The sequence below is a fragment of the Nocardioides sp. NPDC101246 genome (assembly GCF_044767415.1).
GTDB lineage: Bacteria > Actinomycetota > Actinomycetes > Propionibacteriales > Nocardioidaceae > Nocardioides.
On sequence record NZ_JBIWNX010000001.1, the window covers coordinates 395,282 to 487,683 of the forward strand.

90 protein-coding genes and 1 tRNA gene (1 of these 91 cut by a window edge) are annotated in these 92,402 nt (G+C 70.1%); 51 read left to right on the top strand and 40 right to left on the bottom strand.

Annotation, left to right across the window (positions count from 1 at the left end; translation table 11 throughout):
* The 9 genes from ACIRON_RS01870 to ACIRON_RS01910 all read left to right on the top strand — a co-directional run.
* Window positions 1-454: the 3' portion of a nucleoside deaminase gene (locus tag ACIRON_RS01870; RefSeq protein ID WP_402988195.1), read on the top strand. 35 nt of this gene lie to the left of the window's left edge; only the last 454 of its 489 coding nucleotides appear in the window; its start codon lies off the left edge, out of view; the stop codon is at window positions 452-454.
* 58 nt (window positions 455-512) lie between these two features.
* Window positions 513-1,118 (top strand): TetR/AcrR family transcriptional regulator, encoded by a 606-nt coding sequence (locus tag ACIRON_RS01875; RefSeq protein ID WP_402988198.1) that lies wholly within the window; start codon window positions 513-515, stop codon window positions 1,116-1,118.
* An 80-nt stretch (window positions 1,119-1,198) separates the two neighbouring features.
* A complete protein-coding gene (locus ACIRON_RS01880; RefSeq protein WP_402988201.1) occupies window positions 1,199-2,791 on the top strand; it encodes an MDR family MFS transporter in 1,593 nt (530 codons plus the stop codon).
* Between the two features lie 92 nt (window positions 2,792-2,883).
* Window positions 2,884-5,277: a DUF6351 family protein gene (locus ACIRON_RS01885; protein ID WP_402988204.1), complete on the top strand. Its 2,394-nt coding sequence runs from the start codon at window positions 2,884-2,886 to the stop codon at window positions 5,275-5,277.
* 42 nt (window positions 5,278-5,319) lie between these two features.
* Window positions 5,320-6,171, top strand: coding sequence for an alpha/beta hydrolase (locus tag ACIRON_RS01890; RefSeq protein WP_402988207.1), 852 nt, complete (start codon window positions 5,320-5,322; stop codon window positions 6,169-6,171).
* 119 nt (window positions 6,172-6,290) lie between these two features.
* Entirely contained in the window at window positions 6,291-8,366 is a 2,076-nt protein-coding gene (locus tag ACIRON_RS01895) for a neutral/alkaline ceramidase (RefSeq protein ID WP_402988210.1), read from the top strand.
* On the top strand, window positions 8,363-9,295 hold the full coding sequence (sph, locus tag ACIRON_RS01900) for a sphingomyelin phosphodiesterase (protein ID WP_402988213.1): 933 nt from the start codon (window positions 8,363-8,365) through the stop codon (window positions 9,293-9,295). Before ACIRON_RS01895 ends, sph begins: the two co-directional genes overlap by 4 nt.
* Window positions 9,292-10,608, top strand: coding sequence for a D-arabinono-1,4-lactone oxidase (locus ACIRON_RS01905; protein WP_402988216.1), 1,317 nt, complete (start codon window positions 9,292-9,294; stop codon window positions 10,606-10,608). Before sph ends, ACIRON_RS01905 begins: the two co-directional genes overlap by 4 nt.
* A complete protein-coding gene (locus tag ACIRON_RS01910; RefSeq protein ID WP_402988219.1) occupies window positions 10,605-11,813 on the top strand; it encodes an amino acid deaminase/aldolase in 1,209 nt (402 codons plus the stop codon). The genes ACIRON_RS01905 and ACIRON_RS01910 overlap by 4 nt, the downstream gene beginning before the upstream one ends.
* Before the next feature lie 17 nt (window positions 11,814-11,830).
* On the opposite strand, the gene ACIRON_RS01915 is transcribed toward ACIRON_RS01910, so the two are convergent.
* Window positions 11,831-12,430 (bottom strand): TetR/AcrR family transcriptional regulator, encoded by a 600-nt coding sequence (locus tag ACIRON_RS01915; RefSeq protein WP_402988222.1) that lies wholly within the window; start codon window positions 12,428-12,430, stop codon window positions 11,831-11,833.
* An 89-nt stretch (window positions 12,431-12,519) separates the two neighbouring features.
* On the opposite strand from ACIRON_RS01915, the gene ACIRON_RS01920 reads away from it, so the two are divergent.
* Complete coding sequence (locus tag ACIRON_RS01920) at window positions 12,520-13,821, top strand: MFS transporter (protein ID WP_402988225.1); 1,302 nt, start codon at window positions 12,520-12,522, stop codon at window positions 13,819-13,821.
* A 243-nt stretch (window positions 13,822-14,064) separates the two neighbouring features.
* Complete coding sequence (locus ACIRON_RS01925) at window positions 14,065-14,235, top strand: hypothetical protein (RefSeq protein ID WP_402988228.1); 171 nt, start codon at window positions 14,065-14,067, stop codon at window positions 14,233-14,235.
* 756 nt (window positions 14,236-14,991) lie between these two features.
* Here the strand turns inward: ACIRON_RS01925 and ACIRON_RS01930 are convergent.
* The 3 genes from ACIRON_RS01930 to ACIRON_RS01940 form a co-directional block, all read right to left on the bottom strand.
* Window positions 14,992-15,699 (bottom strand): hypothetical protein, encoded by a 708-nt coding sequence (locus ACIRON_RS01930; protein WP_402988231.1) that lies wholly within the window; start codon window positions 15,697-15,699, stop codon window positions 14,992-14,994.
* Between the two features lie 231 nt (window positions 15,700-15,930).
* A tRNA-Thr gene (locus tag ACIRON_RS01935) sits at window positions 15,931-16,003 on the bottom strand.
* A 13-nt stretch (window positions 16,004-16,016) separates the two neighbouring features.
* Window positions 16,017-16,175 carry a hypothetical protein gene (locus ACIRON_RS01940; protein ID WP_176883750.1) on the bottom strand — a complete coding sequence of 53 codons (159 nt, stop codon included), beginning with the start codon at window positions 16,173-16,175 and terminating at the stop codon, window positions 16,017-16,019.
* 128 nt (window positions 16,176-16,303) lie between these two features.
* Here ACIRON_RS01940 and ACIRON_RS01945 point away from each other — a divergent pair, with 128 nt between their 5' ends.
* Window positions 16,304-17,230, top strand: coding sequence for a LysR family transcriptional regulator (locus ACIRON_RS01945; protein WP_402988234.1), 927 nt, complete (start codon window positions 16,304-16,306; stop codon window positions 17,228-17,230).
* A 126-nt stretch (window positions 17,231-17,356) separates the two neighbouring features.
* On the opposite strand, the gene ACIRON_RS01950 is transcribed toward ACIRON_RS01945, so the two are convergent.
* From ACIRON_RS01950 to tmk, 4 genes are all read right to left on the bottom strand, one after another.
* Window positions 17,357-17,962, bottom strand: a complete 606-nt coding sequence (locus tag ACIRON_RS01950; RefSeq protein WP_143033691.1) for a hypothetical protein — start codon at window positions 17,960-17,962, stop codon at window positions 17,357-17,359.
* A 111-nt stretch (window positions 17,963-18,073) separates the two neighbouring features.
* Window positions 18,074-19,594, bottom strand: a complete 1,521-nt coding sequence (locus ACIRON_RS01955) for an alpha/beta hydrolase (RefSeq protein ID WP_402988237.1) — start codon at window positions 19,592-19,594, stop codon at window positions 18,074-18,076.
* A complete protein-coding gene (locus tag ACIRON_RS01960; RefSeq protein WP_402988240.1) occupies window positions 19,591-20,751 on the bottom strand; it encodes a DNA polymerase III subunit delta' in 1,161 nt (386 codons plus the stop codon). The genes ACIRON_RS01955 and ACIRON_RS01960 overlap by 4 nt, the downstream gene beginning before the upstream one ends.
* On the bottom strand, window positions 20,748-21,398 hold the full coding sequence (gene tmk / locus ACIRON_RS01965; protein WP_402988242.1) for a dTMP kinase: 651 nt from the start codon (window positions 21,396-21,398) through the stop codon (window positions 20,748-20,750). Before tmk ends, ACIRON_RS01960 begins: the two co-directional genes overlap by 4 nt.
* 212 nt (window positions 21,399-21,610) lie before the next feature.
* Between tmk and ACIRON_RS01970 the strand changes: the two genes are divergently transcribed.
* Genes ACIRON_RS01970 through ACIRON_RS01995 form a run of 6 tightly spaced genes read left to right on the top strand, consistent with a single transcriptional unit; the run spans window position 21,611 to window position 26,262 of the window.
* On the top strand, window positions 21,611-22,228 hold the full coding sequence (locus ACIRON_RS01970; protein WP_402988245.1) for a DUF4178 domain-containing protein: 618 nt from the start codon (window positions 21,611-21,613) through the stop codon (window positions 22,226-22,228).
* Complete coding sequence (locus ACIRON_RS01975) at window positions 22,225-22,737, top strand: DUF2617 family protein (protein ID WP_402988247.1); 513 nt, start codon at window positions 22,225-22,227, stop codon at window positions 22,735-22,737. The genes ACIRON_RS01970 and ACIRON_RS01975 overlap by 4 nt, the downstream gene beginning before the upstream one ends.
* Window positions 22,730-23,221: a DUF4247 domain-containing protein gene (locus ACIRON_RS01980; RefSeq protein WP_402988250.1), complete on the top strand. Its 492-nt coding sequence runs from the start codon at window positions 22,730-22,732 to the stop codon at window positions 23,219-23,221. Before ACIRON_RS01975 ends, ACIRON_RS01980 begins: the two co-directional genes overlap by 8 nt.
* A gap of 25 nt (window positions 23,222-23,246) precedes the next feature.
* Window positions 23,247-23,669 carry a DUF350 domain-containing protein gene (locus tag ACIRON_RS01985; RefSeq protein WP_091044761.1) on the top strand — a complete coding sequence of 141 codons (423 nt, stop codon included), beginning with the start codon at window positions 23,247-23,249 and terminating at the stop codon, window positions 23,667-23,669.
* The gene (locus ACIRON_RS01990; RefSeq protein ID WP_402988252.1) at window positions 23,666-25,237 is read left to right on the top strand and encodes a polyamine aminopropyltransferase; all 1,572 of its coding nucleotides are present in this window, start codon (window positions 23,666-23,668) and stop codon (window positions 25,235-25,237) included. Before ACIRON_RS01985 ends, ACIRON_RS01990 begins: the two co-directional genes overlap by 4 nt.
* Window positions 25,237-26,262: an ion channel gene (locus tag ACIRON_RS01995; RefSeq protein ID WP_402988255.1), complete on the top strand. Its 1,026-nt coding sequence runs from the start codon at window positions 25,237-25,239 to the stop codon at window positions 26,260-26,262. The genes ACIRON_RS01990 and ACIRON_RS01995 overlap by 1 nt, the downstream gene beginning before the upstream one ends.
* Window positions 26,263-26,328: 66 nt before the next feature.
* Here the strand turns inward: ACIRON_RS01995 and topA are convergent, their stop codons facing one another.
* Window positions 26,329-29,022 (bottom strand): type I DNA topoisomerase, encoded by a 2,694-nt coding sequence (gene topA, locus ACIRON_RS02000; RefSeq protein WP_402988256.1) that lies wholly within the window; start codon window positions 29,020-29,022, stop codon window positions 26,329-26,331.
* A 293-nt stretch (window positions 29,023-29,315) separates the two neighbouring features.
* Here topA and ACIRON_RS02005 point away from each other — a divergent pair, with 293 nt between their 5' ends.
* Entirely contained in the window at window positions 29,316-30,071 is a 756-nt protein-coding gene (locus ACIRON_RS02005; protein WP_402988259.1) for a hypothetical protein, read from the top strand.
* Here ACIRON_RS02005 and ACIRON_RS02010 read toward each other — a convergent pair.
* Window positions 30,019-31,497 carry a methyltransferase gene (locus tag ACIRON_RS02010; RefSeq protein WP_402988261.1) on the bottom strand — a complete coding sequence of 493 codons (1,479 nt, stop codon included), beginning with the start codon at window positions 31,495-31,497 and terminating at the stop codon, window positions 30,019-30,021. The two genes, ACIRON_RS02005 and ACIRON_RS02010, sit on opposite strands and share 53 nt — an antisense overlap.
* A gap of 50 nt (window positions 31,498-31,547) precedes the next feature.
* Window positions 31,548-31,883 (bottom strand): anti-sigma factor antagonist, encoded by a 336-nt coding sequence (locus ACIRON_RS02015; protein WP_091044749.1) that lies wholly within the window; start codon window positions 31,881-31,883, stop codon window positions 31,548-31,550.
* A gap of 186 nt (window positions 31,884-32,069) precedes the next feature.
* Between ACIRON_RS02015 and ACIRON_RS02020 the strand changes: the two genes are divergently transcribed.
* Window positions 32,070-34,376: a DEAD/DEAH box helicase gene (locus ACIRON_RS02020; protein ID WP_402988264.1), complete on the top strand. Its 2,307-nt coding sequence runs from the start codon at window positions 32,070-32,072 to the stop codon at window positions 34,374-34,376.
* Between the two features lie 15 nt (window positions 34,377-34,391).
* Window positions 34,392-34,757, top strand: a complete 366-nt coding sequence (locus ACIRON_RS02025; RefSeq protein ID WP_402988267.1) for a hypothetical protein — start codon at window positions 34,392-34,394, stop codon at window positions 34,755-34,757.
* On the opposite strand, the gene ACIRON_RS02030 is transcribed toward ACIRON_RS02025, so the two are convergent.
* From ACIRON_RS02030 to ssd, 7 genes are all read right to left on the bottom strand, one after another.
* Complete coding sequence (locus tag ACIRON_RS02030) at window positions 34,754-35,125, bottom strand: Rv3654c family TadE-like protein (protein WP_402988270.1); 372 nt, start codon at window positions 35,123-35,125, stop codon at window positions 34,754-34,756. The two genes, ACIRON_RS02025 and ACIRON_RS02030, sit on opposite strands and share 4 nt — an antisense overlap.
* A complete protein-coding gene (locus ACIRON_RS02035) occupies window positions 35,122-35,505 on the bottom strand; it encodes a TadE family type IV pilus minor pilin (RefSeq protein WP_402988273.1) in 384 nt (127 codons plus the stop codon). Before ACIRON_RS02035 ends, ACIRON_RS02030 begins: the two co-directional genes overlap by 4 nt.
* Before the next feature lie 3 nt (window positions 35,506-35,508).
* Entirely contained in the window at window positions 35,509-35,685 is a 177-nt protein-coding gene (locus ACIRON_RS02040) for a DUF4244 domain-containing protein (protein ID WP_091044736.1), read from the bottom strand.
* 282 nt (window positions 35,686-35,967) lie between these two features.
* On the bottom strand, window positions 35,968-36,684 hold the full coding sequence (locus ACIRON_RS02045; protein ID WP_402988276.1) for a type II secretion system F family protein: 717 nt from the start codon (window positions 36,682-36,684) through the stop codon (window positions 35,968-35,970).
* Complete coding sequence (locus ACIRON_RS02050; protein ID WP_402988279.1) at window positions 36,681-37,457, bottom strand: type II secretion system F family protein; 777 nt, start codon at window positions 37,455-37,457, stop codon at window positions 36,681-36,683. The genes ACIRON_RS02045 and ACIRON_RS02050 overlap by 4 nt, the downstream gene beginning before the upstream one ends.
* A complete protein-coding gene (locus ACIRON_RS02055; protein WP_402988281.1) occupies window positions 37,454-38,620 on the bottom strand; it encodes a TadA family conjugal transfer-associated ATPase in 1,167 nt (388 codons plus the stop codon). Before ACIRON_RS02055 ends, ACIRON_RS02050 begins: the two co-directional genes overlap by 4 nt.
* On the bottom strand, window positions 38,617-39,666 hold the full coding sequence (gene ssd, locus ACIRON_RS02060; protein WP_402988284.1) for a septum site-determining protein Ssd: 1,050 nt from the start codon (window positions 39,664-39,666) through the stop codon (window positions 38,617-38,619). The genes ACIRON_RS02055 and ssd overlap by 4 nt, the downstream gene beginning before the upstream one ends.
* A gap of 124 nt (window positions 39,667-39,790) precedes the next feature.
* Here ssd and ACIRON_RS02065 point away from each other — a divergent pair, with 124 nt between their 5' ends.
* The gene (locus ACIRON_RS02065) at window positions 39,791-40,585 is read left to right on the top strand and encodes an HAD family hydrolase (RefSeq protein ID WP_402988286.1); all 795 of its coding nucleotides are present in this window, start codon (window positions 39,791-39,793) and stop codon (window positions 40,583-40,585) included.
* Window positions 40,586-40,857: 272 nt separating this feature from the next.
* Here the strand turns inward: ACIRON_RS02065 and ACIRON_RS02070 are convergent, their stop codons facing one another.
* Window positions 40,858-41,589, bottom strand: a complete 732-nt coding sequence (locus ACIRON_RS02070; protein ID WP_402988289.1) for an oxidoreductase — start codon at window positions 41,587-41,589, stop codon at window positions 40,858-40,860.
* Window positions 41,590-41,623: 34 nt separating this feature from the next.
* On the opposite strand from ACIRON_RS02070, the gene ACIRON_RS02075 reads away from it, so the two are divergent.
* On the top strand, window positions 41,624-42,517 hold the full coding sequence (locus ACIRON_RS02075; RefSeq protein ID WP_402988292.1) for a class I SAM-dependent methyltransferase: 894 nt from the start codon (window positions 41,624-41,626) through the stop codon (window positions 42,515-42,517).
* On the opposite strand, the gene ACIRON_RS02080 is transcribed toward ACIRON_RS02075, so the two are convergent.
* Window positions 42,501-43,343, bottom strand: a complete 843-nt coding sequence (locus ACIRON_RS02080; RefSeq protein ID WP_402988295.1) for a hypothetical protein — start codon at window positions 43,341-43,343, stop codon at window positions 42,501-42,503. The two genes, ACIRON_RS02075 and ACIRON_RS02080, sit on opposite strands and share 17 nt — an antisense overlap.
* Window positions 43,344-43,693: 350 nt before the next feature.
* Between ACIRON_RS02080 and ACIRON_RS02085 the strand changes: the two genes are divergently transcribed.
* Window positions 43,694-44,893 carry a glycosyltransferase gene (locus ACIRON_RS02085; RefSeq protein ID WP_402988297.1) on the top strand — a complete coding sequence of 400 codons (1,200 nt, stop codon included), beginning with the start codon at window positions 43,694-43,696 and terminating at the stop codon, window positions 44,891-44,893.
* Between the two features lie 139 nt (window positions 44,894-45,032).
* On the opposite strand, the gene ACIRON_RS02090 is transcribed toward ACIRON_RS02085, so the two are convergent.
* Window positions 45,033-45,905: a S1 family peptidase gene (locus ACIRON_RS02090; protein ID WP_402988300.1), complete on the bottom strand. Its 873-nt coding sequence runs from the start codon at window positions 45,903-45,905 to the stop codon at window positions 45,033-45,035.
* Between the two features lie 215 nt (window positions 45,906-46,120).
* Entirely contained in the window at window positions 46,121-46,993 is an 873-nt protein-coding gene (locus tag ACIRON_RS02095) for a S1 family peptidase (RefSeq protein WP_402988303.1), read from the bottom strand.
* A gap of 384 nt (window positions 46,994-47,377) precedes the next feature.
* On the opposite strand from ACIRON_RS02095, the gene ACIRON_RS02100 reads away from it, so the two are divergent.
* Window positions 47,378-48,286 carry a hypothetical protein gene (locus tag ACIRON_RS02100; protein WP_402988306.1) on the top strand — a complete coding sequence of 303 codons (909 nt, stop codon included), beginning with the start codon at window positions 47,378-47,380 and terminating at the stop codon, window positions 48,284-48,286.
* A gap of 31 nt (window positions 48,287-48,317) precedes the next feature.
* On the opposite strand, the gene ACIRON_RS02105 is transcribed toward ACIRON_RS02100, so the two are convergent.
* Together ACIRON_RS02105 and ACIRON_RS02110 are read right to left on the bottom strand one after the other, a co-directional pair.
* The gene (locus ACIRON_RS02105) at window positions 48,318-49,130 is read right to left on the bottom strand and encodes a hypothetical protein (protein ID WP_402988309.1); all 813 of its coding nucleotides are present in this window, start codon (window positions 49,128-49,130) and stop codon (window positions 48,318-48,320) included.
* Window positions 49,131-49,182: 52 nt separating this feature from the next.
* Entirely contained in the window at window positions 49,183-49,956 is a 774-nt protein-coding gene (locus ACIRON_RS02110; protein ID WP_091044706.1) for an IclR family transcriptional regulator, read from the bottom strand.
* Window positions 49,957-50,083: 127 nt separating this feature from the next.
* Here ACIRON_RS02110 and ACIRON_RS02115 point away from each other — a divergent pair, with 127 nt between their 5' ends.
* The 4 genes from ACIRON_RS02115 to ACIRON_RS02130 are packed head-to-tail and all read left to right on the top strand — an operon-like array spanning window position 50,084 to window position 53,986.
* The gene (locus ACIRON_RS02115; RefSeq protein WP_402988313.1) at window positions 50,084-51,238 is read left to right on the top strand and encodes a cupin domain-containing protein; all 1,155 of its coding nucleotides are present in this window, start codon (window positions 50,084-50,086) and stop codon (window positions 51,236-51,238) included.
* Window positions 51,238-52,062: a fumarylacetoacetate hydrolase family protein gene (locus tag ACIRON_RS02120; RefSeq protein ID WP_402988315.1), complete on the top strand. Its 825-nt coding sequence runs from the start codon at window positions 51,238-51,240 to the stop codon at window positions 52,060-52,062. Before ACIRON_RS02115 ends, ACIRON_RS02120 begins: the two co-directional genes overlap by 1 nt.
* A gap of 5 nt (window positions 52,063-52,067) precedes the next feature.
* Complete coding sequence (locus ACIRON_RS02125; protein WP_402988318.1) at window positions 52,068-52,727, top strand: maleylpyruvate isomerase family mycothiol-dependent enzyme; 660 nt, start codon at window positions 52,068-52,070, stop codon at window positions 52,725-52,727.
* Complete coding sequence (locus tag ACIRON_RS02130; protein WP_402988320.1) at window positions 52,724-53,986, top strand: FAD-dependent oxidoreductase; 1,263 nt, start codon at window positions 52,724-52,726, stop codon at window positions 53,984-53,986. The genes ACIRON_RS02125 and ACIRON_RS02130 overlap by 4 nt, the downstream gene beginning before the upstream one ends.
* 24 nt (window positions 53,987-54,010) lie before the next feature.
* Here ACIRON_RS02130 and sigJ read toward each other — a convergent pair whose 3' ends face one another.
* On the bottom strand, window positions 54,011-54,892 hold the full coding sequence (sigJ, locus tag ACIRON_RS02135; protein ID WP_402988322.1) for an RNA polymerase sigma factor SigJ: 882 nt from the start codon (window positions 54,890-54,892) through the stop codon (window positions 54,011-54,013).
* A gap of 152 nt (window positions 54,893-55,044) precedes the next feature.
* On the opposite strand from sigJ, the gene ACIRON_RS02140 reads away from it, so the two are divergent.
* Window positions 55,045-55,497, top strand: a complete 453-nt coding sequence (locus tag ACIRON_RS02140; protein WP_402988324.1) for a carboxymuconolactone decarboxylase family protein — start codon at window positions 55,045-55,047, stop codon at window positions 55,495-55,497.
* Between the two features lie 75 nt (window positions 55,498-55,572).
* Here the strand turns inward: ACIRON_RS02140 and ACIRON_RS02145 are convergent, their stop codons facing one another.
* Entirely contained in the window at window positions 55,573-55,803 is a 231-nt protein-coding gene (locus ACIRON_RS02145; protein WP_402988327.1) for a hypothetical protein, read from the bottom strand.
* 160 nt (window positions 55,804-55,963) lie between these two features.
* On the opposite strand from ACIRON_RS02145, the gene ACIRON_RS02150 reads away from it, so the two are divergent.
* Window positions 55,964-56,725: a hypothetical protein gene (locus ACIRON_RS02150; protein ID WP_402988329.1), complete on the top strand. Its 762-nt coding sequence runs from the start codon at window positions 55,964-55,966 to the stop codon at window positions 56,723-56,725.
* 82 nt (window positions 56,726-56,807) lie between these two features.
* On the top strand, window positions 56,808-57,710 hold the full coding sequence (locus ACIRON_RS02155; RefSeq protein WP_402988332.1) for an endonuclease/exonuclease/phosphatase family protein: 903 nt from the start codon (window positions 56,808-56,810) through the stop codon (window positions 57,708-57,710).
* Between the two features lie 4 nt (window positions 57,711-57,714).
* Here the strand turns inward: ACIRON_RS02155 and ACIRON_RS02160 are convergent, their stop codons facing one another.
* A complete protein-coding gene (locus ACIRON_RS02160) occupies window positions 57,715-58,938 on the bottom strand; it encodes an alanine racemase (RefSeq protein WP_402988334.1) in 1,224 nt (407 codons plus the stop codon).
* Between the two features lie 98 nt (window positions 58,939-59,036).
* On the opposite strand from ACIRON_RS02160, the gene ACIRON_RS02165 reads away from it, so the two are divergent.
* The gene (locus ACIRON_RS02165) at window positions 59,037-59,648 is read left to right on the top strand and encodes a TetR/AcrR family transcriptional regulator (RefSeq protein WP_402988336.1); all 612 of its coding nucleotides are present in this window, start codon (window positions 59,037-59,039) and stop codon (window positions 59,646-59,648) included.
* 18 nt (window positions 59,649-59,666) lie between these two features.
* On the opposite strand, the gene ACIRON_RS02170 is transcribed toward ACIRON_RS02165, so the two are convergent.
* The 4 genes from ACIRON_RS02170 to ACIRON_RS02185 form a co-directional block, all read right to left on the bottom strand.
* Entirely contained in the window at window positions 59,667-60,887 is a 1,221-nt protein-coding gene (locus tag ACIRON_RS02170; protein ID WP_402988338.1) for an amino acid deaminase/aldolase, read from the bottom strand.
* A gap of 127 nt (window positions 60,888-61,014) precedes the next feature.
* Window positions 61,015-61,599 carry a TetR/AcrR family transcriptional regulator gene (locus ACIRON_RS02175; protein WP_402988340.1) on the bottom strand — a complete coding sequence of 195 codons (585 nt, stop codon included), beginning with the start codon at window positions 61,597-61,599 and terminating at the stop codon, window positions 61,015-61,017.
* Window positions 61,600-61,617: 18 nt separating this feature from the next.
* Window positions 61,618-62,298, bottom strand: a complete 681-nt coding sequence (locus ACIRON_RS02180) for an ABC transporter ATP-binding protein (protein ID WP_402988341.1) — start codon at window positions 62,296-62,298, stop codon at window positions 61,618-61,620.
* Window positions 62,295-63,419 (bottom strand): ABC transporter permease, encoded by a 1,125-nt coding sequence (locus ACIRON_RS02185; protein ID WP_402988344.1) that lies wholly within the window; start codon window positions 63,417-63,419, stop codon window positions 62,295-62,297. Before ACIRON_RS02185 ends, ACIRON_RS02180 begins: the two co-directional genes overlap by 4 nt.
* Window positions 63,420-63,542: 123 nt before the next feature.
* On the opposite strand from ACIRON_RS02185, the gene ACIRON_RS02190 reads away from it, so the two are divergent.
* Entirely contained in the window at window positions 63,543-64,850 is a 1,308-nt protein-coding gene (locus tag ACIRON_RS02190) for a D-arabinono-1,4-lactone oxidase (protein WP_402988347.1), read from the top strand.
* A gap of 183 nt (window positions 64,851-65,033) precedes the next feature.
* A complete protein-coding gene (locus tag ACIRON_RS02195) occupies window positions 65,034-67,091 on the top strand; it encodes an acyltransferase family protein (RefSeq protein WP_402988349.1) in 2,058 nt (685 codons plus the stop codon).
* A gap of 10 nt (window positions 67,092-67,101) precedes the next feature.
* Here ACIRON_RS02195 and ACIRON_RS02200 read toward each other — a convergent pair whose 3' ends face one another.
* From ACIRON_RS02200 to ACIRON_RS02210, 3 genes are all read right to left on the bottom strand, one after another.
* On the bottom strand, window positions 67,102-68,403 hold the full coding sequence (locus ACIRON_RS02200; protein ID WP_402988352.1) for an MFS transporter: 1,302 nt from the start codon (window positions 68,401-68,403) through the stop codon (window positions 67,102-67,104).
* A 158-nt stretch (window positions 68,404-68,561) separates the two neighbouring features.
* Window positions 68,562-69,485, bottom strand: a complete 924-nt coding sequence (locus ACIRON_RS02205; protein ID WP_402988355.1) for a serine hydrolase — start codon at window positions 69,483-69,485, stop codon at window positions 68,562-68,564.
* A complete protein-coding gene (locus ACIRON_RS02210) occupies window positions 69,482-70,345 on the bottom strand; it encodes a LysR family transcriptional regulator (RefSeq protein ID WP_402988358.1) in 864 nt (287 codons plus the stop codon). The genes ACIRON_RS02205 and ACIRON_RS02210 overlap by 4 nt, the downstream gene beginning before the upstream one ends.
* 108 nt (window positions 70,346-70,453) lie before the next feature.
* On the opposite strand from ACIRON_RS02210, the gene bla reads away from it, so the two are divergent.
* Window positions 70,454-71,329, top strand: coding sequence for a class A beta-lactamase (gene bla / locus ACIRON_RS02215; protein ID WP_402988361.1), 876 nt, complete (start codon window positions 70,454-70,456; stop codon window positions 71,327-71,329).
* Between the two features lie 78 nt (window positions 71,330-71,407).
* On the opposite strand, the gene ACIRON_RS02220 is transcribed toward bla, so the two are convergent.
* Window positions 71,408-72,289, bottom strand: coding sequence for an SDR family oxidoreductase (locus ACIRON_RS02220; protein ID WP_402988364.1), 882 nt, complete (start codon window positions 72,287-72,289; stop codon window positions 71,408-71,410).
* An 80-nt stretch (window positions 72,290-72,369) separates the two neighbouring features.
* Between ACIRON_RS02220 and ACIRON_RS02225 the strand changes: the two genes are divergently transcribed.
* From ACIRON_RS02225 to yidC, 5 genes are all read left to right on the top strand, one after another.
* Window positions 72,370-73,113 (top strand): enoyl-CoA hydratase family protein, encoded by a 744-nt coding sequence (locus ACIRON_RS02225; RefSeq protein ID WP_402988367.1) that lies wholly within the window; start codon window positions 72,370-72,372, stop codon window positions 73,111-73,113.
* A gap of 144 nt (window positions 73,114-73,257) precedes the next feature.
* Window positions 73,258-74,328, top strand: a complete 1,071-nt coding sequence (locus tag ACIRON_RS02230) for an NAD(P)H-dependent flavin oxidoreductase (RefSeq protein WP_402988370.1) — start codon at window positions 73,258-73,260, stop codon at window positions 74,326-74,328.
* A 16-nt stretch (window positions 74,329-74,344) separates the two neighbouring features.
* The gene (locus ACIRON_RS02235) at window positions 74,345-74,914 is read left to right on the top strand and encodes a GNAT family N-acetyltransferase (protein WP_402988373.1); all 570 of its coding nucleotides are present in this window, start codon (window positions 74,345-74,347) and stop codon (window positions 74,912-74,914) included.
* A 35-nt stretch (window positions 74,915-74,949) separates the two neighbouring features.
* Window positions 74,950-75,237 carry a hypothetical protein gene (locus ACIRON_RS02240; RefSeq protein ID WP_402988376.1) on the top strand — a complete coding sequence of 96 codons (288 nt, stop codon included), beginning with the start codon at window positions 74,950-74,952 and terminating at the stop codon, window positions 75,235-75,237.
* 56 nt (window positions 75,238-75,293) lie between these two features.
* Complete coding sequence (yidC, locus tag ACIRON_RS02245; RefSeq protein WP_402988379.1) at window positions 75,294-76,106, top strand: membrane protein insertase YidC; 813 nt, start codon at window positions 75,294-75,296, stop codon at window positions 76,104-76,106.
* A 69-nt stretch (window positions 76,107-76,175) separates the two neighbouring features.
* Here yidC and ACIRON_RS02250 read toward each other — a convergent pair whose 3' ends face one another.
* The 3 genes from ACIRON_RS02250 to ACIRON_RS02260 are packed head-to-tail and all read right to left on the bottom strand — an operon-like array spanning window position 76,176 to window position 79,335.
* Window positions 76,176-77,324 (bottom strand): acetyl-CoA C-acetyltransferase, encoded by a 1,149-nt coding sequence (locus ACIRON_RS02250; RefSeq protein ID WP_402988382.1) that lies wholly within the window; start codon window positions 77,322-77,324, stop codon window positions 76,176-76,178.
* Between the two features lie 29 nt (window positions 77,325-77,353).
* Window positions 77,354-78,148: an SDR family oxidoreductase gene (locus tag ACIRON_RS02255; RefSeq protein WP_402988384.1), complete on the bottom strand. Its 795-nt coding sequence runs from the start codon at window positions 78,146-78,148 to the stop codon at window positions 77,354-77,356.
* Entirely contained in the window at window positions 78,145-79,335 is a 1,191-nt protein-coding gene (locus ACIRON_RS02260) for an acyl-CoA dehydrogenase family protein (protein WP_402988387.1), read from the bottom strand. Before ACIRON_RS02260 ends, ACIRON_RS02255 begins: the two co-directional genes overlap by 4 nt.
* A gap of 47 nt (window positions 79,336-79,382) precedes the next feature.
* Between ACIRON_RS02260 and ACIRON_RS02265 the strand changes: the two genes are divergently transcribed.
* Genes ACIRON_RS02265 through ACIRON_RS02290 form a run of 6 tightly spaced genes read left to right on the top strand, consistent with a single transcriptional unit; the run spans window position 79,383 to window position 84,834 of the window.
* The gene (locus ACIRON_RS02265) at window positions 79,383-80,213 is read left to right on the top strand and encodes an enoyl-CoA hydratase (RefSeq protein ID WP_402988390.1); all 831 of its coding nucleotides are present in this window, start codon (window positions 79,383-79,385) and stop codon (window positions 80,211-80,213) included.
* Complete coding sequence (locus ACIRON_RS02270) at window positions 80,210-81,340, top strand: acyl-CoA dehydrogenase family protein (RefSeq protein ID WP_402988393.1); 1,131 nt, start codon at window positions 80,210-80,212, stop codon at window positions 81,338-81,340. Before ACIRON_RS02265 ends, ACIRON_RS02270 begins: the two co-directional genes overlap by 4 nt.
* Entirely contained in the window at window positions 81,337-82,311 is a 975-nt protein-coding gene (locus tag ACIRON_RS02275) for an acyl-CoA dehydrogenase family protein (RefSeq protein ID WP_402988396.1), read from the top strand. The genes ACIRON_RS02270 and ACIRON_RS02275 overlap by 4 nt, the downstream gene beginning before the upstream one ends.
* Window positions 82,308-83,261 (top strand): acyl-CoA dehydrogenase family protein, encoded by a 954-nt coding sequence (locus ACIRON_RS02280; protein WP_402988399.1) that lies wholly within the window; start codon window positions 82,308-82,310, stop codon window positions 83,259-83,261. Before ACIRON_RS02275 ends, ACIRON_RS02280 begins: the two co-directional genes overlap by 4 nt.
* Window positions 83,258-84,088 (top strand): CoA transferase subunit A, encoded by an 831-nt coding sequence (locus tag ACIRON_RS02285; protein WP_402988402.1) that lies wholly within the window; start codon window positions 83,258-83,260, stop codon window positions 84,086-84,088. Before ACIRON_RS02280 ends, ACIRON_RS02285 begins: the two co-directional genes overlap by 4 nt.
* Entirely contained in the window at window positions 84,085-84,834 is a 750-nt protein-coding gene (locus ACIRON_RS02290) for a CoA-transferase subunit beta (RefSeq protein ID WP_402988405.1), read from the top strand. The genes ACIRON_RS02285 and ACIRON_RS02290 overlap by 4 nt, the downstream gene beginning before the upstream one ends.
* 169 nt (window positions 84,835-85,003) lie before the next feature.
* Here the strand turns inward: ACIRON_RS02290 and ACIRON_RS02295 are convergent, their stop codons facing one another.
* On the bottom strand, window positions 85,004-85,621 hold the full coding sequence (locus ACIRON_RS02295) for a TetR/AcrR family transcriptional regulator (RefSeq protein ID WP_402988408.1): 618 nt from the start codon (window positions 85,619-85,621) through the stop codon (window positions 85,004-85,006).
* Window positions 85,622-85,667: 46 nt separating this feature from the next.
* On the opposite strand from ACIRON_RS02295, the gene ACIRON_RS02300 reads away from it, so the two are divergent.
* Both ACIRON_RS02300 and ACIRON_RS02305 read left to right on the top strand, forming a co-directional pair.
* A complete protein-coding gene (locus ACIRON_RS02300) occupies window positions 85,668-87,203 on the top strand; it encodes an AMP-binding protein (protein ID WP_402988410.1) in 1,536 nt (511 codons plus the stop codon).
* A 68-nt stretch (window positions 87,204-87,271) separates the two neighbouring features.
* Window positions 87,272-90,061, top strand: a complete 2,790-nt coding sequence (locus ACIRON_RS02305) for an FG-GAP-like repeat-containing protein (protein WP_402988412.1) — start codon at window positions 87,272-87,274, stop codon at window positions 90,059-90,061.
* On the opposite strand, the gene ACIRON_RS02310 is transcribed toward ACIRON_RS02305, so the two are convergent.
* The gene (locus ACIRON_RS02310) at window positions 90,043-91,656 is read right to left on the bottom strand and encodes a cation:proton antiporter (protein ID WP_402988415.1); all 1,614 of its coding nucleotides are present in this window, start codon (window positions 91,654-91,656) and stop codon (window positions 90,043-90,045) included. The two genes, ACIRON_RS02305 and ACIRON_RS02310, sit on opposite strands and share 19 nt — an antisense overlap.
* 82 nt (window positions 91,657-91,738) lie before the next feature.
* On the opposite strand from ACIRON_RS02310, the gene ACIRON_RS02315 reads away from it, so the two are divergent.
* Entirely contained in the window at window positions 91,739-91,999 is a 261-nt protein-coding gene (locus ACIRON_RS02315) for a ribbon-helix-helix protein, CopG family (protein WP_402988418.1), read from the top strand.
* Window positions 91,996-92,247: a type II toxin-antitoxin system RelE/ParE family toxin gene (locus tag ACIRON_RS02320; RefSeq protein ID WP_091044607.1), complete on the top strand. Its 252-nt coding sequence runs from the start codon at window positions 91,996-91,998 to the stop codon at window positions 92,245-92,247. Before ACIRON_RS02315 ends, ACIRON_RS02320 begins: the two co-directional genes overlap by 4 nt.
* The last annotated feature ends 155 nt before the right edge of the window (window positions 92,248-92,402 follow it).

The window sequence follows — 92,402 nt, forward strand, 5'->3', positions numbered from 1 at the left end:
CCTGCGACGCTGCCTGGAGCTGGCGGCGGAGGCGCTGGCCGACGGCGACGGGCCGTTCGGCTCGGTGCTCGCCGACAGCGCCGGCAACGCACTCCAGGAGGACCGCAACCGCGAGCACTCGACCGGTGACCCGACGGCCCACCCGGAGATCGTCCTGGCCCGCTGGGCCGCGATCAACCTCGACGAGCAGACCCGCGCGGAAGCGACCGTCTACACCTCGGGCGAGCACTGCCCGATGTGCTCGGCGGCACACGGCTGGTCCGGGGTCGGCCGGATCGTCTACATCGCCTCCTCCGAGCAGCTGACCGAGTGGCGGGCCGGCTGGGGAGCGGGTGAGTCCCCGGTGCGGGCTCTGCCGATCCAGGAGGTCGCGCCACAGGTCGAGGTCGCCGGCCCCGTCTCCGAGCTGGTCGAGGAGATCCACGCCCTCCACCGGGCGGCCGCGGGGGCCTGACCCGCATGTGACGCTAATTGCATTGACTGCAACTTGCACTCACTGCAAGAATACGGCGGTGCCCACCTCTGCCCTGCCTTCGAACGCTCGCGAGCGCCAGAAGCGGGAGCGTCGGCTGGCGCTGATCGAGGCTGCTCAGCGACTGGTCGGCGAGCGTGGTCTCGATGACGTCACCGTGGAGGAGATCAGCTCCGCGGCGGGGTTGTCGACGCGTACGTTCTTCAACTACTTCGACTCCAAGGACGACGCCGTGCTCGGCATCCAGGAGATCGGCGTGGATGCCGAGGTGCGCGAGCGGTTCGTCTCCGGCGGTCCGACGGGTCGGCTGATGAGCGACCTGGAGGCGCTGGTGGCGGGCTTCCTCGACCATGCCGCGCCCAACATCGAGCAGGGCGAGCGGGCGATGCGGCTGATGATCGCCGAGCCCCGCCTCGTCCAGCGACACATCGCCTGGCACCAGCGCGTCGTGGCCGAGCTCGAGGCACTGCTCTCCGAGCGACGCAGGGCACGGCCCTCCCCTGTCGACGACGACACGATCGGGATGGTCGCCGGGCTGCTGCTGCGGGCGAGCGCGCTCGCCTGGGCGCGGTCCGGCTACGAGGGCGATGCGGCAGCGCATCTGCCCGAGGCCGTCGCCCAGCTCCGCCTGCTCCTCGACGACTAGCCGCAACTCTCGGGAACTCTCACGTCACACGGGACCCGTGTGTCACCACCTCTTCAACTCCTGCCTGGAAGGTCCAACCCATGAGTCATACGGTCGCGCCGGACGCGCCCGACAAGCCGTTGGTCGTGCTGACGCCGCGTACGGTCTGGCTGATCTTCGGTGCCCTGATGGCCTCGATGTTCCTCTCGTCCCTCGACCAGACGATCGTGAGCACGGCAATGCCGACGATCGTCGGAGAGCTCGACGGCGTCGAGCACCAGGGGTGGGTGATCACCTCCTACATCATGGCGATCGCGATCGTGATGCCGCTGTACGGCAAGTTCGGTGACCTGTGGGGTCGCCGCTGGCCGTTCCTGGTCGCCGTCACGCTGTTCACGCTCGGCTCGCTCTTCGGCGGGATGGCGCAGACCTTCCCCGAGCTGGTCGCCGCCCGCGGTCTCCAGGGGCTCGGCGGTGGCGGGCTGATGATCCTGTCCCAGGCGATCATCGCCGACATCGTGCCGGCCTCCGAGCGCGGCAAGTACATGGGCCCGATGGGCGCTCTCTTCGGCATCTCCGCGGTGATCGGGCCGCTCCTCGGTGGCTGGCTCACCGACGGCCCGGGCTGGCGCTGGACCTTCTGGATCAACGTTCCGGTCGGCATCATCGCGCTGATCGTCGCCTGGTACGCCCTGAAGCTGCCCTCGCACCGCTCCAACCGGCCGGTGGACTGGCTGGGGATCATGTTCATGGTGCTCTCCACCTGCGGCATCGTGCTGCTGACCTCGTGGGAGTCGCTCGGCCACGACGGCTACGACTGGTCCTCGCCGCAGCTGCTCGGGCTCTTGGGCGGCACCCTGGCTTCGATCGCCGCCTTCATCCTCACCGAGACCCTCGCGCCCGAGCCGCTGATCCCGCTGCGCCTCTTCAAGAACCCGACCTTCACCGTGACCACGCTGATCGGTCTGGTGCTCGGGATGGGCATGTTCTCGGCGATGGCAATGCTGCCGACGTTCCTGCAGATGTCGACCGGCGCCTCGATCACCAGCTCCGGGCTGCTGATGCTGCCGATGATGGTCGGGCTGATGCTCACCGCGATCGTCTCGGGAATCATGATCTCCAAGACGGGTCGCTACAAGGTCTTCCCGATCGCCGGACTGCTCGTCACCGCGGCTGGCATCGCCTGGCTCACGCAGATCACCTCCGACATGTCGATGGTCGTCTTCGGGCTGATGATCTTCGTGCTCGGCGCCGGCATGGGCCTGGTCATGCAGACCATCGTCCTGGCCGTCCAGAACGCCGTCGACCCGCACGAGCTCGGCACCGCGACCTCGGCGAACAACTTCTTCCGGGAGATCGGTGCGACCGTCGGTACGGCTCTGTTCACGACCGTGTTCACCACGCGGCTGACCGACAACTTCGAGGGTCTGGCCGAGAAGATGGCCGCCTCCGGGATGATGCCCGCCGACGGGGCCGAGTTCTCTGGTGGGAGCCTCACCCCGGCGGTCGTCGACAAGCTGCCCGAGCCCATGCACGGCTGGGTCGTCGACGCCTTCACCGAGGCGCTCGCGCCGGCGTTCTGGTATCTCGTGCCGCTCGTCCTCATCGGCCTCGCGCTCGCGCTGTTCCTCAAGGAGGTCAAGCTCTCCAACGAGGCCGGCATGGTCGCCCGCGGGGAGGCGGTCGCCGGCTGAGGCATCCTTGACGCGCGCCGTGGCTGGGGGCATTCTCCTGTCACGGCGCGCGTCTACTCGAGGGACGCGAGCAGCTCTCGGAAAGGCACGCCATGACCGCTCGCGCCCTGCCTGTCTCGATCGCGGCGGTGTCCGCCCTCGTCGCAAGCCTCCTGCTCGGTGTGACCCCGGCATCGGCCGCGCCGGCCGGGGACATCGTCCTGGAGACGCTCTCCAACCGGGCCGACCTGATCTCCGACGGCAACGCGCTGGTGCGGGTCACCCTGCCGAAGGACGCCGACCCGGACGACCTGAAGGTTTCGGTGAAGGGCCGCGACGTCACCAGAGCCTTCGGCGAGCGGCCCGACGGCGAGATCGAGGGCGTCGTACGCGGCCTGCGGGTCGGGACCAACGAGCTGACCGCGCGCCTCGTCGACGGTCGCGGTGCCCGGCTCACGATCACCAACCACCCGCGCGGCGGGCCGATCTTCTCGGGACCCCAGCTGCAGCCGTGGCGCTGTCAGCCGACCGCGACGGACGCGCAGTGCAACCAGGAGCCGACGATCAGCTGGCTCTACAAATCGACAAATCCACTGCTCGACGGGCTCCAGCCCTACGACCCCGCGAACCCTCCCCGTGACATCGCCCGCACGACCACCGACGAGGGCCTGAAGGTGCCGTTCGTCGTACGGGTGGAGACCGGCTACCAGAACCGCGACCAGTACCGGATCGCCGTGCTCTGGCAGCCGGGTGAACCCTGGCGGCGCTGGCGGCCGCAGCAGCAGTGGAACAACAAGCTGTTCATCCCGCACGGCGGCAGCTGCGGGGTCGACCACGAGACCGGGACCGCGCCGACCACCGACTACGCCGGCACCTTCGACCTCGGCATCCCGGTCGTCGCGGACGCGCTCGGCGACAGCCCGACCGTGGCGCTGGGCCGCGGTTTCGCGATGCTCTCGACCGCGCTGGCCAACACCGGCCACAACTGCACCGTGACGAGCGCGGCCGAGTCGCTGATGATGGCCAAGGAGCACCTCGTCGAGACGTACGGCGACCTGCGCTACACGATCGGCAGCGGCTGCTCGGGAGGCTCGATCGCCCAGCAGACGATCGCGAACGCCTACCCGGGGATCTACCAGGGCCTGGTCGTGACCTGCTCCTACCCCGACTCGCTCTCGCCGGGCCTGCAGTTCTCCGACTACCACCTGCTCCGCAAGTACTTCGAGAGCTCCGAGCGCTTGACCGACGGCAAGTTCTGGAACCCGCTGCAGTGGGCGGCGGTCGAGGGCCATCTGCTGCCGCTCAACGCGGTCACCGCCGACGAGGGCCTGTTCAAGCAGGCGGTCATGCCGACGCACCCGTGCTCCGGGGTCAGCGACCAGGAGCGGTACGACGCTGCGACGAACCCCGGCGGCGTACGGTGCTCCATCATCGACGGCGCGATCAACGTCTTCGGGCCGCGCCCGGAGAGCGTGTGGACGCCCCAGGAGAAGCAGATCGGGCGTGGCTTCGCGGGCTCGCCGCTGGACAACACCGGTGTGCAGTACGGCCTGGAGGCGCTGCGAGCCGGGGCGATCACCCCGGAGCAGTTCGTCGACGTGAACGAGAAGATCGGTGGGCTCGACATCGACGTCCAGCCGCGGGCACAGCGCTCGGTCGCGGACCCGACGGCGCTCGCCAACGCCTACCGCAGCGGGATGGTCAACACCGCCAGCAACCTGTCCGACGTGGCGATCATCGACCACCGCGGACCGGACCCGGGCGTCGCGCACGACGCGCGCTGGGCCTGGGCCATGCGCGACCGGCTGACCCGGGAGCAGGGCCACGCGGACAACCAGGTGATCTGGTACGGCGTGACGCCCCTCATCGGCGACCCGAGCTACTCCAAGGAGGCGCTGCTCGCGATGGACCGCTGGCTGGCGTCCGTCGAGGCGGACCGGCGCGACGTGGCGCTGGCGGACAAGATCGTCCAGGACCGCCCCGGCGACCTCCACGACCGCTGCACCCAGACCCAGGGCGTCTCCAGCGAGGACGGCCTGTTCCTGCCGGTCGCGGACCCGCTCGTGGACGACCTGACCGGCGGGGTGCTCGACGGGCTCAACGGTGCTGTCCAGCCGGTCCTGGATCCCGCGCTCAACCTCGTCGTCGACCCGGTCTCGGACCTGGTGTGCGGTCTCGGGCCGGTCAGCGACCTGGTCAAGACCGACTTCGCGACGCCGCGGATCGTGGCCGGCGACAACAACTACTCCGACAACGCCAAGTGCCACCTCAAGCCGCTGCGCCGCACCGACGACTACGGCGCGTTCGGGCTCACCGAGGCCCAGTGGGCACGGCTGGAGGCCGCCTTCCCCAGCGGCGTCTGCGACTACAGCAAGCCGGGTGTGGGCTTCAGCGAGACGGTGCCGTGGTTGACCTATCAGCGGGCCGACGGGTCGGTCGTCTACGGCGGTACGCCGATGGGCTCGACGCCGGAATCCGTGCCGTTCGGCGGTCGCTCCGAGCCATAAATGCCCGGCGGTCGGCTCCGGATCGGCACTAGGGTCTCGGCCATGTCTTCCCCGATCTTCGTCCTGGTCCACGGCGCCTTCGCCAACTCGTTCTCGTTCGCACCGCTCCAAGCCGAGCTGGCGCTGCGCGGGTTCCGCTCGCTGGCGGTCGACCTGCCCGGCCACGGTTTCGGGGCGACGTTCCCGGAGGCCTACCAGGCACCCCAGGACCTCGCCGCCCTCGCTTCGGCCCCGGGCGGGATCAAGGGCGTGACCCTCGCCGACAACGTGGCTCACCTGGTCTCGGTGCTCGAGCGGGCGAAGGAGCACGGTCCGGTGATCGTCGTCGCGCACAGCCGCGGCGGAATCACCCTGACCGCGGCCGCCAACGCCCGCCCGGACCTGATCGATTCGATGGTCTACGTCTCGGCCTGGGCGCCGGTGGAGCTGGACGCGGTGGCGTACAACGCCGAACCCGAGATGGCCTCCTTCGACGCCTCCGCGCTGATCGGCGCGGCCGCCGCGAACCCCGCCGACGTCGGCCTGCTGCGCTGCAACTTCCGCACCGCCTCCCCCGAGGTCCTCGCAGGCCTCAAGCACGCGTTCATGGCCGACGGCACCGACGACGAGTTCCGTACGTTCCTCAACACCTTCCAGCCCGACGAGAACCTCGATGCCGGTGGTCCCGAGGATCGCGCCCAGGCGGCCACCTGGGGCACGGTCCCCCGTGCGTTCGTACGCCTCAGCGAGGACGTCAGCATGCCGCCGGCCATGCAGGACCGGCTGATCCGCGAGGGCGACGCCCTCACCCCGGACAACTCCTACGCCGTCCACACGCTGAGGTCGAGCCACCTCAGCTGGCTCGTCCACCCGGCTCCCGCCGCCGACCTCCTCGCGGAGATCGCCGCCGGCTGAGCCGGCCGAGCGGCACCCCTCCGGCCTCGGAACCCGGGGCCGGAGGACACCTGTCCACGTACTAGGTCGCTTGTCCAAGACTCTTGACCGAACGAGTTCCGAGCAGGCATCCTCCTGTCATGACGAGCGTCACATTGAGGACCGCGACGGCTGTTGCGCTGGTGGCGGTCGCCGCCCTCGGACCCGCAACGTCGTCACCATCGGCGAGCGCCACGACCGCGCCGCACGCCACGGATCGGCAGGCCGGGAGCGCCGACTATCTCGTCGGCCGCGGCATCGCCGACGTCACCGGCGAGGTGGCCGAGGCCGGGATGATGGGGTACGCCGACCTCGGCCAGGTCAGCAGCGGTCTGCACATGCGCCAGCGCGCCCGCTCCTTCGTGATCGCCGACCCCGAGTCGGGCGAGCGCGTGGTCCACGTCCTCGCCGACGCCGGCATGATCTTCCAGAGCGTCCGCGACGCGGTGCTGGCGAAGCTCGAGCAGCGCTTCGGCGAGACCTACACCGAGCGCAACGTGATGCTGACCGCGACCCACACCCACGCGGCGCCGGGCGGCTTCTCGCACCACACGCTCTACAACGTCACCACGCTGGGCTACCACGGCAAGACGTTCCGGGCCCTCGTCGACGGGATCGTCGCCTCGATCGAGCGGGCGGACGCCGACCTCGCGCCCGCCGAACTGAGCCTGTCGACGAGCGAGCTGACCGACGCCAACGTCAACCGCTCGAAGACGGCGTTCGACCGCAACCCGGAGGCCGACAAGGCGTACTTCCCCGGCGGGGTCGACACCCGGAGCACCACCCTCCAGGTCCATCGCGACGGCGAGCTCGACGGGGTGATCAACTGGTTCCCGGTCCACGCGACGAGCATGTCGACCGACAACACGCTGGTGAGCCCCGACAACAAGGGCTACGCCGAGTACGCGTGGGAGCGGCTCGCCCGCGGCGTCGACTACGTCGAGGACAGCCACGACCCCGGCTTCGTCGCGTCGTTCGCGCAGACCAACTCCGGCGACATGTCTCCGAACCTCAACCTGCGGCCCTCCGACGGCCCGACCACCGACCAGTTCGAGAACACCAAGATCATCGGCACCAGGACGTACGACGCCGCCCGCCGCGGACTCGATGACGACCGCGAGCTGAGCGGCGGCGTCGACTCCCGGATCGTCTACGTCGACCTCGCCGACACCGCGGTACGCCCCGAGTTCACCCCCGACGGGAAGCCGCACAGCACCTGCCCCGCCGCGCTCGGCGCGGCGTTCGCGGCGGGCAGCACCGAGGACGGTGGCGGCGGGCTGCCGATCTTCAAGGAGGGCAAGGACGGTGGCAACCCGGCGGTCGCCGCGATCTCCGAGGCGCTCTACACCGCCAGCCCGGCGCTGCGCGCCTGCCAGGCACCGAAGGAGGTCCTGCTGCCGGTGGGACCGCTCGACATGGTGCAGCAGAAGCTGCCGGTGCAGCTGGTCCGGATCGGCGACTTCTACCTCGTCGGGATGCCCGCCGAGGTGACCGTGGTCTCCGGCCTGCGGCTGCGGCGCGCGGTCGCCGAGGCGGTCGGCACCGACATCGACCACGTGCTCGTGCAGGGCTACGCCAACGCCTATGCGCACTACCTGACCACGCCGGAGGAGTATGAGGCCAAGGAGTACGAGGGCGCCTCGACGCTCTTCGGGCGCTACGAGCTCCCGGCGTTCACGCAGACCGCGGCCGACCTGGGCGCCGCGATGCGAGACGGGGTCGAGGTACCGCTCGGTGTGAAGGAGGGCGACCGCAGCGCCGGGCAGTTCGCCTCGCTCCAGGGAGCGGTCGTGGCCGACGCACCGCCGCTCGGGAAGGGCTACGGCGACGTGCTGACCGCGCCGGCCGCGACGTACCGCCCGGGCGAGCAGGTGAGCGTGACGTTCGCGGGAGCGCATCCCAACAACGACCTACACCATGGCGGCAGCTACCTCACCGTGGAGCGCCGTACGGCGGACGGTTGGGAGCGGATCGCCGACGACGGCGACTGGTCGACGAAGTTCCACTGGAAGCGCTACGGCGTCGCCGCGTCGAAGGTGACGATCACCTGGGACGTACCTGACGACGTGGCGGCCGGGAGCTATCGGATCCGCTACTTCGGCGACGCCCGGAGTCTGCTCGGGAGCATCCGGTCCATCAGCGGCACCAGCCCGACCTTCTCGGTCGTGGGCCGATGAGGTCCGCAGCGGTGGGCATCGCGGCGGTGTGCGCTGTCGCCGCGACGATGCTGCCCGGCCCGACGGCATCGGCAGCGCCTCCGCCTCCCGACCTCAGCATCCTGACCCACAACGTCGCGATGCTGCCGACGATCCTGGGCGGGAAGGCCAACGGCACCCGGGCGGACCTGTTCGCGGAGGCCGACCATCTGCGCGGGCACGATGTACTGGTGCTGGAGGAGGCGTTCGACAACGGCCCTTCCGACACGCTCAAGTCGCGCCTGGCCAGCCAGTATCCCCACCAGACACCGGTCCTCGGCCGCTCCCGGTCGGGCTGGGACGAGACCCTCGGGTCGTACTCCTCGCTGACTCCCGAGGACGGCGGCGTGACCATCCTGAGCAGGTGGCCGATCACGCATCGCGTCCAGTACGTGTACGCCGACGGGTGCGGCGCCGACTGGTTCTCGAACAAGGGCTTCGTCTACGCCCGCCTGGACGTCGACGGCCGGCCGGTGCACGTGGTCGGCACACATGTGCAGGCCGAGGACCCGGCCTGCTTCGGCGGCGGCGCGAGCGTCCGAGCCGAGCAGTTCGCCGAACTCGACGGCTTCCTCGACGGGCTCGCGATCCCTGCCTCGGAGCCGATCGTGATCACGGGCGACCTCAACGTCGTCAAGGAGTCCCCGGAGTACGCCACGATGCTGACCGCGCTCGACGCCACCGCCCCGTCCTTCGCCGGGCATCCCTACAGCTGGGACCCGGAGACCAACCCGCTGGCGAGCTCGGGCGGGCGCGAGCAGCTGGACTACGTCCTGTTCCGGCGCGGCCACCAGCAGCCTCGCGGGTGGACCAACACCACGCTGACGCCGGCCTCGCCGCCGTGGAGCTCCGGCGGGACGACGTACACGGACTATTCCGACCACTACCCGGTCCTGGGAGGGACATCGTGACCTGGCAGAACTGGGCAGGCACGGAGCGGGTCACGCCTGTGCGCGTGGTCGACCCCGCGACGACCGACGAAGTGGCGGCCGCCGTCAAGGAGGCCTCCCGTGACCGGCTGAAGGTCCGGATGATCGGGTCGGGGCACTCGTTCACCGGTGCGGCGGTCGCCCCCGGCGTACAGCTGCGGCCCGATCGGCTCGACGGGGTCCACGCGGTCGACCGCGAGTCCGGGCTGGTGACGGTCGACGCGGGCATCCCGCTGCACCGGCTCAACCCGATCCTGGCCGATCACGGGCTGGCGATGGAGATCCTCGGCGACATCGACCGGCAGACGCTGGCCGGCGCGATCTCGACCGGCACCCACGGCAGCGGCGCCGCGTTCGGCAGCATCTCGACCCAGGTGCGCGGGCTCGAGCTGGTCCTCGCCGACGGGTCCGTCGTGCAGTGCTCGGCGACCGAGCGGCCGGAGCTGTTCGAGGCCGCGCGGGTCTCGTTCGGTGCGCTCGGCGTGATCACCAAGGTGACGCTGCAGTGCGTGCCGCTCTATGCGCTGCGGGCGGTCGACGAGGCCGCGCCGCTGGAGGAGGTGCTCGACGGCGTCGACGAGCTGGTGACCGCCAACGACCACTTCGAGTTCTTCTGGTTCCCGCACACGACGACGGCGCTGACCCGGAGGTTCCAGCGGCTGCCCGGCGACACCGAGCTGCGCCCGATGAGCCGGCTGACACGTACGGTCGATGACAAGATCGTCACCAACATCGGCTTCGAGGCGATGCTGCGCGTGGGCACCCGCTTCCCGCGCCTGGTTCCCGGGATCACCCGGTTCGTGACCAGGGCGATCTCCTCGCGCGACTTCACCGACCTGGCCCCGAACGTGTTCGCCTCTGACCGGGACGTACGTTTCCGCGAGGGTGAGTACTTCGTGCCACGTGAGGCACTCGTCCCGGCATTGCGCGAGCTGAAGCGATGGGTCGACACCCACGACGAGCCGGTGTCGTTCCCGTTCGAGGTCCGGTTCGTACGTCACGACGACATCTGGCTCTCGCCGGCCTACGAGCGGGACTCCGCCGTCGTCGCCTTCCACCAGTACCACCGGATGCCGCACGAGCGCTGGTTCGGCATCTGCGAGGACGTGCTCGGCGCCGCCGGTGGTCGACCGCACTGGGGCAAGATGCACCGACTCGACGCACCGGCGATGCGTGAGCGCTACCCCCGCTTCGACGACTTCGTCGCGCTCCGCGACCGGCTCGATCCGACGGGCGTCTTCACCAACCCCTACCTGGACCGCGTGCTCGGCCCTGCTCCGGAGGCATCACGATGACGATGACCCAGCTCGGCGGTCCCGCCCGCTCCTCGTGGCCGGACCTGCTCGCCGCGACCGACCACCTGGACCCGCCGTTCGCCGTCCTCGACGTGGCAGCGCTCCGCACCAACGCCCACCAGCTGGTCCGCCGCGCCGCCGGGAAGCCGATCCGGGTCGCCAGCAAGTCGATCCGGGTGCGCTCGGTGATCCGGGACGCGCTCGAGATCCCCGGGATGTCCGGCATCCTCGCCTACACCCTGCCCGAGGCACTCTGGCTCGCCGAGGAGCACGAGGACGTGGTCGTCGGCTACCCCACCACGCACCGCGCGGCGCTCCAGCGGCTGGCCGCGGACGAGAGGCTCGCCTCCCGGGTCACGCTGATGGTCGACAGCCCCGATCATCTCGACCTGACGGCCTCGATCATCGGTCCCGACGGCCCGCCGCTCCGGATCTGTCTGGAGCTCGACGTCTCGCTCCGGCTCGCCGGTGGGCGGCTCCACCTGGGTGCTCGCCGATCACCGGTGCACACGCCCGAGGAGGCCGGCGCGTTGGCACGCAAGGTCGCCGCTCACCCGCGCTTCGACCTGGTCGGCCTGATGGGCTACGAGGGCCAGATCGCGGGCATCGGCGACAACCAGCCCGGCCTGGGCCGCTTCGCGGTCCGGGCGATGCAGCGCCGGTCTGCCGCAGAGCTCGCCGAGCGGCGCGCGGCCGCGGTCGCCGCGGTCCGGAGCGTCGCACCCTTGGAGTTCGTCAACGGTGGCGGCACCGGCAGCCTCGAGCTCACCGCGGCCGAGCCGGCGGTCACCGAGGTGGCAGCCGGGTCAGGGCTGTTCGCCCCACGCCTGTTCGATTTCTACACCCGCTTCCAGCCCCAGCCCGCCGCGTACTTCGTGCTGTCGGTCGTACGTCGCCCCTCACCGCAGCACGCCACGGTGCTGGGCGGCGGCTGGATCGCGTCGGGCGCCGCCGGGAAGGACCGACTGCCGACGCCGGTGTGGCCACCGGGGCTGTCGCTGGTCGATCAGGAGGGTGCCGGTGAGGTGCAGACGCCGTTGGTGGGCGACCGGGTCGACGAGCTCGGCCTCGGTGACCACGTGTGGTTCCGGCACACCAAGGCCGGCGAGCTCTCCGAGCACGTCGACGAGATCGTCCTCGTCGAGGGCGACCGCATCCTCGACGTGGTCCCGACCTACCGCGGCGAGGGGAAGACCTTCCTCTGACCCGTCGGGCCTGCCGGTCAGGACGGCTGTTCGACCAGCCCCAGGAGCTGCGTGGCGGCCAGCTCGATCGCCGCGCCCGCGGTCTCCGCGTCGCCCTCGTTGAGATAGAGCAGGGTCAGACCGTCCACGATCGCGGTCAGGTAGCGCGCCAGCACCGCGACGTCGACCGTCCAGGTCACCCCGGCACTGGTCCCGAGCGTGTCGATCACCTTGGTGTGCGCGTCGAGGTAGGTGCGGTACTGCATCCGCGCCACCTCTGCCAGCGCCGGGTTGCGCGTCGCGTACTGCGTCAGCTCGTAGGTCACCCGGTGCTCGTCGGGGTTGTCCAGCACGTGCTGCCAGTAGGACGCCAGGCCGCCGCGCAGCTTCTCCTCGAGAGTGCCCGGACCTTCGATGATCTCCAGGGCGGGCGCCAGCGTGTGGCTGGTGATCGTGGTGATCACCTGCTCGAGCAGCTCCTCCTTGGAGCGGAAGCAGTAGTGGAAGGTGCCGAGCGACATGTCCGCCTCGGCCACGATCGACCGCGTCGTCGCCTGCGCGACGCCTTCGCGCGCCATCACCCGGATGGCCGCCTGCACCAGCAACCGTCGCCGCTCATCGGCAGAAACCCTTGTCACCCGACCAAGACTAACGTCCAGGTCGGTGGCCACCGAAGCCGTCGCGAAATCGTTTTCAGACGTCGGCTCACACCTGCTTCACTTCTCCGGTGGCATCCTCCCCCGGCTCCCTGTGGCACACCCTGATCCATCTCCGCGGCAACCCGCGCGCCTGCGTGTGGACCGAGCCGATGTGGGGTCTGTCGATGGCGCTGGTGCTGCCGTACCTCTCCGTCTTCATGCTCACCCTCGGGCTGCACGACGCGCAGATCGGCCTGCTCGCGACCGCCGGGATGATCTCCCAGGTGTTCTTCGGGCTCGCCGGCGGCATCATCACCGACCGGATGGGGCGCCGGCTGACGAACGCTGTGTTCGACGTGATCGCGTTCGTGATCCCGTGTCTGATCTGGGCGTTCGCGCAGGACTTCTGGGCCTTCCTGGCCGCGTCGCTGCTCAACGGCGCGCTGCAGGTCACCGCCAACGCCTGGGACTGCCTGATGGTCGAGGACGCGGAGCGCGATCAGCTCACCGGCATCTACTCCCTGGTGCGGGTCGCGGCCGACTGCTCGGCACTCTTCGCCCCGATCGCCGCCTTCATGGTCGCGCAGTTCGGCCTGGAGCCCGCGGTGCGGGTGCTCTTCATCAACGCGGCAGTGGTGATGCTGGCCAAGATCATCCTGCTGTACGCCGCCTCCACCGAGACCCGCCAGGGCCGGATCCGGATGGAGGAGACCCGGCACGAGAGCCTCTGGCGGCTCTTCGCCGGCTACCGCGGCGCCGCGCGGCTCTTGGGCCGGTCCCGCGGCTCGCTGCTCGCGCTGGCCATCGCCGCCGTCGTCGCGGCGGTCACCCTCGTCAACGGCACCTTCTGGCAGGTCCTGGTCAGCCATCGCCTGCACGTGCCCGACCCGTTGCTGCCGTTCTTCCCGATGGTGCGCTCGCTACTGTCGGTGCTCTTCCTCTTCACCCTGATCCGCCGACTGACCTCCGGCCACGACCTCAAGCACGCGACCCTGTGGGGCTTCGGCATCTATCTGGCCGGCCAGCTGGCGCTGGTCGCGATCCCGGCCGCCGAGGGCGACGCCGACCTGATGACGTACGCGCTTCTGGGGGTCTGTCTCCTCCTCGACAGCTTCGGCGCCGGGATGCTCTTCATGCTCTCGGAGTCGCTCGTCGCCTTCCACGTCGACGAGGCCGAGCGCTCACGCGTGATGGCGCTGCAGCGCACCGCGGTGATGCTCGCCGCCGCCCCGTTCGGCTGGATCTCCGGCTGGCTCTCCGGGATCGACCGCACCTACCCCTTCTGGCTGACCTCGGCGCTCCTCGTGATCGGCGTGATCACCACCCTCGTCTGGTGGGCAGGGCCTCACACCGAGCCGTCGCTCGAGCCCGTGGCCGCGGATCGAGCCTGATTGGCGTGCGGCCCAGGGCGCCCTCGCTACCGAGTGGGGGGGTACCCCGCAGCGTGGACGCCCGGACCGCACACGGAAGAGATAGCAGCCTTCCCGGATCGACGCCCGCCAAACGTCGATATCTGGTAACAAATGTTCTCACCCATGCCCTCCGAGGGCAGCTGAGACCACGGATCGCAACCGCGTTCGAGAAACTTGCCCGGGGTCGGTTTAGAACGAGCCGGGCGGGGTATGAGGGCAGTCATGAGAGAGCTCGTTGCCGACCATCCGGTGGGACTGCCCGACGATCCCACGCCGCCGTTGCCGGACCGAGCGGAACTGCCGATGGCTCCCGATGACCTGGACGACGAGGCGTACGACGCAGTGCTCGTGCTGCCGTTCGGCGCGGCGAGCGGATGGCGAGGAGCGAGCTGACGGGGGTTCTGGGTGGAGCCGCCTGTCGGAATCGGGGGGCCACGATTCCGAAGCACCCACATGATCTGTATCGCGGGGGCGGAGCGTCACCTGGTCCGGCACTTTGCCCCCTTGGCGGCCTACCGGCAGCCGCCCCTCCGCCCACACGTCACCGGCCAACAACCTGAATTCCTGATCAACGCGATGTCGCCGGCACCCGGTGGCCGAGCTCGGGGCTGTGCGTCGTGAGAAGTTTTCGGAACTCGGATGAGCCGCTAATCGCTACCGAAGACTTTCGTAACGAACCAAGCCGCCGCCAGCCCAGCTGCGCCACTGAAGGCCCAACTCACCGCCGCATTGGCCGGGGGGCCAAAGGCTGCGTTCAACGCAACTTGCACGCCCACTCCTACGGCGACGAAAGTGCCGAAGGCAACGGCCCACTCAATTACGCCCATGGCTGGTCTCCGCACTGTATTAGGTACGTGAACGATTAGGTACGTGAACGGTCTCACTGAGGCAGCCTCAAGCAGGAATAGCCGGTTTGGCCTGCCCAGATCCGGGTATGAGGCAGGTGCCAGGGGCCTGTTGCGGAGTAATCGCCAGAGAGGTTCGAGCGGAACTTCTCGCGACCGTGGCTCGGCGAGAGGGATTGGCAGGGCCTGGGTGGTTCGCGCTGGAGGGGTGGCGTTCCTCCCAGCGGCTCTCGCTCGCCGCGCCTGAGCCTTCTCGGACATCGTGGCCCCGCCGGATCGACGGGGCCACGAGCAGTAGTGAAGATCAGAACGTGCGTCGCACTGTGACCGTGGTGGTCTTGCCGCTTCGGATGTTCTTGGTGATCAGTACGGCCTTGGTGAACTTGTTGGTCCGCTGGAAGCCGGTGAAGCGGTGCCGGAACTCGCCGATGTTCGTGTCGACGCCCACGTTGACCACCTTCGACTTCTCCTGGAAGCCGGCCGGAGTCCACAGGCGTACGGTGAGGCGGTACTTGCCGATCCGGTTCGCCTCGCCCTCGACCCGGACCACGCCGGAGTCGCGGCGGACGGTGATCTGGGAGGACGGGCCCATGCCGATGACTCGGTAGCGGTTCTGGTCGACACTTCCGACGCAGAAGACCGAGTAGTCACCCGAGAAGTACACGCCCATGACCGGCTTCGGCCAGGCGCGGGTGGACTTCGTGGTGTCGCGTACGACGCCGCCGACCGGGTGGAGCATCGGCGACTCGGGCGACGGACCCGATGGCCCACCGTTGCCGATCATCGTCCATCCGGACCAGTTGGGCCTCTTCACGTCACGAATCACAGCCGTTCCGACGGTGCCGCCGGTGGGCGAGCGCCGGGCGCCGACGGTGATGACACCAGCGCCGCCCTGGCAGGCGCTTGTGACATTGACGGATGGGGTGGTCGCAGCCTGCGCGGAACCACCGAGTGACAGGGTCGCTGCGCCGAGCGCGAGGGCGGCGGCAGCGAGCGTGAACTTGCGGAGCATGGGGTCTTCTTTCGAAGTCAAGGCGCGCTGCGACATGCGGCGCGCTTGCATTGAAACACCCATACAGGTATCCGTCAGTGAATTCGGCACACAGAACCCCAACAGCGCTCGTAGAGCGGGGTCCGGGGGGAACAGGGGGGGGGGGGACGAACCGGCGAGGCGGGCGAACGACAACGAAGAACCCCCGCCGTACCTGCCGTGTTCGGGCTGGTCAGACGAGGGTTCGAGCCGAGCCGCCTGTCGGAATCGAACCGACGACCTTCTCATTACGAGTGAGACGCTCTACCGACTGAGCTAAGGCGGCGTACCGTCATCCGTTACCGCATGTAGCGGCTCTGGTTGAGCGGACCGGACGAGTGTACCGAGACTGCGCGCTCGACACTAAAACGGTGCGCCTCGACGTGCTCGTCGATGGTGATGCGGGTGGGCTTGCCCTTGCCGATGAGGCGGCCCAGGCGGCGTACGCCGTGCTTCATTACTGCTCTACTCCCCTATGAACATGGATCAACCACCAGCTGCGGACGCAGTGGTGGTGATTCAATGATGACCGCCGGCGATTCATAGAGGTAGACGATCTTTCCTTGGAAAGTCATAGGATGTCACTATGTTGTCGCTGCACCAGCTCCGGGTGTTCCTCGCGGTCTACGAGCATGGCTCGCTGACCGCGGCGGCCGAGGAGCTCGGGTATGCGCAGCCGTCGATCTCGGAGCAGGTCCGGAGCCTGGAGCGTAGCCTCGGGGTGCAGCTCTTCCGCCGCGTCGGGCGCGGTGTGGTGCCGACCGGGGTGGCCGACGAGCTGAGGCCGCACGCGGAGCGTACGGTCGCTGCCGCCGAGGACGCGCGCAAGGCCGTGCAGGCGGTGAAGCAGTTCGAGACCGGAACCATCCGGTTCGGGATGTTCGGGATCGCGCGGCTCTACGGCGGGGCCGGGCTGGTGGCCGACGTGCTCGACCGATACCCGGGCGTACGCGTCGAGCTGATCGGACAGAACTCCACCGAGGTCCAGGACGACCTGCGCCGCGGACGGCTCGAGGCGGCGATGCTGCTCGTCGGCAGCGTCTCCGGCCCGGGCCTGAAGGTCACGCCGGTGGCTCGCGACGAGCTCGTCTACATCTCGGCCGACCCGGCCCACCTGGCCACACCGGTCACCGCCCACCGGCTCTCGCTGGCCTCGCTGGTCATGTCCGACACGAGCTGGAGCTCCGAGGACCCCACCCGGGTCACCATCCGCAACCTGCTCCACGAGACCGGGCGCAACCCACCCAGCCGGATCGAGGTCGAGGACATCGAGACGGCCGTCGAGCTGGTCGGGATGGGGTACGCCGACAGCGTCATCGCCAAGGGAGCAGCCGAGCAGCTGCTCCCCCGGCTGGCGCCGAAGGCCGGCTGGGTGTCACTGCGGCCCCGGACGTACGACACGTTCGCCGTCGTCCACCGCACCGACGCCACCCTCTCCCCCGCCGCCACGCTGATGATCGAGCTGGCTACCAAGCGGATCCAGGCCATTGCGGACCCTGTCCACCGGCGGTAGCGGGCGTTCCATCGTCGAAGCGGTGTCCTGAGCTTGTCGAAGGGTATGCAGACGAAGGCTCACATCCCGTGCGGAGCTCCGCTGGGGATGTGAGCCCTGACCTGCATACCTCGACGAAGGTCTAGCTCACTCGCAGCCGTAGCCGTCGTTGTCGGCGTCGAGGCGCCACGGGTCGGAGCTGTTGTTGATCCGGACCGGCTTCTTGGACGCGGGGATCTCGCCGCAGTCGCGGTCGTTGGCCGAGGAGGCGTTGTAGACCTTCTCGCCGTTGGCGTAGGTGTAGTCCAGCCCTGAGGTCGTGCCGCCGGACGAGCCGCGCTTCTTCAGGTAGAACGAGGCGGACACGTCGGCACGACGGTTGGCGTCGCCGGCGTACTTCCAGCGGTAGTAGCGGCTGACCTTGGGCGTCACGACCACGGCGCACTTGCCGTACTTGTTCGTCACGCAGGAGGTCACGCTGCTCCAGCGGCCGCTGGCCTTCTTCTGCAGGTGGATGCGCTTGCCCTTGACGGCCTTGCCGCCTGCGGTCAGCTTGCCGACGGGGCGGTAGGACTTCGTGCCGTACTTGGGGGCGGAGACCTTGACGACCTTGGTGACGACCTTGGCCGACACGGTCGCCGGGGGCGTGGCGGCGTGGGCGGGCTGACTGATGACGGGGGCGACCGCGATCGCCAGGGCGGCGACCGCGGAGGCAGCGAATGCCTTCGTCGTCGAACGGACTCGCTGGTTCATGATCACTTGCTCGTGACCCTTCTTCTCGAAGTAAAATTACGAGAAGCGATCCTCTTGGTCAGCGAGATCCGGCGGGTGGAGACGGCGGCAACCCACCCCAGATGGGGTAAATCAGCACTCCAAGCCGTCGTCGGGGACCTTGCCGTCGACCAGGTAGTCGTCGATGGCGTCGTCGACGCAGCCGTTGCCCTGCATGTAGCCGGTGTGGCCGTCGCCGTCGCGGGAGACGAGTACGCCGTTGTCCAGCGCCTTGGCGAGGGCCTTGGCCCACTCGTAGGGAGTCGCCGGGTCGCGGGTGGTGCCGACGACGACGATCGGGTTGGAGCCCTCGGCGTCGATCTCGGGCTCGGGCTCGGTGGCCTTGAACTTCTCCGCGGCGCAGCCGTTGAGCATCCAGGCCAGGGCGGCACCGAAGGTGGGAGCGGCCTTCTCGAAGGCGGGCAGCTGCTCGCGCACCTCTGCCGGGCTGAGCCCGGAGGAGTCGTCGAGGCAGTTGATCGCCCAGTTGGCCTCCATCGTGTTGTTGATGTAGCCGCCCTCGGGGTCACGGCCCGCGTAGTTGTCCGAGAGGCTCATCAGCTGGGTGCCGTCGCCCTTCATCGCCGCCTGGAGGGCGTCGGTGAGGTAGGGCCAGTAGGACTCGACGTAGAGCGGGGTGATCAGGCCGTAGAGGGCGTTGCCGGCGGTCAGCTCACGGTCGCCGGCGGGCAGCGGCTCGGCATCGATGTCGGCCATCAGCTTCTGGACGCTCTCGACGCCCTCGTCGACGGTGTCACCGAGGAAGCAGCTGCCTTCGTCGACGCAGTTCTCGACGTAGGAGCGGAGGGCGACCTCGAAGCCCTTCGCCTGGGCCAGGTTGGCGTCGAGGACGCTCAGCCCGGGCTCGATCGCGCCGTCGAGCACGAACCGGCCGACCCGGTCGGGGTAGAGCTCGGCGTAGGTCGAGCCGAGCTGGGTGCCGTAGGAGGCACCGAAGTAGTCGAGCTGGTCCTCGCCGAGCGCAGCCCGGAGTACGTCCATGTCCCGGGCCGCCTCGACGGTGCTGACGTGAGCGGAGATGCCGTCCTTCTGGCCTGCGCAGCCGTTGGCCATCTCGACACCGGTCTCGACGTACGCCTTCTCTTCGGCGGGGGTGTCGGGGTCGGGGTCGACCGCGACGTAGGCGTCCAGGGCGTCGTCCTCGAGGCAGTCGACCGGGGTGCTCTGCCCGACGCCGCGCGGGTCGAACCCGACGATGTCGTAGGAGTCGCGGACGGTGGAGCTGAACGACTGGTTGTTGTAGAGCGCGTAGTCGATGCCCGACCCGCCCGGGCCACCCGGGTTGATGGCCAGCGAGCCGATCTTCTTCTTGGTGGCCGGGTCCTTGATGACCGAGACCTCGATGGTGCGACCGGTGGGGTCGGAGTAGTCGAGCGGGACCTCGAGGGTCGCGCACTCGAAGGCGCCGTTGCAGTCCTCCCAGTCGAGCTTCTGGCTGTAGAAGGTCTGCAGCGCCTCGCTCGGGGCCGCGGTCGCCTTCGCGCTCGGGCTCACCTGGTCGGCGTCGGGGGTGCCGCCGCCGGCACCACAGCCTGCGGTGATCACGGTCAGAGCGGTCAGCGCGACGGCGCCGGTCACTGCGTTGAGTTTCACTGGTCTCCTCCGGGCGGCAACAGCGCCACCATCATCGCCTCCAGCACCAACTGGGGCTGCACGTTGAACTCCAACAGCTGCTCACGGGCTTCGAAGATCGCCCCGATCCGCTGCAGGTTGAGCTCGGGGGTCGAGGCCGCGACGAGCTGCTCGATCTCGCGCCGGTGCTCCTCGTTGACCAGGGTCACCGGAGCGCCGGCGGCCATCGTGATCGCGTCGCGGTAGATCGAGACCAGGTCCATCAGCCCACGGTCGATCACGTCGCGGTGGCGGCGGGTGGCGCGGCGCTTCTGGTCCTTCTCGAGCGCGGACAGCGCCGGACCGTATTCACGCGGTCGGCGGCCCCGCTCGACCACGCCGTAGCCGGCGTCGAGGTCGGCCTTCTCCCGGGCGTCGAGGTCGGCAGTGACCGCGTCTGCCTCCTCCTTCGAGACCGCGGCGAGCTCGCCCGCGGCCCGGAGCGCGTCGGCGAGGGTGGTCAGCCGGGCCGGGTAGGCCACCACCTGCTCGCGCCGGCGCCGGGTGTCGTCGTCGCGGGCCAGCGCCTTGGCCCGGCCGATGTGGCTCTGGCTCGCGCGCGCCGCATAGGCGGCGCGCGCCTCGTCGACACCGAGCGTGCGCTGGAGAAAGGCGGTCACGTCGGGCACTGTCGGGGTCGTCAGCGTGACCAGCCGGCACCGGGACCGGATGGTCGGAAGTACGTCCTCGACCGTCGGCGCGCAGAGCATCCAGACCGTGCGGGCACCGGGCTCCTCGACCGCCTTGAGCAGCGCGTTGTTGGCCTGCTCGGTGAGCCGGTCGGCGTCCTCGATGATCAGGATCTGCCAGCGGCTTCCGGCCGGGGTGAGGGCGGCCTGGCGGACGAGGTCGCGGATCTCGTCGACCCCGAGGGTCAGCTTCTCGGTGCGGACGAGGTTGACGTCGGCATGGCTTCCGGCGAGCACCGTGTGGCACTCGTGGCACTGGCCGCAGCCACCGTTGGGGCACTGGAGGGCCGCGGCGAAGGCGATCGCGGCGTTGGACCGACCCGAGCCGGGCGGACCCGTGAAGAGCCAGCTCTGGGTCATGCCGTGCCCCGAGGCCGCGGTCCGCAGCGTGGAGATGATGTGGCGCTGGCCGACCAGGTTGTCCCAGACCGAGGCGGTGGCGAGGTTCATGCCGTCACCGCCTGGGCGAGCAGCGGCTCGAGGTGCGCGAGCACCGCCGCGTGGATCTCCTCGACCGGAGCCCGCGCGTCCAGCACCAGGTAGTGCTCGGGATTGCGCGACGCGAGCGCGACGAACGCCGACCGCACCCGCTGATGGAACTCGACCGACTCCTGCTCCATCCGGTCGCGCTCGGCGAACCGGGTGAAGCCGGCCGTCGGGTCCAGGTCGAGCAGCACGGTCAGGTGGGGCCGCAGGTCGGCGGTCGCCCAGCGCGCGACCTCCTCGAGCTGCGCGGCGTCCAGCACCCGGCCGGCGCCCTGGTAGGCCAGCATCGAGTCGACATAGCGGTCGGTGATGACCACCTCGCCCCGCTCCAGCGCCGGGCGGACCATCGACTCGATGTGCTCGGCCTTGTCGGCGGCGAACAAGAGCGCCTCGGTCCGGTCGTCGAGGTCGCCGGTCTCCGGGGACAGCACGATGCGGCGTACGTCCTTGCCCACGGCCGTGTCGCCCGGCTCGAAGGTCAGCAGGACCTGGTGGCCGCGGGCGGTCAGGGCATCGTGGAGCAGGCGCGACTGGGTCGACTTGCCCGAGCCCTCGCCGCCCTCGAAACAGACGAAGACGCCGTGCTCTGCGTAGACACCCGGAAACCTCACGCAGCCACCTCCGTAGCGCAAGCGCCAGAGTACGGACGCGGCTGCGTGATGACTTCATGGTTCACTCGCTGACGCTCGTTCACGAGCCAAACCTACGGGGTGCCACCGACATGAGACGTACGCCGCCCGGCGCCGCCGCGATTCAGGCTGCCGAACCGAACATCGCCAGGCTAAGGTTCGGGTCGCCCTCACGCCGACCCAAGGAGTCTTTGGTGATCTACGTCCTGATCGTCCTGCTGCTGGCCGCCCTCGCGGTCGCGGCCTACCTGCTCTGGAAGAGCCGGCAGCAGCCGACGGCGCAGAAGGAACCCGACGACTTCATCGGCGACCAGCACAAGCACGCCTCCGACCAGCTGCGCCAGGTGCGCAACGGCGACGTCATCGAGTACCTGGGCCACAACTGGTTCGTCCGCGGGCGGATCGACTTCGACGAGCACGGCTACCGCTGGACCGAGCACATGCTCGACGACGCCGAGGGCAAGAAGTGGCTCTCGATCGAGGACGACGAGAGCTTCGAGGTCTCGCTGTGGCACGCGATCCCGCTCGGCGACATCGAGCAGGGCACCGTCGGTGACCGCGACATCATCGTCGGCGGCGTCGCCTACCGGCTCCAGGAGAAGGGCGCCGCCGCCTTCACCGCCACCGGCGCGACCGGCACCGCGCCGTCGGGCACTGCCGAGTACGCCGACTACAAGGCGGTCGACGGCAAGCTGCTCGGCTTCGAGAAGTGGGGCAGCAACTGGGAGCCCTCCCTCGGCGAGGTGCTGCAGCCGTTCGAGCTGACCGTCTACCCCTCCTCCGACCGGCCCGCCACCCTGGACGACGAGTGACGCTCCTCGACGTCCCGTTCGCGGACGTACGGGGTGACACCCTGCGCTGGACCCTCGCACCGATCCCCTGCACCCCGCTGGCCTCCCGGACGGTGAGCCTCACGGCCGGTCTGACGGTCACGCTGAGCGTCCTGGGGGCCAGCCACCAGGTCGTCGTACGTCGCCACGGCCGCCCGCTCCTGCACGAGACGGTCGCGTGCGGGATCGCCGAGGCCGCACCCCTTCCCGCAGCGCACGCGGCGGGCGGCTACCGCCTCGCCTCGCACGTGGGTGAGATGCGACCCGAGGAGCTCGCCGCGCAGGCGTCGCGGCTCGTGGAGCGGCTGGAGGGGCGTACGGACGCGGTCGTCGCGCACTTCCCGGGCGACCCGCACGCGGTGACCGCGCTGGCTCTCGACAAGGTCGGCGAGCGGCAGATCACCTGGAACACCTGGCACACCTACCCACAGACCGGCGAGATCGTCGCCACCACCACCAGCTACCGGCCCGAGGAGGTCACAAGTGTCTGAACCCAACGGCTCCGGGGGCTCGAACCGCAAGCTGATCGGCTGGGCGATCGTCGCGGGATGCGTCGCGCTCGCCATCATCATCGTCATCGCCGTCTCCGGCGACGGAAACAGCCCCGAGAAGTACCTGCGCAAGAACTTCGACCACGTCAGCGGCACCGACCCCGACAGCGAGGGCGGGATCGTCTTCGAGGACGACGGCTCGGTGAGCTCGGTCGCCAACCAGATCGCCAGCGGCACCGACGCCGACGAGAACCGGGCCGAGGGATCCAGCCACTACCTGCGCTACGACGACGACTGGCTGGTCGTCGTGGAGCCGCGTACGCCCTCGGGCTCGACGATCACGCTCTACGAGTACGACCGCGGCTACCGCAGCCACGCCACGGTGATCGGACTGTGGGGCTGGAACAGCTTCTACGGCCGCAACAGCGGTGGCGGCAGCAGCGGTGATTCCTTCCGCGGCGGCGGCAGCGGATTCGGCAAGTGACCACCCCCAGACTGGAGATGAACCGATGACTGACCTTGTGAGCGGACTGCTGTCCACCGTTGCCTTCGCCGCCCTCGGGCTGGTTCTGCTGATGATCGGCTTCTACGTGATCGACCTGCTCACGCCCGGCCGGCTGGGGCAGCTGATCTTCGTCGAGCACCGCCGCGACCCGGCGCTGCTGCTCGGCTCCTCGGTCGTCGCGATCGCGACGATCGTGGCCACCTCGATCTACACCGCGGAGGCGGACACGCTTCAGGGGCTCGCCGAGACCGGTGCGTACGGTCTCATCGGGATCGCCCTGCTCGCGTTCGCGTTCGTGATCCTCGACCTGCTCACCCCGGGCCGGCTCGGTGAGCTGATGACCGACGAGAAGGACGACCCGGCGATCTGGGTCGCCGTCGCGGTGCAGCTGGCCGTCGGCGTGATCGTGGCGGCCTCGATCACGTGAGCCTGACCCTTCCCTCGTTGTCCGCGCTGCCCGCGGGACGAGCGGCTCGGCTGCTCGTCCTCGCGGCGGTGTTCGTCTGCGCGGCGTGCGGCCTGGTGTACGAGCTCGCGCTGGTGACGCTGGGGAGCTATCTGCTCGGCAACTCGATCGCGCAGACGTCGCTGGTGATCGCGGTGTCGATGTTCGCGATGGGCATCGGCGCCGTGCTCGCCAAGCCGCTGACCGCGCGTCCCTTGCGGGCCTTCGTCGGGGTCGAGATCGCGCTGGCCGCGGTCGGCGGCGCCTCGGTGCCGGCGCTCTACGCGGCGTTCGCGTGGCTGCACCTCTACACCCCGATGATGCTGCTGGTGACGTTCCTGATCGGCGCTCTGGTGGGCGCCGAGATCCCGCTGCTGATGGAGCTGTTGCAGCGGCTGCGGCGCCAGCAGGCCTCGCTCGCGGTCGCCGACATCAACGCGGTCGACTACGTCGGGGCGCTCATCGGCGGGCTGGCGTTCCCGTTCGTGCTGCTGCCGACCCTGGGGCTGCTGGTGGGGACGGTGGCGACGGCTGCCCTGAACGTCCTCGCCGCCTGGACGGTCGGCGTTGCGCTGGCAGGCTCACGCCGGCAGCGTGGGACGGTGACGGCGATCTGTGGCGCGCTCGCGGTCGCCCTCGGCCTGACCGCGGTGACGGCCGACTCCTTCGAGCTCAACGCCCGCCAGGCGCTCTACCGCGACCCGATCATCCACTCCGAGCGCTCGGCCTACCAGGAGATCGTGGTGACCCGCGGCGCTCCGGTGGGGCCGGAGTTCGACGACGTACGCCTCTTCCTCGACGGTGACCTGCAGTTCTCCTCGCTGGACGAGTACCGCTACCACGAGATGCTCGTCCATCCGGCGATGAACGGGCCGCACCAGCGGGTGCTGATCCTCGGCGGTGGCGACGGGCTCGCGGCGCGGGAGGTGCTGCGCTACCAGTCGGTCTCGTCGGTGACGCTGGTCGATCTCGACCCTGCGGTGGTCTCGCTGGCGCGCTCCTTCGATCCGGTGTCATCGCTGACGTCGGGGTCCCTCGAGGACCCTCGACTGACGTACGTCGCCGACGACGCGTTCTCCTGGGTGCGCGACTACTCGGGGGCACCGTTCGACGTAGTCATCGCCGACTTCCCCGACCCGGACTCGACCTCGCTGGCCAAGCTCTACTCCGTCGAGAACTACAGCATGATCGCGCGGCTGCTGGCCCCGTCCGCACGGATGGTCGTGCAGTCGGGCAGCCCGTTCTTCGCGCCGGACGCGTTCTGGTCGGTGCGGCACACCCTCACCGAGGCCGGCTACCGGACCACGCCCTACCAGGCGGACGTACCTTCCTTCGGGAACTGGGGCTACGTGCTCGCCTCCCGCGACGGCTCCGCCCCCGAGCTCGCGCTCGACGACGAGGCGCCGGGCGGGCTGCGGTACGCCAGCGACGCCGTGCTCGCGGCCGCCTCCTCGTTCCCGCCCGACCGCGCCGAGCGGCCGACATCGATCACCACCCTGCTGGACCCGGCGATCCTGGACTACGCCCGGAACGGCTGGGTGGGCTACTGATGTTCTTCTTCATCCGACTGGTCCGGCGCACCTCGCGGCACTACGCCTGGGTGCTCCCGCTCGCGATCATCGGCTTCGTCTTCGTCACCGGCTGGATCGCGATGGCACTGGCCCAGCCGGAGAGCGACATCGTGCACCCCGCCAACTACTGGTGGTGGTTCCTGGTCACCGCGACCACGGTCGGCTACGGCGACCTCTTCCCGGAGACCACCGGTGGCCGGTTCGTCGGGGCGTACGTCGTCTTCGGCTCCATCACCACCCTCGCCATCTTGTTCAGCCGGATCTCGGCAATCATCGAGAACGCCAAAGGACGCCGCATGCGTGGAGAGATCAGCTTCAGCGGGCAGAACCACATCGTGATGCTCGGCTACACCGCCGGGCGCACCGAGCGGATCTTGGTCGAGCTGCTCTCCGAGCCCGACCGCGAGGTCGTGCTCGCGACCTGGGAGGACCAGCTCGCCGAGCACCCGCTACCCGGGGAGGACCGCCTCCATTTCGTACGTGGCGACATCACCGATCTCGACGTGCTCGCTCGCGCCGGGCTGTCCTGCGCGCACAGCGTGCTGATCGACCCGCGTGACGACAACGAGGCGGTCACGCTCACCGTCGCCGCCAACACCGCCGCGCCGTCGGTGCACACCATCGTCGCGCTGCGGGACCTGCGGGTGCAGCGCACCATCTTCCGTGTCGACACCACCGTCCACTGCGTCCAGTGGCACAACACCCAGCTGATCGCCGAGGAGCTCAGCGACCCGGGGATCGCGGAGGTCTACCAGGAGCTCGCCACCGCCGGGGGCAAGGGCACCTACTCGCTCACCGTGCCTGCCTCGGCCGCGACCTCGACGGTCGAGGCCTGGCAAGGGGCTCTCGGCCGTAAGCACGGCGCGACGCTCCTGGCCGTAAGTGCCGAGGACGGCATCCAGGTCAGCCCGTCCTGGGACCTGCCCGTCTCCCCCGGCGCGCGGCTCTTCTACATCGCGGCCGACCGGTTGGACTACGACGAGGTGGCTGGGTCGCTCGGCTGACAGAGCGACAGAACCCCGCCATGGCGGGGTTCTGTCGTTGAAGGCGGCCGCACCGCGGCGTACGGCTCAGGCCTTCTTGGTCGCGGCCTTCTTGGTCGTCTTCTTGGCGGTCGACTTCTTCGCCGTGGACTTCTTCGTGGTCTTCTTCGTCGTCCGCTTGGTGGTCTTCTTCGCCGGGCCCTTGGCGCGCTTGTCGGCGAGCAGCTCGGCCGCGCGCTCGGCGGTCAGGGTCTCCAGGTCGTCGGCGGCGCGGAGAGTGGCGTTGTATTCACCGTCGGTGACGTAGGGACCGAAGCGGCCGTCCTTGACGACCATCGGCTGCCCGGAGACCGGGTCGGGGCCGAGCTCCTTGAGCGGGGGCTTGGCGGCGGCACGGCCGCGCTGCTTCGGCTGGGAGTAGATCTGCTCGGCCTCTTCGAGGGTGATCGTGAGCAGCTGATCCTCGGAGCTCAGCGTGCGGGAGTCGGTGCCCTTCTTCAGGTACGGCCCGTAGCGGCCGTTCTGGGCGGTGATCTCCTCGCCGTCGGCGCCGGTGCCGACGACCCGGGGCAGGGTCAGCAGCTTGACCGCGTCCTCGAGCGAGATCGTCTGCAGCGACATCGACTTGAAGAGGCTGGCGGTGCGGGGCTTGGCGCCCTTCTTCGCGTCCTCGGGGAGCTGCTCGGTGACGTAGGGACCGAAGCGTCCGCTCTTCGCTACCACGGTGAGCCCGGTGTCGGGGTGGACGCCGAGGTTGAGCTCCTCGCCGGCGGGGTTGGCGAAGAGCTCCTTCGCCTTCTCCAGGGTGAGCTCGTCGGGCGGCAGGTCGTCGGGGACGTTGGCACGCACCGCGAACGGGGTGCCGTCGTCGCCGGGGCCCTCGATGTAGGGGCCGTAGCGACCGACGCGGAGGTTGACCCCCGACTCCTTGTCACCGACCGGGAAGGTCGCCAGCTCACGGGCGTCGATGTCGCCCAGACCGTCGACCAGCGGCTTGATGCCCTTGACCCGCTCGGAGCCGAAGTAGAACTCCCCGAGCTCGGTGGTCATGTCCTTGCGGCCGTTGGCGATCTCGTCGAGGGTCTCCTCCATGCTCGCCGTGAACCGGTAGTCGATCTGGCGAGGGAAGTGCTCCTCCAGCAGCCTGACCACCGAGAACGCGACCCAGGCCGGGACCAGCGCGGTGCCCTTCTTGAAGACGTACCCGCGGTTGATGATCGTCTGGATGATGCTCGCGTAGGTCGACGGGCGGCCGATCTCGCGCTCTTCGAGCTCACGGACCAGGGTGGCCTCGGTGTAACGAGCAGGCGGCTTGGTCTCGTGGCCGTCGGCGGTGAGGCTGGCCGCGTTGACCGTGTCGCCCTCGGCGAGGTTCGGGAGCCTGGTCTGCTGGTCGTCGGAGGTCTGGTCGGCGGAGTCGGTGCCCTCGACGTACGCCTTCAGGAAGCCGTGGAAGGTGATCACGCGACCGGTCGCGGAGAAGACCACGTCCTCGCCCGTGGCCGCCGTGGCGCCGAGGCGGATCGCGACCGAGTTGCCGACGGCGTCCTTCATCTGGGAGGCGACGGTGCGCATCCAGATGAGCTCGTAGAGGCGGAACTGGTCGCCGGTCAGACCGGTCTGCGCCGGGGTGCGGAACGAGTCACCCGCGGGGCGGATCGCCTCGTGCGCCTCCTGGGCGTTCTTGACCTTCGAGGCGTACGTCCGGGGGGCATCGGGCAGGTATTCGGCACCGTAGAGCTCCCGGACCTGAGCGCGGGCCGCGCTGACGGCGTCTCCGCTCAGGGTCGTGGAGTCGGTACGCATGTAGGTGATGAAGCCGTTCTCGTAGAGACGCTGGGCGACCGACATCGTGGTCGACGCGCTCATCCCGAGCTTGCGGCTGGCCTCCTGCTGCATCGTGGTGGTGCGGAAGGGGGCGTACGGGCTGCGCTTGTAGGGCTTGGACTCGACACTGCGGACCTCGTAGGTCTGACCCTCGAGGGCGGCGACGAGGGCCTCGGCACGGGTGCGGTCGAGGTGGACGACCTTGTCGCCCTTCAACAGGCCGTCCGGACCGAAGTCGGAGCCGCGGGCGACCCGGCCGCCGTCGATCGAGGTGATCTTGGCAGGGAACATCCGCGGGTCGTGGTCGGAGCCGGCGTCGAAGGTGCCGGCCAGGTCCCAGTAGGAGGCGGTCCGGAAGGCGATCCGCTCGCGCTCGCGGTCGACGACGAGCCTGGTGGCGACGGACTGCACGCGCCCGGCGCTCAGCCGGGGCATGACCTTCTTCCACAGCACCGGGGAGATCTCGTAGCCGTAGAGACGGTCGAGGATGCGGCGGGACTCCTGGGCCTCGACGAGGTCCATATCGAGCTCGCGGGGGTTCTCGGCGGCGGCCAGGATCGCGGGCTTGGTGATCTCGTGGAAGACCATCCGCTTGACCGGGATGCCCTTCTTCGGCTTCAGCTCGTCGAGGAGGTGCCAGGCGATCGCCTCACCCTCGCGGTCCTCATCGGTGGCGAGGTAGAGCTCGTCGGCGTCCTTGAGGAGCGACTTGAGCTTGGCGATCTGCTTCTTCTTGTCGCTGGGCACGACGTAGTAAGGGGTGAAGCCGTTGTCGACATCGACGCCGAAGCGCCCCCACGGCTTGTCCTTGATCTTGGCGGGGGTGTCTGCCGCGCTCTGCGGAAGGTCGCGGATGTGCCCGACGGAAGCCTCGACGACATACCCCTGTCCGAGGTATCCGCCGATCTTCTGAGCCTTCGCCGGGGACTCGACGATCACCAACTTGTGTGCCACTGACGTCCTTATCTCACTGCAGCAGAGCCTGGCACCACTGACAAGCTCTGGCGAGACACGTTAGCGCGTGTCTCCAGCCGGCATGGGTCCAGTCACCGCGGTTCAAGCGGCACCGAACTGTCGGACAACATGGCGTGTTGCCTCGGGCGCCGCGGAGACAATACCTAGCACGCTCGGCGGCGGGAGCGTGAAATCGGTGTCTCATCCGGACCTGTCCAGAAACTGTCGGTGGTCGTCCCTAAGGTGGCTTTCGAGGACGGCGAGACCCATCACAACCCGAGAGGTCTCTGCTGATGATCGACGCCGAATACATCAACTACATGGAAGGTCTGGCCACGCCCCCGGAGCATCTGGTCTGTTCCGAGTGCGCCCAGCTGCTCACCAGGACCAACCTGATCCTGGAGCGCCTGGAGGCCGAGCTCACCCGGCCCCGCTGGTCGGAGCCGGACACACCGCCACGACCCGACCACGAGGTGGCCCTGGACTGGCTGGCCGCGCTGTGCGGCGGCCACGAGGCGGTCTCCGCGCTGGCGGCCGCGCCGCTGACCGAGGACGGCCTGGACGTGCCGGTCCTGGAGGATGCGGAAGGACGTACGCAGCTGGAGGCGGTGGCCGCGCTGCTCGACGAGGTCGCGGCCGACTTCCCGGTCGCAGAGGTGGGCAACGCGTTGCGGCGGGCGCTGCTGCGGCTGTGGGAGATCGACCCGCTGGTCGTCGACCGGCCCACCCAGCCGGCTCAGGTCGCGGCCGGGATCGTCTGGACGGTCCTGGGCGCCAACGGGCTCGCCGGACCGGGCGGCCTGGTCACCGCGACCGAGCTGAAGGAGCGGCTGGGCGTCACGAGGATGCCCGCGGCCTACGGCAAGCAGCTGGCGGCCGCGCTGCGTGGCTTCTGGCCGTGGCAGACCCAGCGGCCATGGGGCATGCGCGACCTTCCCGATCTCGAGCCGCTGGGCTACCCGGACCTGCTGGTCTCGAGCGTGCGCAGACGCCTGATCAGGCTGCGGGACCAGGCGTGCCTGGCTCGGGACGGAGGAAGCCCTCGCTGACCAGCTCCTGGGCGATCGGCAGGTAGCTGCTGCGCACGACCGCGGGCTCGCGGTCGAGGATCTGCGCGAGCGCGTCGAGGATCTGACCGACGGTCAGGTCACCGTCGCACGCGCCTGCGAAAGCTGCCTCGATCGTGTCCGCCTGGCGCGCGCGGCGCAGGCCACGCTGCTGGCGCAGGATGACGGTGCTGGGGTCCTCGGCGCCGGGCTGGCCGAGGGTCTCCTGCTGGACGTCCTCGACGAGCACCAGCGTGGAGTCTTCGGTGACCTCGACGCGGGCCGCCTCGCCCCACGCCGCGAGCGCCGGGGCGATCGGCTGCTCGACGTCGTAGGGCCACTCGAGGAGCTCGCGCTTCGGGTTGGCCGTGCCCGTGCGGTGCAGATTGATCCAGCCGAACCCGACGCCCTCGATCTTGTGCTCCTCGAACCAGGACAGCCAGGTGTCGTAGCGGGTCAGGTAGTCCTGGGCGCCGTGGTGGCCGGAGTCCTTGAGCCACAGCTCGACGTACGCCGCGGGGTCGAGCACCTCACGCTGGACCACGAACGCGTCGACCTCGTCCGCGAGCCATCCCTCGAGGCGGTCGTCCCAGGGCTGGTCCTCAGAGATGATCCAGTTGCCCAGGATCTGACACCAGCCGCCCTCGGTGAGCATGCCGGGAGCGGCCCTGACGATGTCCTCGACCACTTGGTCGCCGGGGAGGCCGGAGTCGCGGTAGACGAGGCGCTCGCCGGTTGCCGGACTGATCACGAACGGCGGGTTGGTGGCGATCAGGTCGAAGCGCTCACCGGCGACGGGCTCGAAGAACGACCCGTTGCGTACGTCGATCCGGTCCGCCACGTCGTTGAGGGCGGCGTTGAACGTGGTGATCCACAGGGCTCGCTGATTGACGTCGGTCGCGACCACCCGGTCGCTGTGGGTGGCGAGGTGGAGGGCCTGGACGCCACAGCCGGTGCCGAGATCGAGGGCGGTGCCGACCTGGTCGCGGATGGTCAGCTGCGCCAGGGAGGTCGAGGCGGGGCTGATCCCGAGCACGTGCTCGTGGCCGACGCGCTGCGGTCCGCCGTCGAGCCCCGGGGTGAGGTCGGAGACGACCCAGAGCGCGGTGTCATCGGTGGCGTACGGACGTACGTCAAGGCGGGCCGCGACCTCGCCGACCGACTGCTCCAGGATCCCTTCGACGGCGAGCCGGTCGACGAGCCCGGGGAGGGCGGCCTCGGCGTGGTCGAGGGAGACGGTCGTCTGCAGCAGGAAGAGCCGGATGAGGGTCTCCAGGGGGGAGCCTCCATGAGTGCGCCGCCGGCCCGGCAGCGTCTCGTTGCGACTCAGCGCGCCGTGGGCGATCGGGCCGAGCAGCTCGGCGACAGAGTCGTAGGAGAAGTCGGCCTGCTGAAGGGCGTCACGGAGCCGGTGCGGGAGATCACTCACACCTGGAGCCTAGTGTGCGCTCCGCGCGGTCAGTCGTCTGTGGCCCCGGGTCAGCCCGCTGCCGCGCCCTCGGCGCTGGCGTGGATGTCGAAGACCTTCGCGAGACCGGTGATCCGGAAGATCTTGAGCAGCCGCTCCTGCGTGCAGACCAGGCGGAGCATGCCGTTGTGCTGGCGCACCTTCTTCAGGCCACCCACCAGGACGCCGAGGCCGGTCGAGTCGAGGAACTCCACGGCTTCGAGGTCGACCACGATGTCGTAGTGACCCCGGGCGACGAGCTCGGTGATCTTGTCCCTCAGCTTCGGCGCGGTATAGACGTCGATCTCGCCGCCCACGGCCACGATGGTGGCCGAGTCGAGCTCGCGAGTCGCAAGCGTCAGATCCACTTCGAAGTTCTCCTGCCAAGGAACGTGAGACAACCAGCTCCGGTCGGCTTGCCTGGTGTCCGATAGCCGGAGTCGATCGTAATGTAACCACGGCTCACCAGGATGCGCGCAAGAAACTCGCAACGTCATGGCCACGATGCGGGGCCACAAGCGTGGCGGCCACCAGGATTCTGGGAGAATCATCAGGTGTTGACGACAGCGACCGGTGATCTCGTACGCCGGCTCGCGGCCGTCCCGGGCCGCGAGGACCGGCTCGCCCACCTCGAGCAGGTCCCGCCGCGTGAGGCCGTCTTTGCCGACTGGCCGACATGGGCCTCGGCCGATGTGGTCGCCGCGTTCGCCGCTCGCGGGATCGAGCGTCCTTGGCAGCATCAGGCGGTGGCGGCCGAGGCCGCCCACGACGGCACCCATGTGATCGTCTCGACCGGCACCGCCTCCGGAAAGTCGCTGGCCTATCAACTTCCCGCACTGACCGCGATCCGAGACGGACGCGGTCCACGTGGTGAGCGCGGCGCCGGCGTCCTCTACCTCGCACCCACCAAGGCGCTCGCCCAGGACCAGCTGACCGGGCTGCGCGAGCTGGGCGTCGATGTGCGCGCGGTGACCCACGACGGGGACAGCACCCGCGAGCAGCGGGACTGGGCCCGCGACTTCGGCGAGTACATCCTGACCAACCCTGACATGCTGCATCGATCGTTGCTCCCCGGTCATCAGCGCTGGACGGCGTACTTCCGCTCGCTGCGCTACGTCGTCATCGACGAGTGCCACCACTACCGAGGGGTCTTCGGGGCGCACGTCTCGCACGTGCTGCGGCGGCTGCGGCGCATCTGTGCGCTCTACGGCTCCTCGCCGACGTTCATCCTCGCCTCGGCGACCGTCGCGGAGCCGTCGATCGCGGGCGAGCGACTCACCGGCCTTCCGGTGCTCCCGGTGACCGCCGACGCGTCACCACGCGGGGAGCTCTCGATCGCCCTGTGGCAGCCACCGCTGACGACGCACGCCGGCGAGAACGGCGCTCCCGTGCGCCGCGCGGCGTCCGCCGAGACCGCCGACCTCCTCGCCGACCTGGTCTCCTCTGACGTTCGCACCCTGGCCTTCGTACGCTCCCGGGTCGGCGCCGAGCAGGTCGCCCTGACCGCGGCCGCCGAGCTGGCCGAGGTCGACCCCTCGCTGCCGGGGCGGGTGGCGTCCTACCGCGGTGGCTATCTGCCCGAGGAGCGCCGGGCGATCGAGGCGTCGCTGCGGTCGGGCGAGCTGCTGGGGCTCGCGGCGACGAACGCGCTCGAGCTCGGCATCGACATCAGCGGCCTGGACGCGGTGGTGCTGGCCGGCTATCCGGGCAGGCGCTCGGCCTTCTGGCAGCAGATCGGCCGGGCAGGGCGGGGCGCGGGCGACGCGCTCGGCATCCTGGTCGCGCGCGACGACCCGCTGGACACCTACCTCGTCACCCACCCTGATGCGCTTCTCGGCCAGCCGGTCGAGGCCACCGTCTTCGACCCCGCGAACCCGTACGTCGTCGGCCCCCACCTGTGCGCCGCGGCGCAGGAGCTCCCGCTGACCGAGCCGGACCTGCCGCTCTTCGGGCCGGGCGCCCGGGAGATCCTGGACAACCTGGTGGCCTCGGGGCTGCTGCGCAAGCGGCCCCGAGGCTGGTTCTGGACCGACCGCCGACGGGCCGCCGACCTCGCCGACATCCGCTCCTCGGGTGGGTCGCAGGTGCAGCTGATCGAGGCCGAGACCGGCCGCGTCGTCGGCACGGTCGACGCGGCGAGCTCGCACGCCAGCGCACATGCCGGCGCCGTCTACGTCCACCGCGGCGAGACCTATCTCGTGCACGAGCTCGACCTGGAGGAGAACGTCGCGGTCATCTCCCGCGACGACCCCGGCTACTCCACCTTCGCCCGGGAGATCACCGAGATCTCGATCGTCGCCGAGCGGGAGCAGGTCGCCTGGGGCGAGTGCCGTCTGGCGTACGGCGACGTCGACGTCACCCACCAGGTCGTCTCCTTCCTGCGGCGGCGCCAGCCGAGCGGCGAGGTGCTGGGTGAGGAGCTCCTCGACCTTCCCGAACGTACGCTGCGCACCTCCGCAGTCTGGTGGACCGTGCCCTCCTCGGCCCTCGAGGCGGCCGGCCTGGCAGAGGCGGACATCCCGGGGTCCGCCCACGCCGCCGAGCACTGCTCGATCGGGCTGCTCCCGCTGATCGCGACCTGTGATCGCTGGGACATCGGTGGCGTCAGCACCGCGTCGCACCCGGACACCGGCATGCTCACCGTCTTCGTCTACGACGGACATCCCGGCGGGGCCGGATTCTCCGAGCGAGGGTTCCGTGCCGCCAGGGAGTGGCTCGGTGCCACGCTGGAGACCATCGAGGCCTGCGAGTGCGACGACGGCTGCCCCTCCTGCGTGCAGTCGCCCAAGTGCGGCAACCAGAACAACCCTCTCGACAAGCAAGGCGCGATCGTGTTGTTGCGGCTGCTGCTGCACGAATAGGCCTACCCTGGGGAGATGCTGATCCTGGGCCTTGTGCTGATCGTCGTTGCCGCAGTCCTCATCGTGCTGGGTATCTTCACCACCGGTAACGGTGACCTCGACGATCCGACCGCCACTTTGCTCGGCCTCCCGGTCGGCTCGACCACGATCTTCGTGATCGGCCTCGTTGCCGGCCTCCTTCTCCTCTTCGGCTTCTCGCTCACCAAGTGGGGCGGCAAGCACCAGATGAAGTACATGAAGGACAAGCGCCAGATGCGGAGCATGGCCAAGACGCTGCAGGAAGCCGAGGCCAAGTCGGGGACCACGCCCGACACCACGCCCGAGACGAAGCCCGAGACCGGGCCCGAGACCAAGCCGCTACCCAGGTCAGAGGACGTCTAGTCCGACCGTGACCCCGTCGGGCCGGCTCTCGCCTCGGCAACCGGGTCTCCCGGCTGACCGAGCCAGCGCGGTCCCTCGACCCGCACGGTGACGGTGACGTCCTCCCCGGCGACCTCGCACGATTCCAAGCTGGCGCCGTTGCGGTCGCTGATCGTCGTCGCCGCCGCGCATGCGTCCTCGGAGACCTGGAGCGCGTTGGCCCCCGCCAACGCCGCCAGATCGGCCGCGGACTGTGCGGTGCGGTGGGCGACGAAGACCGCGCCCACCACACCCAGCGCCGCACCGAGGAAGAGCAGCAGCCCGATGGCGCCGACCGCGAACGGGGCTGCCGATCCGCGTTCGTCCTTGCCGGACCGACCCGTGCTCACTGCTCCCCCGGCGTCGCCTCGGTCGCGGCGACCGCCTCGCCGCGAACGGTCACACCCGGCATCCAGCTGAAGATCCCACCGGGCCCGGTCACCCGGGCTCGGGCCGAGGCCACGACCTCCTCGGCACCCGCGCTGACACTCACCTGCGTGCCCGCGGGCCCGACCCGACGTCCGCGGGCGGCGGCAGAGCCGCTGTCGTCCCCTCGGGCGACAGCCCTGGCTGTCTCCCGGGCCGCGTCGACCACCTGGATCTGCGCCGCTCCCACCGACAGCAACCACACCAGCCCGATGGTCACGGCCACCAGGAGCGGGATCACCATCACCAGCTCCGCGGTGGCCGCGCCCCGTTCGTCCCGTTCGTCCCGCTGCCCGCGGACCATCGCTCAGATCCCCAGCAGGCTGAGGACGTGCTGGAACAGCCTGTTGAGCAGGTCGTTGCCGAAGCCACCGGTGAGCAGCTTGTAGAGCAGTCCGGCGAGCCCCGCACCGGCTGCCGTGCCGACAGCGTATTCGGCTGTCGTGATCCCCTTCTCGTCCTTCCGAAGATGTGCCTTGGCCATGGTTGGTCCTCTCTTGTCGATGGCCGTCGGTACGGCCGTTCAGGGACGACGATGAACTGCTCCACCGACATTCGCGACCGCCATATCGCCAGCTGTGGACAACTCGATCCCGAACCCGCCCTGTGGATGACAAACGGCCCGTTGACCAGGGAAAAGAGCCAGCCGAGACGTCACGTACGTCGGTCGAGTCGGCATTCGGTTGCCAACTCGACCGACGCGGGTGACGCCTCGGCTGATGGGGTGACGCCTCGGCCGACCGGGGTGACGCCTCGGCCGATGGGGTCAGATGCCGAGGTTGGAGAGAAGGCCGCCGACGACGGGGACGACGCCCAACAGCAGGAAGGCGGGGAGGAGGCAGATGCCGAGCGGGACGGCGGCCTTGACGCCCACCGCGCGGGCGCGGTCCTCGACCTCGGCGCGGGCATTTCTGGTCAGGTCGTCGGCAAGGCGCTCGACAGTCGTGGCGACCGGGGCACCGGTCGCCTGAGCGCGCGCCAACGCCCGACCCAACGGGGCCAGCGCGGGATCGTCCACCAAGGTGCGCCACGTCTTCTCCGGATCTGCTCCCAGGCGAAGCCGAGAGGCCGCCGGCAGGAGTCGGGCGGCCGCCGGCCCGGGCAGCGCTGCCGCGACCGCCACCAGCGCCTCGGCAGGCGCCGCGCCGGAGGAGAGTGCGGCGGAGAGCAGGCGGACCAAGGCCGGCAGCTCGGCCTTCGCGGCCTCCCGCTCACGTCGGATCTCGGCGGGTTCGACCCGGCCGATGACCAGCCAGCAGACGAGACCCGCCGGCGCGGCGAGTACGGCACCAGCCGTGCCGCCGACGAAGGAGTAGACGGCGCCGGCCGCGAGCAGAGCCAGCAGCGCTCGCCAGCGCATCATCCAACCGCCGGGATCGCCCCGATCCGCGACGGACGCGACCCTGACGGGAAGTGGTGAGGTCGGCGCGGGCAACAACGCCGCCGCCAGCCCGAGCGCGACGGCTGCGATCCAGATACTCATCTCGCCTCCACCCCACGCGCGATGCCCTCGATCCACCACAGCCCCAACCAGCCGAGCAGCAGCCCGAGACCGAGGCATGCCAGCCCCACCGGCGACCCGAAGAGGAACGCCAGCGGGTCGCCGCCGACCCCGCTGCCCATCGCCAGGGCAGCCACCGGCAGGCCTGCGATCAGGCGGGCGGTGGATCGGGCCGATCCGAGCTCGCCATCGACCACCCGTTGAGTGGCGGCCGCAGCCCGCAGATCGAGCGCCACCCGGTCCAGAGCGTCCGCGAGACCGCTCCCGGTCTGGTGGGCGATCTGCCAGGCCGCGGCGACCACACGGAGCGCACCCGCCCCGGGCACCTCGGCGACCTGCCGCCAGGCGGCTGGGACGTCGGAGCCCATCCGCTGCGCCTCCGCGACCGGCTCGATCACCGGCCACTCCGTGGCGAGCTGGGTCAGCGCCGGACCAGGCGGGTGCCCGGCGGCCAGCTCGGCGGCCATCTGCTCGCAGGCCTCCACCACCCGGTCAGCCGTACGCCCTGCCGCGATCCGCTCGCAGCGGCGCCGCCACAGCGCGACCCCGCCGAAGGTTGCGATCCCGAGCAGGACAGCCGCGACGACCGCCCTGCCCGGGAAGACGATGGGGATCAGGGCGACCAGGAGGAACGACCACCGCGGCACCCGCCACACCGGCGCCGGACCTGATCCGAGCACAGCCCGCGGACGGACGAGCAGCGCCGCGGCGACGCCGAGCAGGCAGGCGACCAGCCCGAGGCTGAGCCCGCTCACCGTTCCGCTCCCAACAGCCCCTCGAGCCGGTCCGAGGCCGGCCCGGCGAGAACGTCACCGCCGGCGTCGACCGAGCAGGCCGTCTCCATCCGGACCAGCCCGTCGGCTCCACGACACGGGACCGCGATCTCGGTCAGCACCCGGCGGCCGGCACGTCGGCGCAGGTGCACGACGACGTCCACCCCGGAGGCGAACTGGCTGTGGGCCGCCTCCCTGCCGAGGCCGGCGGCGAGCGCCAGCGCCTCGACGCGCGCCGGCACGTCGGCGGCGGAGTTGGCGTGCAGCGTGCCGCAGCCGCCCTCGTGGCCGGTGTTCAACGCGGCGAGGAGGTCGACGACCTCGGCGCCACGCACCTCCCCCACGACCAGCCGGTCCGGCCGCATCCTCAGCGCCTGGCGGACCAGCGTATGGAGCTCGACGGCTCCGGCGGCCTCGATGTTGGCCGGGCGCGCCTCGAGGCCGACCACGTGCGGATGGTCCGGACGCAGCTCGGAGGCGTCCTCCACCAGCACCAGCCGCTCCTCCGGCGGCACCAAGGACAACAGCGACGCCAGCAGGGTGGTCTTCCCGGTGCCGGTGCCCCCGGAGACGAGAAAGGCGGACCGAGCCAGCACCAGGCGCCGCAACAGATCGGCCACCCAGGGAACCACCATCCCCGAAGACTCCAGCTCGGCGAGCGTGAACGCGCGCGCCGAAGGCACCCGCAACGAGATCACCGTGCCCGGTCGCGCCAGCGGCGCGAGCACCGCATGGAACCGGCTGCCGTCACCCAGCCTCAGATCGACGTACGGCGAGGCGTCGTCCAGGCGACGGCCTGCCCCGGCAGCCAACCGCTGCGCCAGCCGTCGAACCGCGTCGTCGTCAGGAAACGCGACCGGAGCGGGCTCCAGGCCGGATCCGCGGTCGATGAAGACCTGATCGGGCCCGTTGACGAGGACGTCGGTCACCCCCGGCAACCGCAGCAGCGGCTCCAACGGCCCCGCGCCGACCACGTCGCGGCGCAGCATCTCGAAGACCGCCAGCACGGTCGCGTCACCGACGATCCGACCCTCCGCACGCAGTGCCTCCTGGACCCTGTGCGGGGTGAGCTCTCCCGGCGTACGCGCCAGGTGGTCGCGGACGAGGTCGACGACCTGGGGCGCGATGTCGACGGCGCCGATCATGCGGCCATCACCCCCGCGCGGACCCGGCAGCGCATCAGCACCTCGGCCGCGGCACGGGCCAGCGGCGCCCGCTTCGAACGGATCGGCCCCAGACCCAGGTCGATGGCCTCCGAGAGCCCGCGCTGGTCGGACATCGACGCGATCACAGGGAGCCCGAGCGCACGCCCGACCGCCTCCGGTTCGGCCGCCCGACCACGCACGACGACCCGCACCCGATCCCGCTCGGGAAGACGGGCGACCAACCGGGCCGCGGACGCGGTGCCGGTGACGTTCGCCCGAACTACGACGAGCACGAGGTCGCATCCGGTCAGCAGCGCCTCGGTCCCGGCGTCGGACTCGCGCGGCAGGTCGACCACGACCAGGTCGTGGCCTCGACGAGCGGCGGCGAGCACCTCGCGCACCACCTCCGGCTTCGGTGGCACCACATCGCCGCCCGGCCATCCCAGCAGGCCCAGTGACCCGACGTGCGGCACCGCCTCCCGCAGCGCCCGCGCCCCCAGCCGCCCCGCGGTCTGCCCGAGATCGCCCCAGGTCACGCCGGGGATCTCGTCGAGGCCGAGCACCCGCCCTGCTCCGGGACCGAGCCGGTCGGCGTCGATCAGCAGCGTCGACCCTCGGTCGGCTCCGAGGCTGGCCAGGGCCGCGGCGTACGTCGTCGCACCGGCTCCGCCCGATCCGGCCAGCACGCCGACGACCATGCCGTCGCCACCCTCACCGTCGCTGACGTCGGCGAGGAGGCCGGCGACCACGGTCTCGGCCGACGGGAGCTCGAGGATCGTCTCGGCGCCGACCTCCAGCGCGGCTCGGAGCAGGGGCTCGCCGGTCGAGCCCCATCCCACGACGTACACCCCGTCTCTTCGAGGTGGACGCATCGATGCCACCTCGGCCAGGAGGTCGGCGCCGACGAGGATCAGTGGTGGTCGCTGCCATCGGCGCAGGGCGCCGATCGCGTCGGTGCACTCCTCGACGGTGACGCCGGAGGCGGCGGCCAGACGAGCCGCCTCGGCGGCCAGCAACGAGTCCGAGGTGATGACGAGAGGTTCCATGGCAGCAGGATCCGCCGGGACACCGACCTTTCCACCCGAAAATCCACCGCCTGTGGACAACCCCGGACCGAACCCGCCCTGTGGATGGTGATCGGCCCGCCCAGCGGCCGTCTACGATGTGGCCATGACACGCATCGCTGCGTTCTTCGACCTCGACAAGACGATCATCGCGAGGTCGAGCACGCTTGCGTTCTCCAAGCACTTCCAGGCCGGCGGCCTGATCACCCGTGCGGCCATGATCCGCTCGGCCTACACACAGTTCGTCTACGTCGTCGGCGGTGCCGACCACGACCAGATGGAGAAGATGCGCAAGGCGCTCTCCGAGATGGTCACCGGATGGGACGTCGCGACCGTCAAGGAGATCGTCGCCGACACCCTCCACAACGTGGTCGACCCGCTCGTCTACGAGGAGGCCGTGCAGCTCATCGAGCAGCACCACGCGCAGGGCCACGACGTCATCATCGTCTCCGCCTCCGGCACCGAGCTGGTCGAGCCGATCGGCGCGATGCTCGGCGCCGACCACGTGGTCGCCACCCAGATGGAGATCGAGGACGGCCGCTACACCGGCGAGATCGCGCTCTACGCCTACCGCGAGGAGAAGGCCCGCGCGGTCCAGCAGCTGGCCGAGCGCTTCGGCTACGACCTCGAGAAGTCGTACGCCTACTCCGACTCCGTCACCGACATCCCCATGCTGGAGGAGGTCGGGCACGCGTTCGCGGTCAATCCCGACAAGGACCTCCGCAAGGCTGCCAAGGAACGCGGCTGGGACATCCTGGTCTTCAACAAGCCGGTAGCGCTGCGCAGCCGGGTGCTGACCCCGTCCACGCCGACCCTGGCCGCGCTGGCCGTCGGGGGCGCCGTCGCGATCGCCGGCGGCGTCATCTGGGCGGGCACGAAGCGCCGTCGTCTCGGCGCCTGACCGGATTCTGCAGAAGCGGCATCATCCTCCTCATCCTGCAGAATTTCCAGCCTTGAATCTGGCCGCCGATCAGCGTAGAAACAGAGGTGTAACAAGACGAACACGAGTGACAGGCACCCACGCGGCGATCCACCCATCTGATGGGGTGCTGTAGCCGGGGAGAAATCCCGGCGCAGTGACCAGACCTTGCACGCTTGGTAACCAGAAACACTCGTGTCAGCGGTGGCACCCGGTGCTCACAACCCACCGGGTGCCACCTGCTTTTGGATCTCCTACTCGGCCGCGTCCAGGCGCAGCGGCGAGGCTTCGGCTCCGGCGGCGAACGCCTCGGCCGCGTAGAGCAGCCACGAGTGCGCCCCCGCCTGACCACCCTCGCGGAAGCCACGCAGGTTCGACTCGTAGGCGGCTCGCAGCGCCAGATGGCCGGCCTCCGGCACGACCAGCGACTTCTCGTCCACGCCGCGCGCGACCAGGATGAGCCGCTCTGCGGCACGCGCGACCAGACCGTTGTGAGAAGCAAACGGAGCGGCAGTCGCCAGATCGGCGTGCACGAACGCCGCCACGACCAGCGCCGGCGCGGACGTCGGGGCGAGCAGCAGATCGGAGAGACGCCGCAACCGCTCGGCCGAGTCGGCAGAGCGCGGACGGCCCAGCTCCTCAGCCTCCAGCGCGGCCCCTGCCGCCAGCGCGTGCAGACGCGCGAACGCCTGCAACGGCGCGTGCTTCACCACCGGCACCAGCGAGAGCAGCTCGGTCGAGAGGCGCACCGCATCCTGCGCGATCGCGTCCCCACCGGAGTCGCGAACCTCGCCCAAGGACGACGAGGAGCCCTCCAGTACGGCAGAGGCGTGCGCACCGCGCAGCAGCGACTCGGCGGTGGTCTCCGGAGACGTACGCCGCAGTCCCCGGTCACGCAGCATCACGTCGATACCGTCACGAGCTGCGGCGAAGCCCGAGGCCACACCTTCGAGCGACACCAACCGGGCAAGCGGATCGTCCTTCACGCGTCAACCTTAAGCGCGCGTTACCCTGACCGAGATGACGGACCCAGCCAACCCCGATCCGGCACGCTCCTTCGGTGGCGTGGCGGACAGCTATGACCGCGGGCGCCCGTCCTACCCGGTGGATGCGGTGAAATGGCTGGTCGGCGAGGAGCCGTGCTCGGTCCTCGAGCTCGGGGCCGGCACCGGCAAGCTCACCGAGGTGCTGGTCGGCCTCGGCCACGACGTCTTCGCAACCGACCCGGACGACGCGATGCTCGACATCCTCTCCGAGAAGCTCCCGGACGTACGCGCCACCAGCGGCACCGCCGAGCAGATCCCGATCGGCGACAGCCTCTACGACGTGGTCGTCGTGGGCCAGGCGTTCCACTGGTTCGACCACGCCAAGGCGCTGGCGGAGATCGGGCGGGTGCTGCGTACGGACGGACGGCTCGCCGTGGTCCAGAACGAGCGTGACGAGCGGATCCCCTGGGTGCGCAAGCTGGGCAAGCTGATCGGCAAGCACGACGGCGGCTTCGACCCGACCCCGATCCTCGACGACTCCGGGCTCTTCTCCGCGGTCGAGGCCCAGGCCTTCCGGCACTGGCAGATCGTCGACCGCCACTCGATCCAGGACCTGGTCCAGTCGCGCTCCAACATCGCCACCCTCGAGCCGGAGGCCCAGGAGCAGAAGCGGCGCGAGGTGCTGGCCTTCTACAACGGCTACGGCCGCGGCATGGACGGCATGCAGCTGCCCTACAACTGCCACGCCTGGCGAGCGCAGGTGCTCCCGCACGCACAGGTCAAGCACACCGTCGAGGTCGTCGAGAAGGTCGACGAACCGGAGCAGACGGTGCCGCTGGCCAAGCGCACCGACACCGCCGTACGCCTCCCTCGCGTCATCACCGACCCCGAGAACGGCGACGACGACCTGCTCATCGACTTCCGGTGAGCGGGTCCCGCGGCCGCGTGGTGAGGGCGTCGCGCTGGGGATCGATCAGGTCGAAGCTCTGGATGACCCAGAAGATCGTGAAGCAGACCAGCAGCGAGACCTCGGTCGCCAGCAGCCAGTACGTCCAGCCGGTCAGGCCCAGCACGATGCCGGCCGCCAGCAGCACCACCATCGCCACGACCAGCGCCCAGTAGGTCTTGTCCAGCCGCGTACGCGCCTTGTCGGCCTCGCGCGCGATCTTCCGCACGCCCCAGTCGGTGTTGAGCACGACCGCCAGCGCGAACGGCGTGAAGGTGAAGATCGCGGCCAGCCCGTGCGCCTTCGTCGCGAAGCTCTCCTGGTCGATCAGCAGCCAGCCCACCCCGACAACCCATGCCCCCGCGACGGAGACCAGGCCGACGGCGCCCCAGCGCGAGGGCCAGGCCCCGTCGGCAGCTCGCTTGCGGAGCCCGAAGATCAGCACGACCACCCAGCCGATCGCCATCACCGCCAGATAGCTCCAGGCGTTGTTGACGATCGCGGCCTTGTCGATCTGCTGCCCGATCTCGGGCGTCGGCACGAAGCCGACCATCGGCGCCGAGAGCCCGGCGAGGTTGAGCGCGGTGTCCTCCGCGTCGGTGTAGCCCCGCAGCACCACCAGACACACGCCCAGCGCACACAGCACCGCGGTGAAGACCGGCCCCGCCGGGGTGTAGTAGTAGGACGAGATGGAGGTCTGCCACTCCCCGCTCGCGATCGTCTCGGCACCCACCGAGATCGCGAGCCCCGCGAGCAGACAGCACAGAGCGAAACGGACATAGCGGTACGTCGTCACCTCGGTCGTCATACGCCCGAAGGTAGCGGGATCCAGCCACCGTCGCGGCCGTATTCGGCAGCGCGTCCGAGACCCGCGCCAATCGTTCACGGAACAATGTCGATGAACGCGTAGCGTGACGTACGCCACATCGGATAACGTAAATCGAGCCCGGATCCCCGCCGGTTTCGATAAATCCTCCGTCGCTCCCTACGATGCGCGCGTGAAGATGACGATCAAGTGAAATCCTTCGCCCCGAGCCGACGACGCCTTGGGATGCGCCCACGGACGCGTTAGCGTCCGGACGAAGCCGCATATCTCTGCCGTAGCCCCACCACCATCACCGCTCGGGCGATGCCTCCTGCGGAAAAAGTGAGGTCGACATGTCCACCGTGACGTATCTCGAGGACGGCCCGTCCGTCCTCTCCCTGTACGAAGGTTTCTTCGCCGGTGGAGCCCGGATCCTGCACACCGCAGTCGTCCGCGCGCTCGACGCCACCACGCCTCAGCGACACAGCGTGCTGAGCCTCAGCGACCGCGTACAGCGCGAGTTCACCGCCCAGCGGATCTCCTCCGACAACTCCTACCGCCGCCTGACCTCGGCCGGCGTGCCGGTGCGGGCACTGAGACGTACGCCGACGGGCCCGATCACCACCAGCCAGCTCAGGCGCGTGGCGCAGTCGGTGGCGAAGGCCGACGTGGTGCTCTCCCTCAAGGAGCAGCCGCTCACGGTGCTGGGCAGGGTCGGCACCTCGGGCACCCCGCTGATCACCGCGCTGCACCGCTCCGACCCGGAGCACCAGGGAGCCGGTGTACAGGAGCTCATCGAGCTCGACCGAGCCGGGCTGCTGACCGCCGCGGTGTGCTGCGCGGAGTCGACCCAGCGGGCCTACCACGAGGCGACCGGGATCCCCCTCGAACGACTTCCGGTCTTCCCGAACGGCGTGGACCTCCACAAGTTCCGCACCGATGCCGAGCTGCGGGCGAGCAAACGCGCCGAGCTCGGTGTGAGCGGCGAGGAACCGGTCGTGATGATCGCGGCCCGCTTCGACGAGATGAAGAACATCCCGCTCTTCGTCCGGGCCGCGCGCCGGTTCGTCCAGGAGCACCCCGATGCCCATCTCGTCATGTGCGGCGCCGGGATGACCGCGGACAACCCGGCCTTCGCCCAGCTCATCACCGAGGAGCTCGGCGCGTGGCCGGCGCTGGAGACCAACCTCCACGCCCTCGGGATCCAGAGCCAGATGGCGCCGCTCTACAACGCCGCCGACCTGATCACGCTCACCTCGGCGTTCGGCGAGGCCGCCCCGCTGTGCCTGCTGGAGGGGATGGCCTGTGGCGCGGTCCCGGTGACCACGCCGGTCGGCGACGCTCCGGCGATGGTCGGCGACATCCGCCTGGTCTCGAGCTTCGACCCGGCCGAGATGGCCGAGTCCTGGAAGGCCGCCTTCGCCCAGCGCGAGGAGCACTTCGAGCGCATCTTCCGCAACCGGCAGCGCCTCTCCGAGCAGCGGCTCTTCGATGCGTACGCCCGGCTCATCAAGGACTCAGCCGACGCAGCCGTCATCCCGCTCGCGGTCTGAGCTCACCACTGTTGGTCGAGCCCGGCGAGCGCCAGTGAGCCGGTGTCGAGACCAACACGGTCCCCGAGCGCGGACGGGACCGTGTTGGTCTCGACACGCCTCCGCCTAGCGGCTCCGGCGGCTCGACCAGCGTGGCGAGTCAGTAGAGGCGTACGTCGTAGGCGTTGACGGCCTCGCGGACGGGCTGGAAGAAGGTGGTGCCGCCCGATTCGCAGTCACCGGAGCCGCCCGAGGTGATCCCGAGTGCGGTCGAGCCGGCGTAGAGGGGGCCTCCGGAGTCGCCCGACTCGGCACAGATGTCGGTCTGGATCATGCCGCGGACGGTGCCTGAATCGCGGTAGCGGACCGAGACGTCGAGCGCCTCGACCCGGCCGGAGTGCACGCCGGTGGAGGAGCCGTCGCGGGTGACCCGCTGGCCGACGCGGGCATCGCCGACGGAGTAGCCACCCTGGTGGGTCAGCGAGGTGTTGTCGTAGCGCACCAGCGCGTAGTCGTTGCCCGGGAAGCTCGACTTCACCGTCGGCCCGATCCGGGTGGTCCGACCGGAGTTGGTGTACCACGTCCCCACCTCTTCGGCGCAGTGGCCGGCGGTGAGGAAGTAGTGGGTGCCGCCGCTGCGTACGTTGAAGCCGACCGAGCACCGGAAGCCCGACCCGTAGATCGCGTCGCCGGCGCCGAGGAACGGCTTGAACTCGCCCTTGGCGCGCTTGATGGTGACCGCGTCGGCAGCAGCTCCGACGGTCTCGGTCAGCCTGCTCAGCGCGGACGCGGGGACGGTGGAGTCCGCGGTCACGACCACCTTGCCGGTGGCCTCGTCGGTGTACCAGGCGATGCCGGACAGCGCGGACCTGTTGACCGCGGCGTCGACGGCGGCGTAGGCGGCCGCCAGCCTCTTGGCTCCGACCCCGGTCTCCGCGGGCTCGGCGACCGCCGGCGTGGCCATGGCGGTAGCCGCCAGCCCTAGACCGACCGCTGCCGCGAGCAGACGGCTGCGTGACCTGGTGAACCTCATGCGTTCCTCCTGGGACGACCCAGGCGCCCGCCCCGGTAGCGCGCGCCACGTGCACGACCACCGCGATGTGCCCGAACACGATCACTGTGAGTATGTCGTTGTCGACACCCCAACGGCCAGTCGTCGGCAAAAAACTTTCGCAGTTCGACCAAAATTCGTACGCCGCGGAGCAAAGTGGCTCAAACCACCTCGCCCCGCGGCGTACCTGTGATTGATCAGTAGATGGTGGCGCCGTACACGCTGAGCGCCTCGGTCACCGGCTGGAAGAAGGTCGTTCCACCGGAGCTGCAGTTGCCACTGCCGCCGGAGGTCAGACCCAGCGCGGTCGAACCGGAGTAGAGCGCGCCGCCGGAGTCACCGGGCTCGGCGCACACGTTGGTCTGGATCAGGCCGCTGACGGTTCCCTCGGCGTAGCGGACGCTGGCGTTGACCGCCGTCACCGTGCCGGTGTGGACACCGGTGGTCGAACCGTCGCGGGTGACGCTCTGGCCGACCCGAGCGGTGCCCGCGGTGAAGCCACCGGACTTCGAGATGGTCGAGTTGTAACGGACGATGCCGTAGTCGTTGCCCGGGAAGCTCGAGCCCGCGGTCGAGCCGAGCAGCGTGCTCTGCGACGAGTTGGCGTACCAGGTCGAGACGTCGTTGGTGCAGTGGCCCGCGGTCAGGAAGTAGTCGGCCCCGCCGACCTTGACGTTGAAGCCGAGCGAGCAGCGGTAGCCGCCGCCGTAGATGGCGTCACCGGCACCGATGAGCGGGGTGAACTCGCCCTTGGTGTGCTTGACCGTGACCGCCTGGTCGCCCTGGCTGGTCTTCTCGGCCGCGGCCTCCTTGACCTCGGCGATCTCAGCCTTGGAGACGGTCTCGTCGACGGTGACGACGACCTTGTTGGTGGCCGGGTCGGTGTACCACGACGAGCCGACCGGGGCGGACTCGGCGACAGCCGACTTGACCGACGCGACCTCGGTCTTGCTGAACTCGGCGTCCGCGGCGGCTGCCGGGACGGCCACGGCGGCGGAGGCCGCGAGACCCACACCCGCGGCGAGCGCGGCGATCGTGCGGGGACGGAAGGTGGTGCGTTCGAACCTCATACGTCTCCTCCTGGGGGAAAGGCCCACGTGTTGCGGGCTTCTGCCCCCGAAACCACGGGTTTCGCTGTTTACCGGGGGCAGGTAACTGAGTTTCGTGTTCTTTCCTTTGCCTCGCACCACATTCGATTCCCCAAGAATCTGCATTGCAAAGACTCGTTCATCGAATCCTTGCAATGCAGCAACACGCGATTCCGCAGGGTTTTCGGCGCGGCCACGACAGCAGAGGATTGGGTAAGCATTGCCAACTTGTAGGTGCCCGGGTCCCCGGCCGCGTACGGTGGGTATCCGTGTTCATCTCGCTGCCCGAGCGGGGAATCGGGCGGGATTTCGTCCGTCTTCCATACCTTCGGCGTGGCGACCGTTGATAGATGGTAGACAAACCCCATGCCGTATCCGCCGCCCCCAGGCTCCCCCGGTTCGGGCGCGCCTGACGAGGAGCCGCAGAAGCAGCCTGCCCCTTTCGACTACAACGAGCGCCTGATCGGGCTCTCCGAGGAGATGGGCGGCAACCGACCGGCGTTCAACGCCCGCAAGGAGCGAGCCGGCCAGGGCGGGCCGCTGCGCCAGGTCCTGACCATCGCCGTCTCCCTCGCGCTCGTCGTCGTGTGCGGGGTGGTCGTCTACGCCCTCTTCACCCGCGGCGACGACGCGGCCACGACCGCCGGGGCACCGACCGCCAGCGACACGGCCTCGGCCGGCAGGACACCGAGCGGGTCGGCCAGCCAGGGCGGCGGAAGCTCCGACGTCAGCGGTGAGTCCAGCGGCAAGCCCGACTGGCCCGGGACCAGCTCCCCGGCCGACCCCGGCGACGGCGCCACCACCTCGCGTTCGACCATCGGCCCCGAACACCTCGCCAAGGCCGACGTCCCTCGCCCCTGGGAGTTCACCTACGGCGACGTCACCCTGAAGGCCCGCTACCTGAGCGGCAAGGACTACTCCGGCTGCAAGGCGACGCTCAAGCCCGCGATCCGCAGCCTCGGCTGCGACTACGCCGTGCGGGTCTCCTACAAGGCTCAGCGGGGCAACCTGCGGATGACGCACTTCATCTACGACTTCAGCACCGTCGAGGCCGCCGGCGAGGCCGCCAAGAAGATCGAGCCGCGGCACGTGATCCCGCCCGCGGAAGCCTCCCTGCCCGACTACACCCAGGGCTGGTTCAAGGTGAAGGACTACGGGAAGTACGTCGTCTACACCATGGTCACGGCCAGCGACGCCATCACGGAGGCCCAGGGCAAGGAGTACACCTCCTACGGCAACACCGACCTCGGCGCGGAGATCCTCTTCCGGATGTGAGCCCGGCTCACGGAGTCGCCTGGTCTCCTGATCAGGGGGAGGCTTCTTCCGTGGGCGACGGCTCTGCCGAGACGCCGCCGCCCTCGTTGGGCTGTGCCGACGGCTCGGCGCTCGAGTCCGTCGAGGCCGACGGCTCGGCGCTCGGCGTCTCCGTCGCCTCCGTCGTGGCCGTCTCGGATGGCTCGGCCGACTCCGAGGGCTCGGCGCTCGCGGACTCCTCGGGAGTCGCGGTGGCGCCCGGCGACGGGTCCTCGCCCTTCTTCTCGTCGCGCTTGTCGGAGCCGCCACCGGTCACCCGGGAGATCGTCGTGCTGCTGTCGCCATCGCCCACGATCGCGCTGACGCTGCGCCCGGCCACCAGCTCGAAGATCGTGATCGCGGCGACCACGACCACGAACATCGCCAGCGAGAGCAGGGCGATCCGCTTCCAGGGCAGCACCTTGAGGCGCTCGCGCCACGACGGCATCGGCTCAGCGTCGCCGCCCTCGGTGACATCGGCGACACCCGCCACCTCGGGCGCCTCGGCCACGGAGTCCGAAGCCTGCTCGGACACAGGATCCGAGCCGGCCCGTGCGCCGGCGAGCCCAGCAGACCGCCACCGGGCCAGGGCGTGGACGCTGACCACCTTCTCGTGACTCTTCGCGAGCCACTGGGAGTAGAGGTTGGTGCCGATCGTCGCCGCGACGCTGCCGACCGCCGCCCCGACGAGGGTGCCGACGGCACCGAGCGTGGAGAGCAGCACGGCCGAGGTGACAGCAGCAAGGGCACCCGCGGTGGTCGCGAGCCAGTCGATGCGGGCCGGTTTCGTTCCTCGGGTCTCGACGGAGGGCGGGGTGTCGCTCATTTGGCCCAGATTAACTCGCGAACCGACGCTACCGGCACCAACTTGACGGAGATCACCCCTGGCTCAGGTCACGCTCCAGAGCCGCTGCGCCGGACATCAGGGTGGCGACGACGCTCGGCAGGGACTCCTTGTCGTAGCGGACGCTGGGCATCGAGATCGACATCCCGGCGACGACGTCGCCCGCGGAACCACGGACCGGAACTCCGACCGCGACCACGCCACGCTCGGAGCGGCCGTCGTTGAACGCGAAGCCGTTGCGGCGTACGCGCTCGAGCTCGGTACGCAGCGCCTCGACGTCCGGGCGGTCGGCCAGGTGGTCGGCGTACCTCTCCCGGGAGTAGATCGAGGCGAGCTCGTCCTCGGAGATCTGGGCCAGGAGCAGGAGGCCGGCGGTGGTGCGGTGGGCGGGGAAGACCATGCCCTCGCGGGAGCCGACCTTGAGCGACTGGGGCGACTCGACCGAGGCGATGAAGCGGCAGGTGTCGCCGGCACGCACGGCGACGTTGGCGGACTCGCCGAGCAGGTCGACCAGGCGCTGCAGATGCGGCATCGCCACCTGGCGGAGCCGGGACGCGGTCGAGCGGGAGTGGGCGGCCAGCTCCAGCACGGGTCCGGCCCGGTAGACCTTGTCCTCGTCCTGGACCGCGAAGTCGCGGTAGACCAGCATCGCCAGCAGCCGGTGGGCGGTGGAGCGGGCCACGTCGAGCCGAGCCGCTGCCTCCGAAACGGTCAAGCGGCCTTCGAGCTGAAGGATCGCCGCCAGCTTGAGCGCGTGGTCGACGCTGGTGATCGCATACGGGGGCCGTGTCTTGAGCGGCTTGTCCATCCCACCTCTTCCTGATCACACCAAACCAAGCACCTATCGCTCGGCTCCGCAGGAGATTGACCGAGCCTGTCGTTCTTTAGAACAGAATTATTCGTTCTTTCACGCCTGGAACCAGCACTCTGTGACCATGAACACCACGCCCGCGCCCACCACGTCCGCCTCGCCGGTGAGGCTGAAGGCAGTCGAGGCCGAGGACCAGCCCACCGTCTCGCCCGCGCTCGAAGCCCTCTATCGCGGCTTCGAGCAGGAGCTCCTGGTCCCGCTGTGGACCGAGATCGGCGACCTGATGCCTGCCCACCCGCGCAGCCGCGCCGTCCCCCACCTGTGGAAGTGGGAGAACCTCCTACGCCTGGCCGGGCAGGCCGGCGAGATCGTGCCCGTCGGCCGTGGCGGCGAGCGCCGCGCGATCGCGCTGGCCAACCCGTCCCTCGGTGGCCGCCCGTTCGCGACACCGACGCTGTGGGCCGCGATCCAGTACCTCATGCCCGGCGAGGACGCTCCCGAGCACCGCCACACCCAGCACGCCTTCCGCTTCGTCGTCGAGGGCTCGGGCGTGTGGACAGTCGTCGGCGGAGATGCGGTGCCGATGAACCGCGGCGACTTCCTCCCCCAGGCCGGCTGGAACATGCACGCCCACCACAACGCGACCTCCGAGCCGATGGCCTGGATCGACGGCCTCGACATCCCGTTCCAGTACGCCACCGAGTCCCAGTTCTTCGAGTTCGGCCGCGACGAGATCTCCGAGACCGAGCGGACCACGCCCGACCTCTCCCGCTCCGAGCGGCTGTGGGGCCACCCGGGCCTCTCGCCGGTCGCGGTCACGCACACCGCCCCCGGCAGCCCGCTGCTCTCGTACAAGTGGGAGTTCACCGACCGGGCCCTCGCCGACCAGCTCGCGCTCGAGAAGGAGGGCTACGGCGGCACCGTCGAGCCCGGCCACGCGGCGGTCCGCTACACCAACCCGGCCACCGGCGGGGACGTACTGCCGACGATGCGCGCCGAGTTCCACCGCATCGCCACCGGCGTCGAGACCGCGCCGCTGCGCGAGACCGGGTCCAGCGTCTACCAGGTCTTCGACGGCTCCGGCGTCGTCACCGTGGGTACGAAGTCCTGGACCGTGTCCCGCGGCGACCTGTTCGTGGTTCCCTCGTGGGAGCCGTTCTCGGCCAGATCCGAGGCGGGCGCGTCGGACTCGGACTCCGGCGCACTCGACCTCTTCCGCTTCTCCGACGCACCCGTCTTCGAAGCACTCCGGCTCAACCGCACCCAGAAGGACTCCTGATGCCCAAGTTCGCCACCATCCGCACCGCAGACGGCACCCGCGGGGTCCGACTCGACGGTGATCAGCTCGTCGACCTCGGCTACCCCGACCTGGGCGCGTACCTGGCCGCTGGTGCGCCCGACCTGCCTGGCGGCTCGGTGACCTACCCGGTCGAGGCGGCCGACTTCGCGCCGGTCGTCCTGCAGCCCAGCAAGGTCGTCTGCGTGGGGCTCAACTACCGCAGCCACATCGAGGAGATGGGCCGTGACCTGCCCGAGTACCCGGTGCTGTTCGCGAAGTTCGCCGACACCCTGACCGGCGCGAACGACCCGGTGACCAAGCCGGCCGAGACCGAGCAGCTCGACTGGGAGTGCGAGCTGACCATCGTGATCGGCTCGACCGTGCGCCATGCGGACGAGGAGCAGGCCGTCGCCGCGATCGCCGGCTTCACCGCCGCCAACGACTACTCGGTCCGCGACTGGCAGTTCCGCACCCGCGAGTGGCTGCAGGGCAAGATGTGGGAGGCCACCACGCCCGTCGGCCCCTACGTCGTCACCCCCGACGAGCTGCCCGGCGGCGTACGCCCGGAGCTGGCCACGCGGCTGACCGTCGACGGCGTCGAGAAGCAGAGCGCGAACACCTCCGACCTGCTCTTCGACCCGGTCGCCCTGGTTCGGTACGTCTCCACGATCACCACGCTGCGCCCCGGTGACCTGATCCTCACCGGCACCAACGGCGGGGTCGGGCACGCCCGCTCGCCGCAGGAGTTCCTGTGGGGCGGCGAGACCGTCGAGATCACCGTCGAGGGGATCGGCACCCTCACCAACACGATCGTGAAGGGCTGACCGCGATGTCCGTCCTGATCGGCACCACCCCGACGCGTACGTTCGTCGACGCCCGCCGCTGGGTCACCGAGGGCACCGCTCTGCTGACCGGCGGCGTCGACGGCCTCTCCGTCGCCGATTTCGACGCCGACTCGCAGCTGCCGGGCTGGACTCGCAAGCACCTGGTCGGCCACGTCGCCGCCAACGCCGACGCCCTCGGCAACCTCCTCTCCTGGGCGGAGACCGGCGTCGAGAAGCGGATGTACGCCTCCCCCGAGCAGCGCAACGCCGACATCGAGGCGGCCGCGACCCGTCCGGCCGAGGAGCTCCGCGCCTGGTATCTCCGCGGCGTCGGGGAGCTCGAGGCGGCCATGGACCGGCTGAGCCCCGAGCAGTGGGACCACGAGGTGATCACCGCGCAGCTGGTCACCCGCAAGGCGAGCGACGTCCCCTGGATGCGCGCCCGCGAGGTCTTCGTCCACGCCGTCGACCTCGGCGTCGGGATCACCTTCGCGGACCTGCCCGACGACTTCCTGCTCGCCCTCGCCGGCGAGATCCGCGCGAAGCGGGGCCTGACCGACGACGACCTGCGCGGCGTCACGGGCTCGCTGCCGGAGGTCGCCGCCTGGCTCGCCGGGCGGCCGCACGGCCTCGTCGACGCACCGGAGCTGGGACCGTGGCTGTGACGCGCCCATCGGCCGAGGCGACCGACGTGATCATCGTCGGCGGCGGCATCGGCGGGCTCTCCGCGGCGTACTCCCTGGCCCGTCAGGGCCTGCGGGTCCGGGTGCTGGAGCAGGCGTCCGCCTTCGGCGAGGTGGGTGCGGGCATCCAGCTCGCGCCCAACTGCACGCGCATCCTCGACGACTACGGGCTCCTGGATGAGGCCCGGTCGCTCGGGGTCGTCCCGGAGGCGATGGTGATGCGGGACGCGGTCTCCGGCGAGGAGCTGACCCGGCTCGACCTGCGCGACATGGAGGAGCGCTACGGCTACCCCTACCTGGTGATCCACCGCTCCGACCTGCACGCGATGTTCCTGCGGGCGGCCTCGCAGGCGGGCGTCGAGCTGGTCACGAACGCGAAGATCGTCGACTACACGGCCGGCTCGGACGAGGCGACCGTCCACCTCGAGGACGGCTCGACCCAGACCGCGCCGTTCGTGATCGCGGCCGACGGTCTGCACTCCCCCGCCCGCTACAAGTTCGTCGGCGACCAGCCGGTCTCCTCGGCGTACGTCGCCTATCGCGGCACCATGCCGACCGACTCCGGGCGTGGGGCCGAGGTCGACCTCGCCGAGGTCGTCGTGCACATCGGCCCGGACTGCCACTTCGTCCACTACGGCCTGCGCGGCGGCGAGCTGCTCAACCAGGTCGCCGTCTTCGAGTCGCCCAAGGCGCTCGCGGGCGAGGAGGACTGGGGCACGCCGGACGAGCTCGACGCCGCCTTCTCCGCCACCACCCCGTTCATCCAGGACGGACTGGCGCAGATGTGGCGCGACAAGTGGTGGCGGATGTACGACCGCGACCCGATCGACCAGTGGGTCCACGGCCGCGTCGCGCTTCTCGGCGACTCCGCGCACCCCCCGCTGCAGTACATCGCCCAGGGCGCCATCATGGCCATCGAGGACGGCTGGGTGCTCGGCGAGCACGTCCAGCGCCTCCGCGCCGAGGACGGCTCGGTCGACTGGGACCGTGCGCTCACGGCCTACCAGGCCGTACGTCCCGAGCACTGCCGCCGCGTCGTGGAGACCTCCCGCGCATGGGGTGTGCTCTGGCACCTCGACGGGCGTCCCCGCGAGCAGCGCAACGCGCTCCTCCGGGCACGGGAGACCGGCGACTACTCGATGATCGACTGGCTCTACTCCACGACCGCGCTGTGGCCGGAGGACGAGCCCGAGATGTTCCGGCCGATCCCGCTCGGGACCGCGGACGCGTCCCTGGTCTGAGTCTGGTCCGGGCCTGGCCCGAGGTCAGCGCCAGGCGCCGAGCTTGTCCGGGTTGAGCACGATCCACACGTCGGTGACCCGGCCGCCGACGACCCGCAGGTTGGCGACCCCGCGGTGAGCGCCGTCCTCGACGAGCGTGAACCCGAGGCCGTCGGCGGTGGGTTCGGTGCTGATCGTCCAGGTCGGGTGCTTGCCGAGCACGCCGAGCAGGAACCGGCCCACCCGCTCCGGTCCGCTGATCGGGTTGCGGGCCGCGCTGACCCGGCCACCACCGTCGGAGCGGAGGACGACCGACGGGTCCAGCAGCGTCACCAGCCGGCCGAGGTCGCCACCCGCGGTCGCCGAGACGAAGGCACGGACGACGTCGTCGTGCTCGGGCAGCGGGGCGACGTCGGCGCGCTGCTCGGCGACCCGGCGTCGCGCCGAGGCGGCGAGCTGCCGCACCGCGGCCGGGGAGCGACCGACCACCGCGGCGATGTCGCCGAACGGGACCGCGAAGATGTCGTGGAGCACGAACGCGACCCGCTCGGCCGGGGTCATCGCGTCGAGCACCACCAGCAGGGCGGTGCTCACCGTGTCGTCCAGGGTCGCCCGGTCCGCGGGATCCTCGGGCGCTCCCAGGAAGCCGGGGCGGACCGGCTCGGGCAGCCACGGGCCGACGTACCTCTCCCGGCGCGAACGCGCCGACTTGAGCACGTCGAGGCAGACCCGGCTGGCGACCCGGCTCAGCCAGCCGGAGGGGTTGTCGATCGCCGCCCGCTCCTCGTCGGAGAGGCGGTACCACCGCAGGTAGGTCTCCTGGACCGCGTCCTCGGCCTCCTCGACCGTGCCGAGCAGGCGGTAGGCGAGCGCGATCAGACGGCGGCGCTCGACCATCACCTCACCCAGGTCGTCCATGTCAGGCATCGTGGCACCTTTCTCCGGCACTTTCTCCGGCCCTCGCTCACTGTGACGAGGCAGACAGCACGAATGTGAGGTGGCGACCTCACATTCGCGTCCGCCACCTCGTCAACCTGCTGAGTGCCCGCACTGTGGCGGGCCGGACCCGAAGGACCCCGATGCTCGCCAACGTCAACGTCACCAAGCTCTTCCCCGCCGCGTACAAGGCCCAGATGGCCGTCGAAGAGGCGGTCGAGGAGGCCATCACCGTCGCCGGCATCGACCGGCTCGCCGTCGACCTCGTCAAGCTTCGCGCCTCCCAGATCAACGGCTGCGCCTTCTGCCTGCGGATGCACACCCAGGACGCCCTCAAGAACGGCGAGACCACCAACCGCCTCGCCGTCGTCGCCGCCTGGTGGGAGTCGCAGTACTTCACCCCCGAGGAGCAGGCCGCCCTCACCATCGCCGAGCAGATCACCCGCATCGGGGACCTGCACACCGCCCCCGCTCCCAAGGTCGACGTCGAGAGCATCCTCGACGCCAAGCAGATCGCCGCGCTCACCTGGGTCGCGATCGCGATCAACACCTGGAACCGGATCGCCATCTCCAGCCACTACCCCGTCGCCCCCTGAGCGGGGTAGTCCGGGACGTTTCTGCCCATTACCCGCGGGTAAATGGACAGGAACGTCCCGGACTACTTTTCGGGCCTACCGGTTGCTGTCGCGGCCGAGCAGGTAGCCGACGGCCAGCGCGACGGTCGCCAGGGCCATCGGATAGCTCCGCAGGAATCCCCCGATGACCACGTCGGCCATGAACCCGAGCAGCTCGAGGATCACCCAGATCGCCAGCACTGCGCCGATGGCGATGAGGACCTTCCACTTGGTCTCCATCTTGCGGTCCGCACGGTCTGAGGCGTACGCGGCTGGTCGACGAGACATGAGAGATCCTTTGCAGAGACGTGGGGGCACGATGGCGCCCACCCGTTGGCGCGTCGCAGAAAGTAGCAGCGGCGGTTGGGACGTACGAGAGAATCGTGGAACTACGTGGGAACGCTTCTCCCACGGGATTCTTTACTCGGGCAGGGGACTCAGGACAACGATGACGACACCGACACCACCTCCTCCACCGGAGGGGTACGGCGCGATGCCTCCGGCGCCGAACCTCGAGACCCAGCCCGCTTGGCCGGCGAACGAAAATTCGTTCGGCGCCGGAGGACCGCCGCCGGAGAAGCCGCACAACCCGTGGCCCATCGTCATCGGGCTCGGTGCGATCGCCGGGGTGCTGGTGATCGGCGTGATCATCACCTCCGCCATCGTCCTGCTCAGCGGCGAGGAGGATCCGACCGGCAAGCCGGGGCCGGTGACGGTGACGGCCACGCCGAGCACGTCGGCGACCGCCCCTGCCCCAGGCGGGCTGGCCGCGGACCTGTTCGAGGGTGACTGGAGGTTCAAGCTCGGCGACGTGAGCATGAACGCGACGTACGTGGCCGCCCAGGACTACCCGGACTGCGGGCCGATCGCGTCGGCGGCCCTGGAGAAGAAGGGCTGCCGCTACGCCGCGATGGGGATCCACGACGCCGAGGGCGGCAAGCTGCGGATGCTCCGGGTGATCTACGTCTTCGACAGCGAGGCGGAAGCGACGGCGGCCGCGGAGTCGGTCGAGGAGACCGACATCGACCTGCCCACCGGCAGCCTCGTCGCGGACGACGTGATCGGGAAGTGGGTCGCCAAGGACTCCGCCAAGGCGGTCGTCGTCGGCTTCGTGACCGCACAGAAGGGCGTCTCGGAGGAGACCGTCGACGACTACCTCCACTACGGCACCGCCGACATCGCGGGCGCCCTGATCTTCATGGACCTGTAGACGCCGGAGTTCACCCGAGGGTTCCCGAGTATTCGAAAGCGTTTGGTTCGGCGCACACGACGGACTCATACCGTCGGTAGGCGTGTCCCCCACGCTGATCTCCTCGGGTCCAGGTCGGGCCAAGATGCTGCGCGCCGTCGTGCCCGCGGTCGCGCTGTGCGGCGTCATCGCCGCCACCTTGAGCTTCCTCGTCCCGACGACCGCCTCCGCCGGCCCGACCATCAAGGTCGCCCAGGCCGCACCGGTGCAACCCGGCTTCCAGCGCTTCGCCTGGCTCAACGCCTGGGCCGACCACCACACCGCTCCCGGAGGCGCTGCCGCGGGACGGCTCGACGGCGTGCCGCGGATGCGGATCGTGGTGGGGCACCTGCGGCGTACGGTCATCGACTTCGGCGTGCTCGCCGAGGTGGAGGCGCCGCAGCGGGAGGCCTTCGAGTCGTTCGGCCGGGAGTACGCGCTGGTCTCCACGCCCGACGCCACCGACGACGCGGTCTTCTACCGCCGCTCGGTGTTCCGGCTGGTCAGCAAGGACACGGTCACCATGTACTACCGCCACGGAGCCCGCGTCACCGCACCTGTGGTGGTGCTGGAGGAGCGTTCCTCGGGACAGCGCGTCGGGGTCCTGCCCGTGCACTTCCCGGCGACCCTCCCCTCCGCGCCCAGACAGAAGAAGTGGCGCGACGTGAACGCCCGGATCGTCAAGGACGCGGTCGCGCGCGCCGAGGTGCCGATGGTCGTGGCCGGTGACTTCAACCAGCGCAACGACATCCTGTGCGACCTGACCTCCGCCGGGACCGGTCTGGTGAGTCCGCTCGCGACGCACGAGAAGTGCGCCACCGCCCGCCGGGCGCCGATCGACCAGGCCTTCCTCAGCCCGTCGCTGCGGCCCGACCGCTACCGGGTCTACTCCGGCCCGTCGGCGCGCAGGGCCACCGACCACGGCGCGTTCTACCAGGTCAGAGTGCGGCTCTCCGGCATCGCCTGAGCCCTCAGAAGTACGTCCGGACCAGGTCGGTCACGGTGTAGTCGAGATCGACGACCGGGATCAGCCGCCACTTGTCGAACGCCGTGCACGGGTGCGAGATCCCGAAGCTGACCAGGTCGCCCGGCCGCAGTCCGGCATCGGTGCGCAGGAAGGCGTGCTGGTCGGCCAGCTTCTCGACGGTGCCCTCGAGCGGCTCCGCTCCATGGAAGCCGTTGCGCCGCACCGCGAGCGGGACCGGAAGGCCGTAGTCGTACGGCGCGTCCCGCCTGCCCATGCCGACGATGACCAGTCCCTCCTCGGGGGCTGAGATCACCTGGGCCCACACCTCGATGGCCGGGTCCAGGGTGCCCTCGATGCGGCCGTAGGGCGTCTCGTCGGCGTAGAGCCCGTGGTCGTGGGAGACGTACGCACCGCTGCGTAGCACCCGGCGAGGCGTCATCCCATCCGGCCAACCCGCGGACCAGCGCTCGGCGAGGACGTCGAAGAAGGCGCTGCCACCTGCGGAGACGATGGCGTCGGCGGCGACCAGGCCTTTGGTGAAGAGGGTCGAGGCGAGCTCCTTGAGGCCGTCGAAGTAGTCACCGACCGCCTCGGCCGTGTGCAGCCCGCCCTCGTAGCCGGCCACCCCCGCCAGGAGTACGCCCGGGGTGGAGTCGACCAGCCGGGCGAGCTCGACGGCCTCCTCGACGGAGCGACAGCCCGTGCGCCCGCCCGGGAAGCCCAGATCGATCAGCACGGCCATCGGCCGGTCCTCGACGCCGACCAGTGCCGATGCCTCGGCCGCCGCTTCGACACCTTCGACCGAGTCGACCCAGTGCAGGTGGAGGAACTCGGGGTCGGCCGCGCGCTCGGAGGCCACCCAGCTCAGCGCGCTGTGGTCGAGGATCTCGTTGGCGACCATGACCCGGCGTACGCCGGCGTGGCGAGCGACCAGGGCCTGGCTGGGCGAGGCGACGGTGATCGCCCACGCGCCGGCGTCGAGCTGCCGCTGGTAGAGCGAGGGCGCCATCGTGGTCTTGCCGTGCGGGGCGAACAGCAGGCCGTGCTCCTCCGCGAAGGCCGCGAGGGTCGCGATGTTGTGCTCCAGCGCGCTCTGCTTGAGCACCATCGCCGGCCAGGTGAACGAGCCGTCGAAGAGGTTGCGGCCGGAGGCTGCGTACGTGGTGAGATCGACGGCTTCCCCCGGTTCCCAGAAGCCCTTGTCCGCCCAAGTCACATGATCGTCCATCGAGACAGAACCTACCGACGGCCCAGCCGTCAGACATCGAGTTTTCGAGAAACCGTGGAAATCCCCGGGCAGGTATCGGCGTCGCTTATCGTGACGCCATGGCCAACCGTGCAGCTCAGAGGGCGATGACTCGCCGGCTCCTGCTGGACGCGGCGATGGATCGGTTCGTCGCGAGCGGCTATGCGGCCACGACGATCGACGAGATCGCCTCGGCGGCAGGCACCACCCGGGTGACGTTCTATGCCTACTTCCCCTCGAAGTCCGAGGTCATCAAGGCCTTGATCGCCGAGCGCCTCGAGGACGAGCTGGTCCAGCTCCGCTCCCCACGGGACAGCTCGCTCGGCGGCCTCGCCGACGCGGTGGCGGCCGGCACCAGCGAGCAGCTCGGCGCCTGGATCCGGCAGGCCATGGCCAGGTGGCCGGAGGTGCGTCCGATCGTCACGATCGCCCGGGCCGCCCAGGCCGTCGATCCCGATCTCACCCGCATCGTCGATGCCTGGACGGACGAGACGATCGAGGACGTCAGCACGGGTCTGGACAAGGCGGACCGGTTCGACGCCGACAGCCGGCGGATGCGCGGCGCCCTGGCGGTCAGCCAGCTCGACTATCTGTTCCAGCGCTGGGCGGACGGGTTCTGGGGTGTCGAGCACGACCGCATGTGCGAGCTGATCACCGAGAGCTGGGTCATGCTGTTGGGCGACCCGGCCTGACCAGCAGGACCCAGCAGGTCACAGGAACGTCTGGCCCTCGCCCCGATATGTCGGCGCGACCGTGATGATCGAGTCGCCCTCGATCAGCTGGAGCGCGTCGAGCCGCTCGCAGACCTCACCCGCCTTCGCGTGCCGGAACCAGACCTTGTCACCGATCGCGAGCTCGTCGGCGGCATGCCCGCGCAGCGGCGTCTGGACCTCCCCGGCGCCTTCGGTGCCGACGTACTCCAGCCCGAAGGGGTAGGTCGGGCTCGGGACGCGATCGAGTCCGGGCGGGCCCGACGCGATCCAGCCACCACCGGCGACGGTGACGATGCCGGGCGCGGGACGGCGGACGACGCTCAGCCCGAAGTACGCCGCGGGGTGGGGCGTGAAGCCGTCGTAGCGGTCGAAGAGGGTCGGGCCGTAGAGGCCGGACCCGGCCGCGATCTCGGTCACCGAGGGGTCGGCATGGGTGGACTCGATCGAGCCGGTGCCACCGCCGTTGACGAACTCGAGGTCGGTCAGCGAGCGTACGGCGGCGACGATCTTCCCGCGGCGCTCGGTGATCTCCGCGATGGAGGCCTTCTTCATCCTCCTGATGACCGGCGCGGGCGGGTTGCCGCCGAGCGGCCGGTCAACGGTGCCGGCGACCTGGCCCTCGTAGGCCATCAGCCCGACCAGCTGGAAGTCCGGGTCCTCGGCGACGATCCGGGCGAGGGCGACGGCGTCCTCGGGGGTGCGGACCGGGGAGCGGCGGGCGCCGAGCCAGATGCGGCGCGCGATGACCAGCGCGGCGTCGAGGTCGATGGCCACGCGTACGGGGGCGGCGGGCGTGCCGATCGCGGCCTTGACCAGCGACAACCCCTCGGCGCTGTCGATCATCAGGGTGACCCGGGCGAGCTTCTCCTCGTCCTTCGCGAGGGTGGCCAGCGCGGCTCGGTCGACGGTCGGGTAGCCGACGACGACGTCGTAGTGCGTCTCGGCCAGCCACAACGCCTCGAACAGCGTGAAGGCCAGGATCCCCTCATATCCCTCGCGGGCGAGCACCCGGTCGATCAGCGCCCGGCAGCGTACGGACTTGCTCGCAACCCGGATCGGGGTGCCGGCCGCACGGCGCACGAGATCGTCGGCGTTGGCGTCGAACGCCGCGAGGTCCACCGCCCCGACGGGTCCGTCGAGGCAGGCGGTCGCCCGGTCGAGCCGTTCGTGCTGCTGGGCGGAGAGATGGTGGGAGCGTTGAATAGAGGGCTTGACCACGACGCAAGTGTCTATGCCCCGCGAGGCACTCACGTCAACGCCAGGTAACCAACTGTTCCGCCGTGTGGCCCTGGGCCGGGCCATCGACAACCTCGGCCCGCACGTCGCGACTGGTCGGTCCAGGCCCTCAGGCCAGGCCCAGATAGCCGCCGAGCATCCTCCGGAGGAGCGCGAGCCCCTCGTCCTTGCTCAGCGGGTCCTCCGCCGATCCGACGCTGCGAGCCACCCGTACGAGCGCGCTTTCGATCGCCTCGGCCATCGCGGTGGGGCGGGGTTCGCCGCGGGCGGCGAGGGCGGCGACCAACGGCTTCTGCAGGTCGGCGTGGAACGCCTCCATCGGCTCCTTGAGCATCCGCGGATCGGCGACCTCGGTGAGCGCGCTGGCGACGTCCTGCTCGGAGGAGGTGAACAGGTCGAGGTTGGCGCAGATGTAGGCCCAGACCTTCTCCCCCGGCGTACCCGCCTCCTCGACGCGGTCATGGACATGACCCGCCCACTCCGGGAAGACGTCGTCGACTATCGCGGCCAGGAGGTCGGCGTTGGAGGAGAAGTAGCGGTAGATGCTCGAGCGCGCCATGCCCGCCCGCTCGGCGGTGGCGGCGAGGGTGGGCGCCGTCCGGGTCTCACCGAGGATGGCTCGCGCACTGTCGAGCACTGCACGTAGCTGCTGTTCGCGATGTGCGACAACGGTCGGGGCAGTGATCCGGGGCACGAGCCATCCTCTCATCGGTCAGCGGGGTGCGGGCTCCCCCAGCCTGCCATCGATCATCTCGTGCACGCGATCGCAGTGGTGCAGCACCTCATGATCGTGGGTCACCATGATCGTCGCGACCCCCTGGGCCTTGGTCTCCTTGGCCAGCAGCGCCACGACGTCCTGGCTGCGCTGCCGGTCCAGCGCCGCGGTCGGCTCGTCGACCAACAGCACCTGCGGCCTCGTCACCAGGGCACGAGCGATGCCGAGACGCTGGCGTTCGCCGCCGGAGAGCTGGTGCGGACGCCGCTTGGCCTTGTGGGCCATCCCGACCTCCTCGAGGAGCTCCATCGGGTCGCGGGGGTCCCGGACCTTGCCGAAGGTCAGCGGCAGCCGAAGCTGGTCGACCGCCTTGAGCGCGGGGACCAGGTTGCTCGTCTGGAAGACGAACCCGATGCGGGTACGCCGCAGCTCGGTGAGTTGCTTTCCGGAGAGGCCGGCGAGGTCGGCGCCGCCCACGGTGACCGTGCCCGAGGTGGGCCTGATGAGCCCGCCCGAGGCGGCCAGCAGGCTGGACTTGCCGGCGCCGGACGGCCCGACGATCGCCACGATCTCTCCCGGGGCGACCCGCAGGTCGATGCCGTCGAGCGCGGTGATCGTCTCGTCGCCGTCGCTGTGGACCAGGCTGACCTGGTCGAGGACGAGGGTGTGGGCGGTCATCGGTTCTCTCCCAGCGCGGTCAACGGGTCAACCCGGACGATGAGTACGACGGCAGCGGCCGCCCCGAGCACGCCGAGCACGAGCAGCGAGCCGGTGGCAGCGGCGATCGGCCCGGCCTCGAGCGCGAACGGCATCGCCGTCGTAGCGAGGAGGGCGCCCATCGCCACGCCCAGGGCGACCCCCACGGCGGCCGACACGGTCAGCAGGATCACCGACTGGGTGAGGCTGTCACGCAGGAGATACCTGGTGCTGGCGCCGATCGCCCGCATCACGGAGATCTCGTTCCTGCGCTGAATGGTGAGGACGGTGAAGAATGCACCGACGACGAGCGCGGAGATCGCGTAGAGGAAGCCCTGGATGAGGCTGAGGGTCGAGGTCTCCGCGGTGTAGCCGGGCGAGGCTCCGAACGACTCCTCGGTGGTCATCGAGGTGGTGCCGGCCGCCTCGTCCCCAGCGGCGAGGTCGGCGTCCTTGCCGAGGACCGCGACAGCGGTGATCTCGTCGTAGACCCGGTCGGCGACCTGGTCGCCCTCCCGGACACCGGCACGGATCTCCTGCCAGGTGCGCAGCGGGAGGTAGGCGACGTCGACGTGGCCGAAGGTGTGCTGGTCGGCCATCACTCCGACGACCCTCAGGTCGGCGCCGGTCTGCTCGACCGTGATGACGTCGCCGACTTCGACGCCTTCCTCCGCGGCGGTGGCGCTGACGACGACCTCGTCCGGGGCGCCGGTCAGCACGGTCCCGGTGGTGACCTCCGGCGCCAGGAAGGAGTCGAGCTCGATGCCGAAGAGGGCCAGGTCGATGTCGACGTCGCGGTTGGTTCGGCCGTTGACAAGGGCGTTGCCGAACGGGGCCGCCTCCTCGACGCCGTCCTGGTCGGCCCAGGTGTCGACCGCCGCGCTGCTGATGACGCTGCGCGAGAACGCCGAGTCCTTCCCGACGTCCTTCTGCACGGCGAACGAGGTGGTCTTCATCCGCTGCAGGCCGGAGACGCCGTCGTTGACCAGACCGACGGAGAGCCCGCTGAGCAGGACCATCAGGACGGCGATGAGCGCAACCACCGCACCCATGATGACGAAGCGACCGCGCGCGAACGCGATCTCACGTAGAGCTAGGAACACGGGCTTCTCCCGAACTTTGGCGACAACATGTCGCGATGATAGCGACATGTTGTCGCTAAAATCCAAGCGGTCGCCCTTCTCCAGGACGTTGACCGTCGGCTCCGGACCCGACACCCTTGCCGCGTGAGCGAGTGGCAGAACTGGGCAGGCAACCAGCAGGCGGGAGCGGTCGAGGTCGTCGTGCCTCGCGACGAGGCAGAGCTCTCGGCGGTCGTCGTGGCAGCGACGGAGGCCGGGCGGAGGATCAAGCCGATCGGCGCGGGACACTCGTTCACCGCGATCGGGTCGCCGGTCGACGTCCAGGTCAGTCTGGACCGGCTGTCCGGGGTCGTGCGGGCCGACGCGACGACCGGCCTGGTGACGGTGCGCGGCGGCACTCGGCTCAAGGTCCTCAACCGCGCGCTCGAGGCGCTCGGCCTGTCGATGACCAACCTCGGTGACATCGAGGAGCAGTCGATCTCCGGGGCGATCTCGACCGGCACCCACGGCACCGGAGTGCGTTTCGGCGGCCTGGCGACCCAGGTACGCGGCCTCCGGCTGCTCCTCGCCGACGGCTCCGTGGTCTCGTGCTCGGCGTCGGAGAACCCGGAGATCTTCGACCTCGCCCGCGTGGGGCTCGGCGCGCTCGGGATCATCGTCGAGGTCACGCTCCAGACCGAACCGCTCTTCGCGCTGCGCGCGCGTGAGGGCAACGGGGAGCTCGCCGAGGTGATGGCCGCCTTCGACTCGCACGCGTCGGAGACCGACCACTTCGAGTTCTACTGGTTCCCGCACACCACCCGGGTCCTGACCAAGCACAACACCCGGCTGCCGCTGCCGGAGACGCCGCTGGAGCCGGTGAGCCGGGTCCGCGGGTGGTTCGACGACGAGCTCCTCTCCAACACCGCGTTCGGAGCGACCGTCGGACTCGGCCTCCGGGTCCCCGGCCTGGTGAAGCCGCTGGCCCGCTTCGCCGCCTCGGCCCTCTCGCCACGCGAGTTCACCGACATCTCCTACCGCGTCTTCACCTCGCAGCGGAAGGTGAGGTTCGTGGAGAGCGAGTACGCCGTCCCGCGTGCCGTCGGCATGGAGGTCCTCGCCGAGCTGCAGCGTGCGGTCGAGGCCTCGTCGTGGAACATCTCCTTCCCGGTCGAGGTCCGGGTCGCGGGCGCCGACGACATCCCGCTGTCGACGGGGTTCGAGCGCGAGAACGTCTACATCGCCATCCACACCGCGCCGTCCTCGCCGTGGCGCGAGGAGTACTTCGCGACCTTCGAGCGCATCGCCGGCGAGGCCGGCGGGCGTCCGCACTGGGGCAAGATGCACACCCTCACCGCCGCTGACCTGGGCCAACGCTATCCGCGGTTCGGCGACTTCGTCGCGGTTCGCGACAAGCTCGACCCCTCGCGCATCTTCGGCAACCCCTACCTCGAGCAGGTCCTCGGCTCCTGATCAAAACCGCCGACTCGGCGCATCCTGACGTAATCCCTGCCGAGTCGGCTCGTCATGACGAGCCGACTCGGCGGGAATCTCGGTGACGACGAGCCGACTCGGCGTCACTTTCGGTCAAGATGCGCCAACTCGGCTTCATCTGGGCGTCTTCCCGGCGTCACCGACCCGACCTAGCCTGACGCGATGCCTGACGCTCATCGGCCCCGACGGATCGCCGAGATCCACGGGCTGCGGGGGCTGGCGCTGGCGCTGGTGGTGGTCTTCCACCTCTTCGGCAACGGCCGGGTCTCCGGCGGCGTCGACGTCTTCCTGGCGCTGACCGGGTTCCTGGCGACCCGATCGCTCGTCCGCCGGGTCACGGCCTCCGAGCTGCGCCTGGCCGACCACTACGGGCGTACGTTCCTGCGGCTCTCGGCTCCCACGCTGGTCGTGCTCGCCGGGACGGCGGTGCTGATGGTGACGGTCATGCCGCGGTCGATGTGGGGCTCGACGCTGCGGGAGATCGCGGCGTCGGCGGCGTACGTCCTGAACTGGGAGATGATCCGCTCCCAGCTCGCCTACGGGGCGGCCGGGCCGAGCGCCAGCCCGCTGCAGCACTTCTGGTCGCTGGCGGTGCAGGGGCAGTTCCTGCTGGTCTGGCCGGTGGTCGTGCTGGGGATCTGGTGGCTCGCGCGGGCGCGGCTCCGGGTGGCGCTGGCGGCGGTCGTGGCGGTGGCGACGGTCGCGTCGTTCGTCTTCGCCTGGCGACTCGGGATGGCCGACCAGCAGGTGGCGTACTTCCACACCGGGGCACGCTTCTGGGAGCTCGGCGCCGGTGCGCTGCTGGCGCTCGGGCTCGATCGTCTGCGCCCGCCGGGGGCCGTGCGCCCGGTGCTCGCCTGGGTCGGGCTGCTGCTCGTCGCGAGCTCGGGGTTCGTGCTCGACGGCGCCGCGCTCTTCCCCGGGCCGTGGGCGCTGTGGCCGGTCGGCGGGGCGCTGCTGGTGGTGATCGGGTCGGGGTCCCCGCACCGCCGGGGGCCGCAGCGGCTCCTCGCGGTGAGGCCGCTGCGGTTCGTCGCGGACATCTCCTTCCCGCTCTACCTGTGGCACTGGCCGCTGCTCGTGGCGTGGCTGAGCTGGACGTACGCCACCCGGACCACGCTCCTCGCCGCGGTCGTCGTGCTCTCGGCCTCGGTGGCCCTGGCCTGGCTCACCCACCGGTACGTCGAGGTGCCGGTCACGCGTTTCGGGGCGCCCCTCGGACCGCACAGCTCCGGCGTCGGTCGCCTCGTGGCGATCCCGGTCGTGCTCTCGCTGGTCGCGGGCACGACGATCGCGGGCGCCACCGTTGTCGAGCGCCAGGACACCGCGGCGAGGGCGGCCGCCGTCGCGGCGGCGAAGACGTACGCCGGCTGCATCGGCGCGGCCGCCCTGGATCCCGCGACCGCCGGCTGCGAGGGTCCGGACCGGCTGCTCGACGCCAGTCTCGGCTACCAGGCGCCCGACGGGTCGAGCTGCTGGTCCAACAAGGAGCGGCCGGTGCGGTTCAAGGTGTGCACGCTCGGGCCCTCACGGGGCTACTCCCGTCGCCTCCTCGCGATCGGCGACTCGCACAACCACCAGCTCGTCCCCGCCTACCGTGAGATCGCCGAGCGGCGCGGCTGGCGCATCGACGTCGCCAGCCGCGCCGGCTGCCACTGGAACGCCCGGGACCGCGTCGGGGCTCCTGCGACGACGGTCGAGCTGTGCAGGCAGTGGAAGTCACGGCTCGCGACGTATCTCTCCGAGGAGCCCGGGATCGACGCGTACCTCGTCATCCACTCCAGCCAGATCTCGGTGGAGTCGCGGGGTGACGAGACGCCCGGCGAGGCGCTCAGTCATGGTCTTGCCGAGGCCTGGGCGAGCCGGCCGGACCCGTCGGTGCCGGTCATCGCGATCCGGGACAGCCCCATCTTCGAGGGCAGCACGACCCGGTTCGCGCGCGTGGTCCAGCCGTGCGTCGATGACGCCGGCCTCGCCGCGGGGTCGGCCTGTGCGCGCGACCGGCACCGGATCGTACGCGACGACGGCAGCGCCGGCGCGGTTCGACTGACCTCGAACGCTCATCGCGTCGACCTCACCGACTACTTCTGCGAGCCCGACACCTGCTCACCCGTCGTCGGGAACCTGGAGGTCTACCAGGACGGCTTCCACGTCTCGCCGCTCTACGCCGCCACCCTCGCCCCCTATCTCGGCGACCGGATCGCGACGATCCTGCGCTGATCGTGCCGAGCTAGGCGGCCGCCGGCTCGGGATCGGGCTCGTCCTCGCGCGGGAAGTGGGTCTGCTTGAAACGTACGGCCAACCTGGTCGAGGGCCCCATGGCGGCGGCAGCGACGACGACGATGACGCCGATCACGATCCAGCCGGCGCCGCTGTAGAAGTCGGGGTGCCAGCCCATCGCGAGGAAGGTGAACAGGGCCGGCGCCCAGGCGCCGCCGAGCTGGCGGCCGATGCCGGCGACACCCTCGTACTCACCCCTTCGGTCGGGGTCCATGAGCTCGGCCTGGAAAGCCCACGAGGCGGAGCCGATGGCCAGCTCGGCGCCGGTCACGGCGACGTGGCCGAGCCAGACCAGGAAGATGGTGAGGAACCCGCGGGTGTCGTGGGTGACCAGCGTGATCGCGCAGGCGGCGACGAAGAACCCGCTGCTCCACCACACCCGGCGCAACGCGTCGCGTACGTTGCGCACACCCTTCGACGTGTAGGCCGGGAGGATGATGCACAGCACCGTGTTGGTCGCGAAGAGCCAGGCCAGCAGCCAGCGCGGGGAGTCGGTGTATTCGACCAGCCACAGCGGGATCACGGTGTGCAGCAGCACCTGGTTGCTCCACAGCGTGCCGGTGAAGGTGGTCACCAGGAGCCAGCCGACGTTGCGCAGCGCGCCGGGGCCGGGCAGCTTCTCGGTGACCTCGCCGGCCGCGCGGCGCTCGTCGTGAGGCGCCCTCGGCAGCCGGGTGATCCAGACGGAGTTGGCGATCCCGATGAGCAGCGCGAAGAACGGCACGCCCCACTTGAGGACCGTGTCGGTGTCCAGCGCGAGCGCGACGCCGGCGATCAGGGCACCGATGGTGAAGCCGAGGTTGAGGCTGGAGTACATGAACGCCTGCGTCTCGACCCGCTCCTTGTCGGGGAGCACATCGAGGACGTACGCATTCCGGCCGGCGCCACCCGCGTTGTTGACCACCTCGAAGACGACGATGACCGCGAGGTAGGCCCAGAAACCGTGGATGAACGGCATCGTCGCGAACATCAGCGCACTGAGCAGAGCGCTGATCGCCCAGATCCGCTTCGGGCCGATGAAGTCGGCCAGCCGGCCCATCGGGTAGGCGGTGAGGAAGCTCGCGATCCCGGCGACCGTCAGCCCCACACCGATCTGCGCCGGGGTCAGGCCGACGAAGGCGACCAGGTAGAACGCCGCCGCGGTGTTGAACGTCCCGTCCCCCGCCGCGAAGAGCAGCGACTGGGTCGCCAGACGCTTCGACAGCGGCGTCGGCGGGATGAGGTTGTTGATGAATCCGGGCAGGGCGGGCACCGGCCAATTCCACCACCGAGAACGGGTGGTTGCCATCTGGTTTTTGCCGAGGCGTCGCCCCGGTCGGCCGAGGCGTCAGGCGCGTCGGCCGAGGTGGCAGCGGTGTGCCACCTCGGCCGACGGGAGCGACGTCTCGGGCGACGTGGGTGACGGCTCGCTCAGGGGTGGCGGGAGGCGAGGGCTTCGACGGCGTCGCGGGCGGTCGCGGCGATGGCGAGGTCGACGTCGTTCTGGATCCGGGCGGTGCGGTCGGAGTCGGTGAGCACGGCGATGGCGACACGGCCGGCGGGGTGGGTGACCACGGCGATCTCGTGCCGCAGGGTGAGGAACCCGCCGGTCTTACCGGCGAGGTGAATGTCGTCGGCGAGCAGGTCGGCGGCGATCCGATGGGTGAAGACCTGCTTGCCCATCAGCCGGCGTACCAGCTCGGTCGCCTCGGGCTTGGCGACCTCGTCGCGCCAGACGCGCTCGAGCAGGTCGACGCAGGCGCGCGGAGAGCCGACCGTCGCGCGCTCGACGTCGAGCGAGTCGATGACGTGCCGGCCGCCCGGCCGACGACCCTCGACCGCGAGCTGGGTCGCGAGGGCGAAGTCGGGACCGGCGACGCGGGTGGCGTAGTCGTACATCGGCTGCATCCGGTGCCGCACCCGCAACCCATCCACGCCCCACTCGGCGAGCTGCTCGTCGACCTCGCGCGGCGAGACCCTGTCGAAGAGCGCGTCAGCGGCGGCGTTGTCGCTGAGGCCGAGCATCATCAGCATCAGGTCGGCGACCGAGCAGGTCGCGTCGTGGGTGAACGCCGAGATGCCGTACGGCCCGTAGCTCCGCTCCGCCGCGGTCAGCGTCACCATCGCGCCGCCGTCGATCTCGCCGCGGGCGATCCGGTCCGCCACGACCAGTGCCAGCGGGACCTTCGCCACCGAGGCCAGCGGCATCGGCCGGTCGACGCCGACCCCGACCTGGTGGCCGGTGTCGATGTCGCGGGCGAGGAAGGCGATCCGGACCCGGAGCTCCCGGAAGCGCTCTGCGGTCGCCTCGGCGAGGTCGATCAGGCCTCGGTCGCTGCCGACGAGCGGACTCATCCGCGCCCGTCCTCGGGTGCGCCGACGCACGCGCCGAGCAGGGCGAGCGCCTGCTCCCGCACCGGGCCGGCCGCCAGTGGTCCGGGCGGCGGTAGCTGCTCGACCAGCCGGTGACCGCGCGGCACCGGGTCGCTGAAGGGCGACCAGCTCAGTCCGTACGTCACCGCCTCGTGCCGCGCGCAGACCAGGCTCGCGCGCCCCGCCATCGTCTCGGCCACGGCGAGCTGGTGCGGGGCGCGACGCAGCGTGGCCGGCCCGATGCCGGCGCGATCCGCGAGCCGGCGCAGCCGGCCGGCGGGGTCGTCGAGGTCTCGTGGGAGGGCCAGCAGCTGCGTACGTTCCCCGCCTCGACGGGGGCGCAGCGAGCTCAACGACACCGGCCCCCGGGCGGTCCCGGGAGCGGTGGCCGCGCCGAGCGGGGTGAGCCAGGTGGCCGCATCCGGGTCGCACGCCTCGACCGTCCAGGCGGCCGACTCCGGGGTCTCGTCGCTGTCGCTCGCGAGGCGTACGTCGACGCCTTCCGCCTCCAGCAGCGCGACCAACCGCGCGAGAGGCGCAGGATCGCCGCCGGGCGGCACCGCGACAACGAAGCTCTCCCGGTCGTGCCGGCGAATGCTCCGCAGCAGATGGTCGGCCTGGTCGAGCAGGTGCCTGGCCCGCGGCAGCAGCGCGGTGCCGGCCGGGGTGAGGGCGATCTGGCGCCGGGTGCGGTCGAGCAGCTCCACCCCGAGCTCCCGCTCGAGAGCACGCAGGCGACGGCTGAGGAGCGGCTGGTCGACGCCCAGCTCGATGGCGGCCTCGGAGACGCTCATCTCGTCCGCGACGGCGGCGAAGCCGCGCAGGTGAAGCAGTAGGTCCACGCCTACAGGATGGCTGATCGGCCCCACCTCGTCCCATGTCGGCGATGCATACGTGCATGCCGGATCGTCCTTGGACGGCGTCTGCTCGGCGGCGTCACGATGCTCGACATGACCACACCGATCCTCAGCCGCCGTGCCGTCCTGGGCGGAGCCGCCACGGCGGTCGCCGTCGCCGCAACCGGAGTCAGCTCCGTGGCGTACGCCGCCGACAGCCCCTCGATCGCAGCACTCGAGCAGAAGCATCAGCGTCACCTCGGCGTCTGGGCGAAGAACATGCGGACCGGCCGCGTCATCGAGCACCGCGCCGAGGAGCGCTTCCCGATGCTGTCGACCTTCAAGACCCTGCTCGCGGCCTCGATCCTGCGCGATCACCCTGCGCGTACGCTCCGGCAGCGCCTGACCTGGGACGCCGCCGACATCGTCGTCAACTCACCGGTCACCTCGCTCACCGTCCGCAACGGCCTGACCGTCGCACAGCTCGCCGAGGCGACGATGACGCGGTCCGACAACACCGCGGCCAACGAGCTGCTCCATCTGGTGGGCGGTCCCACCGGCATCACCCGGTTCGCCCGGTCCCTCGGCGACACCGTGACCCGGCTCGACCGCTGGGAGCCCGACCTCAACAGCGCCGTCCCGGGCGACCCGCGCGACACCACCTCACCCCGGGCGATCGCACAGACCTACACCAAGCTCGTGCTCGGCAACGCCCTCGACCGCGCCGACCGGGACCAGCTGATCACCTGGATGCTGGCCAACCAGTCAACCGTCACGAGGTTCGGCGCCGGGGTTCCCGCCGGCTGGCGACTCGCCGACAAGACCGGCGGTGGTGACTACGCGTCGAGGAACGACGTCGGTGTCACCTGGACCCCTGACGGCGCCCCGATCGTCATCGCCGCCCTCACCCGCTCCGACGACCCCGCCGCCGAGCCGCTCGACGTCCCGCTCGCGGACATCGCGGCGACCGTCTGCGCGGAGCTCGGCTGACCTGCCGAGGCGTCACCCGCGTCGGTCGAGTGGGCACTGAACTGCCAACTCGACCGACGTACCTGACGTCTCGGCGGGTCAGGCTCCGTAGACGTTCTCGGGGACCGGGGCCTCACCGAGCAGCTTGCGGAGCGCGGGGCCGACCTCTGCGGCTTCCCAGCGCGCACCGGCATCGGCGGAAGGGCCGTGGGCCCAGCCGTTCTCGACGGTGATCTGCGGGCCGTCGATCTCGATGACCCGGCCGGTGACGTCGCGGGCGTCCTCGGAGGCCAGCCAGGCGACGATGGGTGAGTTGTCCTCGGGGAGCGCCATCGCGGAGGTGTCGAAGGCACCCTCGGTCATCCGGGTCTTGGCGACCGGTGCGATCGCGTTGACGGTGACGCCGTACCGCACCATCTCGGCGGCGGCGACCAGGGTCAGCCCGGCGATCCCGGCCTTGGCCGCCGAGTAGGTGCCCTGTCCGATCGAGCCCTGCAGGCCCGCGCCGGACGAGGTGTTGATGACCCGGGCATCCCGCTGGCGCCCGGCCTTCGACTCGGCCCGCCAGTACGCACCCGCGTGCCGCAGCGTCGCGAAGTGTCCCTTCAGGTGCACCCGGATGACCGAGTCCCATTCCTCCTCGGAGGTGTTGACGAGCATCCGGTCGCGTACGAAACCGGCGTTGTTGACGAGGATGTCCAGGCCCCCGTACGTCTCGATGGCCTGTCGCACCATCGCCTCGGCCTGCGCGAAGTCGGCCACATCGGCGGCGTTGGCCACCGCCTGCCCACCTGCGGAGACGATCTCGTCGACCACCTGGGATGCGGGCGACTCGCCGGTGCCTTCGCCCGCGAGCGAGACGCCGAAGTCGTTGACGACCACCTTCGCCCCGTGACGGGCGAGCTCGAGAGCGTGCGCCCGGCCGATGCCTCGCCCCGCTCCGGTGACGATCGCGATCCGGCCTTCGAGCAGTCGAGCCATGGTGGCGTCCCTTTCAGTCTTGCGTTCAGAAACCAAGCAACTGCTAGGCTACCAAGCAATCGCTAGGTTAGGAACGGACCATGGGCATCTCCACCGAGTTCACCGACGAGCAGATCGCCGTCGTCACGATGAACCACCCACCGGTGAACGCGCTGCCGGTCAAGGGCTGGTTCGAGGTCGCCGACGCCGTCACGACCGCCGCCGACCAGGGCGCACGAGTCGTGATCCTGCGCGCCGAGGGCAAGGGATTCAACGCCGGCGTCGACATCAAGGAGATGCAGCAGATCGAGGGGTTCGAGGGCATCCTCGGCGCCAACCGCGGCTGCTACGCGGCGTTCAAGGCGATCTACGAGTGCCCGGTCCCGGTGATCGCCGCGGTCAACGGCTTCTGCCTCGGCGGAGGCGTCGGTCTGGTCGGCAACGCGGACACGATCGTGGCCAGCGACGACGCCTTCTTCGGCGTACCCGAGGTCGACCGCGGAGCCCTCGGAGCCGCCACCCACCTGAGCCGGCTGGTGCCGCAGCACATGCTGCGTACGCTCTACTTCACCGCCCAGACCATCACCGCCCAGCGCCTGCACGAGCTGGGATCGGTCCACGCCGTGGTCCCGCGCGACGAGCTCGATGCGACCGCGATGGACATCGCACGACAGGTCGCCGCCAAGGACCCGCAGGTCATCCGCGCCGCCAAGGCCGCGCTCAATGGCATCGACCCGGTCGACGTGAACGCCTCCTACCGCTTCGAGCAGGGCTTCACCTACGAGCTCAACCTCGCCGGCGTGGCCGACGAGCGCCGCGACGCCTTCGTGAAGGACGGCAAGTGATGCCCACTCGGCTCGTCCTGACACGAAACCCGCCCGACTCGGCCCGTTCTGACCGATTCCTCGGTCGAGTCGGCTCGTCATGACGAGCCGACTCGACGCTGGATCTCGTCAGTTTGCGCCGACTCGGCAAGATCAGGAGACCCGATGAGCACCGCACAGACATTTCGTACGCCGCTGACCGAGCTGACCGGGGTCACCCACCCCATCGTGCAGACCGGGATGGGCTGGGTCGCCGGCCCGCGGCTCGTCTCCGCGACCGCCAACGCGGGCGCGCTCGGCATCCTGGCCTCGGCCACGATGACCCTCGACGAGCTGGAGAAGGCGATCGTCGAGGTCAAGGGCCGCACCGACAGGCCGTTCGGGGTCAACCTGCGCGCCGACGCCTCGGACGCCCCTGACCGCTGCCGCCTCCTGATCGACCACGACGTGAAGGTCGCGAGCTTCGCGCTGGCCCCCAAGCCCGAGCTGATCAGCAAGCTCAAGGAACACGACATCGTCGTGATGCCCTCGATCGGCGCGGCCAAGCACGCCAAGAAGGTGGCGGGCTGGGGCGCCGACATGGTGATGATCCAGGGCGGCGAAGGCGGCGGTCACACCGGCGCGGTCCCGACCACCCTGCTCCTCCCCAGCGTCCTGGACGCCGTCGACATCCCCGTCGTCGCCGCGGGCGGTTTCTTCGACGGCCGCGGACTCGCCGCGGCCATGGCCTACGGCGCCGCCGGGATCGGCATGGGCACGCGCTTCCTGCTCACCGCCGACTCGGCCGTCCCCGAGGACGTCCGGCGGCGCTACCTGAGCTTCGGCCTCGACGGCACCGTCGTGACCACCAAGGCCGACGGCATGCCGCACCGCCTGCTCCGCACCGAGTTCATCGACACGCTCGAGAAGGAGGGCATCACCGCGAAGCTGCTGCGCACGCTCAAGCGCACGCGGCAGTTCCAGCAGATGTCCGGCCTCCCCTGGCGCACCCTGATCAAGGACGGCCGAGCGATGGTCCACGGCGGCGACCGCACCTGGGCCGAGGTCGTGCTCGCCGCCAACACCCCGATGCTGCTCCGTGCCGGCCTCGTCGAGGGCGACACGAACGCCGGGATGCTCTCCAGCGGCCAGGTCGTCGGCCTCCTCGACGACCTCCCCACCTGCGAGGAGCTGGTCGACCGCATCGTCGCCCAGGCCGCCGACCGCCTCAAACACCTGGACGCGACCCGCGCCTGAGCCTCAGGGTGGACCCATGGCCATCGAGGTTCGCCCGGCGACGGTGTTCGAGGACGTACGCGCTCTTCTCGGCCCCAAACGCCCCGACGCCAGCGTGTGCTGGTGCCTGAGCTACCGGATCCCGTCGAAGCTCAACAACGAGTTGCACGGGCCGGCGCGCGGGGAGCACGTACGCGGCCTGCTCGAGCAGGGCCCGCTCGGCGTGCTCGCCTACGACGGCGAGGAGCCCGTCGGCTGGGCCGCCGTCGCTCCGCGCGCCGACACGTCCTTCGCCCGCAACCGGAAGATCCCGCACGTCGACGACCTCCCGGTCTGGTCGCTGTGGTGCACCCGGGTCCGGCCGGGCCACCGCGGCACGGGCATCTCGCACACGCTCATCGAGGGTGCCGTCGACTTCGCGCGCGACCGCGGCGCCCCTGCCATCGAGGCCTACCCGCTCGACAACCAGGGCGCCAAGGTCGACCTGACCATGGCGTACGCCGGGATCCGCAAGAACTTCGAGGCCGCGGGATTCTCCTGGGCCGCCGACACCACCTCGGTCCTCGCCGGCCACCCGCGCGTGCTGATGCGCCGTGACCTGAGATGAGGCGCTGGTTGACCACGATCGGTACAGTGTGAGTCGTGAAGACCGAGACGAGCCGCGTACGCATCGCGCTCGTCGCACTTTTCACCCTCATGCTCCCGGCGCTGATGAGCGTCGATCCCGAGCAGGCGCTGCTCACCATCGCCGTCTCGACCGCGCTCGCGGCCGTCGCCGTCGGAGCGCTCCACAACGTCAGCGCGTTCGCCCTGGTCAGGGCACGTTCGACGGTCCCGCCGGACGGATCCGACGGACCTCACCATCTTGCTGCCCGGGTCACCGACCCGGTGTGCTCCCCGCGCCGTCCGCGCGCCCCTGAGCAGGTCTGACCACTCGCCCACCAGCGAGCCCGTCAGACCTACCCACTCACCTCAGGAGCACACCCATGTCCGTTCTCGCCCCCTTGTCGCACGCCCTCGCGGCCGTCCTCGCCGGCGCCCACCACGTCCTGTCCTTCGCGGGCGACAACGCCAGCTGGCTGCTGGCCATCGCCGCCGTCGTCGTCCTGGTCAGGCTCGCCCTCCTGCCGTTGACGATCCGCGGCGTACGTACCGCCCACGCCGCCGCCCGCGCCCGTCCACAGATGCAGGCTCTGACCAAGAAGTACGCCAAGAAGAACTCGTCCGGCAGCGCGAGCCAGGCCGACATGATGGCGATGATGGAGGAGCGTCGAAAGATCAACGAGGAGCACGGCGTACCCCGCTTCGCGATGCTCGCCGCCTTCGCCCAGCTGCCGATCTTCCTGGCGCTCTACCACCTGCTCTCCGACGTCAGCCGGAGCAACCCGGTCGGCGCGATGAGCGACTCGCTCGTCGCCTCGCTCGGGCAGGCGACCTTCCTGGGCGCGCCGCTGACCGGGCACGGCTACCTCTCCGGTGACACGAGCCATCTGGTGATCACCCTCGGCCTCGCCGCCACCGCCGCCGTGGTCAGCTACCTCAGCCAGCGGCTGTGGGTCCTGCCCAACATGGTGCGTGCCGACATGCCCGAGTCGATGATCCGGATCCAGGAGATGATGCCGGTCATCTCCGCCGGCGGCATGCTCCTGGCCGGCAGCAGCGTCCCGCTCGCCCTGCTGGTCTACTGGGTCATCAGCGGACTGTGGACCGCCGGCCAGGCCGCCGTCATCCACCGCTGGTTCCCCACCCCCGGCTCCCCCGCGGCAGAGCGCCGAACGCTCAGGCTGCAGCCGGCCTGAGCGTCCGGTCCGGGAGTTGTGAAGCTCAGAGTGACCTATAGACCACTCTCAGCTTCACAACTGCGATCCTCAGAGCCGCTCGATGATGGTGACGTTCGCCTGGCCGCCGCCCTCGCACATCGTCTGCAGACCGTAGCGGCCACCGGTGCGCTCGAGCTCGTTGAGCAGGGTGGTCATCAGGCGGGCGCCGGTGGCGCCGATGGGGTGGCCGAGGGCGATGCCGCCGCCGTTCACGTTGACCTTCTCGTGGGGGACGTCGAGCTCCTTCATCCACGCCAGGACGACGGAGGCGAAGGCCTCGTTGCACTCGAACAGGTCGATGTCGTCGACCGAGAGACCCGTCTTGGCCAGGGCGTGCCGGGTGGCCTCGATCGGCCCGGTGAGCATCCAGACCGGGTCGTCGCCGCGCACGGAGAGGTGATGGATCCGGGCTCGCGGGGTCAGGCCGAAGGTGCGTACGGCCTGAGCGGAGGCGACCAGCAGGGCCGAGGAGGCGTCGCAGATCTGCGAGGCGACGGCCGCGGTGATCCGCCCACCGGGAGCGAGCGGCTCCAGGGAGGCCATCTTCTCCAGCGAGGTCTCGCGGGGACACTGGTCGACGGCGAAGTCGGCGACCGGCACGATCTCCCGGTCGAAACGTCTCTCGGCGATCGCGGTCTTGGCGCGCTGGTGGGAGGCGAGCGCGTAGGCCTCCATGTCCTCGCGCGAGACGTCCCACTTCTCGGCGATCATCTCCGCGGAGCGGAACTGGGAGACCTCCTGGTCGCCGTAGCGCTTCACCCAACCGGGCGACTCGGCGAACGGGGTCGTGAACCCATATTGCTGACCCACCAGCATCGCCGCCGAGATCGGGATCGCGGACATGTTCTGCAGCCCACCCGCGACCACCAGGTCCTGGGTCCCGGACATGACGCCCTGAGCGGCGAAATGCACCGCCTGCTGCGAGGACCCGCACTGCCGGTCGATGGTCACGCCCGGCACATGGTCGGGCAGCCCGGCGACCAGCCATGCGGTCCGCGCGACGTCGCCGGCCTGGCCGCCGATGGTGTCGCAGCAGCCCATGATCACGTCGTCGACGGCCCCCGGGTCGATCCCGGTGCGGTCGACGAGCGCGGCCAGCGAGTGGGCGCCGAGGTCGGCCGGGTGGATGCCGGCGAGCGCACCTCCGCGCTTCCCGACAGGGGTACGGACTGCGTCGATGATGAACGCTTCAGGCACGGGTTGCTCCTTCGATCGGGCTCGCGGGGCTAGGCATGTTGGCTGCTCACCGAGACGACCTCGCCGGTCATGTAGGACGAGTAGTCGCTGGCCAGGAAGACCATGACGTTGGCTACCTCCCACGGTTCGGCGGCGCGGCCGAACGCCTCGCGGCCCTTGAGCTCGACGAGCAGCTCGGGCGAGGTGACCTTCTCCAGGAACGGGTGCATGGCGAGCGAGGGCGAGACCGCGTTGACACGGATCCCGTGCGGCGCCAGATCCGCGGCGGCGGAGCGGGTCAGCGCCATCACTCCGGCCTTGGCCGCGGCGTAGTGCGCCTGCCCCTCCTGCGCGCGCCAGCCGATCACGGAGGCATTGTTGACGATCACGCCACGCTTCCCGGCGGCCACGAACCGCTGCCCGACGGCCCGGATGCACCGGAACGTCCCGGTGAGCGTGATGTCGAGGACCTTCCCCCACTGGTCGTCGGTCATCTCCAGCACCGACGCGGTCCCGCCGAGACCGGCGTTGTTGATCATCACGTCGACACCGCCGTACGGCTCGGCCGCGTCGAGCAGCGCCTGGACCTGGTCCTCCTGCGTGACGTCGCAGGTCACGGCGGTGATCCGGTCAGCCCCGAACTCCTCAGCCAGGGCATCGCACGACTCCTTGAGCCGCCGCTCGTGGGTGTCCGACATGACGACCGCCTTGGCGCCCTCCTCGAGCACCTTCCGTACGACGGCGGCACCGATGCCCGCACCGGCAGCCGCGGTCACGACGACGACCCGGCCCTCCAGGAGCGAGTGGCCGGGGACGTACGCGGGGGTTGGCTGTTCCGGCTTCATGCACGGGCCTCTCTGCGGGGTTCTCTGGGCAGGCCGAGCACGCGCTCGGCGATGATGTTGCGTTGGATCTCGTCCGAGCCGCCGTAGATCGTGTCGGCGCGGGAGAAGAGGTAGAGGGACTGGAGCCGGTCGAGGGCGTAGTCCTCGCCGGTGGTCAGCCCGGCGAGCCCGACGACGTCCATCGCCAGCTCGCCGAGGTCGCGGTGCCACCGGGCCCAGAGCAGCTTGGAGACGCTCGCCTCGGGGCCGGAGGAGCCGGAGTCGTACGCGGAGAGGGTCCGCAGCGCGTGCAGCCGGAGCACCTCGAGCCCGACGTGGGCCTGGCTGAGTCGGGAGGCGATGCCGGGGTCGTCGATGGCGCCGTTCGCCCGCGCGGCCTCCTCGACCGTCTCCAGCTCGCGCGCGAACCCGACCTGCTGGCCGATCGTGGAGACCCCGCGCTCGAACCCGAGGGTCGCCATCGCGACCTTCCAGCCGTCTCCCGGCTCGCCGACCACCAGGACCGCGTCGGTGACGGCGCCGTCGAAGAAGACCTCGTTGAACTCGGAGGTGCCGGTGAGCTGCTCGATCGGGCGTACGTCGACGCCGGGCTGCGCCATCGGCACGAGCAGATAGGACAGCCCGTGATGCCGTGACGATCCCGGTTCGGTGCGGCACACCACGAAGCACCAGTCGGAGAGGTGGGCGTTCGACGTCCAGACCTTCTGGCCGTCGACGACCCACCGGTCGCCGTCCAGCGTTGCCCGGGTCCGGACTCCGGCCAGGTCGGAGCCCGCGCCGGGCTCGGAGTAGCCCTGGCACCACAGCTCCTCCACGGCCACGATCTTCGGCAGGAACCGCGCCTTCTGGGCGTCGGTTCCGTGCGCGATCAAGGTGGGCCCGAGCAGCTCCTCGCCGAGATGGTTGATCCGCACCGGGGCGTCCGCCCGGGCGTACTCCTCGTGGAAGATCACCTGCTGGAACAGCGGCAGCCCTCGTCCGCCGTGCTCCTCGGGCCAGCCGAGACACGTCCAGCCGTGCTCGGCCAGATAGCGGTTCCACGCCAGCCGGCCCTCGTACGACTCGTGGTCGCGGCCGTTCCCGCCGGTGCCGCGCAGCGCGGCCCACTCGCCGACCAGATGGTCGGCCAGCCACTCGCGCACCTCTGCACGGAAGGCCTCGTCCTCGGCGGAGTAGGTCAGGTCCATGCCGGACAACCTACCAAACCAAGCACTTGTTTGGTAGCGTCTGCGGCATGAGCGAGGACGTCGTGACGTACGAGACCCACGGACCCGTCGCGGTGGTGCGGCTGAACCGCCCCGAATACCGCAACGCCCAGAACTCGAAGGTGACCTACGCACTCGACGAGGCCTTCACGCGAGCGACCAACGACGACGAGATCAAGGTGATCGTCCTCGGCGGCAACGGCAAGCACTTCTGCGCCGGCCACGACATCGGCACGCCGGGCCGCGACATCGACGAGAGCTTCGAGCGCAAGGCCGTGATGTGGTGGGACCACGTCGGCAAGGAGGGCGTCGACTCCCGCTTCGCGCGCGAGTCCGAGGTCTACCTGGGCATGTGCCGGCGCTGGCGTGAGCTGCCGAAGCCGACGATCGCGATGGTGCAGGGAGCCTGCATAGCCGGTGGCCTGATGCTGGCCTGGTCCTGCGACTTCATCGTCGCCTCCGACGACGCCTTCTTCTCCGACCCGGTGGTCAAGATGGGCATCCCCGGGGTCGAGTACTTCGCCCACCCGTGGGTCACCAACCCCCGCGCCGCCAAGGAGATGCTCTTCACCGGCGGCCGCTTCTCCGCTGCTCAGGCGGAGACCTGGGGCATGGTCAACCACGTCGTACCCCGCGACGACCTCGAGTCCGAGACGCTCGCGCTCGCGGGGCGGATCGCCGAGATGCCGCGCCTCGGGCTCGCGCTGGCCAAGAAGGCTGTCAACCAGGCCGAGGACCTGATGGGCATGCGCGCCGGGATGGACTCGGTCTTCGGCCTCCACCACGCCGCCCACGCCCACAACGCCGAGGTCGGCAAGGACTCGCTCGCAGGCATGGACGCGAGGTCGATGAAGAAGTGACGACGCTGGAATTCACCGAAGCCGAGGAGGCCTTCCGCCTCGAGGCGCGCGAGTGGCTGGCCGCCAACAACCCCGGCCGACTGCCGTCGATGGACACCGCCGAGGGCGCCGCGGCTCACCGGGAGTGGGAGCGGACGCTGGCCTCCGGACGCTGGTCGGTGGTCACCTGGCCCGAGATCTACGGCGGCCGGGACGCCTCGTTGACCGAGTGGGTCGTCTTCGAGGAGGAGTACTACCTCGCCGGCGCCCCGACCAGGATCAGCCAGAACGGCATCTCGCTGCTCGCGCCGATCATCTTCGGGCACGGGACCGAGGCCCAGAAGGAGCGCTACCTCCGCGACATGACCGACGGCACCCTGGTCTGGGCGCAGGCGTGGTCGGAGCCCGAGGCGGGGTCCGACCTGGCGTCCTTGCGCGCCTCCGCGACCCGGGTCGAGGGCGGCTGGAAGCTCAACGGCCAGAAGACCTGGAGCAGCCGGGCGCCGTTCGCCGACCGTGGCTTCGGGCTCTTCCGCTCGGACCCGTCCGCGGAGCGGCATCGCGGCCTGACGTACTTCCTCTTCCCGCTCGACGCCGACGGCGTCACGGTCCGCCCGATCGACCAGCTCGACGGTACGCCGGGGTTCGCGGAGATCTTCTTCGACGACGTCTTCGTGGCAGACGAGGACGTGCTCGGTGGCGTCGGCGACGGCTGGAAGGTCGCGATGTCGACCGCGGGGAACGAGCGGGGGCTGTCCCTGCGCTCCCCGGGTCGGTTCTGCGCCGCCGCCGACCGTCTTCTCGACCTGTGGCAGACCGACCCGCAGCCGCATCTGCGCGACCAGGTCGTCGACGCCTGGATCGGCGCCGAGGCCTACCGCCTCTACACCTGGGGCACCGTCACCCATGTCGAGGCCGGCGGCTCCGTCGGCGCCGAGGGCTCGATCAACAAGCTGTGGTGGTCCGACCTCGACCTCTCGCTGCACGAGACCGCGCTCTCGCTGCTCGGCGCCGACGCCGAGCTCTCCGGTCCGTGGGTCGACGACTATCTCTTCTCCCTCTCCGGCCCGATCTACGCCGGCACCAACCAGATCCAGCGCAACATCGTCGCCGAGCGCGTGCTCGGCCTGCCGAGGGGTGGCCGATGAGATTCGGACGTACGCCGGAGCAGCATGCCTTCTCCGAAGCACTCGACGACCTGCTCGGCGCCGCGGAGGTCCCCGCGGCCGCACGCGCCTGGGCAGCCGGTGATCACTCCGCCGGGCTCAAGCTGTGGCAGCGGCTCGCCGAGCTCGGTGTCACCGGGCTGCTCGTGCCGGAGGAGCACGGGGGCGTGGGAGCGACCCCTGTCGATCTGACCGTCGCGTTCGAGCGGCTCGGATATCACGGCGTCCCTGGACCGTGGATCGAAGCGGCCGCTGTAGCACCGGCTCTACTCGAAGGGTCGGACGACAGTGCGATCCTCAGTCAGGTGGCGTCTGGCGAAACCATCGTCACCGTTGCCGCGCCCGGTGGGCCCTACGCTCTCGACGCCGACATTGCAGCCAAGGCTTATGGCGTCTTCGATGACATAGTCGTCGAACTGACCCCGGACGCTCTCAAGCCTTCGGTCGATCCACAACGACGTCTGTTCATCATGTCAGCGGGGTATCCGATCACCGCTCGGATCGACCCTTCCAGTGCCCGGGATCTCGGCACACTCGCCTGCTCGGCCCAGCTCCTCGGCGCAGGCCTGAGGCTGCTCGACGACACGGTGGCCTACGTGAAGCAGCGGACGCAGTTCGGGCGGCCGATCGGCGAGTTCCAGGCGGTGAAGCACCTGCTCGCCGACGTACGCGTCGCCCTGGACTTCGCGGCGCCGCTGGTCCACAACGCGGCGGTCGAGATCGACGCGGAGGTGCCGACAGCGGCGCGGGCGGTCTCGGCGGCGAAGGTGGCGGCAGGGGATGCGGCGTACCTCGCCTCGCGTACCGCGCTCCAGGTCCACGGCGCGATCGGCTACACCCGCGAGTTCGACCTGAGCCTGTGGATCCTCAAGGTCCGCGCGCTCGTCGGCGCCTGGGGCACGCCCGCAGACCACCGCGCCCGGATCCTCGAGTCCCTGGTGGAGTGCCGATGAGGTTCGCGCTCACCGAGGAGCAGACCGACCTGGTGGCGACGGTTCACACCGCGATCGCCAAGCGCTCCACGACCATGGACCTGCGGGCGGCGATCGCGACGCCCGAGGGCTACGACACCGCTCTGTGGCAGACGCTCTCCGAGCAGATCGGGGTGACCGCGCTGGCGATCCCCGAGACGTACGGAGGGGTCGGCTGCTCCTACATCGAGGCCCATCTCGTCCTCGAGGAGCTCGGCGCCGCGCTCACACCCTCGCCGTTCGTCGGCACCCTGCTGGCGACCCAGATCCTGACCGCCGCCGGGACGCCCGAGGCCGGCGCGCTCCTCGAGCGCATCGCCGGCGGGGCCACCGCCGCGGTCGTGGCCCCGGGATCAGATCTCGTCATCGACGCGTCCGGCGCGGAGATCCTTCTCGTGCTGCGCGGCGACCAGGTCCACGCGGTGGATCCGTCGACCGCCACAGTCACCCCGACCCCGGCCATGGACCCGACCTGGCGGTTCGCGACGGTCACCGTCGACGACCCCGGCGGCCCCCTCGGCACGGTCGATCCCGCGTACGTCACCACCGTCGGCGCCACCATGATGACCGCCCTGCAGGCCGGGGCCGCGCGCGAGGCGCTGGAGCGTACGGTCGGCTACCTCAAGGAGCGCCATCAGTTCGGCCGCCCGCTGGGCTCGTTCCAGGCGCTGAAGCACCGCTGCGCCGACCTGCTGGTCCAGGTCGAGACGGCCCGGACGATGAGCTGGGCGGCGGCCTGGGAGCTGACCCAGCCCACACCGGACCGACAGCTCATCCACGCCGCAAAGACCTGGTGCTCGGATGCGTTCTCGCAGGTCGCGGCCGAGATGATCCAGCTCCACGGTGGGGTGGCGATCACCTGGGAGCACGACGCCCACCTCTACTTCAAGCGCGCTCACGCCACCGCCCAGCTCTTCCGAGGAGACACGTGAACAAGACCCCTCTCGACAAGACACTCCCGCTGTCCGACGTCGCCAGCAAGCTCGAGTCCGGGATGACCATCGGGATCGGCGGCTGGGGCTCGCGCCGCAAGCCGATGGCGCTGGTCAAGGAGATCCTCCGCAGCGACGTCACCGACCTCACGGTGGTCGCGTTCGGCGGCCCCGACGTCGGCCTGCTGGCTCGCGCCGGCAGGATCCGCAAGCTGGTCTACGGCTTCGTCAGCCTCGACTCGATCCCGCTCGACCCCAACTTCACCCGCGCCCGCGAGCGGGGCGAGATCCCGGAGACGAGCGAGTACGACGAGGGCATGTTCGTCGCCGGTCTGCGCGCGGGCGCGAACCGACTCTCCTTCCAGCCGATCCGCGCCGGCCTCGGCAGCGACGTGATGGCGATGAACCCCGACCTCAAGACGGTGAAGTCGCCCTACGACGACGAGGAGTACGTCGCCGTCCCCGGCCTCCGCCTCGACGTCTCGCTGATCCACCTCAACCGCGCCGACGCGGCCGGCAACGGCCAGTACCTCGGTCCGGATCCCTACTTCGACGACCTCTTCGCGATGGCCGCCGACACCACGATCATGTCGGTCGAGCAGGTCGTCTCCACCGACGACCTGACCGCCAAGGCCCCGCCGCAGACCCTCCTGGTCCCCCGGATCTTCGTCAACCACGTCGTCGAAGCCCCCGGCGGCGCCCATTTCACCACCTGCGAGCCCGACTACGGCCGCGACGAAGAGTTCCAGAAGGCGTACGTCGCCGCGGCCAAGGCCGACCCCGAGACCGACAACGCCTGGACCGAGTTCGAGGAGCGTTACCTGTGACCCTGCAGACGATCAGCCGAGCAGACATCTGCGTCGCCGCCGTCTCCGACGCCTTCAAGGGCTCCGGCGAGGTGCTCGCCCACGCGGTCGGGATCGTCCCGGCCATCGGCGTACGCCTGGCCAAGGCCACCCACACCCCCGAGCTCGCGCTCAGCGACGGCGAGGCGTTCATGATGTCCGAGGCTCCGCCGCTGCTGAAGACCGCGGCGGCCGGCGGCACCCCCGAGGCCTGGGTCCCGTTCCGCAGCATCTTCGACATCGTCGCCAGCGGCCGCCGGCACTCGATGATGGGCGCCAGCCAGATCGACCGCCACGGCAACCAGAACATCTCCTCGATCGGCGACTGGCGCCAGCCGAAGCGCCAGCTGATCGGCGTACGCGGCGCCCCGGGCAACACCGTCAACCACCGCGTCGACTACTGGGTCGCCAAGCACTCCGCCCGGATCTTCGTCGACCGCGTCGACGTCGCCAGTGGCGTCGGCAACGACCGCGCCACCGGCACCGCCGGGCGCTTCCACGACCTCGGCGTCATCGTCACCAACCTCGCGGTCTTCGGCTACGACGACGCCGGTCTCGTCAAGGTCGACTCGATCCACCCCGGCGTCACCCCCGAGGAGCTCCAGGAAGCCACCGGCTTCGAGATCGACGCCTCGAACGCGCCCCTCACCCGCGAGCCGACGCCCGAGGAGCTGGCCATCATCGAGGCGGAAGACCCCAAGGGCCTCCGCTTCAAAGAGGTCCCGTAAGCCCCGCTCGCCCCGCTGGTCGAGCCGCGAGGCCGCCTGCGGCCGAGCGTGTCGAGACCAACACAGTCCCATCGAGCGCGACAGGGAGCTGTGTTGGTCTCGACACGCCTCCGCCTAGCGGCTCCGGCGGCTCGACCAGCGGGACCTACGTGGCTCGACCAGCGGGGCGCTAGGCGAGGATGCCGGCGTGGAGCAGGTTCAGATACTGCTCCGAGAGCGTCTCGGGGGTGTGGCGACCGCCGGGGCGATACCAGGCGACGGTGGACCAGACGCCGTCACGGATGAACCGGTAGGTCAGGGCGGGGTCCAACGACGCCTGGAAGGCGCCCGAGGCCTGGCCGGCCTCGAGGACCCGGATCCACAGCGCTTCGTTCTCGCGCGAGCGCTCGGCGACGAACTCGAAGCCCTCGACGGTCGAGAGGAAGGACGCCTCGTTCTGGTAGAGCGCGACCGCGAGGCGCTCCCGATGGATCGTCTGGAACGACTCGGTGATCAGTCCGTCCAGGTCGGCCTGCGGGTCGACCCCGCTCTCGACGATCTCGGTGAACCGCGCGTTGAGCCCGTCGAGGAACCCCGAGAGCAGCTCGGTCAGCATCGCTTCCTTGGAGCGGAAGTGGTGGTAGAGCGAGCCGGACAGGATCCCGGCGGCGTCGGCGATGTCGCGTACGGTCGTCTGGGCGAAGCCCTTGGTCGCGAACATCTCGGCAGCCAGCGTGAGCAGCTCGGCCCGCCGTGACGACCCCGACGCCGTCCCCCGCCTTCTCGGCGCAACCCCCGTGTCAGTCATGGACGAAGCCTACCAAACAAGCAGTTGCTCAACTACGCTTGCCAGGATGACCCCCCGCACGATCTCGGCCCTGATCGAGAAGGCCAAGCAGACCTACGCCGACCACCCGGCCATCGTCGACGGCACCACGACGCTCACCTACGCCGAGCTCGCCGCCGCGACCGACCGGGCCGCGCGTGCCTTCCTGGCCAGCGGCGTACGCAGCGGCGACCGCGTCGCCATCTGGGCCCCCAACCGCTGGGAGTTCCCGGTCGCGGCCCTCGGCGCGCAGACGATCGGGGCGGCCGTGGTGCCGCTCAACACCCGCTACCGCGGCCATGAGGCGCGCGAGATCCTGGAGCGCTCCCGCGCCACCGCGCTGATCACCGTCAACGGCTTCCTCGGCACCGACTACGTCCAGATGCTCCACGACGCCGGCCCGCGACCGGAGCACCTGCTCACCATCGTCGACCTCGCCTGCGACTGGGACGAGTTCCTGGCCAGAGGCGACGAGATCACCGACGAGCGCCTCGAGGACGCCAAGGCGACCGTCACCCCCGACACCCTGGCCGACCTGCTGTTCACCTCCGGCACGACCGGCAAGCCGAAGGGCGTGATGTGCGCACAGCGCCAGACGATCGGGACCGCCGACGTCTGGGCCCGCGGCGCCGCGCTCAGCCCGGAGGACCGCTACGCCATCGTCAACCCGTTCTTCCACGGGTTCGGCTACAAGGCGGGCTTCCTCGCGGCATTCACCGCGGGCGCCACGATCTACCCGATCGCGACCTACACCCCAACGCAGACGTTGCAGCTGATCCAGGACGAGCGGATCACCGTCCTCCCCGGCGCCCCCACGATCTTCACAACCCTCATCAACCACGAGGACCTGAAGGCGTACGACCTCTCCTCGCTGCGCTTCGCGATCGCCGGCGCGGCGAGCGTCCCGGAGAGTCTCTTCGCCGACATGCGCGACGTGCTCGGGATCGACGAGGTCAAGGGCGCCTACGGCCTCACCGAGTGCCTGGTCGCGACCACCACCCGCCCCGGCGAGGACCCGGCCCACGTGGCCAAGGTGGTCGGCCCCGCGGTCGAGGGGCTGGAGATCCGCACCGTCACCCCCACCGGGGAGGACGCGGAGCCCGGTGAGGACGGCGAGGTCTGGATCCGCGGCGACAACGTCATGCTCGGCTACTTCGAGAATCCCGAGGCGACCGCCGAGGCGATCGACGAGGACGGCTGGCTCCACACCGGCGACGTCGGCTTCCTCGACGAGCACGGCTGCCTGAAGATCACCGACCGGATCAAGGACATGTTCACCGTCGGTGGCTTCAACGTCTATCCGGCCGAGGTCGAGAACACCCTCGCCGGCCACCCCGGCATCGTCGAGTCCGCGGTCATCGGCGTCCCCGACGAACGCCTCGGTCAGGTGGGCAAGGCCTTCGTCGTCGTACGCGACGACCTGAGCGCCGACTCGATCGCGACCTGGCTCAAGGACCGCCTCGCCAACTACAAGCAGCCGAGGACGTACGTCCTGGTCGACAGCCTTCCGCGCAACGCCAGCGGCAAGGTCCTGAAGACGGATCTGCGCGACACCTCGAAATAGGTGGGACACCCTGCGGGCGGGGGTATAGGTTTCCCCAGCCCGTCTTCACTTTCCCCACGGAGGCTTCGATGCCCCGACGCGCCACGATCGCGTCCCTCTCCGGCACCATCCTCGTCATCGGTGCCGCCACCGCGGTCGCGCTCCCGGCGACGCTGGACCTCGACATCGCCCGCCCCGGATCGAGCACGACCGGCTCCCTGGCCGCGTTCCAGGCCGCCTCGTCGAAGCCGTCGACGCTCCCGGAAGGGCCCGTGAAGGCTCATGTCGAGGAGATCGACCTGACCACGAACGCCGGCGAGGAGACCGACGGCACGACGCTGGTGACCAAGCCCCGCAGGACCATCCTCACCAGCGTCCCCCAGGACGTCACCGGCTTCGGCGTCGTCGGGATGACCTGGTCGCCCGGCAGCGACATCGACACCGAGGCCGTCAGGGCCAAGGTCCGCACCAAGAGCGACGGCGCGTGGTCGAAGTGGCGCCCGATGGAGGTCCACCTCGACGAGCACGCCCCCGATGCGGGCAGCGCCGAGGCGAAGGGCAACCGCGAGGGCACCCGTGAGTTCCTCGTCGGTCACGTCGACAAGGTCCAGACCCGGCTGGTCGTCCTCGCGGACGCCGATCTCCCCGATGACCTCGAGCTCGCGGTCATCGAACCCGGCAAGCCCGAGGACACCGTCGAGGAGCTCCCGGCGATCGACACCGACGAGGGCACCACCAAGGCCCCGTCGACCCACAAGAAGAAGACGGACGCCGACCTGAACCTCGCGGCCGGCAGCTACACCCCGAGCCCGACGATCTACAGCCGTGCCCAGTGGGGTGCCGACGAGTCGATCCGCGAGGACGTCGCGCCGACGTACGGCACCATCCACGGCGGCTTCGTCCACCACACCGCCGGCACCAACGACTACACCGAGGCCGACGTCCCCTCGATCATCCAGGGGATCTACGCCTACCACGTGCAGACCAACGGCTGGCGCGACGTCGGCTACAACTTCTTCATCGACAAGTTCGGCCGGATCTGGGAGGGCCGCAACGGCGGCGTCGCGATGCCGGTCGAGGGCGCCCACACCTCCGGCTACAACACCGACAGCTTCGCCGCCTCCGCGCTCGGCAACTTCGAGACCGTCGAGCCGACGCCGGAGCTGATCCAGGCCTACGGCGCCCTCTTCGCATGGAAGCTCTCCCTCCACGGGGTCAGCGCGGGCGCGACGAACGTCGACATCAACGGCACCACGTTCTCGCACGCGATCAAGGGCCACCGCGACGCCGGGCAGACCCTGTGCCCGGGGCAGAACCTCTACGACGCGATCCCCCAGATCCGCTCGCTGGCCGCGAGCCTGCAGAAGAGCTGGGCCGGGCGCGACCTGGAGTCCAACATCGCCGGCACCAGCCACTCCGACCTCGTCGCGCGACGGAAGTCCGACGGACGCGTGTTCACGATGCGTACGGGCGGCTTCGCCGGCTTCGACTCCACCAGGACGTCGACGACGTTCGGCAGCACCACGCGTGAGCAGGTCGTGACCCCGGACGTCACCGGCGACGGCAAGGCCGACCTGATCTTCGTCCGCAACGACGGCTCGGCGGGCATCCGCAAGGGACGCGGCGACGGCACCTTCGCGGCGGTCTACAAGAACCTGTCGAAGTCGACGTTCGCGGGCGTCGCCAAGATCACCGCCGTCGGCAACATCGGCGGTACGTCGCACAACGACCTGGTCGGCAAGAACGCGAAGGGCTACCTGGTGCGCTACACCGGCAACGGTGCCGGCGGGTTCACCCGGGCGGGCACGACGCGCTCGCTGGGCGGCTTCGACAAGCTCGCCGCGACCGGCGACGTCAACCAGGACGGCAAGCGCGACCTGATCGGCCGCAAGTCCGGGGCGCTCTACTACTTCAAGGGATCGGGCAGCGGTACGTTCGGCGCGCCCGTCAAGCTCGCCACCCAGAGCCCGGCCTGGTCCTCGCTGGCCCAGATCAGCGGCTACGGCGACTTCACCGGCGACGGCCGCGGTGACCTGATCGGCCGCGACGGCTCCAACCGCGGCTGGATCTACCCCGCCAGCGGGTCCGGCTTCGGCAAGCCGCTGGGTCCGTTCGCAGGTGTCGACAAGACCCTCGTCGGCGCGGTCAACCTGGCCGGCAACAGCCTGCCGGACCTGATGATGCGGTCGGGCTCGACGCTCTACGTCAAGCCCAACAGCGGTCGGGTCAGCCTGGCCAAGCCGATCGACTCCGGCGTGAACCTCGCCAGCGCCACCACGCTGATGAACGCCGGCGACTGGAACCGCGACGGCAAGGGCGACTTCCTGGCGAAGATGTCCGACGGTTCCGTACGCCTCTACAGGGGCTACGGCACCGGCAAGTTCACCAGCCCCGTCACGATCGCGACCGGCCTCGGGTCGGTGAGCGTGATCGATGCGGTCGGCGACGTCACCGGCGACGGCTTCCCGGACCTGATGGGCCGCAGCTCGGACGGGACGATCAAGCTGTGGCCGGGCAAGGGCTCGACCAAGGTCGGCGCCTCGATCGTCATGCGCTCCTCGGCCTCCGGCACCCGCCTGGTGGGAGCCGGTCGCTGGAACTCGGGCAACACCCCGGACGTGCTCTTCGTCAACGGCACCTCGCTGGTCGTCCATGAGAGCAACGGTCCCGGCGGCCTGGTCTCCTACCGCACTCTCTCGGTCGATCTCTCCGGCTACAACGCGGTCCTCGGCGTGCGTGACCTGCGTGGGGGTGCCGGCGGAGACCTGATCGCCCGCTCCGGCAGGTACCTCTACGCCTTCGAGCGCAACAGCACCGGCACGGGCGTGACCCGCACCTACCTCGGCGCGCTGTCGACGGGCTACGACCTGCTCGGCTGAGCCTGTGTCGCGAGCTGGCGCTCCTGGTTGACCCGGAGCGCCTTCTCGGCGAGGTCGGATCCGGCGGAGGCGTACAGGTTCAGGACGGCGTGGGCCCCGCGCTTCTTGAGCTCGTCGCGCTCCTCGGGGCGCAGGGCGATCGCGGCGACGGTGCCGGTGAACCCGAGCTTCTGGAGCAGGTCCATGGCGAGCAGGTTGTCGCCGTGGAAGGGCATCGTGAGGACGACCAGCTCCATGCCGGTCCCCTTCTTGACCCGCTCCCAGAAGTCCTGGTCGGTGGCGTCGGCCTCGACCACGTCGAAGCCCTCCTCCTTGAGCGAGTCGGCCCGCAGCGAGTCGTGCTCGACGGCGAGCACGTGGTAGCCCTGGGTGTCGCGCAGCTCCTCGTAGGTCGTACGGCCCACCCGGCCCATCCCGACCACCAGCGCCTTGGCGTCACCGAGGTTGATCGGCCGGTCCGCCTCCTGGAGCCGCTCGGACCTCCGCTCCGGCAGCCGGCGGTTGAGCAGATTGATGATCGCCGGGGCGTACGCGTTGAACACGGCGTCGACCAGGAACGAGAGCGCGGTCGCGACGGCGAGCACGGTCTGCCACTGGGCCGACGCGAGTCCGGAGGCCGACGCGATGACGATGACGATGAGCCCGAACTCGGAGTAGTTGGCCAGGGTGAACGAGGCCAGCGTCGCGGTGCGGTAGCGCAGCCCCATGAACGCGAAGATCACGACGTACGCCGCGGCCTGGAGCGGCAGCAGGACCTGCAGCACGGCGGCGAGGGCGAAGTCCTCCAGCGAGGGCACCCCGGTCAGTCCGATGCTCAGGAAGAACGCGATGAGCAGGAGCTCCTTGGTGCTGAACAGCAGCTTGGCCAGCGCCGGCGCCTTGACGTGCGACCCGAGGAGTACGCCGACCACCAGGGCTCCGAGGTCACCCTTGAGCCCCACGGCCTCGAAGACCCAGTATCCCGGCACGAGCGCGATCGTCAGCCCGAAGAGCGCGGTCAGCTCGGCGGAGGTGATCCGGTCCCAGACCCGGTGGGCGAGCCAGGCGCCCGGGAGGAGCAGCACCAGCGCGAAGACCCACGGCGAGGGCCAGTGGCCCTTGGAGATGGTCAGGAACGCCACCGCGACGATGTCCTGCATGACCAGCACACCGATCGCGATCCGGCCGTAGAGGGTGTTGTTGTCGTGGCGCTCGTCGAGGACCTTGATCGCGAAGACGGTGCTCGAGAAGGAGAGGACGAAGGCGATCAGCGCCATCTCGCCCAGGTCGGCGTCGGCGAGGAGCGCGAAGCCGAGCGGTGCGATCCCGGCCAGCATGCCGATCCCGATGAGGACGCTGAACCCCAGGTGGGCGAAGGTGCTCAGCCACACGTCGGGCCGGAGCAGCGATCTCACATCGAGCTTGAGACCGATGCCGAACAGGAGCAGCGTGACGCCGAGCTCGGACAGCGTGTGCAGCCCGTCCAGCTCGCCGACCCCGGCGGCGTGCAGCCCGAACCCGGCGGCGAGGAAGCCGACCATGGGCGGGAGTTTCAGGAACATCGCGACCAGCCCTGCTCCTAGTGCGACAAGCAGGTAGAGCGCGGTCAGCGACATATGGACGTCCCCCAGGGTAAAGCTCGACGGTTCGGACACACGTACGATACCGCGTGATACCACACAGGGTTACAGTGGGTCCATGGCTATGACTCTGCGACTCAGCGAGGCCGACGACCGGCTGCTGTCCGATCGCGCCCGGACGGAGAACCGGTCGAAGCAGGAGATCGCCCGCGAGGCCATCCGCGCCTACCTCAACGACCACGACCGGCGCGTCGAGGACCTCGAGGACGATCTCGCCATCGCGCGCTACTCCCTGCGCCGCGAGCTCGGCGAGGTCAGCTACACCCCGCATGCCGAGGCCCGCCGCGCCCTCGGTCTCGACCGCCCGCTCGGCGAGTGACCTATCAAGTCGTCTGGGCCGACGAGGCGTTGCAGTCGGCCGAGACGTACGTCGACGACGACCCGATCGGCCTGATCCAGGTCTTCGACACCGTCGACTCCCTCGCCGAGACCCCGCGCGACGTCGGCGCCTACGCCTGGGGCAAGGACCGCTACCGCCTCCGCGTCGGCCGCTACCGCATCGTGTACGTGGTCGAGGAGCGCCGCATCACCGTCGCCGTCATCCACCTGGGTCGCCGGAGCGTCTGACCGCCGAGACTGCAGTTGTGGGGGGGGGGGGGGGGGGGGGGGGGGGGGGGGGGGGGGGGGGGGGGGGGCCGCCCCCGCCGCCACCCCGGGGCGCCCCCGGGGGGGGGGGGGGGGGGGGGGGGGGGGGGGGGTCTGGACCCCGCCCGCGCGCGCGC

What these genes read in the sequence shown, in the direction of transcription:
- ACIRON_RS02315 (WP_402988418.1), top strand. Translation starts at nt 91,739, where the DNA reads ATGGCTATGACTCTGCGACTCAGCGAGGCCGACGACCGGCTGCTGTCC.
- ACIRON_RS02075 (WP_402988292.1), top strand. Translation starts at nt 41,624, where the DNA reads ATGACGGACCCAGCCAACCCCGATCCGGCACGCTCCTTCGGTGGCGTG.
- ACIRON_RS02220 (WP_402988364.1), bottom strand. Translation starts at nt 72,289, where the DNA reads ATGGCTCGACTGCTCGAAGGCCGGATCGCGATCGTCACCGGAGCGGGG.
- ACIRON_RS02300 (WP_402988410.1), top strand. Translation starts at nt 85,668, where the DNA reads ATGACCCCCCGCACGATCTCGGCCCTGATCGAGAAGGCCAAGCAGACC.
- ACIRON_RS01895 (WP_402988210.1), top strand. Translation starts at nt 6,291, where the DNA reads ATGACGAGCGTCACATTGAGGACCGCGACGGCTGTTGCGCTGGTGGCG.
- ACIRON_RS01995 (WP_402988255.1), top strand. Translation starts at nt 25,237, where the DNA reads ATGTTCTTCTTCATCCGACTGGTCCGGCGCACCTCGCGGCACTACGCC.
- ACIRON_RS01940 (WP_176883750.1), bottom strand. Translation starts at nt 16,175, where the DNA reads ATGAAGCACGGCGTACGCCGCCTGGGCCGCCTCATCGGCAAGGGCAAG.
- ACIRON_RS01885 (WP_402988204.1), top strand. Translation starts at nt 2,884, where the DNA reads ATGACCGCTCGCGCCCTGCCTGTCTCGATCGCGGCGGTGTCCGCCCTC.
- ACIRON_RS01950 (WP_143033691.1), bottom strand. Translation starts at nt 17,962, where the DNA reads ATGAACCAGCGAGTCCGTTCGACGACGAAGGCATTCGCTGCCTCCGCG.
- ACIRON_RS02310 (WP_402988415.1), bottom strand. Translation starts at nt 91,656, where the DNA reads ATGTCGCTGACCGCGCTCTACCTGCTTGTCGCACTAGGAGCAGGGCTG.
- sigJ (WP_402988322.1), bottom strand. Translation starts at nt 54,892, where the DNA reads ATGCCTGACATGGACGACCTGGGTGAGGTGATGGTCGAGCGCCGCCGT.
- ACIRON_RS02205 (WP_402988355.1), bottom strand. Translation starts at nt 69,485, where the DNA reads ATGAGTCCGCTCGTCGGCAGCGACCGAGGCCTGATCGACCTCGCCGAG.
- ACIRON_RS02265 (WP_402988390.1), top strand. Translation starts at nt 79,383, where the DNA reads ATGAGCGAGGACGTCGTGACGTACGAGACCCACGGACCCGTCGCGGTG.
- ACIRON_RS02045 (WP_402988276.1), bottom strand. Translation starts at nt 36,684, where the DNA reads ATGAGTATCTGGATCGCAGCCGTCGCGCTCGGGCTGGCGGCGGCGTTG.
- ACIRON_RS02145 (WP_402988327.1), bottom strand. Translation starts at nt 55,803, where the DNA reads ATGTCTCGTCGACCAGCCGCGTACGCCTCAGACCGTGCGGACCGCAAG.
- ACIRON_RS02105 (WP_402988309.1), bottom strand. Translation starts at nt 49,130, where the DNA reads ATGAGCGACACCCCGCCCTCCGTCGAGACCCGAGGAACGAAACCGGCC.
- ACIRON_RS02090 (WP_402988300.1), bottom strand. Translation starts at nt 45,905, where the DNA reads ATGAGGTTCACCAGGTCACGCAGCCGTCTGCTCGCGGCAGCGGTCGGT.
- ACIRON_RS01890 (WP_402988207.1), top strand. Translation starts at nt 5,320, where the DNA reads ATGTCTTCCCCGATCTTCGTCCTGGTCCACGGCGCCTTCGCCAACTCG.
- ACIRON_RS02160 (WP_402988334.1), bottom strand. Translation starts at nt 58,938, where the DNA reads ATGGACGATCATGTGACTTGGGCGGACAAGGGCTTCTGGGAACCGGGG.
- ACIRON_RS02120 (WP_402988315.1), top strand. Translation starts at nt 51,238, where the DNA reads ATGCCCAAGTTCGCCACCATCCGCACCGCAGACGGCACCCGCGGGGTC.
- ACIRON_RS01930 (WP_402988231.1), bottom strand. Translation starts at nt 15,699, where the DNA reads ATGCTCCGCAAGTTCACGCTCGCTGCCGCCGCCCTCGCGCTCGGCGCA.
- ACIRON_RS02025 (WP_402988267.1), top strand. Translation starts at nt 34,392, where the DNA reads ATGCTGATCCTGGGCCTTGTGCTGATCGTCGTTGCCGCAGTCCTCATC.
- ACIRON_RS01945 (WP_402988234.1), top strand. Translation starts at nt 16,304, where the DNA reads ATGTTGTCGCTGCACCAGCTCCGGGTGTTCCTCGCGGTCTACGAGCAT.
- sph (WP_402988213.1), top strand. Translation starts at nt 8,363, where the DNA reads ATGAGGTCCGCAGCGGTGGGCATCGCGGCGGTGTGCGCTGTCGCCGCG.
- ACIRON_RS02035 (WP_402988273.1), bottom strand. Translation starts at nt 35,505, where the DNA reads ATGGTCCGCGGGCAGCGGGACGAACGGGACGAACGGGGCGCGGCCACC.
- ACIRON_RS02140 (WP_402988324.1), top strand. Translation starts at nt 55,045, where the DNA reads ATGCTCGCCAACGTCAACGTCACCAAGCTCTTCCCCGCCGCGTACAAG.
- ACIRON_RS02180 (WP_402988341.1), bottom strand. Translation starts at nt 62,298, where the DNA reads ATGACCGCCCACACCCTCGTCCTCGACCAGGTCAGCCTGGTCCACAGC.
- ACIRON_RS02085 (WP_402988297.1), top strand. Translation starts at nt 43,694, where the DNA reads ATGTCCACCGTGACGTATCTCGAGGACGGCCCGTCCGTCCTCTCCCTG.
- ACIRON_RS02305 (WP_402988412.1), top strand. Translation starts at nt 87,272, where the DNA reads ATGCCCCGACGCGCCACGATCGCGTCCCTCTCCGGCACCATCCTCGTC.
- ACIRON_RS02055 (WP_402988281.1), bottom strand. Translation starts at nt 38,620, where the DNA reads ATGATCGGCGCCGTCGACATCGCGCCCCAGGTCGTCGACCTCGTCCGC.
- ACIRON_RS02040 (WP_091044736.1), bottom strand. Translation starts at nt 35,685, where the DNA reads ATGGCCAAGGCACATCTTCGGAAGGACGAGAAGGGGATCACGACAGCC.
- ACIRON_RS01925 (WP_402988228.1), top strand. Translation starts at nt 14,065, where the DNA reads ATGAGAGAGCTCGTTGCCGACCATCCGGTGGGACTGCCCGACGATCCC.
- ACIRON_RS02005 (WP_402988259.1), top strand. Translation starts at nt 29,316, where the DNA reads ATGATCGACGCCGAATACATCAACTACATGGAAGGTCTGGCCACGCCC.
- ACIRON_RS02110 (WP_091044706.1), bottom strand. Translation starts at nt 49,956, where the DNA reads ATGGACAAGCCGCTCAAGACACGGCCCCCGTATGCGATCACCAGCGTC.
- ACIRON_RS02125 (WP_402988318.1), top strand. Translation starts at nt 52,068, where the DNA reads ATGTCCGTCCTGATCGGCACCACCCCGACGCGTACGTTCGTCGACGCC.
- ACIRON_RS02195 (WP_402988349.1), top strand. Translation starts at nt 65,034, where the DNA reads ATGCCTGACGCTCATCGGCCCCGACGGATCGCCGAGATCCACGGGCTG.
- ACIRON_RS02275 (WP_402988396.1), top strand. Translation starts at nt 81,337, where the DNA reads ATGAGATTCGGACGTACGCCGGAGCAGCATGCCTTCTCCGAAGCACTC.
- ACIRON_RS02235 (WP_402988373.1), top strand. Translation starts at nt 74,345, where the DNA reads ATGGCCATCGAGGTTCGCCCGGCGACGGTGTTCGAGGACGTACGCGCT.
- yidC (WP_402988379.1), top strand. Translation starts at nt 75,294, where the DNA reads ATGTCCGTTCTCGCCCCCTTGTCGCACGCCCTCGCGGCCGTCCTCGCC.
- ACIRON_RS02295 (WP_402988408.1), bottom strand. Translation starts at nt 85,621, where the DNA reads ATGACTGACACGGGGGTTGCGCCGAGAAGGCGGGGGACGGCGTCGGGG.
- ACIRON_RS01880 (WP_402988201.1), top strand. Translation starts at nt 1,199, where the DNA reads ATGAGTCATACGGTCGCGCCGGACGCGCCCGACAAGCCGTTGGTCGTG.
- ACIRON_RS01910 (WP_402988219.1), top strand. Translation starts at nt 10,605, where the DNA reads ATGACGATGACCCAGCTCGGCGGTCCCGCCCGCTCCTCGTGGCCGGAC.
- ACIRON_RS02255 (WP_402988384.1), bottom strand. Translation starts at nt 78,148, where the DNA reads ATGAAGCCGGAACAGCCAACCCCCGCGTACGTCCCCGGCCACTCGCTC.
- ACIRON_RS01960 (WP_402988240.1), bottom strand. Translation starts at nt 20,751, where the DNA reads ATGAACCTCGCCACCGCCTCGGTCTGGGACAACCTGGTCGGCCAGCGC.
- ACIRON_RS02065 (WP_402988286.1), top strand. Translation starts at nt 39,791, where the DNA reads ATGACACGCATCGCTGCGTTCTTCGACCTCGACAAGACGATCATCGCG.
- ACIRON_RS01985 (WP_091044761.1), top strand. Translation starts at nt 23,247, where the DNA reads ATGACTGACCTTGTGAGCGGACTGCTGTCCACCGTTGCCTTCGCCGCC.
- bla (WP_402988361.1), top strand. Translation starts at nt 70,454, where the DNA reads ATGACCACACCGATCCTCAGCCGCCGTGCCGTCCTGGGCGGAGCCGCC.
- ACIRON_RS02280 (WP_402988399.1), top strand. Translation starts at nt 82,308, where the DNA reads ATGAGGTTCGCGCTCACCGAGGAGCAGACCGACCTGGTGGCGACGGTT.
- ACIRON_RS02230 (WP_402988370.1), top strand. Translation starts at nt 73,258, where the DNA reads ATGAGCACCGCACAGACATTTCGTACGCCGCTGACCGAGCTGACCGGG.
- ACIRON_RS02080 (WP_402988295.1), bottom strand. Translation starts at nt 43,343, where the DNA reads ATGACGACCGAGGTGACGACGTACCGCTATGTCCGTTTCGCTCTGTGC.
- ACIRON_RS02115 (WP_402988313.1), top strand. Translation starts at nt 50,084, where the DNA reads ATGAACACCACGCCCGCGCCCACCACGTCCGCCTCGCCGGTGAGGCTG.
- ACIRON_RS02225 (WP_402988367.1), top strand. Translation starts at nt 72,370, where the DNA reads ATGGGCATCTCCACCGAGTTCACCGACGAGCAGATCGCCGTCGTCACG.
- ACIRON_RS02150 (WP_402988329.1), top strand. Translation starts at nt 55,964, where the DNA reads ATGACGACACCGACACCACCTCCTCCACCGGAGGGGTACGGCGCGATG.
- ACIRON_RS02100 (WP_402988306.1), top strand. Translation starts at nt 47,378, where the DNA reads ATGCCGTATCCGCCGCCCCCAGGCTCCCCCGGTTCGGGCGCGCCTGAC.
- ACIRON_RS02260 (WP_402988387.1), bottom strand. Translation starts at nt 79,335, where the DNA reads ATGGACCTGACCTACTCCGCCGAGGACGAGGCCTTCCGTGCAGAGGTG.
- ACIRON_RS02095 (WP_402988303.1), bottom strand. Translation starts at nt 46,993, where the DNA reads ATGAGGTTCGAACGCACCACCTTCCGTCCCCGCACGATCGCCGCGCTC.
- ssd (WP_402988284.1), bottom strand. Translation starts at nt 39,666, where the DNA reads ATGGAACCTCTCGTCATCACCTCGGACTCGTTGCTGGCCGCCGAGGCG.
- ACIRON_RS02165 (WP_402988336.1), top strand. Translation starts at nt 59,037, where the DNA reads ATGGCCAACCGTGCAGCTCAGAGGGCGATGACTCGCCGGCTCCTGCTG.